The sequence below is a fragment of the Prochlorococcus sp. MIT 1341 genome, assembly GCF_034092415.1.
Lineage (GTDB): Bacteria > Cyanobacteriota > Cyanobacteriia > PCC-6307 > Cyanobiaceae > AG-363-P08.
Genome location: NZ_CP139304.1, coordinates 790,001 through 905,343, shown reverse-complemented (window position 1 = coordinate 905,343; position 115,343 = coordinate 790,001). Strand labels below are relative to the sequence as shown.

The 115,343-nt window shown below is 41.6% G+C and carries 107 protein-coding genes, 6 tRNA genes and 2 rRNA genes (2 of these 115 running past the window's edge); 48 read left to right on the top strand and 67 right to left on the bottom strand.

Features of this window, described 5'->3' with window-relative positions; all coding sequences use genetic code 11:
• The 4 genes from SOI84_RS04610 to SOI84_RS04595 all read right to left on the bottom strand — a co-directional run.
• A protein-coding gene (locus tag SOI84_RS04610) for a competence/damage-inducible protein A (RefSeq protein WP_320675228.1) crosses the window boundary here: on the bottom strand, positions 1–619 show its start. 650 nt of this gene lie to the left of the window's left edge; 619 of the gene's 1,269 nt are visible here — the first part of the coding sequence; the start codon lies at positions 617–619; its stop codon lies beyond the left edge, outside the window.
• A 20-nt stretch (positions 620–639) separates the two neighbouring features.
• Entirely contained in the window at positions 640–1,710 is a 1,071-nt protein-coding gene (locus SOI84_RS04605) for an MraY family glycosyltransferase (RefSeq protein WP_320675359.1), read from the bottom strand.
• A 155-nt stretch (positions 1,711–1,865) separates the two neighbouring features.
• A complete protein-coding gene (gene glyA, locus SOI84_RS04600; RefSeq protein WP_320675227.1) occupies positions 1,866–3,140 on the bottom strand; it encodes a serine hydroxymethyltransferase in 1,275 nt (424 codons plus the stop codon).
• A gap of 125 nt (positions 3,141–3,265) precedes the next feature.
• Positions 3,266–3,339 (bottom strand) — tRNA-Arg (locus tag SOI84_RS04595).
• A gap of 89 nt (positions 3,340–3,428) precedes the next feature.
• Here SOI84_RS04595 and SOI84_RS04590 point away from each other — a divergent pair.
• The 3 genes from SOI84_RS04590 to SOI84_RS04580 are packed head-to-tail and all read left to right on the top strand — an operon-like array spanning position 3,429 to position 4,318.
• Entirely contained in the window at positions 3,429–3,689 is a 261-nt protein-coding gene (locus SOI84_RS04590) for a hypothetical protein (protein WP_320675226.1), read from the top strand.
• Positions 3,690–3,730: 41 nt separating this feature from the next.
• Positions 3,731–4,021, top strand: a complete 291-nt coding sequence (locus tag SOI84_RS04585; RefSeq protein ID WP_320675225.1) for a DUF3181 family protein — start codon at positions 3,731–3,733, stop codon at positions 4,019–4,021.
• A gap of 24 nt (positions 4,022–4,045) precedes the next feature.
• Positions 4,046–4,318, top strand: coding sequence for a cytochrome-c oxidase (locus SOI84_RS04580; protein WP_320675224.1), 273 nt, complete (start codon positions 4,046–4,048; stop codon positions 4,316–4,318).
• On the opposite strand, the gene murJ is transcribed toward SOI84_RS04580, so the two are convergent.
• On the bottom strand, positions 4,293–5,900 hold the full coding sequence (murJ, locus tag SOI84_RS04575; RefSeq protein ID WP_320675223.1) for a murein biosynthesis integral membrane protein MurJ: 1,608 nt from the start codon (positions 5,898–5,900) through the stop codon (positions 4,293–4,295). The two genes, SOI84_RS04580 and murJ, sit on opposite strands and share 26 nt — an antisense overlap.
• 80 nt (positions 5,901–5,980) lie before the next feature.
• On the opposite strand from murJ, the gene sfsA reads away from it, so the two are divergent.
• The 4 genes from sfsA to SOI84_RS04555 all read left to right on the top strand — a co-directional run bounded on the left by sfsA (position 5,981) and on the right by SOI84_RS04555 (position 10,419).
• Complete coding sequence (gene sfsA, locus SOI84_RS04570; RefSeq protein WP_320675222.1) at positions 5,981–6,739, top strand: DNA/RNA nuclease SfsA; 759 nt, start codon at positions 5,981–5,983, stop codon at positions 6,737–6,739.
• Positions 6,740–6,907: 168 nt separating this feature from the next.
• Positions 6,908–8,371: an ammonium transporter gene (locus tag SOI84_RS04565; RefSeq protein WP_320675221.1), complete on the top strand. Its 1,464-nt coding sequence runs from the start codon at positions 6,908–6,910 to the stop codon at positions 8,369–8,371.
• A gap of 97 nt (positions 8,372–8,468) precedes the next feature.
• A complete protein-coding gene (locus SOI84_RS04560; RefSeq protein ID WP_320675220.1) occupies positions 8,469–9,674 on the top strand; it encodes a 4-hydroxy-3-methylbut-2-enyl diphosphate reductase in 1,206 nt (401 codons plus the stop codon).
• A 157-nt stretch (positions 9,675–9,831) separates the two neighbouring features.
• Entirely contained in the window at positions 9,832–10,419 is a 588-nt protein-coding gene (locus tag SOI84_RS04555; RefSeq protein ID WP_320675219.1) for a DoxX family protein, read from the top strand.
• Positions 10,420–10,532: 113 nt separating this feature from the next.
• Here SOI84_RS04555 and purH read toward each other — a convergent pair whose 3' ends face one another.
• Positions 10,533–12,095: a bifunctional phosphoribosylaminoimidazolecarboxamide formyltransferase/IMP cyclohydrolase gene (gene purH, locus SOI84_RS04550; protein WP_320675218.1), complete on the bottom strand. Its 1,563-nt coding sequence runs from the start codon at positions 12,093–12,095 to the stop codon at positions 10,533–10,535.
• A 28-nt stretch (positions 12,096–12,123) separates the two neighbouring features.
• Here purH and SOI84_RS04545 point away from each other — a divergent pair, with 28 nt between their 5' ends.
• Positions 12,124–12,780 (top strand): alpha/beta hydrolase, encoded by a 657-nt coding sequence (locus tag SOI84_RS04545; RefSeq protein WP_320675217.1) that lies wholly within the window; start codon positions 12,124–12,126, stop codon positions 12,778–12,780.
• On the opposite strand, the gene SOI84_RS04540 is transcribed toward SOI84_RS04545, so the two are convergent.
• Entirely contained in the window at positions 12,777–13,145 is a 369-nt protein-coding gene (locus tag SOI84_RS04540) for a DUF3155 domain-containing protein (protein ID WP_320675216.1), read from the bottom strand. The genes SOI84_RS04545 and SOI84_RS04540 overlap by 4 nt on opposite strands.
• A 340-nt stretch (positions 13,146–13,485) precedes the next feature.
• Here SOI84_RS04540 and SOI84_RS04535 point away from each other — a divergent pair, with 340 nt between their 5' ends.
• Positions 13,486–14,601 carry a HAMP domain-containing sensor histidine kinase gene (locus tag SOI84_RS04535; RefSeq protein WP_320675215.1) on the top strand — a complete coding sequence of 372 codons (1,116 nt, stop codon included), beginning with the start codon at positions 13,486–13,488 and terminating at the stop codon, positions 14,599–14,601.
• Here SOI84_RS04535 and SOI84_RS04530 read toward each other — a convergent pair.
• Positions 14,582–15,349 carry an adenosylcobinamide-GDP ribazoletransferase gene (locus tag SOI84_RS04530; protein WP_320675214.1) on the bottom strand — a complete coding sequence of 256 codons (768 nt, stop codon included), beginning with the start codon at positions 15,347–15,349 and terminating at the stop codon, positions 14,582–14,584. The two genes, SOI84_RS04535 and SOI84_RS04530, sit on opposite strands and share 20 nt — an antisense overlap.
• Before the next feature lie 104 nt (positions 15,350–15,453).
• Here SOI84_RS04530 and tgt point away from each other — a divergent pair, with 104 nt between their 5' ends.
• On the top strand, positions 15,454–16,572 hold the full coding sequence (gene tgt, locus SOI84_RS04525; protein WP_320675213.1) for a tRNA guanosine(34) transglycosylase Tgt: 1,119 nt from the start codon (positions 15,454–15,456) through the stop codon (positions 16,570–16,572).
• A 31-nt stretch (positions 16,573–16,603) separates the two neighbouring features.
• Positions 16,604–16,747, top strand: a complete 144-nt coding sequence (locus SOI84_RS04520) for a photosystem II reaction center protein K (RefSeq protein ID WP_320675358.1) — start codon at positions 16,604–16,606, stop codon at positions 16,745–16,747.
• Positions 16,748–16,770: 23 nt separating this feature from the next.
• Here the strand turns inward: SOI84_RS04520 and SOI84_RS04515 are convergent, their stop codons facing one another.
• The 4 genes from SOI84_RS04515 to SOI84_RS04500 form a co-directional block, all read right to left on the bottom strand.
• The gene (locus SOI84_RS04515) at positions 16,771–17,496 is read right to left on the bottom strand and encodes a WecB/TagA/CpsF family glycosyltransferase (protein WP_320675212.1); all 726 of its coding nucleotides are present in this window, start codon (positions 17,494–17,496) and stop codon (positions 16,771–16,773) included.
• A 56-nt stretch (positions 17,497–17,552) separates the two neighbouring features.
• Positions 17,553–18,545, bottom strand: coding sequence for a Gfo/Idh/MocA family oxidoreductase (locus SOI84_RS04510; RefSeq protein WP_320675211.1), 993 nt, complete (start codon positions 18,543–18,545; stop codon positions 17,553–17,555).
• A 47-nt stretch (positions 18,546–18,592) separates the two neighbouring features.
• Entirely contained in the window at positions 18,593–19,879 is a 1,287-nt protein-coding gene (locus tag SOI84_RS04505; RefSeq protein WP_320675210.1) for a hemolysin family protein, read from the bottom strand.
• Between the two features lie 13 nt (positions 19,880–19,892).
• Positions 19,893–19,965: transfer RNA gene (locus tag SOI84_RS04500), tRNA-Ile, on the bottom strand.
• A 114-nt stretch (positions 19,966–20,079) separates the two neighbouring features.
• Between SOI84_RS04500 and pyrE the strand changes: the two genes are divergently transcribed.
• Positions 20,080–20,664 (top strand): orotate phosphoribosyltransferase, encoded by a 585-nt coding sequence (pyrE, locus tag SOI84_RS04495; RefSeq protein ID WP_320675208.1) that lies wholly within the window; start codon positions 20,080–20,082, stop codon positions 20,662–20,664.
• Positions 20,661–21,512, top strand: a complete 852-nt coding sequence (locus SOI84_RS04490) for a glycine cleavage T-protein (protein WP_320675207.1) — start codon at positions 20,661–20,663, stop codon at positions 21,510–21,512. Before pyrE ends, SOI84_RS04490 begins: the two co-directional genes overlap by 4 nt.
• Positions 21,513–21,518: 6 nt before the next feature.
• Here the strand turns inward: SOI84_RS04490 and SOI84_RS04485 are convergent, their stop codons facing one another.
• The gene (locus SOI84_RS04485; RefSeq protein ID WP_320675206.1) at positions 21,519–23,003 is read right to left on the bottom strand and encodes a TM0106 family RecB-like putative nuclease; all 1,485 of its coding nucleotides are present in this window, start codon (positions 23,001–23,003) and stop codon (positions 21,519–21,521) included.
• A gap of 54 nt (positions 23,004–23,057) precedes the next feature.
• Between SOI84_RS04485 and SOI84_RS04480 the strand changes: the two genes are divergently transcribed.
• Complete coding sequence (locus tag SOI84_RS04480; protein WP_320675205.1) at positions 23,058–24,521, top strand: phosphoglucomutase/phosphomannomutase family protein; 1,464 nt, start codon at positions 23,058–23,060, stop codon at positions 24,519–24,521.
• Positions 24,518–25,117 (top strand): RdgB/HAM1 family non-canonical purine NTP pyrophosphatase, encoded by a 600-nt coding sequence (rdgB, locus tag SOI84_RS04475; protein WP_320675204.1) that lies wholly within the window; start codon positions 24,518–24,520, stop codon positions 25,115–25,117. The genes SOI84_RS04480 and rdgB overlap by 4 nt, the downstream gene beginning before the upstream one ends.
• A gap of 126 nt (positions 25,118–25,243) precedes the next feature.
• Here the strand turns inward: rdgB and SOI84_RS04470 are convergent, their stop codons facing one another.
• Genes SOI84_RS04470 through fabI form a run of 3 tightly spaced genes read right to left on the bottom strand, consistent with a single transcriptional unit; the run spans position 25,244 to position 28,192 of the window.
• Positions 25,244–26,734, bottom strand: coding sequence for a carotenoid oxygenase family protein (locus SOI84_RS04470; RefSeq protein WP_320675203.1), 1,491 nt, complete (start codon positions 26,732–26,734; stop codon positions 25,244–25,246).
• A 20-nt stretch (positions 26,735–26,754) separates the two neighbouring features.
• The gene (gene hisB, locus SOI84_RS04465; protein ID WP_414153617.1) at positions 26,755–27,375 is read right to left on the bottom strand and encodes an imidazoleglycerol-phosphate dehydratase HisB; all 621 of its coding nucleotides are present in this window, start codon (positions 27,373–27,375) and stop codon (positions 26,755–26,757) included.
• A 34-nt stretch (positions 27,376–27,409) separates the two neighbouring features.
• A complete protein-coding gene (gene fabI / locus SOI84_RS04460; RefSeq protein ID WP_320675202.1) occupies positions 27,410–28,192 on the bottom strand; it encodes an enoyl-ACP reductase FabI in 783 nt (260 codons plus the stop codon).
• A gap of 277 nt (positions 28,193–28,469) precedes the next feature.
• Between fabI and SOI84_RS04455 the strand changes: the two genes are divergently transcribed.
• Both SOI84_RS04455 and SOI84_RS04450 read left to right on the top strand, forming a co-directional pair.
• The gene (locus SOI84_RS04455) at positions 28,470–29,090 is read left to right on the top strand and encodes a thioredoxin family protein (RefSeq protein WP_320675201.1); all 621 of its coding nucleotides are present in this window, start codon (positions 28,470–28,472) and stop codon (positions 29,088–29,090) included.
• A 54-nt stretch (positions 29,091–29,144) separates the two neighbouring features.
• Complete coding sequence (locus SOI84_RS04450; RefSeq protein ID WP_320675200.1) at positions 29,145–30,365, top strand: DegT/DnrJ/EryC1/StrS family aminotransferase; 1,221 nt, start codon at positions 29,145–29,147, stop codon at positions 30,363–30,365.
• A 98-nt stretch (positions 30,366–30,463) separates the two neighbouring features.
• Here SOI84_RS04450 and SOI84_RS04445 read toward each other — a convergent pair whose 3' ends face one another.
• Positions 30,464–31,024 (bottom strand): NUDIX hydrolase, encoded by a 561-nt coding sequence (locus tag SOI84_RS04445; protein WP_320675199.1) that lies wholly within the window; start codon positions 31,022–31,024, stop codon positions 30,464–30,466.
• Positions 31,025–31,090: 66 nt separating this feature from the next.
• Positions 31,091–31,672, bottom strand: a complete 582-nt coding sequence (gene folK / locus SOI84_RS04440) for a 2-amino-4-hydroxy-6-hydroxymethyldihydropteridine diphosphokinase (protein ID WP_320675198.1) — start codon at positions 31,670–31,672, stop codon at positions 31,091–31,093.
• Between the two features lie 48 nt (positions 31,673–31,720).
• Between folK and bchD the strand changes: the two genes are divergently transcribed.
• A complete protein-coding gene (gene bchD / locus SOI84_RS04435; protein WP_320675356.1) occupies positions 31,721–33,871 on the top strand; it encodes a magnesium chelatase ATPase subunit D in 2,151 nt (716 codons plus the stop codon).
• 56 nt (positions 33,872–33,927) lie between these two features.
• Here the strand turns inward: bchD and SOI84_RS04430 are convergent, their stop codons facing one another.
• Together SOI84_RS04430 and SOI84_RS04425 are read right to left on the bottom strand one after the other, a co-directional pair.
• Positions 33,928–34,749, bottom strand: coding sequence for an MlaD family protein (locus tag SOI84_RS04430; protein WP_320675197.1), 822 nt, complete (start codon positions 34,747–34,749; stop codon positions 33,928–33,930).
• Positions 34,750–34,754: 5 nt separating this feature from the next.
• Complete coding sequence (locus SOI84_RS04425) at positions 34,755–35,498, bottom strand: ABC transporter ATP-binding protein (RefSeq protein ID WP_320675355.1); 744 nt, start codon at positions 35,496–35,498, stop codon at positions 34,755–34,757.
• Positions 35,499–35,651: 153 nt separating this feature from the next.
• Between SOI84_RS04425 and SOI84_RS04420 the strand changes: the two genes are divergently transcribed.
• Positions 35,652–37,094 (top strand): gluconeogenesis factor YvcK family protein, encoded by a 1,443-nt coding sequence (locus tag SOI84_RS04420; protein WP_320675196.1) that lies wholly within the window; start codon positions 35,652–35,654, stop codon positions 37,092–37,094.
• Here the strand turns inward: SOI84_RS04420 and SOI84_RS04415 are convergent.
• From SOI84_RS04415 to SOI84_RS04405, 3 genes are read right to left on the bottom strand one after another with little or no spacing between them, the layout of a single operon-like run.
• Positions 37,091–37,651 carry an NAD(P)H-quinone oxidoreductase subunit J gene (locus tag SOI84_RS04415; protein WP_320675195.1) on the bottom strand — a complete coding sequence of 187 codons (561 nt, stop codon included), beginning with the start codon at positions 37,649–37,651 and terminating at the stop codon, positions 37,091–37,093. The genes SOI84_RS04420 and SOI84_RS04415 overlap by 4 nt on opposite strands.
• Positions 37,644–38,393, bottom strand: a complete 750-nt coding sequence (locus tag SOI84_RS04410) for an NADH dehydrogenase subunit K (protein ID WP_320675194.1) — start codon at positions 38,391–38,393, stop codon at positions 37,644–37,646. The genes SOI84_RS04415 and SOI84_RS04410 overlap by 8 nt, the downstream gene beginning before the upstream one ends.
• A 3-nt stretch (positions 38,394–38,396) precedes the next feature.
• The gene (locus SOI84_RS04405) at positions 38,397–38,759 is read right to left on the bottom strand and encodes an NAD(P)H-quinone oxidoreductase subunit 3 (protein ID WP_320675193.1); all 363 of its coding nucleotides are present in this window, start codon (positions 38,757–38,759) and stop codon (positions 38,397–38,399) included.
• A 153-nt stretch (positions 38,760–38,912) separates the two neighbouring features.
• On the opposite strand from SOI84_RS04405, the gene SOI84_RS04400 reads away from it, so the two are divergent.
• From SOI84_RS04400 to SOI84_RS04375, 6 genes are all read left to right on the top strand, one after another.
• The gene (locus SOI84_RS04400) at positions 38,913–39,266 is read left to right on the top strand and encodes a rubredoxin (RefSeq protein ID WP_320675354.1); all 354 of its coding nucleotides are present in this window, start codon (positions 38,913–38,915) and stop codon (positions 39,264–39,266) included.
• 14 nt (positions 39,267–39,280) lie between these two features.
• Positions 39,281–40,288: a photosynthesis system II assembly factor Ycf48 gene (locus SOI84_RS04395; protein ID WP_320675192.1), complete on the top strand. Its 1,008-nt coding sequence runs from the start codon at positions 39,281–39,283 to the stop codon at positions 40,286–40,288.
• Positions 40,289–40,391: 103 nt separating this feature from the next.
• Entirely contained in the window at positions 40,392–40,640 is a 249-nt protein-coding gene (gene psbE / locus SOI84_RS04390) for a cytochrome b559 subunit alpha (RefSeq protein WP_320675191.1), read from the top strand.
• A 4-nt stretch (positions 40,641–40,644) separates the two neighbouring features.
• Complete coding sequence (psbF, locus tag SOI84_RS04385; RefSeq protein ID WP_320675190.1) at positions 40,645–40,785, top strand: cytochrome b559 subunit beta; 141 nt, start codon at positions 40,645–40,647, stop codon at positions 40,783–40,785.
• Positions 40,786–40,800: 15 nt separating this feature from the next.
• Positions 40,801–40,920: a photosystem II reaction center protein L gene (locus tag SOI84_RS04380; RefSeq protein ID WP_320675189.1), complete on the top strand. Its 120-nt coding sequence runs from the start codon at positions 40,801–40,803 to the stop codon at positions 40,918–40,920.
• A gap of 15 nt (positions 40,921–40,935) precedes the next feature.
• On the top strand, positions 40,936–41,133 hold the full coding sequence (locus SOI84_RS04375; protein ID WP_320675188.1) for a photosystem II reaction center protein J: 198 nt from the start codon (positions 40,936–40,938) through the stop codon (positions 41,131–41,133).
• Positions 41,134–41,368: 235 nt separating this feature from the next.
• Here SOI84_RS04375 and mtnP read toward each other — a convergent pair whose 3' ends face one another.
• The 10 genes from mtnP to SOI84_RS04325 form a co-directional block, all read right to left on the bottom strand.
• Positions 41,369–42,268: an S-methyl-5'-thioadenosine phosphorylase gene (mtnP, locus tag SOI84_RS04370; RefSeq protein ID WP_320675187.1), complete on the bottom strand. Its 900-nt coding sequence runs from the start codon at positions 42,266–42,268 to the stop codon at positions 41,369–41,371.
• Between the two features lie 146 nt (positions 42,269–42,414).
• The gene (locus SOI84_RS04365) at positions 42,415–43,863 is read right to left on the bottom strand and encodes a nucleotide sugar dehydrogenase (protein ID WP_320675186.1); all 1,449 of its coding nucleotides are present in this window, start codon (positions 43,861–43,863) and stop codon (positions 42,415–42,417) included.
• Positions 43,864–45,201, bottom strand: coding sequence for a histidine--tRNA ligase (gene hisS / locus SOI84_RS04360; RefSeq protein ID WP_320675185.1), 1,338 nt, complete (start codon positions 45,199–45,201; stop codon positions 43,864–43,866).
• Between the two features lie 55 nt (positions 45,202–45,256).
• Positions 45,257–46,021: a YdcF family protein gene (locus tag SOI84_RS04355; protein ID WP_320675184.1), complete on the bottom strand. Its 765-nt coding sequence runs from the start codon at positions 46,019–46,021 to the stop codon at positions 45,257–45,259.
• A gap of 9 nt (positions 46,022–46,030) precedes the next feature.
• Positions 46,031–47,212 carry a glycosyltransferase family 4 protein gene (locus tag SOI84_RS04350; RefSeq protein ID WP_320675183.1) on the bottom strand — a complete coding sequence of 394 codons (1,182 nt, stop codon included), beginning with the start codon at positions 47,210–47,212 and terminating at the stop codon, positions 46,031–46,033.
• Between the two features lie 105 nt (positions 47,213–47,317).
• Positions 47,318–49,261, bottom strand: coding sequence for an asparagine synthase (glutamine-hydrolyzing) (asnB, locus tag SOI84_RS04345; RefSeq protein WP_320675182.1), 1,944 nt, complete (start codon positions 49,259–49,261; stop codon positions 47,318–47,320).
• Positions 49,262–49,268: 7 nt separating this feature from the next.
• On the bottom strand, positions 49,269–50,339 hold the full coding sequence (locus SOI84_RS04340) for an EpsG family protein (protein WP_320675181.1): 1,071 nt from the start codon (positions 50,337–50,339) through the stop codon (positions 49,269–49,271).
• 110 nt (positions 50,340–50,449) lie between these two features.
• The gene (locus SOI84_RS04335; RefSeq protein ID WP_320675180.1) at positions 50,450–52,108 is read right to left on the bottom strand and encodes an ABC transporter ATP-binding protein; all 1,659 of its coding nucleotides are present in this window, start codon (positions 52,106–52,108) and stop codon (positions 50,450–50,452) included.
• Between the two features lie 134 nt (positions 52,109–52,242).
• Complete coding sequence (locus tag SOI84_RS04330; RefSeq protein ID WP_320675179.1) at positions 52,243–53,628, bottom strand: nucleotide sugar dehydrogenase; 1,386 nt, start codon at positions 53,626–53,628, stop codon at positions 52,243–52,245.
• Positions 53,618–54,640: an NAD-dependent epimerase gene (locus SOI84_RS04325; protein WP_320675178.1), complete on the bottom strand. Its 1,023-nt coding sequence runs from the start codon at positions 54,638–54,640 to the stop codon at positions 53,618–53,620. The genes SOI84_RS04330 and SOI84_RS04325 overlap by 11 nt, the downstream gene beginning before the upstream one ends.
• Positions 54,641–54,821: 181 nt before the next feature.
• Here SOI84_RS04325 and SOI84_RS04320 point away from each other — a divergent pair, with 181 nt between their 5' ends.
• The 3 genes from SOI84_RS04320 (at position 54,822) to SOI84_RS04310 (ending at position 59,871) form a co-directional block, all read left to right on the top strand.
• Positions 54,822–56,003 (top strand): polysaccharide biosynthesis/export family protein, encoded by a 1,182-nt coding sequence (locus SOI84_RS04320; RefSeq protein WP_320675177.1) that lies wholly within the window; start codon positions 54,822–54,824, stop codon positions 56,001–56,003.
• Between the two features lie 9 nt (positions 56,004–56,012).
• The gene (locus SOI84_RS04315) at positions 56,013–57,689 is read left to right on the top strand and encodes a GumC family protein (protein ID WP_320675176.1); all 1,677 of its coding nucleotides are present in this window, start codon (positions 56,013–56,015) and stop codon (positions 57,687–57,689) included.
• Positions 57,690–57,813: 124 nt separating this feature from the next.
• On the top strand, positions 57,814–59,871 hold the full coding sequence (locus SOI84_RS04310) for a hypothetical protein (RefSeq protein WP_320675174.1): 2,058 nt from the start codon (positions 57,814–57,816) through the stop codon (positions 59,869–59,871).
• An 8-nt stretch (positions 59,872–59,879) separates the two neighbouring features.
• On the opposite strand, the gene SOI84_RS04305 is transcribed toward SOI84_RS04310, so the two are convergent.
• Both SOI84_RS04305 and SOI84_RS04300 read right to left on the bottom strand, forming a co-directional pair.
• Positions 59,880–61,298 carry a cytochrome P450 gene (locus SOI84_RS04305; RefSeq protein ID WP_320675173.1) on the bottom strand — a complete coding sequence of 473 codons (1,419 nt, stop codon included), beginning with the start codon at positions 61,296–61,298 and terminating at the stop codon, positions 59,880–59,882.
• The gene (locus SOI84_RS04300; protein ID WP_320675172.1) at positions 61,298–62,494 is read right to left on the bottom strand and encodes a hypothetical protein; all 1,197 of its coding nucleotides are present in this window, start codon (positions 62,492–62,494) and stop codon (positions 61,298–61,300) included. Before SOI84_RS04300 ends, SOI84_RS04305 begins: the two co-directional genes overlap by 1 nt.
• Positions 62,495–62,506: 12 nt before the next feature.
• Between SOI84_RS04300 and SOI84_RS04295 the strand changes: the two genes are divergently transcribed.
• Positions 62,507–63,073 carry an SRPBCC family protein gene (locus SOI84_RS04295; protein ID WP_320675171.1) on the top strand — a complete coding sequence of 189 codons (567 nt, stop codon included), beginning with the start codon at positions 62,507–62,509 and terminating at the stop codon, positions 63,071–63,073.
• On the opposite strand, the gene SOI84_RS04290 is transcribed toward SOI84_RS04295, so the two are convergent.
• Genes SOI84_RS04290 through SOI84_RS04275 form a run of 4 tightly spaced genes read right to left on the bottom strand, consistent with a single transcriptional unit; the run spans position 63,045 to position 73,245 of the window.
• A complete protein-coding gene (locus tag SOI84_RS04290) occupies positions 63,045–64,226 on the bottom strand; it encodes a glycosyltransferase family 2 protein (protein ID WP_320675170.1) in 1,182 nt (393 codons plus the stop codon). The two genes, SOI84_RS04295 and SOI84_RS04290, sit on opposite strands and share 29 nt — an antisense overlap.
• Positions 64,223–70,807 (bottom strand): thioester reductase domain-containing protein, encoded by a 6,585-nt coding sequence (locus SOI84_RS04285; RefSeq protein ID WP_320675169.1) that lies wholly within the window; start codon positions 70,805–70,807, stop codon positions 64,223–64,225. The genes SOI84_RS04290 and SOI84_RS04285 overlap by 4 nt, the downstream gene beginning before the upstream one ends.
• A complete protein-coding gene (locus tag SOI84_RS04280) occupies positions 70,807–71,928 on the bottom strand; it encodes an MGDG synthase family glycosyltransferase (protein ID WP_320675168.1) in 1,122 nt (373 codons plus the stop codon). Before SOI84_RS04280 ends, SOI84_RS04285 begins: the two co-directional genes overlap by 1 nt.
• 15 nt (positions 71,929–71,943) lie before the next feature.
• A complete protein-coding gene (locus SOI84_RS04275; RefSeq protein WP_320675167.1) occupies positions 71,944–73,245 on the bottom strand; it encodes an MFS transporter in 1,302 nt (433 codons plus the stop codon).
• 166 nt (positions 73,246–73,411) lie between these two features.
• Between SOI84_RS04275 and selD the strand changes: the two genes are divergently transcribed.
• Entirely contained in the window at positions 73,412–75,607 is a 2,196-nt protein-coding gene (gene selD / locus SOI84_RS04270) for a selenide, water dikinase SelD (protein WP_320675166.1), read from the top strand.
• 71 nt (positions 75,608–75,678) lie between these two features.
• On the opposite strand, the gene SOI84_RS04265 is transcribed toward selD, so the two are convergent.
• Positions 75,679–76,941 carry a CCA tRNA nucleotidyltransferase gene (locus SOI84_RS04265; protein WP_320675165.1) on the bottom strand — a complete coding sequence of 421 codons (1,263 nt, stop codon included), beginning with the start codon at positions 76,939–76,941 and terminating at the stop codon, positions 75,679–75,681.
• 50 nt (positions 76,942–76,991) lie between these two features.
• Entirely contained in the window at positions 76,992–79,406 is a 2,415-nt protein-coding gene (locus tag SOI84_RS04260) for a UvrD-helicase domain-containing protein (protein WP_320675164.1), read from the bottom strand.
• A gap of 100 nt (positions 79,407–79,506) precedes the next feature.
• Between SOI84_RS04260 and SOI84_RS04255 the strand changes: the two genes are divergently transcribed.
• Positions 79,507–80,574, top strand: a complete 1,068-nt coding sequence (locus SOI84_RS04255; protein ID WP_320675163.1) for a glycosyltransferase family 1 protein — start codon at positions 79,507–79,509, stop codon at positions 80,572–80,574.
• Here the strand turns inward: SOI84_RS04255 and SOI84_RS04250 are convergent.
• On the bottom strand, positions 80,563–81,642 hold the full coding sequence (locus SOI84_RS04250) for a glycosyltransferase (protein WP_320675162.1): 1,080 nt from the start codon (positions 81,640–81,642) through the stop codon (positions 80,563–80,565). The two genes, SOI84_RS04255 and SOI84_RS04250, sit on opposite strands and share 12 nt — an antisense overlap.
• Before the next feature lie 166 nt (positions 81,643–81,808).
• Positions 81,809–82,021 carry a hypothetical protein gene (locus SOI84_RS04245; protein WP_320675161.1) on the bottom strand — a complete coding sequence of 71 codons (213 nt, stop codon included), beginning with the start codon at positions 82,019–82,021 and terminating at the stop codon, positions 81,809–81,811.
• Positions 82,022–82,478: 457 nt separating this feature from the next.
• On the opposite strand from SOI84_RS04245, the gene SOI84_RS04240 reads away from it, so the two are divergent.
• From SOI84_RS04240 to SOI84_RS04230, 3 genes are all read left to right on the top strand, one after another.
• Positions 82,479–83,027 (top strand): bleomycin hydrolase, encoded by a 549-nt coding sequence (locus SOI84_RS04240; RefSeq protein ID WP_320675160.1) that lies wholly within the window; start codon positions 82,479–82,481, stop codon positions 83,025–83,027.
• A 73-nt stretch (positions 83,028–83,100) separates the two neighbouring features.
• Positions 83,101–83,568 carry a bleomycin hydrolase gene (locus tag SOI84_RS04235; protein WP_320675159.1) on the top strand — a complete coding sequence of 156 codons (468 nt, stop codon included), beginning with the start codon at positions 83,101–83,103 and terminating at the stop codon, positions 83,566–83,568.
• Between the two features lie 94 nt (positions 83,569–83,662).
• Positions 83,663–84,271 (top strand): HEAT repeat domain-containing protein, encoded by a 609-nt coding sequence (locus tag SOI84_RS04230; RefSeq protein ID WP_320675158.1) that lies wholly within the window; start codon positions 83,663–83,665, stop codon positions 84,269–84,271.
• A gap of 46 nt (positions 84,272–84,317) precedes the next feature.
• On the opposite strand, the gene SOI84_RS04225 is transcribed toward SOI84_RS04230, so the two are convergent.
• Complete coding sequence (locus tag SOI84_RS04225; protein ID WP_320675157.1) at positions 84,318–85,187, bottom strand: HEAT repeat domain-containing protein; 870 nt, start codon at positions 85,185–85,187, stop codon at positions 84,318–84,320.
• 238 nt (positions 85,188–85,425) lie between these two features.
• Between SOI84_RS04225 and SOI84_RS04220 the strand changes: the two genes are divergently transcribed.
• Positions 85,426–86,736 (top strand): bilin biosynthesis protein CpeY, encoded by a 1,311-nt coding sequence (locus tag SOI84_RS04220; protein ID WP_320675156.1) that lies wholly within the window; start codon positions 85,426–85,428, stop codon positions 86,734–86,736.
• A gap of 33 nt (positions 86,737–86,769) precedes the next feature.
• Here the strand turns inward: SOI84_RS04220 and SOI84_RS04215 are convergent, their stop codons facing one another.
• The 6 genes from SOI84_RS04215 to SOI84_RS04190 all read right to left on the bottom strand — a co-directional run bounded on the left by SOI84_RS04215 (position 86,770) and on the right by SOI84_RS04190 (position 91,411).
• Positions 86,770–87,387, bottom strand: a complete 618-nt coding sequence (locus tag SOI84_RS04215) for a chromophore lyase CpcT/CpeT (protein WP_320675155.1) — start codon at positions 87,385–87,387, stop codon at positions 86,770–86,772.
• 29 nt (positions 87,388–87,416) lie between these two features.
• On the bottom strand, positions 87,417–87,899 hold the full coding sequence (locus tag SOI84_RS04210) for a phycobiliprotein lyase (RefSeq protein WP_320675154.1): 483 nt from the start codon (positions 87,897–87,899) through the stop codon (positions 87,417–87,419).
• A gap of 37 nt (positions 87,900–87,936) precedes the next feature.
• Entirely contained in the window at positions 87,937–88,248 is a 312-nt protein-coding gene (locus tag SOI84_RS04205) for a hypothetical protein (RefSeq protein ID WP_320675496.1), read from the bottom strand.
• Positions 88,249–88,425: 177 nt separating this feature from the next.
• A complete protein-coding gene (locus tag SOI84_RS04200) occupies positions 88,426–89,319 on the bottom strand; it encodes a phycobilisome rod-core linker polypeptide (RefSeq protein ID WP_320675153.1) in 894 nt (297 codons plus the stop codon).
• Between the two features lie 157 nt (positions 89,320–89,476).
• Positions 89,477–89,938, bottom strand: coding sequence for a hypothetical protein (locus tag SOI84_RS04195; RefSeq protein WP_320675152.1), 462 nt, complete (start codon positions 89,936–89,938; stop codon positions 89,477–89,479).
• 39 nt (positions 89,939–89,977) lie between these two features.
• Positions 89,978–91,411, bottom strand: a complete 1,434-nt coding sequence (locus tag SOI84_RS04190) for a BCD family MFS transporter (RefSeq protein WP_320675151.1) — start codon at positions 91,409–91,411, stop codon at positions 89,978–89,980.
• A 91-nt stretch (positions 91,412–91,502) separates the two neighbouring features.
• Here SOI84_RS04190 and SOI84_RS04185 point away from each other — a divergent pair, with 91 nt between their 5' ends.
• Positions 91,503–91,958 (top strand): hypothetical protein, encoded by a 456-nt coding sequence (locus SOI84_RS04185; RefSeq protein WP_320675150.1) that lies wholly within the window; start codon positions 91,503–91,505, stop codon positions 91,956–91,958.
• Between the two features lie 3 nt (positions 91,959–91,961).
• Here SOI84_RS04185 and SOI84_RS04180 read toward each other — a convergent pair whose 3' ends face one another.
• Positions 91,962–92,192, bottom strand: a complete 231-nt coding sequence (locus tag SOI84_RS04180) for a hypothetical protein (RefSeq protein WP_320675149.1) — start codon at positions 92,190–92,192, stop codon at positions 91,962–91,964.
• Between the two features lie 418 nt (positions 92,193–92,610).
• On the opposite strand from SOI84_RS04180, the gene folE reads away from it, so the two are divergent.
• Positions 92,611–93,351 carry a GTP cyclohydrolase I gene (gene folE, locus SOI84_RS04175; protein ID WP_320675148.1) on the top strand — a complete coding sequence of 247 codons (741 nt, stop codon included), beginning with the start codon at positions 92,611–92,613 and terminating at the stop codon, positions 93,349–93,351.
• Positions 93,352–93,622: 271 nt separating this feature from the next.
• Here folE and SOI84_RS04170 read toward each other — a convergent pair.
• The 9 genes from SOI84_RS04170 to psbB all read right to left on the bottom strand — a co-directional run bounded on the left by SOI84_RS04170 (position 93,623) and on the right by psbB (position 101,147).
• Positions 93,623–93,695: transfer RNA gene (locus SOI84_RS04170), tRNA-Phe, on the bottom strand.
• Positions 93,696–93,828: 133 nt separating this feature from the next.
• Positions 93,829–94,101 carry a DUF2470 domain-containing protein gene (locus SOI84_RS04165; RefSeq protein ID WP_320675147.1) on the bottom strand — a complete coding sequence of 91 codons (273 nt, stop codon included), beginning with the start codon at positions 94,099–94,101 and terminating at the stop codon, positions 93,829–93,831.
• Between the two features lie 147 nt (positions 94,102–94,248).
• Positions 94,249–95,502 (bottom strand): FGGY-family carbohydrate kinase, encoded by a 1,254-nt coding sequence (locus tag SOI84_RS04160; protein WP_320675146.1) that lies wholly within the window; start codon positions 95,500–95,502, stop codon positions 94,249–94,251.
• Positions 95,503–95,536: 34 nt separating this feature from the next.
• Positions 95,537–96,766, bottom strand: coding sequence for a methionine adenosyltransferase (gene metK / locus SOI84_RS04155; protein WP_320675145.1), 1,230 nt, complete (start codon positions 96,764–96,766; stop codon positions 95,537–95,539).
• Complete coding sequence (locus SOI84_RS04150) at positions 96,763–97,578, bottom strand: HAD family hydrolase (protein WP_320675144.1); 816 nt, start codon at positions 97,576–97,578, stop codon at positions 96,763–96,765. The genes metK and SOI84_RS04150 overlap by 4 nt, the downstream gene beginning before the upstream one ends.
• Before the next feature lie 9 nt (positions 97,579–97,587).
• Positions 97,588–98,631 (bottom strand): 30S ribosomal protein S1, encoded by a 1,044-nt coding sequence (locus tag SOI84_RS04145; RefSeq protein ID WP_320675353.1) that lies wholly within the window; start codon positions 98,629–98,631, stop codon positions 97,588–97,590.
• A gap of 164 nt (positions 98,632–98,795) precedes the next feature.
• Positions 98,796–99,272, bottom strand: a complete 477-nt coding sequence (gene nrdR, locus SOI84_RS04140; RefSeq protein WP_320675143.1) for a transcriptional regulator NrdR — start codon at positions 99,270–99,272, stop codon at positions 98,796–98,798.
• A 165-nt stretch (positions 99,273–99,437) separates the two neighbouring features.
• Positions 99,438–99,530 (bottom strand): photosystem II reaction center protein T, encoded by a 93-nt coding sequence (locus SOI84_RS04135; RefSeq protein ID WP_320675142.1) that lies wholly within the window; start codon positions 99,528–99,530, stop codon positions 99,438–99,440.
• A 45-nt stretch (positions 99,531–99,575) separates the two neighbouring features.
• Positions 99,576–101,147 carry a photosystem II chlorophyll-binding protein CP47 gene (psbB, locus tag SOI84_RS04130; RefSeq protein ID WP_320675141.1) on the bottom strand — a complete coding sequence of 524 codons (1,572 nt, stop codon included), beginning with the start codon at positions 101,145–101,147 and terminating at the stop codon, positions 99,576–99,578.
• A gap of 251 nt (positions 101,148–101,398) precedes the next feature.
• On the opposite strand from psbB, the gene SOI84_RS04125 reads away from it, so the two are divergent.
• The 5 genes from SOI84_RS04125 to SOI84_RS04105 all read left to right on the top strand — a co-directional run bounded on the left by SOI84_RS04125 (position 101,399) and on the right by SOI84_RS04105 (position 104,299).
• Positions 101,399–101,764 carry a 2Fe-2S iron-sulfur cluster-binding protein gene (locus SOI84_RS04125; protein ID WP_320675140.1) on the top strand — a complete coding sequence of 122 codons (366 nt, stop codon included), beginning with the start codon at positions 101,399–101,401 and terminating at the stop codon, positions 101,762–101,764.
• 151 nt (positions 101,765–101,915) lie between these two features.
• The gene (gene psbM, locus SOI84_RS04120; RefSeq protein WP_320675139.1) at positions 101,916–102,065 is read left to right on the top strand and encodes a photosystem II reaction center protein PsbM; all 150 of its coding nucleotides are present in this window, start codon (positions 101,916–101,918) and stop codon (positions 102,063–102,065) included.
• 246 nt (positions 102,066–102,311) lie between these two features.
• Positions 102,312–102,755 carry an acyl-CoA thioesterase gene (locus SOI84_RS04115; protein WP_320675138.1) on the top strand — a complete coding sequence of 148 codons (444 nt, stop codon included), beginning with the start codon at positions 102,312–102,314 and terminating at the stop codon, positions 102,753–102,755.
• 44 nt (positions 102,756–102,799) lie between these two features.
• Positions 102,800–103,681: a peptide chain release factor N(5)-glutamine methyltransferase gene (gene prmC / locus SOI84_RS04110; RefSeq protein WP_320675137.1), complete on the top strand. Its 882-nt coding sequence runs from the start codon at positions 102,800–102,802 to the stop codon at positions 103,679–103,681.
• A 21-nt stretch (positions 103,682–103,702) separates the two neighbouring features.
• Positions 103,703–104,299, top strand: coding sequence for an L-threonylcarbamoyladenylate synthase (locus SOI84_RS04105; RefSeq protein ID WP_320675136.1), 597 nt, complete (start codon positions 103,703–103,705; stop codon positions 104,297–104,299).
• 334 nt (positions 104,300–104,633) lie between these two features.
• Here SOI84_RS04105 and SOI84_RS04100 read toward each other — a convergent pair.
• From SOI84_RS04100 to ctpZ, 6 genes are all read right to left on the bottom strand, one after another.
• Positions 104,634–104,705: transfer RNA gene (locus tag SOI84_RS04100), tRNA-Thr, on the bottom strand.
• Between the two features lie 72 nt (positions 104,706–104,777).
• Positions 104,778–105,071: a cell division topological specificity factor MinE gene (gene minE, locus SOI84_RS04095; RefSeq protein ID WP_320675135.1), complete on the bottom strand. Its 294-nt coding sequence runs from the start codon at positions 105,069–105,071 to the stop codon at positions 104,778–104,780.
• A 4-nt stretch (positions 105,072–105,075) separates the two neighbouring features.
• Entirely contained in the window at positions 105,076–105,891 is an 816-nt protein-coding gene (minD, locus tag SOI84_RS04090) for a septum site-determining protein MinD (protein WP_320675134.1), read from the bottom strand.
• A 139-nt stretch (positions 105,892–106,030) separates the two neighbouring features.
• On the bottom strand, positions 106,031–106,702 hold the full coding sequence (gene minC / locus SOI84_RS04085) for a septum site-determining protein MinC (protein ID WP_414153612.1): 672 nt from the start codon (positions 106,700–106,702) through the stop codon (positions 106,031–106,033).
• A gap of 36 nt (positions 106,703–106,738) precedes the next feature.
• Positions 106,739–107,995, bottom strand: coding sequence for an HD domain-containing protein (locus SOI84_RS04080; protein ID WP_320675131.1), 1,257 nt, complete (start codon positions 107,993–107,995; stop codon positions 106,739–106,741).
• Entirely contained in the window at positions 107,992–109,335 is a 1,344-nt protein-coding gene (gene ctpZ, locus SOI84_RS04075) for a carboxyl-terminal processing protease CtpZ (protein WP_320675130.1), read from the bottom strand. The genes SOI84_RS04080 and ctpZ overlap by 4 nt, the downstream gene beginning before the upstream one ends.
• A gap of 60 nt (positions 109,336–109,395) precedes the next feature.
• Between ctpZ and petB the strand changes: the two genes are divergently transcribed.
• On the top strand, positions 109,396–110,052 hold the full coding sequence (gene petB, locus SOI84_RS04070; protein ID WP_320675129.1) for a cytochrome b6: 657 nt from the start codon (positions 109,396–109,398) through the stop codon (positions 110,050–110,052).
• A gap of 77 nt (positions 110,053–110,129) precedes the next feature.
• A complete protein-coding gene (petD, locus tag SOI84_RS04065; protein WP_320675128.1) occupies positions 110,130–110,612 on the top strand; it encodes a cytochrome b6-f complex subunit IV in 483 nt (160 codons plus the stop codon).
• Positions 110,613–110,660: 48 nt separating this feature from the next.
• On the opposite strand, the gene SOI84_RS04060 is transcribed toward petD, so the two are convergent.
• Positions 110,661–112,118 carry a glycoside hydrolase 100 family protein gene (locus SOI84_RS04060; RefSeq protein ID WP_320675127.1) on the bottom strand — a complete coding sequence of 486 codons (1,458 nt, stop codon included), beginning with the start codon at positions 112,116–112,118 and terminating at the stop codon, positions 110,661–110,663.
• Between the two features lie 899 nt (positions 112,119–113,017).
• Between SOI84_RS04060 and SOI84_RS04055 the strand changes: the two genes are divergently transcribed.
• The 4 genes from SOI84_RS04055 to SOI84_RS04040 all read left to right on the top strand — a co-directional run.
• Positions 113,018–114,502 (top strand): 16S ribosomal RNA (locus tag SOI84_RS04055).
• 182 nt (positions 114,503–114,684) lie between these two features.
• Positions 114,685–114,758 (top strand) — tRNA-Ile (locus SOI84_RS04050).
• A 9-nt stretch (positions 114,759–114,767) separates the two neighbouring features.
• Positions 114,768–114,840: transfer RNA gene (locus SOI84_RS04045), tRNA-Ala, on the top strand.
• Positions 114,841–115,297: 457 nt separating this feature from the next.
• Positions 115,298–115,343: ribosomal RNA gene (locus SOI84_RS04040) — 23S ribosomal RNA — on the top strand; it runs 2,830 nt beyond the window's last position.
• The 16S and 23S rRNA genes sit together here with 2 tRNA genes alongside, the layout of an rRNA operon.

The following is a 115,343-nucleotide window of genomic DNA, read 5'->3' as shown; positions in this document are numbered from 1 at the left end:
GGTCTGCAACAATTTCTGCAAGCTTTGGCTCTGAAATCCCTGCAAAATTAAGGAATGTGCTCTCTAGTTTGGTAGATAAACTTAGGTTTTTTTGAAGCCATCTAGTTACTGAAGTGCTCCACATTTCACGCATTTCATATGGAACTCCTGGCAGGCAAATTACTGTAAAGTTATCCTTTGGGGTGAATATAATTCCAGGCGCTGTGCCATGTTTATTAGGGATTATTTCTGAGCCTTTGGGAACAAATGCTTGCTTTCTACTTGTGGTTGAAATTTCCTTATGTTTTGAAAACTCCTTTCGTTTAATTTCTTCCCATACTTTTTTATTTTCTTCCAATTTAGCATTGAATGCCTTCGCGAGAGATGAGAATGTAATGTCATCTTGTGTTGGGCCAAGACCACCAGTTGTGATAAGAATTCGGCAACGACTAGACGCTTCATTAATTGTTTCTATTAAGCGTTCTTCGTTGTCTCCAATAACTGACTGCCTGTAGTGGGGAAGCCCCAAGAGGGCGATTTGTTCAGAAAGCCAGGAGGAATTGCTGTTTAATATATTTCCAAGAAGTAACTCCGTTCCTATACATAATATTTCGGTCGCGTTTTCGGTGGCACCAATCATTTGTTAAATAATGATTTTCTTTACTTTACTCTTGGGGAAGTTGTGTTTAAAGGTTGATTAGTTTTTCGACTATCGATCAATTCTTTGCGACTTAATAAGACTGCTGTAATGAGAATAGCTGTTGCTACCGTCAGCCAGAGAAATCTCATTTCAGCATTAGCGACTACAAGAGCAAGTGCACCTAGCCATTGAGTAAATGCATATAGTAATAGAACTGTTTTTCGATGACTAAATCCTGCTCTTAGGAGTCGGTGGTGGATGTGACTTCTATCCGGATGAAAGGGGGATCGCCCTTCTCTTAGTCGGCTCATTATCACCGCTGACATGTCTGCTAAAGGTAGTGAGAGGATTAATAAAGGGAGTAAAAGACTTACCGTTGTAAGCCCTTTAGCAGGGCCAATAATGCTTATTGCGGCCAAGGTAAACCCTAGAAAATATGAGCCACCATCACCCATGAATATTCTTGCAGGGTTGAAATTATGTCTCAAAAAACCTAAACAACATCCAGCAAGAGCTGCTGCTAGGAAACCAGCTGCAACCTGGTGAAGGGAAAAGCTAACTGATATCAATCCTATGGCAGCTATTCCAGCTACTCCAGCAGCAAGACCGTCTAATCCATCAAGCCAATTGATGGCATTAGTTATTCCTACCAGCCAGATCACAGTAGAAATAAGGCTAAGAAGAGGTGGTAAAACCATTAGGGAGCTTTCTTCCCCAAGCCAGGGCATCTCAATGGCCCCTATTCGGAGTCCTTGGGACCAAATGGCCATTGCGATGGAGACTTGTCCAATTAATCGAGGAAAAGGAGGGAGAGCGAACAAGTCATCTGCTAATCCGATTAAGAAAAAACAAAGGCCTCCAGCGAGCGTTGTCCAGATAAGTTGATCTTTGAGAGGTGGAAGTAATCCGAATCCGCCTATAAGCCAAGTAATAGTTAGGGCACAACAAAATCCAAAAATCATTGCAACTCCACCAAGTCGAACCATGGGGGAACGATGCTGTTTCCTTTTGTCTGGTGAATCAATTAACCCGAGCCTTAAGCAAAGAGCTTTCACTCCTGGCACAAAAAATGCAGTGAATGTGGCGGCCATTAAGAAGGTCGCGAAAGCTACAATTAGAGGTCTGATCTCAGAGGTCACTGAGGCTCTTGCGACTTAGGTGGTAAGGGATTGGCCCTTAAAAAGTAATCCTAGACAGTGTGGCATTTGGATCAAGTTTCTTATTTGAATCCTGAATATACGAACCTTTATTTTTTTCCGGGATAAAGCGGGAAACGCTTGCAAATTTTCTGGACTGTTTCAAGGCATTTTTGCTTGATCTCTTCATCGTCTGGAGTCAAGAGTCGATCCGCAATTAAATTACCAACTTCTTCGAAAGCAGATTCATTCATTCCTCTTGTTGTTAGTGCTGCTGTTCCTAAGCGAAGTCCACTAGTTACGAATGGTGATTCTGGGTCAAAAGGAACAGTGTTCTTGTTCGCAGTGATGTTGATATCCTCAACAAGCTTGTCTGCAACTTTTCCAGTCATCCCGATACTTCTGAGATCAATTAAAACAATATGGTTATCGGTGCCTCCGCTAACTACAGAGATTTTTCTCTTCTCAAGGCACCTTGCCAACGCCTTGGAATTACGAACCACTTGTTGGCTGTAATCTTTAAATTCAGGTTCTAAAGCTTCTTTGAAAGCTACCGCCTTGGCGGCGATAACGTGTTGTAGCGGTCCTCCTTGTGTGCCAGGGAAAACTGCTTTGTCAAGCTTTCGGCCTAATTCTTGGTCTCTGCAAAGGATTAGCCCTCCTCTTGGTCCCCGAAGGGTCTTGTGAGTGGTTGTTGTCACTACATCGCATATAGGAACAGGGTTTGGATGTATGCCTGCAGCAACTAAGCCTGCAATGTGAGCCATATCTGCGACTAGGTATGCACCAATCTCATCAGCAATGGAGCGAAAAGCTTGGAAATCAATTTCCCTTGGGTATGCCGAATAGCCGCAGATTATTAGTCTGGGCTTTTCTTCTAAGGCTTGCTGTCTAAGCTTCTCCATATTGAGCTTTTGGCTTGCAAGGTCCACTCCGTAATGACTGGTTTTGAACCATTTCCCACTTACGTTTACAGGCGATCCATGTGTTAAATGACCACCATGAGAGAGGTCCATACCCATTATTTTTTCACCTGGCTTAAGTAGTGCAAGAAAAACAGCAAAGTTTGCTTGGGCGCCACTATGAGGCTGAACATTCGCCCAATCCGCATTGAATAATTTTTTAGCCCGATCGATAGCTAATTTTTCGATCAAGTCGACATATTCACATCCTCCGTAGTAGCGCTTATTTGGCAGACCTTCTGCGTATTTGTTCGTAAGTACTGAGCCTTGAGCTTCCATTACAGATCGCGAAGCAAAATTTTCGCTCGCAATCATTTCAAGGTGTTGCTGTTGTCGGAAAAGTTCTTTTTCTATTAGGGATGCTATTTCCGGATCTGATTCGACCAAAGTTGAGTCGATTGTCTTTAGTGAATCAGCGTTCATGATTTTAGGAAGGTCTTGATGAGATCGTATTCAAGCGAAGGCTTTTTATTGCTAGATATTTCTTCTTTTTCAGCAATTGCTTGCTCTTTTTGATTTTTAGTCAACCCTTGATGAAATGTAAGGAACGCGCCTGGAGAGATTCGAACTCCCGACCCTCTGATCCGTAGTCAGATGCTCTAATCCGCTGAGCTACAGGCGCATGAAAGATTCAATAACAACCTATCAAGGGGACATTCGTCAACTATATGGAGGTATAAGCTCCAGAATCAAGTAGACGCGTTTTTTTCAATGCCTATTAAATGGTATGGCACATCAGACAACAACAATCCGACTTATAAGCACTTTTCTCGGATTGTGAACTTCGTTCTTCACGCCATGGCTTTCTCTGCTTTGAACAGTGGGCTTTGGTTTTGGCAACAGATTCGGCATCCCTGGCCCCATCTAAGTTGGTTTAGTGAGTTTTGGCTCTTAGTTCTTTTTGGACATTTGGCTTTGGTGATTAGTCAACGTCCAGTTCAGACAAAGGATGAGAGTGAAAGTTCAGTTTGAACTTTTTCTGAGTAACAAAAATTTTCTACACAAGGCTTCTTATGAGTATTGACCAAGCCTATTTAAAGGACCTGGAAGCTTCTATTGCTGATCAGCTTTACATTCAGATTGCTAATTGGCACCTTTATTTAGGGGACGCAGGGGTTGCAAAATCACTGGCTATTGAGTGTTTGGTCCGTCTTGAGGATGGTCCAGAGCTTGCAGTTGAGAAGGCACTCGCTTCGGTACAAGTTTCCATAGCTGGCGGTAAAAGCCAACTACCACTAGGAGAATTAATACCTTCAAGTCAGGTTCATGATTTGATTGACCTTATTGCCCCCTTCTCTAGATAGGGTGCAGATAATTGTTGGAGACATGTGCTTTTAATTGAAGTCACCAATGCTAGAGATGTCGTTCGACGTCGGATAGGTCGCTTGGGCGAGCGGCTCATTGGGAAAGTCGTTGATGCTGAAGCACAGGTAGAGAAAGCTTTAATACAAGAAATGGAAACTGCTTTTCAAGAGTTTGGGATTGAAGCACGCATTGTCTCAACACAAACCACAAAGCTGATAGGAAACAGGTGTGAGTTCTCTATTCGGGTTCGGGATGATCGCGATGTGAAGCTTAATGATGGGTCAGTCGATTCCTGATTTCTATCCTTATTTGTTCTACGGCTTGTATTTTTAATGAGCTGCCAATTAATCCAAAACAGACAATACTTGTGGCCGTAGAAATGATTACTTGTAGCAATAGTCCAATAGTTGTTTCAGGCCATGCGACAAAACTTTTAAGACTCCAGGCAAAGAATCCAGACAAAAGCCCTGATAGAAATAGTTTGAGAGTGTTTTTACACCAAGTTTTAAGGGGTAAACCATTTAGCCGTATTTGTAATTTAACTATTAGTGCTGTACAGGTAAAAAGGTTTACCCCTGCTGTTGCAAGAACTAGTCCAATGGCACCAAAATTAAAGGGAAATTGATTTCCCCATGGAGTTGGTCCTCCTACAAATATCCAATCTAAGAAAATATTTAATCCAATGCCAATTGCTGAAAAAAACAAAGGTGTTTTTGCATCTTCAAGGGAATAAAAGACTCTTACAAGTAAATCTCTCGCTAAGTATACGGGCATTCCTATTCCATAAGCAATTAGTAAGCTTGCGACTAAAGTTGTGGCATCTTTATCAAATGCACCACGTTGATAAACTAGGGCAACAATTGGTCCGGAAAGTGCAATAAAAACAGCCCCTAGAGAAATCATTGATGTAGTTGATAGCATGAGGCTTTGACTTACTCTTTCTTTAAGCTCAAAAATTTTTTTTGTACCTGCAAGCTTTGAAAATGTTGGTAAAAGTGGTACTAATAATGCATTCGAAATCAAGCCTAAAGGTGTTTGAATTATGAATGTGGCATAGCTCAATCCAGCCGCTGCTCCAATAATTCCTGATGCGAAAAAGAGGTCTGTAAAAACATTTATTTGGAGCATCCCGGAAGAAAGAGTAGCTGGACCCATTACTTTCCAGACATCCATTACCCCAGGATATTTCCAATCCCAGGAGACTCTCATAGCATTAAACCCTTGGCTAATTAATCCTGGTAATTGAATTACCCATTGCAAAAGAGCACCTGTTAATGCAGCACAAGCAAGAACAATCCCTCCTTGAAGTGCAAATTGGTTAGACGCTATTTCCGAACCAAGTCGAATCCAAAGGAAGGTTACTCCAACAATTATTGCCAAGCTAGACATTAACGGTGAGATCGCGGGGATCCAAAATTGGTTAGTCGCATTAAGGGTCCCAAACCCAAGCCCTATCAAGCCTGCGAGAAATGTGATAGGAGACATTATTCGCAGTTGAATTACTGCGATTTCATGTAAATCAGTGCTTAGACCTGGACCTACAAGGTGAATTAATGGATCTGCAAAAACTAGTATTATTAGAGTGAAAAAGCCTAGTAACGTACTTATTAAAGTGTTTAATCTAGTAAGTATTTTTGGGCTTTCGTTTTTTGGCCTTTTGCTTAAAACGCTAACCATTGCGCTATGAAATGGCCCGTTGATGCCTCCAAGAATTACCAAAAGGAAGCCAGGAATAATATATGCATAATTAAAGGCTTCATAAGCAGCGCCTACTCCAAATGCAGCTGCAATGACAAGTTGTCTAGCCAATCCGCCAGCCTTGCTAAGCAGGGTCCCTAGAGTGACAATTAGAGATATTCGTTTAAGGGACTTTGCCATTCGCTAATCTTGTTCGCTTTAATTTACTTTTGCCAGATTTCATTAAGGAAGGACATGATCTCAATATTTTTTAAGTCCTAATGATTGGCAAGACCCTTATTACTTTCCCGCCCCTTGAAGAGGGGATTTTGCTTAGGCGATATAAGCGTTTCCTTGCTGATGTGGAATTAACGAATGGTGATGTTGTTACAGCTCATTGCCCTAATACTGGTCCAATGAAAGGAATCCTTTGCAATGGTGGGAGAGTCAGGCTAAGGCATGTCCCTTCTCCTACTCGAAAGCTTGCTTGGACTTGGGAGCAAGCAGAAGTTTCTTCAAGCAATGGATCAAAGTGTTGGGTTGGAGTTAATACTCACTTGTCTAATTCGCTGGTTCGCTTTGCCATAGAAGCTGGATTGTTAGAACAAGAATTAGGTCCCATTTCTCAAATCCAAAAAGAAGTTCCATATGGCAAGGAGAAGAGGAGCCGTATTGATTTGCTTCTAAAACCTTTTGAATCTGCCAAGGATATTCGGCAGATTTATGTAGAGGTTAAAAACACGACATGGACTGAATCTTTAGTTGCTCTCTTCCCTGACACGGTTACAGAAAGAGGCCAAAAGCATTTAAGAGAGCTTGTTGATGTCTTGCCAGACTCACGAGCTGTTTTGCTTCCCTGCTTAAGCAGGATGGATGTTGAGTCTTTTGCTCCAGGAGATTTAGCCGATCCAGAATATGGAAAGCTTTTTCGAATTGCTTTAGCAGCAGGTGTAGAAGTGATACCTTGCTGCTTTGGTTTTTCTCGTGATCAGATCACTTGGGAAGGTAAACGTCCATATCTAAAAAAACAAACCGCTTGAAAGATATTTTTTCTTAGGTATTCTTTGTGTTGCTTTTGGTAAGAAAAGATTAAATTCGGTATAAATCAATACTTGCCTAGTCTTGACTTGTGATCATATTTGTAGCCGTACCCCTTGAACTTAATTAAATTTATTAAGTTCAAAACTATTTATAGCGTTCAATTTCCGATGACGACAGCTCTGCATTCGCCCACTAGGCGACGCAACGCGCGTCTCCAGGAGGCAAGCCTTCTGGAGGGGCCAATGCTCCTTTTGAGAAGTATCCGGGGGGTTAGCTCCCACCGTTCTCTGATGTGGCTGGCTTGTGTTCCACTAGCTTTTCTTGGTTTAGGTCTTTTCAATCTCTCGGCACATGCTTCTGATTTGCCTGAGTTGAATGCAGCATTTCTAGCGAACAACCTCTGGTTATTAGTTGCAACCATCCTTGTCATCTTTATGAATGCGGGATTCGCAATGGTTGAAGCAGGAATGTGTCGGCAAAAAAATGCAGTGAACATTTTGGCCAAAAACCTTTTTGTTTTTGCTCTTGCCGTAACGGCTTATTGGTTCGTGGGCTACTCAATCATGTATGGAGACCCTGTAGCAGCAGGTTGGCTTTATTTTAGTGGTTTGTTTTTTGATCCTTCAGTAACCCCTGAGTTGATTGGAGAAGCAGGCCTAGTCCCAACAGTTGACTTTCTTTTCCAAGCTGCTTTTGCAGGAACAGCAGCAACCATTGTTTCTGGATTGGTTGCCGAACGAGTCAAGTTTGGTGAGTTTGTTGTTTTTTCATTAGTTCTAACTGCTTTTATCTATCCGATTTCGGGTAGTTGGCAATGGAATGGTGGTTGGCTCAGTGAGGCAGGTTTTATTGATTTTGCTGGATCATCCATTGTTCACTCAGTAGGGGCTTGGGCAGGTTTAGTTGGTGCAATGCTTTTAGGGCCACGTATAGGTAAGTTTGTTAATGGGAAAGCACAGGCCATGCCTGGGCACAACATGGCGATTGCCACGCTGGGAGCCCTTGTTCTCTGGATCGGCTGGTATGGGTTCAACCCAGGATCACAGTTGGCAATGGATCAGTGGGTTCCTTATGTAGCAGTGACAACTACTCTTGCTGCTGCTGGAGGAGCAATTGGTGCAACCATTGTTTCAACCCTTACTTCTGGTAAGCCAGATTTGACAATGATCATCAATGGAATCCTTGCAGGCTTGGTAAGCATTACTGCTGGCTGTGCAAACTTAACTATGGCAGGTGCTTGGTTAGCTGGATTAATTGGTGGAGTTATCGTTGTTTTCTCGGTTTCTGCATTGGATTCATTTGGTATTGATGATCCCGTTGGAGCTTTCTCTGTTCACGGAGTCTGTGGAATCTGGGGAACATTAGTTATAGGTCTATGGGGCTATGACATCCAAGGTTCTGGTGTTGGTTTGGGTCTGCTTACAGGTGGAGGCATAGGTCAACTTTGGATTCAGTTTGTTGGGTGTGTTGCATATGCACTCTGGACAGTGGTCACTTGTTGGGTTGCTTGGAAGGTGATCGGAAGCTTCTTTGGTGGTATTCGTGTCAACGAAGAAGAAGAGATCGCGGGCCTCGATATAGGTGAGCATGGAATGGAGGCATATCCGGACTTTGCTTCTTCAGGTAACTGAACCTTCATTTCATCAAAAAAGCCTGGCTTTACGCCAGGCTTTTTTGATGAAATGAAGAGAATAGAATTAATATGGAAACCCTATTGATGAAATCGAAATGGATACTCAAGCTTTTAAGCGTTCTTTGCACCATTCCGAGAGATATAACAGACGAGGGTTCGGGTCACCAGCTAAAAGAGCACAAGAACTAGAGAAGGCCTATCAGAGTAGCTTGATAACTTCAATTCGGGACAACGGATATTCCTTGAAGCATGGAAGATTGCAAGTGAAACTGGCTGAGGCCTTTGGCTTCTGTTGGGGAGTGGAAAGAGCTGTCGCGATGGCTTATGAAACTAGACGGCATTATCCCAATGAGCGTATTTGGATTACTAATGAAATTATTCATAACCCTTCAGTAAATGATCACTTAAGGGGGATGAATGTTCGTTTTATTTCTGCAGAGGGCGGGGTGAAGGATTTTTCAGAAGTCAGTGACGGAGATGTTGTAATACTTCCTGCATTTGGTGCAACAGTGCAGGAAATGCAACTACTGCATGAGCGTGGTTGTCATATTATTGACACTACTTGTCCTTGGGTCTCTAAGGTTTGGCATACCGTAGAAAAGCATAAGAAACATACTTTTACTTCCATTATTCATGGCAAGTTTAAGCATGAGGAAACCTTGGCAACTAGTTCTTTTGCAGGAACTTATCTTGTTGTTCTAGATCTTGATGAAGCTGAATATGTTGCGGAATATATTCTTGGTAGAGGAGATCGCGAAATGTTTATGCAGCGATTTGCTAAGGCTTGTTCTCCAGGGTTTGATCCAGATAGGGATCTTCAGCGTTTAGGAGTGGCGAATCAGACTACAATGTTGAAAAGCGAGACTGAGGAGATAGGGCGTTTATTCGAGAGAACAATGTTGTCTAAGTATGGACCTTCTTCTTTGAGTAACCATTTTCTAGCATTTAATACCATTTGTGATGCTACTGAAGAAAGACAAGATGCGATGTTTTCTTTGGTTGATGAGAAATTAGACCTTTTAGTAGTTATAGGAGGATTTAATTCATCTAATACAACTCACTTGCAGGAGATTGCAATTAGTCGTGGAATTAGATCGTTTCATATAGATACACCTGAGAGGATTGCTGATGAAAATAGCATTACTCATAAACCCCTTGGGAAGGAAATGGTTTGTGAACAGAACTTTCTCCCGGAAGGAGACATAAACGTTGGCATCACTTCAGGAGCTTCAACTCCTGATCGAGTTGTAGAGCATGTAATTCAAAAAATAATTTCTCTGAGCGAGAAGAGCTTTGGCTAGCAAATAAAGACAGAAAATATTATTTAGCGTTTAAAATGGTCTGCGGGGAAGCCCCTCCTCCTGTCAAGATAATTGGAAATGGATAGAAACTTTCAATATTTTTCGTGCCTGAAATTGAATTTGCTTCTCTAGTATGTCTTTGAAATATCTAATGAAGATGTCTGACGCCGAGTCTCCTAAGCCCCAAGAGCCAAATGTCGAGATTTCCCCCAAGCTCAACGCAGCTTCTGCTCCTCAAAGGGTTGAGGTTGTAGTTGATAACACCTCTTCGGATAATGCTGTAAATATCACGGGAGAGCTGGCAATTTTTGTGTTGAGAGTTCTAGTTAGTGTGATGATGGTGCATCATGGACTCGAAAAGTTTCAGGATCCTCAAGGCTTTTCTGAGTTTGTTGTTGGCAAATATTTTGGCTTCCTCCCTGGCGATCCAATTATTTGGACCTTTGCCGCAGCAGCCACCCAGTTGGTTTGCCCAATAGGCCTGGCAATAGGCTTTTTTGCAAGATTGTCTGCGCTTGGGCTGCTCTCGACCATGCTATTTGCAATTCCTTTTCATTTACTTGATACAGGTTTAGAAGGCTTCCCGTTGGCCGTTGTTGAGGGGCATAACTATGCTTTTGAATTATCTGCTGTTTATGCGGCTATATTTTTCTATTTTTTATGTGCAGGTCCTGGAAGGCTTTCTGCTGCAAGGAAGACTAATAAAATCACTTATTATCCTCAAAAGAAAGGGGCGACTAGATGAGTACTTGTTGCAGATTGATTAACTAAATTTAGCTCTCCTAGGCTTAAAAGCTGTAAAAATTTAGCATAAATTTATTGATACTAAATTTGCTTATTTTGTCTCGTTAGTTGCTTTTAATGAAGGAAATGCCTGGTCCCAGTTGTAAGCATTGAAATCCCAAATTGATTGCAAGCACTTATAGATTCCTTATCTCTAATGCTCCCTCCAGGTTGCACTATTGCTTCGATTCCATGTTGTGCTGCGAGATGCACCGTATCGTTAAAAGGAAAAAAACCATCGCTTGCAAGTACAGCTCCCTTTGCTTCTTCCCCAGCAGCTTCAATGGCTATTTTTGCAGAGCCAACTCTATTCATTTGCCCTGCGCCTATCCCAAGAGTTTTTCCTGCTTTTGCAATTAAGATTGCGTTTGAACGAACATGTTTAACAACATTCCAGGCAAACCATAGGTCATCTTTTTGTTTTTCTGTTGGTTTCCTATCGGTTACAGTCTTCCATAAAGATGGATCACTTACCTTATTATCTAACTCTTGAATTAATGCACCTCCTAGGATGCTTCTTATCTGTTGATTGTCTGACGATATGATTGCTTTTTGGTTAAGCTCTAATAGACGCAAGTTACTTTTACTGGAAAGGATTTCGATAGCTTTTTGTGAGAATTTTGGTGCGACAACGCATTCAAGAAATAGTTTAGTAAGGTCTTTTGCCGTTGATTCATCAACTTCAGTATTAAGTGCAACTATTCCTCCAAATGCACTTACTGAGTCCGCACTTAGTGCTTTGCCAAAAGCTTCAAAAAGATCATTGCCAATACCAACACCGCATGGATTGGTATGTTTGATAATTACGGCAGCTGGTTGCAGAACTTGAGAAAGGGAACTATCTCCATATCCAAACTCGCGAACTGTAGAAAGAGCTGCATCAAGATCTAGAAGATTATTTGTACTTAGTTCTTTGCCTTGGAGTTGCTTAACTGCGCCCCAACCAGAAAGCTTTTCGCTATACCAAGAAGCCTTTTGATGAGGGTTTTCTCCATAGCGAAGTTTTTGTTTCAAAGGCCTTGCTTCCAGCCATGTTGAGGGTTCCCCCTGAAATTTTTCTTTCAGCCAATTGCTTATCGCAACGTCATATGAGGCAGTGTGTTCAAAAGCTTCAAGAGCAAGTTTTAAGCGAATCTCTGTTGTGATATCTCCATTGTTTTGTTTAAGCCCTGCAAGAAATTCTTCGTATTGATTTGGGCTTGTAAGAACTGATACATGTAAATGGTTTTTTGCAGCTGCCCGAATCATTGCTGGCCCCCCGATGTCAATATTTTCAATTCCATCTAAAAAGTCAGATTCTGGATTTGCGATTGTTTCGGTAAATGGATAAAGATTCACCACTACTAAATCTATTAGAGAGATTTCCTGCTGCTTTATATCTGATTCATGTGATGGCTCGCCCCTTTTAGCAAGAATTCCTCCATGGATCCTAGGGTGTAAGGTTTTTACCCTGCCTTCGAGAATTTCTGGTGCACCTGTATATTCGGAAACTCTTTGGACATTTAAGCCTGCTTCTTCTAGTGCGTTTGCAGTACCACCGCTAGATAAAAGTTCGAATCCATGAACTTCGTGAAGGCTTTTTGCTAAATGCACTAAACCTCTTTTGTTAGATACGCTCAATAATGCTGTTGGGGACATTCGATTCGATAGGGGTCTTCAAGGTTTGTTGGCCCAACCTAACTTTCAAACCTCCAAATATTTTGCTGTGATCGCAGATCTTTTTTGTAATAGTCCTGATGGAGCGACTCGTCGATTGGTCCTCTTACATGGTTGGGGCGCAGATGTTGATGATCTAATCCCCTTGGGAAAGAGCCTTTTGGAAGGAATACCCTTCCCTGTTGAATTGATAGCTCTAAGAGCACCCCACAATCATTCAAGCGGATATGGACGTCAGTGGTATGGACTCTTCCCTCCAGATTGGGATGCTGTCCCTGAGGCTGTCGAGGAACTTTCGAGGCGTTTGTTGGATCTAGAGACCATCGAGATCTCGCTTTCTGAAACGATTTTACTTGGGTTCTCTCAAGGAGGTGCAATGGCAATTGCAACTGGTAGTAATTTGCCTCTTGCTGGAATAATTTCTTGTAGTGGTTACCCTCACCCAGGTTGGTCAGCTAAAACAACTATGCCCCCTGTGGTTGTTTTTCATGGCAAATCTGACGATGTAGTTCCACCCTCTGCGGCAGAGCTATTAATTGCTTCACTAGTTGCAAATCAAATTGCTAACAAGGCTTTTCTTTTTGATGGTGGGCATGGGATCCCGGATGAAATCACCCCTCAAATTCAGGAAGTAATTAAGAGTTTGTTTGTAGGTCGTCTCGGTTAAACAAAAGCATATTCGTATTCTTCAATCTCTTCCCAATCATCAGCTGTGAGCTCTAATCCTTCGAACATGTTTGCTTCACCTACTGAATCAACAATGTTCCTTAAAGCTGGGAAAAGGAAATGATTTTCTTCAGCATATTGAGCACTGAATAGACCTTTTTCACCCCAGAAATATCTATCTGTTGTGTGTTCGTTTCGACGAACATTAATTAATGCTGGTGATTTAAGACCTGCTTCAGCTATATAACGTCTTGCAGCTGTGACAGGCTTATGTTCTCCTGTTTCAAGATGGTATGTAGGAACATGAGCTAAGACCCTTTGGCCAGCAAGTCTTCTTCGGCTAATCCGCTTCCGTTTTTTAGACATTTAATTTGCCCTCCTGTTTGGGGGAAAGAGATGTTTGATGTTTCTAGTGAAGGAGTTTCTTAAGGCTTGCCGGTCTGATGGTTGTTGCATGCAATGCAACGCCTTAAGATGCCACCAACTAGTTGGTTGATCAAGGACCTGCTTTAAGGCAAAGGATTAATCTTCCTCTGCTGTAGCTTTGATAGCACTTTTTGTGCAAGTTATGCCGCGAGGACGCTTTGCACGAACCTTACGAGCAAGGATTTCACTGGCCGATATGAACATCTTAATACTTTTTTCTGATTTTTCAACTTTTCTGGCCAATTTGATTTCTATCGGCGTTAAGGCCTAAATAATTTCTATGGAGCTTTCTGATCGGTTCCTGAATTTGGTGCAAAAGCAACTCAGCTCATTTCAAGCTGAGGAGCAGTTGTCGCATCTTGTCGTATATGTTGCACAAGCTACTCCTGGGCATTCTCCAAGCCTTGAGGCAATTGGGGAATGGCCTCTAAAAGGCAATGTTTTGTCACCCGTTGGTGAGGACCCGGACTTGCGTGAACCATCTCCTCATAGGAGATGGTATCCCTTGCAGGAAGGGCAGATACTGCTTGGCGTTTTAAGGGCTGAAAGCCTTCATTCTTCTCCCTTATGGCCTGACTCCTTGGATGAGAATCTTCAATCTACGGCAATGGTATTGGCTCATTGTTTGAGCCTTGAGGTGGAAAGGAACAAGCTTATTCAGGAGCTAAGCCAGCAACGACAACAAATAAGCTTGATAGTGCATCAGTTGCGAAACCCTTTGTCAGCACTACGAACATATGCTGAATTATTGCTAAGAAGATTAGGACCAGAAAACCGAAATCTCAATTTGGTACAAGGTTTGCTTACTGAGCAGGCCCAGTTGGATCAGTACATTTCTGGATTGGATTTAATAGGCTTTCAGGAGGCTGCAATAGCTCATGGGGATCAAGCACATTTGTTGTTGCCTCCAATACTCTCAGAAACTGTTACAGCAACTTTCCGCTCATTGTTAGTTCCTCTTGTCGATCGCGCATCTGCCACTGCTAATCTTCAAGGTCGTAGATGGCATGGCCCTTCTGATTGGCCAAGATGGACAGAACGTCCTTGCCCCCCTGGGAATGAGGCTCTGGCTGAAATAATTGCAAATCTTCTAGAAAATGCTTTTAGGTATAGCCCTTTAGGATGTGACCTAGGACTAATGATTTTTGATAATGGATTAGTTGTTTGGGATCAGGGGAGTGAGATTCCAAAAGAAGAGAGGAAAAAGATATTCGAAAAAGGATTTAGAGGAAAAGCTAGTAAGAAATCAGCAGGTAGTGGACTTGGGCTTTCTTTAGCGAGGGAGATGGCTCAAAATATGGAGGGTAGTTTGGAATTGATAATTCCACCTCAGTTATTTCACGCAGATCTTCCTGCTGAGGGAAATGCTTTTGTAATTAAACTATTTTTAGAGTGAATCCCATAATTGTCAGAATTAATGTTTCCACAATGACTAATGATGCTCCATAGGAATCGCCAGAATGTCCACCTAATCTTCTTCCTAGATATTCTGGTATTGCAAAACTTAAGACTATTCCAAAGAAAATGGAGCTGAGAAGATATATTTGAAGCGGAAGTCCGATAGAAAAAAATATCATAGACATCAAGATGCAAATTAGAATTGATATGGCAGGTATGAAATCTTTTATGCCATTTCGGTTTTCTCTGTGAAAAAATGATGTGCCATTTGGTTGCAAATAAGGAAAAGATTGGATGGCCCATATAGGAGCACAGCGACCAAAGAATGAACTAATCGGTAAAGCGAAAATAGCCATTTCTCCCAGACTAATTAGCGAAGCGATTTGCATGAGAATAATGATTAACAAAGCTTGTATTCCGCTTGCGCCTATTCGGCTGTCCTTCATTGCTTCTTTACAGCGTTTGGGGCCAGCACCTAACCCATCAAAAGTATCCATGAGACCATCTATGTGTATGCCTCCTGTTAAAAATGCTCCAAAGGCAATAACTATCAACGAGGAGGAAATGTATGACCATCCAAAATAATTCGAAAATATCCATAAGGCAGATTGTATGCTTCCTAAAATTATTCCTATTAATGGTGCAAAACGGGCAATGCTTTTGAAGCTTGGCTTTAGGCCTTTCGGGGCTGGAAGGATTGAATAAAAGATCCAGGCTCCTACAAGATCACTTAGCCAAGTTTGCATAATTTTGAAAGAATGTAGTGATGAGTCTGCTTAGACTAAAGTTGGAGCCTCGGGATCTTCGAATGGTTGGTGGCAGATTTTGAATTAAACCAGCTATTTCAATAGTGTTTGAATTTCAAGTCCAATCTCAATGTATTCATACCAGAGCACGAGTTGGTTGCTTTTACACCCCTCATGGAGTTGTCAATACGCCAAGATTTATGCCCGTAGGCACTGCTGCCACTGTAAAAGGGGTTAGCTCGTCTCAATTGGCTGAAACTGGGGCGGAAATGGTTTTAGCAAATACTTTTCATTTGCATCTTCAACCAGGGGAGGATGTGATTGCAGGAGCTGGGGGGATTCACAAATTTATGGGTTGGGATGGTCCAGTCCTTACCGATTCAGGTGGCTTTCAGGTCTTTAGTCTTTCCAAGCTAAATAGGGTTGACGATAGAGGAGTGATTTTTCGGAGCCCTCGTGATGGTTCGGAAATTGAGTTAACTCCAGAAAGAGCAATGGAAATTCAGGTTTCTCTTGGGGCGGATGTTGTTATGGCTTTTGACCAGTGCCCTCCATTTCCGGCTTCAGAGACGGATGTCGAAGAGGCCTGTCGACGAACGCATCATTGGCTGGATAGATGTTCAAAAGTGCTTGATAATTCAGGTCAGGCTTTGTTTGGGATTGTGCAAGGAGGATGCTTTAAGACTTTGAGAGAGCAAAGCGCAAATTACATTTCTAGCTTTGATCTGCCAGGTATCGCTATTGGTGGAGTCAGTGTTGGTGAACCTGTTGAGCAGATTCATAGCATTGTTAGGTATTTGACACCTCTTTTACCTGTGGATCGACCTAGGTATCTCATGGGGATTGGAAGCTTGAGGGAAATCGCAATTGCTGTTGCAAATGGTGTCGATCTTTTTGATTGTGTTTTGCCGACTCGTCTTGGAAGGCATGGGACGGCTTTAGTCAGAGGAGAGAGATGGAATTTGCGAAATGCACGTTTCCGAAATGATCACAGACCTTTAGATGAAAGTTGTAGTTGCTTAGCTTGTACTAATCACACCAGGGCTTATTTGCATCACTTGATTCGAAGTGATGAGATTCTTGGATTAACACTTTTAAGCATTCACAACCTGTCTCACCTTCTTAGATTTACCAATGCAATGGGCAAGGCTATTAGATCTGGATGTTTTGCAGAGGATTTCGCTCCGTGGAATAAGCACTCCAGTGCTAGCCACACGTGGTAAGGTCGTTCAAAAGTCAACTATCTCTTTAGGAATGGCCGTCTTGACAATCGATTTGTTGGCCCAACTGCCTGAGGCTTATCAGGCGTTTGCACCAACCGTAGACGTGTTACCACTCATCCCCATAGGCTTCTTCCTACTTGTTTTTGTTTGGCAGGCAGCTGTTGGGTTTAAGTAGACAGCATCAGTACTTTTGTATTGTTACTGACTTAAGACCCTGAGCACAAACGCTGGTAGGGAAAGCATTCTTTTCCAGCGCCTAGGTTCCTTTATGAGCCTGTAGAGCCATTCGCCTTGGCTCTTCACCATCCATTTAGGGGCTCTTTTTTTTGCTCCTGCCCATACGTCAAAGCTGCCTCCAACACCAACCCAAAGTCCTGGAAGGCCTTGCCTTACTCTGCTTGACCAGATTTCTTGTGTTGGAGTGCCAAGTGCAATAAGGATCAAGTCGGATTCGGATTGTTTAAGTTCTTGTTCTACTTTTATCCAGTTTGTACTGGTTTGATATCCGTGAATTGCGAGAGATATTTTCAGTTTGGGCATTTCTTCCAGGAGATTTTTGAGCAGTTTGCTCATGATCTCGGGCTCAGAACCAACTAAAGCAACTTTCCATTGATTTTGTTCCGCATAACAAAGTAAAGATCTTGCTAGTTCGATCCCTGAGGTGGGAGGAACTTTGTGACCTTGTCGGCGTAGTGCCCAAGCAACGCCAGCTCCATCAGGGATTATCAGCTCTGATGACTTGATTGCGTTGCGAAATTCACTGTCACTTTTTGCTGAGATAATCATCTCGGCATTAATTGTGACTATCTGTCCCCCTCCTTTGCTATGGAGAAGAATTGATTCACTAAGAACATCTATACAAACATCAACAGGAAGGCCCAGAACGCTACATCTTCTGCAATTGTTAGCGCCTTCAAAGGCCATGCTTTCTTTTTATTTAGAGTTTGTATGAGGGATTGGATTGAGAAGTATGCATATTTTTAAATTGATTCTGCTAAAGATACCCCTTTCCCTGGATTCTCAACTGCTTGTTCTATTAGATCTGCCAGTCTTAATGCTCGAGAAGCTTGAGCACCATCTACGGCGGGTATCTCTTTGCCTCTTACACACATGAGGAAATGTTCTAACTCTGCATAAAGAGGTTCTATTGAGGTTGTGCTTACTTCTTCAACAAATCCGTCATTTCGATAAACAAGCTCACCATGATCGGCTGAATATGATTCATGCGCTCGACGATGAATGTGCAGAGTGTGATTCAGAAAATCTGTCTCTACTAAGCTGCTTCGACAATGAGCACTCAAATTTCTGATTTTTCTGTGACTCATTTTGCTTGCAGTAAGACTTGCTACTACCCCATTACTGAATCCAAGTGTGGCATTCACATAATCCAGTGGTCCGGTTGAGCTTCTACCTCCTACAGCTGCTAAGCGAACGACTGGGGCGTTAGCGACTTCAAGGACCAAATCAAGATCATGGATCATTAGATCAAGTACTACAGAAACATCATTGGCCCTTTCTGCATGGGGACTATGACGGCGGGCTTCTAGAACGACAACTTCCTCCTTCGCAACTACTTTGACTAATTCACGAAATGCAGGGTTGAATCTTTCAATGTGGCCAACTTGTAAAAGTCTTTTTGCTTTATTAGATGCTGTTATAAGTGCTGCTGCCTCGTCTTGACTAGCAGCTATTGGTTTTTCAATAAGGACATGTTTCCCAGATTCCAAGCAGGCCATTCCTACTTGATGGTGAAGCAGTGTTGGGACTGCTACGCAAACTGCTTCTACTTCTTCAAGCAAGTCTTTGAAGTCTTTGAACCACTTACAACCAAATTGCTCTGTAGCTAAATGGCCTCGCGCTGAGTCTGGATCGGCGACACCAACAAGCTCGGCATCTTTGAGCAAGCTCAAGACCCTCACATGGTGCCAACCCATGTTCCCAATGCCAATCACTCCTACCTTTACAGGAACCATTAGTTAGTGCAGAGAAAGGTCATTGAGGCCGGAAGAAGTTTTTGCAATTAATTTTTAGCTGGATCGATGCTTTGCAGAATAAGTCTGACTTGTTCAATACGAGGACCTTTCATCGAAGTAATTTCAAACTTTAAATTTGCATGGCTAAGAGATTCACCTACTGATGGTATGTGCTGAAGCTTCTCAAGGAGAAATCCAGCAAGAGTGTGATGATCATTTGCTTCTGGCAATTCCAAATTAAGTTGCCTGTTTAGTTCAATAATCTCAAGGTCACCGGCTAATAACCATTTATTTGGTTGCCCTTCTTCTTGCTGAAGATTCGCCTGAATTTCGTGAGTTGAGTCAAGTTCTTCGCCTACGATTTCACCTGTGAGATCAGCTGCTGTAACAAGTCCTTCTGTCCCCCCATGTTCGTCTACAACAATGAGAAATGGTTTACCATTTTTCATTGTTGGCAATAATTCGGCCAAAGTGCAGGTTTCTAGGACTCGTGCTGCAGGCTGTAGGAATTTTTCTAATGGTGAATCGGCCTGCATTTCTCCTCTGGAGATTGGTTCTGCAAGTTGTCTTAGATCAATTACACCCCGCACATCATCTAGTGATTCTCCAATGACAACAAAACGAGCATGTTTAGTCTGATGAACATTTTTCATTAATTCTGAAAAACTAACTGTTACTGGAAGTGTCACCATGCCTGAACGTGGAACCATTACTTCTCTGACTTGTGTGTCATGCAAAGCAAAAACACCTTCCAAGATGTTTCGCTCATCAGGTCTTAAACCTGTGACTCCACCAGTCTCTATGAGAGTTTCTAGTTCTCCAGCAGATAGAGCAGGTACCAAAGCATCCCATTTCGCTGTTAGCCCCAATAGTCGAAGAAGTAGTGAGGCAATTGCTTCTAGAAGCGCAAGCAATGGTCCAAGTGCCCGCATAACTGCTTCTAGGAGAGGAGCTAAACGCAGTGCTGCAGATTCGGGGCGATTCAGTACTAATGCTTTCGGTAGTATTCCCGCCAGTAGTGTTGAGATAAGGACTAAGCCAACAAATAGCAAAATATCGAATATGCGATTAGGAAAATTGATGGAAGGCCACCACGCCTGAGACAATCCATTCCCTAGCCATCCAATGGCTATTAGAGAAAGGGTGCCTCCAAGCTGCCAGACCATTAATGCTCTTCTCAGACGACGTTGTAGTCGGTGAATCGACAATGCGCCTGGCTTCTTTTCTTCAATTAGACCTTGTACTCGACTTGGCCTTAGCCTCAATAAAGAAACTTCTCCAGCACCAAAGAAAGCTGGAAGTGCAATTAAAATAATTAGTATTAGAACAATCATCTCAGAGGTTGAATGGGGGTCGCGAGGATCGAACTCGCCTTAGCTGAATTATGAGTTCAGTGCATTCACCAGATTGCTAGACCCCCGGAGAAATCAATTAATGGTTCACCCTTCAGATGATGATGTGAAGGTCACAATAGGTAATTAGAGAATGCTCTAGAAAGCAAACTAGTTCAACCATCAACAATGTACCAGTCCTTATGAGTGGTTCTTCCGTGTTTACTCAGTCCTGTCGTGAGGAGTTGCTTAGCTTGCTAGCAAAGGATGCATATCGTTTTGGCGATTTCACACTTTCTTCGGGGAGGAAGAGTCAACACTATGTGAACTGCAAGCCAGTAAGTCTTAGCGGAAGAGGCCTTTGTTTATTAAGTCTTTCCATTCTTTCTGAGGTTGAACTTGATTCCGTTGCTGTCGCAGGCTTGACCTTAGGAGCTGATCCCCTGGTCAGCGGGGTTGCTATGGCGGCGGCACAAAACAATCGTTCTCTTAATGCATTGATTGTTCGAAAAGAAGCTAAAGGGCATGGAACGGCCGATTGGTTAGAGGGCCCTTTGCCAGAAAAAGGAAGCAAAATTACCGTTTTGGAGGATGTTGTCACAACAGGTGGCTCGTCATTAAAGGCTGTAAAACAATTGCGAGAGGAGGGATACAAAGTCGAACGTGTTGTCACAATTGTCGATAGAGAAGAAGGTGGTAATGATGTAATGAATCAGTCTGGATTAGAGCTTGTAAGTCTTTTTTTGTTGAAAGATGTTGCTAAGAAAGCAAAGGAAATAGCCCCATGAATTCTTCTTTAAATCTATTTTGGGATGAAACCTTCCCCTTCCTTGTTTTGAAGGGGCCTGGGAGTAAGGCTTTTTTGCATGGTCAAACTACTTCTGATGTAAAAAATCTTTCTCATGATCAATTTTTAAGGACTTGTTGGCTTAATACGTTTGGAAGAGTAAAGGCCCTATTCGAAATCTCTATAGAAGATGATGGAGTTGGATTGCTTGTTCTTGCTGGCGATAGTGAGTCAGTATTTGATGGCCTCTCCAAGGTTATTTTCCCTGCTGACCAATTGGAAATCGCTTCCTTTTCGACAAAGAGAAGACTTCAGAAGATATCAGAGAAAACAGAATTTTTTTCAGATATCGTTTGGCTTGACCCAAAGGAAAGTCTAGAGAGTTTCCCACCAAATTCTTGCTTTACCAGGAAGGATTTGGTTGAAATCTCTTTGATTCAACAGGGATTTCCTAGGGGTTCAATGGAAATAAATGGTGAGTTTAATCCGTTCGAGTTAGGCTTGGCTGATTGGGTGAGTCTTGATAAAGGATGTTACTTAGGGCAGGAAGCAATATCGAAAATAATAAATAACTGCGCAATAAGGCAGCAACTAAGATATTGGGAGTCTTTTGAGGATATTGCTATTGGTGAAACCCTTTCCATACCCTCAGTAAATCCAGAAAACTCTTCAGAAGCACGGGCCGGGGTAATTACTTCTTCGGTAAAGATTGTCTCCGAGAAAAAGACTATTGGGTTGGCTTTAGTCAAACGAATGGCCTTATCTCATTCAAAGCTTGCGCTCTTTGGCGACACTAGAGAAGTGTCCTTGTCACTTCCTAAGGGGTTTACTTCATTAAGAACCGTTTAATTACTTTTAGGAAATCTTCTCAGTCTTGTCCTGCATTACTAGCCATTTAACGATTTCCCAGGTCGCAAGGTTGTCATCATGATTGTATTCAAAAATTTTATATAATATCTTTTGAGCTCTCCAACTGCTTGATTTAATTTTTCGGAATTGCCGCCACCAAAGAAGGACTCTTGCTCCTTCAGCTCGCTCGTTTCTCCAATGAAAACCAAGCCATCCAGCAACAGTTTTTAACCCATAGCTATTTATAGGCAATCGCCAATAAGCTTTAAGTCTTTTATGTACATCGATCATTCTCTTTTGGAGGTCTCTTATTTGTTTCTTAGATAAACCATTTTTTTGGGCTATCCGGGTTAAGGAAACCTGCTCTGTCTCTCCATAGTGAAGAATCGGAAGCTTTGGGTATTTAGTTAGTTTCTTTTGGATTCGCTCCCAGCAAAAGGAAGATGATTTATCATCTAGGTTTGCAATTAGAAGGGGATGGTACTGTGCTTTATCTATATCCCAAGACCCATTATTATTTTTCATTATTCTAAGGAAACCATGTAAGAAATCCTCTTTTCGATCTGGATCAGATTCGATGTCATATATTAATACTCCCTTGGCACTAATTAATTCTGGGATTGATAGAGAATTTTTTAATCTTTCTGGATTTGCCCTGTATTGAACTTTTGCTTGTTTGATAAGCTCTTCGCCGACTTCTCCATGTTGCTTATTAAAAGAATTTAATTGACTAACTAAAGATTTTGGGTCTGCATTCGCTAGAGCTTCTAGGCTTCCTATACCAAGCTCTTTTAAAATTTTGCTTCGGGCCTTCCCTATCCCGCTTACTTCACTTAAGTATCCCTCTTTGGCAGCTTGTGCGCTACATGTGTCTCTCCAAGAACATAGAGTACATTTTTTTCTATCACTTGTTAGAGGAGGCGGAGTTTGCTCTTCAAGTTCTTTTGAAAGCTTACAAATAATTTCATTTAATTGGTGCAGTAAAGATTTGCTGAAAGGAACTTTCTCTATTTCGAGGCCCTGATTAGAACTGCCTAAAGCAAGTCCATGAGTTACAGCTGATTCTTGGAAAGGTTCAAGGAGTTGAGCTGTCATGGCTAATGAAAGCCGATGTTCTCTCGTTAGTCTTCGGCCCTGTTTCGAGATTACGGGTCTGTAAGCAAAATGACCCCAACGGGATTCTCCTTTTGTTTTTTGGAGTAAGGCAGGGTGTACTTCTAATGAATTGCTTTCTTTATCCAAAGTCTTGATTCTTAGTCCAATTATCCCTTCCGCTCCTTCTCTTAATGCCCTAAGGCCTCGTTCGGGCTTCTTGATCAATAAAGCTTTGAAATGATCATGCTGTTGGTCAAGTTGCAAGCTTCGGTGCGGAGTCCAAACACGTTTTGTTGCATCTCCATGGCGATCTAGCCATGCTTTTCGTCGGCATCTCACCCAACTGCAAAGTAGGCGGTCTGTTAGTACTTTTGGTTGAGAAGGGGTGTAACCCATGCGTTGACCCTAAACCTCCTTCCAAAAAAGACTTGCTTTCACACTAGAGACGTCATGGCTTATGCATCATTGCCGCTATCTTCTTCGCCAATAGAGTTTGGCACTGATGGTTGGAGGGGGGTATTAGGAGTTGATATCACTATTGAAAGGCTTTTGGCAGTAGCGGCTGCATCTGCACAAGAGCTTGCCTATAGAGCTCCTTCCGGTTTAAAAAGTCGAAAGATCTTGATAGGTTTTGACCGTAGATTTCTTGCTCCCGAGCTTGCTGAGGCTTCGGCTGCTGCGATTAGGGGTTCAGGTTTGGAGCCTCTCCTCGCTTCAACACCGTTGACTACCCCGGCTTGTAGTTGGGCTGTAGTTCAACGTAAAGCATTGGGGGCCCTTGTTATTACAGCAAGTCATAACCCCCCTGAATGGCTTGGGATGAAAATTAAGGGACCTTTTGGTGGTTCTGTAGAGTCAGATTTCACTAAAGCAGTGGAAAAAAGGCTATTAGCTGGTGGGAAGATTATTCCTCTTGAGGGCATTACCAAGAGGTTTGATGGTCGAAAAGAGCATCTTGAGGGATTGCGCAGTAAGTTTGATATTTCAGGTATGGTTGAAGGACTCAATCAATTGGGCTTAAAGCTAATAATTGACCCAATGCATGGCGTTGCTGCTGGCTGTATTTCTGAAGTTTTTGGGGAAGAGGGATCAAACCTTATTCAAGAGATTCGTTCTCAACGCGATACTCTTTTTGGAGGTAACTCACCTGAGCCACTTCAAACCTACTTAAGTGAATTAATTTCGCGTGTTAAAGCCGCTAATGCTTCTGGCCAAAAAACAATTGGCTTAGCTTTTGATGGCGATGGAGATAGAATTGCAGCAGTTGATGAGAAAGGGAATTTCTGCAGCACTCAATTATTAATTCCTTTGTTAGTAGATCACCTTGGAAGAACAAAGAACTTGCCTGGCTCAGTGATTAAGACAGTCAGTGGATCAGATGTAATTACACTTGTCGCCAAATCAATTGGACGGAAGGTAGTTGAACTTCCAGTTGGGTTTAAATATATAGCTGCTGAAATGCTATCCGATCAAGTTCTGTTGGGAGGAGAGGAGTCTGGGGGTGTGGGTTTTGGAGGGCATTTGCCTGAAAGAGATGCATTATTTACAGCCTTAGTTCTTATAGAGGCGCTTGTAGAAGGCGGTCGGTCTCTGGGGGATTATTTGGATTCTTTGAAAAGACGTTTTGGCGGGGAATGTGTATATGACAGGATTGATTTGAGATTGGCCAGTATGGAAAATAGAAATCGATTAGAGGCATTATTGAAAGAGGAACCTCCGTTAAAAGTTGCTAGTCAAGATGTAATAGAAGTTAGTTGTTTAGATGGTGTGAAGTTTCGACTAGGACAAGGATATTGGTTGATGATGCGTTTTTCGGGAACAGAACCGTTGTTGAGGATTTATTGCGAGGCACCTAGTCATGAGAAGCTTTTTGAGACATTGGAATGGGCTAAAGAATTTGCTCAGGCAGCATGAAGGAAATTGGTCAAACCTCTAGAAGGCTTTTTGTAGCTTCGGGCAACAAAGGCAAGATCTCCGAGTTTCAAGCTCTTTTTAGTGACTTACCTGTAAGTCTTCATTTAAAACCAAAGGGCTTTGAGGTTGAAGAATCTGGAAAGACCTTTGCTGAAAATGCCAGGATTAAGGCAATCGCAGTGGCTAAGGAAACAGGTCACTGGGCAATTGCTGATGATTCGGGACTTTCCGTCACGGCTTTAAATGGAGCACCTGGTGTATTTTCGGCTCGTTACGGCACCACGGATTCTGAAAGGATTGGCCGTCTTTTAAATGAATTAAGGGGTAAAGGTGATAGGAGTGCGTTTTTCAGCGCAGCAATTTGTTTGGCTTCCGAAGAAGGTGATGTCTTGTTAGAAGTAGAAGGTGTTGCTTCAGGGCTCATCGCACTTGCCCCGAGAGGTGAAAATGGTTTTGGTTATGACCCTGTTTTTGAGATAAAAGAATTAGGTTTGACATTTGCGGAAATGCCCAAGCAACAGAAGGCACAGTTTGGGCATCGCGGTAAGGCGTTCAAAATTCTTAAACCAATGCTCATAAAACTATTGTCTGATTGACTATTTATCCTCTTAAAGGTTGATTTGAATTATAGAAATAAAAGATCTAATCCCAAAGTGGATTCTTAACTGACTCTCAATTTATTGTGAAACAAGTTAGCTTACCTTTTTCGAAATTCTCTGCAATCATGAATTTACCCAACATCCATGCAGTCCGTGAGGGATGGCTAAAGGCAGGTTTATTATTGCTTGCAGATTTAGATTTATAGATTTAAGTATAACAAGGTCTGTAGCCTTTCTTGCCCCATTCCAAACCATTACCATTATCCAGCCTTCATCTTCATTATTAGAATCTGTTTTTGATAGCATTATTGGTTCTCCTACAAATCCTCTGGGAGCCGCACTCCATTTGGAAGAACTGCCATCAATAAGATCTAATTTCTTGATACTTTGTAATGGGCCATTCCCCTCTTCACACTCAGATGTTGCCATCCAGGCGAAGCGAGCTTTTTTACCTAAAAAGTTAGGATTTACCATGGCAAATTCACAGCATTGCTTGCTTAGTAGGCTTGTCCTTATCCTGCCGCTTGCTAAATCAACTTCGCATCTTTTTAAACGCCCTTCAGGTAATAGGTCGAAATTGATTTCACGGAAATCCTCTCCTGGTCCAATAGAAGGAAAATCATCATAATAGATGCTTTCAATTGCAACTTTACTTTCATCCTCCCATGCATTTAGATGATGAAAGACAAAGCCAGAAGGAGCATTGAAAATTCTTGGTGTCTGGCCTTTAAATAAGCCAGAGTCCCTTGGGATAAATAAAAATCTACTTTGCCCATTCGGTATCGAAGATAGGCATTGAGCAGCACTTTTTAACCCAAAGAGGAATGGAATTGGATTGATGGAAATTGAATTTTGTAAGAAAATTGCCCAGTTAGGTGTAATTGCAAAGTCATGTAGAAATGCAAAACCATCAAAGTTATCAATTCGGTCATCAATTAGGTGGAAAGATTGCTCACTTTCATTGGCAAATTCCATTAACCTTATTTTGCTTTTGGGACCAGTTTTGACGCCAAAGGTTACTAATCGTTTTTGATTATAATGGTGTCCTGGGTCTATCTTTGGGTGTGCACTAAACGCTTCATTTTCTTTAAGAACTCCACCTAAAGTAGATAAACCTTTTGTCTTTAGAGTTTTAGGGTCAAGAGCATAAGGTCCAGCTGCTTCCCATAATGCTAGGAGTTGATCTCCTAGCAGAATTACATTTGTATTTGCAATATTTTTGAGGCGGAGATCAAAAGCATTCGCAAAAAAACCTCCTGGTTTTTGGGTCCCAAAGACTCCTCGATAAAGAAATTTGTCTGCTGAGACTTCCTCTCCCCAAGCTTCAGTTCTAACAAAGCGATTTGTAAGAGTTGCAACCCCATTCCTGAAATTTATGGAGGAGATCATTCCGTCGCCATCAAATGGATGATGGATCCATTCCCCACCACGTTCCATCTGTCCAGGCCCATTTCGATAAAGAGTTCCACAAAGCTCTTCAGGTAAAGAGCCTTCTTCGACCTGGAGAATCTCTTCAGTTAATTCTTTTTCAACATTTTGATAAGCACTTGCCCAGTCTTCACGAGCGAAACTTTCTGAAGAGTCCTGTTGGGAATGTTCTAATTTTGTTTGCATTAATTGGACTGGTGGTTTGCCTAATTGTTTTTTTGGCCGGCCTGTTCTAGCACTCCTTTGCTACTTGGCACAATTCCCAACCTCCTAGGGTCTAGTTCTATTGCCATTCGAAGTGAGCGAGCAAATGCTTTGAAGCATGCTTCAACTATGTGATGAGAATTCACTCCAGAGAACTGACGTATATGAAGGGTTAGGCCACTATTATTGGCTAGTGCTACAAAGAATTCTTTTACTAATTCAGTATCATAACTTCCAATCCGTTGAGAAGGAATATCAAGCTCATAGGTTAGATGAGGCCTCCCAGAGCAATCTAGTGAAACCATTACTAGAGCTTCATCTAGTGGTGCTGTGAAATGCCCAAATCTTTGTATGCCCCGCCTGTCTCCTAAAGCTTTGGATAGAGCCTGGCCTATGGCAATCCCAACATCTTCATTAGTGTGATGGTCATCAATATGTGTATCACCAGTTGCTTCAACGATTAAATCGAAAAGGCCATGACTTGATAACTGATGCAACATGTGATCGAGAAAGGCAATGCCAGTGGAGATCTGGGATTTACCTTCTCCATCAAGGTTTAATTGAACATTGACGTTGGTTTCAGATGTAACACGGTGTACATCACCTTTTCTGTGGTTTGTCATTGGAGGGATTTCGTTAAATTCACAACTATTTAGCTCACATCCCATTAATGCAGTAACCAGCATCTACGTAAATAGTTTGCCCTGAGATTCCGCTTGCAAGATCACTAAGCAGGAATGCAGCCGTATTTCCTACTTCAGTTTGCGTAACTGTTCTTCTTAAAGGAGCTTTTTCTTCAACGTTGTGGATCATATCTAGGATCCCACCAATAGCTGAACTGGCCAAAGTTCTAATTGGACCGGCGCTGATGGCATTAACTCGAATTTGTTTTTCTGGGCCAAGTTCTGCTGACAGATATCGCACTGATGCTTCTAGGGCTGCTTTCGCAACACCCATTACGTTGTAGTTAGGGATAGCTCTTTCTGCGCCTAGGTAAGTCAAAGTTACGATCCCTGCCCCTTCGCTTAGGAGCGGTTTTGCATAGTTACATAAGGGCGCAAGGGAGTATGCGCTTATTTCAAGTGCTCTGGAAAAGCCTTGGGGACTTGTTGCGCTGAAGTCTCCAATGAGATCTTCTTTCCCTGCAAAAGCTAGACAATGAACTAATCCATCCAGTTGCCCCCATTGATTGGAAATTTGATTGAAAACATTTTTGGTCTGAGAATCATCTTGTACATTTAAAGGCAGGAATAGACTTGGCTCAAGGGGTTTAGTTAGTTCACGTACTTTTGATTCGAACCGACCTTTGTCATCTGGTAAATAAGTGACACCAATCTCTGCCCCTGCTGCATGCAATTGCTGAGCAATGCCCCATGCGATGGATCGATTGTTGGCTATGCCAGTGACTAGAATCTTTTTCCCGCTTAAATCTAGAAGCATCTTTTTAATTTAAAGGTGAGGTTTTAAAGGATTCTCTCATTAATGATTGCTTTTCAGCTTTCATGTTGTGGTTAATCATGAACAACTTTGTTAATCCTTTTTTTAATCATCAAAGACCATAATAAATTTCCAGCCTTTTGTCTAAAGCCGATTGGATAAAAACATGTTCTGATTAGCTTTTTTATAGATGAGGTGAACCCATTGAAATTTAATGTAGGGAAATCAAGTTTGCTTTGAGCCTTCAAAATAGAATCTCTATAAGGCCTCAATTCTAAAAATGTCTTTGACTGCTTCAAAGATGCTTCCCTTAGGCTCTGTTTTGCCAGAGTTTGCCCTTCCTTTGGTGAAGGACCCCCTTTTACAAAAAGACCCTTTTAGTAAAGGTCTTCAGCAACTTAAAAGTTCTGAGTTGACCTCTAAACCATTACTCCTAATGGTTCTTTGTGCTCATTGCCCTTTTGTTAAGCATATTGAGGCTCAAGTGAGTGCTATCCAGCAGGATTACGCAAGTAAGGTAGAGATTATTGCTTTGTCGGCAAATAGTATTTCCACCCACCCTCAAGATGGGCCCTATTATTTGTCGATTCAAGCTGAGGTGAATGGTTGGAAGTTTCCCTATTTATTTGATCAAGAGCAGCTTCTAGTGAAGGGTTTACAGGCAGCATGCACTCCAGACTTTTTTCTTTTCAAACCTTTAACTAATGGACCGCATGTTCTTGAATATAGAGGGCAACTTGATGAGAGTAGGCCAGATAATGGTAAGCCAGTGACAGGAAAAGACCTAAGAGATGCGTTAGAAGCTGTTCTCCATGGGGAAAAGGTTTTTGAGGACCAGAAGCCCTCTATTGGTTGCAATATCAAGTGGCACGCAGGCAATGAACCTAATTGGTTTTCGTGAAATGGTTTTGTTGAAGGATTTGAAGGAATCACTGCACCATTTAAGGTGCTTCCTATGAACGTACCTCCATTTAGTCTCTCCAAGCAATTAGCTGATCTTGCGCCTGAATTGGAATCAGCAGTTTTACGGGTTTTACAAAGTGGTCAGTACATTGGTGGACCAGAAGTTGAGAGCTTTGAAAATTTATTTGCGACATCACTTGGTGTGCCTTTTGCGGTTGGCTGCAACAGCGGAACTGATGCACTTGTTTTAGCTTTAAGAGCTTTAAATATTGGTACAGGTGATGAAGTGATAACAACTTCTTTTAGTTTTTTTGCTACGGCTGAAGCAATTAGTAATGTCGGAGCAAAACCTGTTTTTGTAGATGTTGACCCTGAAACATATTTAATTGATATTGACAAGATTGAGGAAGTTATAAACCCTGCTACAGCTGCCATTTTGCCGGTTCATTTGTTTGGTCGCCCAGTCAATATGGAGCGATTGATGAAACTCGCAAATCAGTATGACCTAAAAGTCGTTGAGGATTGTGCTCAGGCTGCTGGTGCTGCTTGGAAAAATAAGCCTGTAGGTAGTTGGGGAGATGTTGGTTGTTTTAGTTTTTTCCCGACGAAAAACTTAGGAGCTGCTGGAGATGCAGGTGCTGCAACTACTAAAGATGCGCAATTGGCTCAAAGGATGCGTCAGTTGGCAGTTCATGGGATGCCGAAACGCTATTTTCATTCTGAGTTGGGCTACAACAGTCGGCTTGACGCGCTTCAAGCGGCTGTCCTGAACATAAAACTTCCAATGCTTGATAGTTGGGTTAGAAGACGTGAGGCGATTGCATGTAGATATCGAGAATCATTAAAGAACTTCCCGAACGTTTCTCTACCTTGCGAGGTTCATTCCCAAGATGGCCGCCATGCTTGGAATCAGTTCGTGGTACAAATTAAGGGGCCTTCAGATGCTTCCGCAATTAAGGAATTAGATGTAGAGACTTCAAATAAAATTGATTTAGATTTTTCTTCTAGATCACGATTCCGTGATTTATTTAAACAGAAACTTCAGAATTTAGGTGTTAATACAATTATTTATTATCCAATTCCGATTCACCTACAGCCAGCTTATGGAAGCCTTAGCTATATCACGGGGACATTGCCAATTACTGAGAGATTGTGCTCACAAGTGCTAAGCTTGCCAATCTTTCCTGAATTGCCGATTGATCAGCAGGATAAAGTGATTTCTGAATTTGGTAATCTAATTAGAGGCTTCTCAAATAGTGTAACTTTATTGTAAGTAGTTCTTTCTGATTGTCAGTTAAAACTCTTTGGGAGAGATAACTTCAGAACTATACTTTTATTAACTTTGCTGAAAATTAACTTCTAGTTGATCACTTACAAGTGAAGTATTTCTTTTGCTCTAAACCATGCTGTGACGGTTTTTCCATCAAGAGCTTCATTCCCACTATTTATAAGTGAGTCAAGATCTTGTGGAGCCATTTTAAGAACTTCAAGATCCTCGTCTTCATCACCTTTGGGACGCTCACTTAATTTTTCGAGATCACGAGCAAGAAAAAGGTGAATTACTTCATCTGAATATCCCGGGCAGGGAAGCATTTCTCCAATTGAGAGCCAATTAGCAGAGGAATATCCAGACTCCTCTGCTAATTCACGTTTCATTGTTGTCAAGGGGGCCTCTCCTTGTTCAAGCGTTCCTGCAGGAAATTCGAGAAGGCGTCTTGAAACTGCAAATCGATATTGACGAAGAATAATTACTTCCCCATCAGAGGTGATAGGTACAGCTAATGATGCCCCTGGGTGTCGGATTAGGCCAAATTCTCCTTTCAACCCAATAGGTAATTGAAATTGATTTATTTCAAAACGAAATTTTGGAGCATCCAAAAAAGAGATCTTTTTTAGAAGTTTTGAGGGCTCTATGGGGGGTAATCGGCTCATTTGAGATTGCTTTGTGCTGTAAGAAGCTTTTTAAGGGTGTTTTGGTAAAACTTTTCTAGAAGAATTTTACTCATTCCAGCCAGGAACTGAATTCAGCCTGCGAGGGGGGTGGGTGCCTTCTGTAATTGCGGCTGCTAAAGGGACAACAACGAAACTGCGTTCAAGCAATCTTGGATGAGGCAGCGTTAGAGCATCAGCTTTCACTTGGAGCCCTCCCCAGGCCAATAAATCAAGATCTAGAGCTCGTGGCCCCCATTTAATATCAGCATCTTGGCGTTGTCTCCCAAATTCTTGTTCAAGGTTTAGAAATCTATCTAGTAATGCAAGGGCTGAATTTTTGCTGGGTTTTAGATCCCACAACTTTGGACCATCAATAACTACTACAGCATTTACATAATTTGGCTGCTCCTTGGGCCCACCAATTGGATCAGTTTCAAATAAGGGTGACCAGCGAAAACGTATGCCCTCATTAGTATCTTCAATATTTTTTACTGTCTGAAGTTCTACAAAGGACCATTCTTTAATCGTTTTTTCAAGCTTTGGTCTTACGGCTATTAATGTTTGTTTTGGGAGCCCTATTTTGCTTGGAAGGTTTGCTCCCAGTGCTACAGCAAGAGTTCTTGGAGGGTCTGGATCTAGTGAAGACATGCCTTGATCAGCGAGAGTAGGAGATAATTGATTGAACGATTAATACCCATGGTTGCGAGTGGACCTGCTCCCACTATTAATACATCACGAGCTAATGAAGATTTGGCGAAGGAAATAGCTCATCGATCATTTCCACTTGCTGCGGTCACTGGTCATGGCACTTTGAAGCTTGCTTTGCTTCTCGCAGCTGTAGACCCTGGCTTGGGGGGAGTCATCATTGCTGGGGGTAGAGGGACTGGGAAATCAGTTTTAGCAAGGGGGTTGCATGCTTTGCTACCTCCTATTGAGGTGCTTGACCTGGGTTTACAAGGAGATATTTCTAAAGAGAACAACCAGACGCGTTCTTGGGGCATGAATCTTGCTCCAAATATGCCTGAAGAATGGGATGAAGTAACCCAGAAGAGGTTGGTTGAGATGTTTGGAGAAATAAACGAAAAAGAAGAGTTTATTGAAAATGTACCTAAAAAAGTTGTTTCTGCGCCCTTTGTTCAGGTTCCCATTGGAGTAACTGAAGACAGGCTGGTAGGTGCAGTAGACGTAACAGCTTCTCTAGCGAGTGGAACCCCTGTCTTTCAGCCAGGTTTGCTTGCAGAAGCGCATAGAGGTGTTCTCTATGTCGATGAATTGAATTTGTTGGACGATGGGATTGTGAATTTAATGCTCGCAGCTGTAGGGGCCGGTGAAAATCGCGTAGAGCGAGAGGGATTAAGTCTTTCTCACCCATGCAGGCCACTCCTCATGGCAACCTATAACCCTGAAGAAGGAGCGGTAAGGGATCATTTGCTTGATCGATTTGCGATTGCCCTGTCGGCTGATCAAATCATCACCAATGAACAACGAGTTGAGATTACCGAGGCTGTTTTAGCTCATGGTCAGTGCAGTGAAAGTTTTGCTGCGAAATGGTCGGAAGAAACAGAAGCATTGGCAACACAGCTTTTAATAGCTCGACAATGGTTGCCAGATGTCCAAATTGCTACTTCTCAAATTGAATATTTGGTGAATGAGGCTATGAGAGGTGGGGTTGAAGGCCATCGATCAGAGTTGTATGCAGTTCGGGTGGCGAAGGCTCATGCTGCATTAAGTGGTAGGGACGAGGTTGATGCAGAAGACCTAAAGGTTGCTGTTCGACTGGTAATTGCCCCGAGGGCATTGCAGTTACCTCCAGAGCAAGATCAAATGGATCCTCCTCCTCCTGAGGAACAACAACAACCCCCTCCACCAACAGATCAAGAAGAGGAAGATCCGACTGATGAAGATAATGAGAGTGAAGAGGATGAGTCACCCCAAGATCAGAGTCCACCTGTGCCAGAGGAGTTCATGTTGGACCCCGAAGCAGTGATGATTGATTCTGATTTGTTGTTGTTTTCATCTGCAAAGTCAAAAAGTGGGAATAGCGGTAGCCGTTCAGCAGTTCTTAGTGAGAATAGGGGTCGCTATGTCAAGCCAATAATCCCTAGAGGTCCTGTTAAACGTATAGCCGTAGATGCAACTTTGCGGGCAGCTGCGCCATACCAGAAAGCTCGTCGTGCTAGGCAGCCTGAGCGTAAAGTAATTGTTGAGGAAGGAGATCTACGCTCCAAGTTGCTCCAAAGGAAGGCTGGTTCTCTGGTCGTTTTTCTGGTCGACGCAAGTGGATCGATGGCCTTGAACCGCATGCAAGGAGCGAAAGGAGCTGTAATTCGTTTGCTTACTGAAGCTTATGAAAATCGAGATGAGGTTGCTCTTATTCCTTTTAGGGGAGATCAGGCTGAGGTGTTACTTCCTCCAACTAGATCCATAACAGCGGCGAAAAGAAGACTAGAAGTAATGCCTTGTGGCGGTGGTTCCCCACTTGCTCATGGGCTTACACAAGCAGCGAGGGTGGGGGCTAATGCATTGGCCACAGGGGATCTCGCGCAAGTAATTGTGGTTGCAATTACAGATGGGAGAGGGAATGTGCCTTTAGGAACTTCTTTGGGACAGCCGAAAATGGAAGGCGATGAGCCTGTTGATCTCAAGCAGGAGGTTTTAGATGTTGCAAGTCGCTATCGTAGTATTGGTATACAACTTCTGGTAATTGATACTGAGCCAAAATTTATAGCAAGCGGCATGGGGAAAGATGTCGCAGAGGCGGCAGGCGGGAAATATGTTCAATTACCCAAGGCTAGTGATCAAGCAATAGCTGCAATTGCTATGGATGCGATTGGAGAGGTTAAATAATATTTAGACTATGATTTAAATTGATTTAATTTATTTTAAACTAATCGATTAAATTATTATTTCGTTCTTGTTTCATAGGGATATAACTCGTTGAAGAATTCCCCTAAGCCAATCGTTACCTTTCTAACTGAATCTACAAATTGTGGGTCTCCAGTTAAGGTTTCTAGATCACTGCCAAAGGAATCAATTTTTTCAGTAAGAGATTTTGCACTACTTACTGTTGCTTGTAATTCGCTAATTGTTTTTGGATTGTCCAGTGATGAAACAACATTATTTATGTGATTAGTGGCATTGCTTAAGTTTTCTATTATCGGGACAGCTCTTGTAAGCTCTTCTTTTAGGCGTTGAATTAACTCATCAACATCTTCAATAACCTTTTTTTGCTCTGCGTCTTTAAGAATTCTCTCTAATGACTTTGTGACTGTTGCAAGACTCGACGCTGGCTCTCCAGGGATATATTGGCCGTTGCAAAGCATTTTAGTTTTTTGGCAATCACTTGAGAATGGCATTGCTGCAGGTGGACTCTTTAAGGTTCCATTGCTTATTAATGAAACTTGTGAATCACCACCTAGTAATGAGCCTCTTGAGACGGTCGCGAAAACTGGTAAAGGTAGCTGAAGCTCACTATGGTCTATCTCTAAAGTTGCCAAGACTGTTTTATTTGTGACGCGAATCTTACTTACAGTTCCTATTACTATCCCTCTATAAGTTACTGGTGAACGTTCTGAGAGGCCACTAGCGTCTGGGAACTTAGCAATTACATGCCAGCCTTTCGAACCCAGTCTAACTGAATTCATCCATGAATAGATACCTGCGAAGGAAACTATTGCTCCTACTAAAGAGAAGCCAACAAGAGCATCTCGAATACTGCGTTTCATTTGAATTAATGCTCTAGATGTTTCATTGGACCGTTCAGGCTGCCTGTGCGGAACTGTTGGATATAAGGATTACTAGTTGTCCTAAATTCTTGAATGCTACCCCCCCATTGAAACTTCCCGTCATAAAGGATCATTACATTTTCTGCGCAACGCTCAATAGTGCTTTTTACATGGCTGACCACAATTGAACAACCTTTTGCGACTGTTGTTGTCTTTACTATTAGGTCCTCAATGCGTGTGGATGCCACTGGATCTAGTCCAGCAGTTGGTTCGTCATACAGCATCAATGGTTTGATCTTGTCATTTGTATTTGAGGAGTTCAAAAGTGCTCTAGCAAAACTCACTCGTTTTTGCATGCCTCCACTTAGTTGTCCAGGATGTTGATCTGCGACGTCATAAAGCCCTACTGCCTCAAGGCATTCATATACCCTGTCCTTGATCTCGTTAGATTTGAGACGCCCTCCTCTCATCAAAATAAATCCAACATTCTCTTCTACTGTTAGAGAACCTAGGAGAGCAGGATTCTGAAACACGAGGCGCACATCAGGCGGGGCGCTTTGGTCCAGCCTTAGGTACTCCTGCCTTTTGCCAAACAAAGTTAGCTCCCCTTTTGTGGGTAGCAAGAGTCCTGCCAGTAATCGCAAAACAGTAGATTTTCCACTTCCAGATGGCCCAACTATTGCCAATCTTTCTCCAGGTCTTAATTCAAGGTTGACGTCATCAAGTACTGGGGATGGACCCCATTGCATTGATAGGTTTCGCATCTCCACCACAGGGATGGCTTCAGTCACTAGATCAGCTCTATTGGTATATATAGACATCTTGCCTTGAATGTCCAACTCTGTAAGCCTTCTTAGAGTTGTGTTGTCATCTCCGTCTGAGTTGCCCCCTCTAAAAAAAAATTGACCTCGCCGAAAACACCTATCTCAGACTCTCGCGCCGCAAATGCGCAACGCCGCCTTCGAAAGCAGCGTCTTAAAAGACGGCGTGACCAAACCCTTAGGAATTCGCAGAAAAGAGACCTTTTATCTAGATCACGTAGAGCTATTAGTTGGCTGCTGCCTGGCTTGGTTGTAAAGAGATGGATGTTGACTTCTGGTATGGGGCTTTTATTGGCTCTTCTTGGCGCGGCTATTTGGGCAGACCTAAAGCCTATTTATTGGATGATTGAAACTTTGAGCTTGGTTTTAGCCGCAATTACCAAGGTTTTACCAAGGAGTATCACTGGACCAATTGTCCTGATATTCGGGGCAGGCCTTTTGTTATGGGGACAGAGTAGAAGTTTTGGCTCTATTCAGCGGGCGTTAGTGCCAGATAAAAGTACTGTTCTTGTTGATGCACTTCGTGCTAAGAGCAAACTAAACCGAGGGCCAAATATTGTTGCTATTGGAGGGGGCACTGGCCTTTCGACCTTGTTAAAGGGGCTGAAGAGGTTTAGTAGCAACATTACTGCGATAGTTACTGTTGCTGATGACGGGGGGAGTAGTGGTGTCCTTAGGAGGGAACTAGGGGTTCAACCGCCAGGTGACATTAGAAATTGTTTGGCGGCTTTATCTACGGAGGAGCCATTGATGACAAGGCTTTTTCAATATCGATTTTCTTCACGGGGGGTTTTGGATGGACATAGTTTTGGAAATCTTTTTTTATCGGCTTTAACCTCAATTACTGGAAGCTTGGAAACTGCTATTTCAGCTTCTAGCCGATTGCTAGCAGTTCAAGGTCAGGTTGTTCCTGCAACAAATGTGGATGTAAGACTTTGGGCTGAATTAGAAAATGGACAGAGATTAGAAGGGGAAACAGCAATCGGTAATGCGCCAAGTCCAATAGTTCGACTTGGCTGTATACCTGAGAGGCCACCTGCTTTGCCTACCGCAGTAGAAGCTATATCTAATGCAGAACTTATTTTATTGGGACCAGGAAGTTTATATACTTCGCTATTGCCAAATTTGCTTGTTCCAGAATTAGTGCAAGCAATACAACGTAGTAGTGCGCCGAAATTGTATATCTGCAATCTGATGTCACAGCCAGGAGAAACAGATGGTTTAAATGTCGAAGGCCATTTGAGGGCTATTGAGGCTCAGTTAGCAAGTTTGGGAATTACTCAACGTCTTTTTGGCGCAGTTCTTGCTCAAGATGCTTTAGGCCCTTCAGCTTTAGTGGACCATTACCGGGCTAGAGGGGCAGAACCAGTCAAATGTGATAAGGAAAGTCTGCTTCGGCAGGGATATGAAGTTATGGAGGCTTCTCTTCAGGGAGCGAGGCCTACAGCAACCCTGCGCCATGACCCTAAAAGTCTTTCAATTGCAGTAATGCGTTTTTTTAGAAATAACAAAAGAGACTTTTAGTAAGCATCTTGCATTTCGTAGAAATCTGGCTGCACGTAGTCTTTCCTAAGGGGCCATCCTTCCCAGTCTTCTGGCATCAACAATCTCTTTGGATGAGGGTGGCCATCAAAGTTAATGCCAAACATATCGAAAGTTTCTCGTTCTTGCCAATCAGAACCGCGGAAAAGGTTGTATAGGCTAGGTAAAGTAAGGTCTGAGTCTCTAGCTAAGAAAACTTTTAAACGAACTTCACGAAGTTTTTGACCTTTATCTGAAGAGGAGTCTTTATTAATAATTTCACTCATTGCAATTAAATGGTAGAAGCAAACAAGATTCATCCCAGGCCCTTCGTCATAGCCCCCTTGACACTGTAAATAATCAAACCCATTTGCTTTTAATGAGGAGGCAACATCAGACAGAGAGTATGGATTTACTGCTATTACTTCTATTCCAAGATTATCGGGTTCAAGAGGGGTATTTTCAAGACCTTGGCTTGTTAGCCAATTGCTGACTGGACCTGGCTGAGGGCCAACTGGGACATTTTCTTGGTTTGCATTTTCGATTGAATTTTCACTCATGACTTGTTTTATTTGATGGCTTTTTAAGGAGATCCTTAGAAATATCTTCTTCAAACTCCAGTTCTTCTAGAGTGCTGGCATGTAAGGGGGGCTTCTGACTCTCTGCTTTTAAGTATGCACCTGTTATTTGTGATTCTACCGTTTTCATTTTATGACTAACAGTAAAATATCTATGGGTTTGATTCATCCTTTCACGTTCCACAATTGATTCATTCCCAACTTTTTTGCGAAGTTTGATCACGGCATCAAATATGGCTTCTGGTCTTGGGGGACAGCCTGGTAAATAAAGGTCTACCGGGATTAATTTATCTACTCCTCTAACAGCTGTTGTGGAGTCAGCACTGAACATCCCACCAGTAATCGTGCAAGCACCCATTGCAATTACATACTTTGGTTCTGGCATTTGCTCGTAAAGCCTAACTAGTGCAGGCGCCATCTTCATAGTTACAGTCCCTGCAACTATTAGAAGGTCTGCTTGTCTAGGTGAACTTCTTGGGACTAATCCGAAACGATCAAAGTCAAACCTTGAACCAATGAGAGCAGCAAACTCTATGAAGCAGCATGCGGTGCCATATAGCAGTGGCCATAGACTGCTTAGTCGAGCCCAATTGTGTAAATCATCCAAGCTTGTAAGAATGATGTTTTCACTAAGCTCACTAGTTATTTGTGGAGTGCTTAAAGGGCTGCAGGTTGCCGCTCGAAGTTCACGGGCGGTGTTTATTGAAGGAGTGATTTTTGCCATCTGTTAGGTCCATTCGAGAGCGCCTTTGCGCCATGCATATGCAAGTGCCATAACAAGAATGGCAATAAAAATAAGTGCTTCGATAAAGGCTAGTAGGCCTAGTTTGTGAAATGCTACGGCCCAGGGATATAGGAAGACGGTTTCTACATCGAATATCACGAAAACCAAGGCAAACATGTAATACCGAATATTGAACTGGATCCAAGCTCCACCTATTGGTTCCATCCCTGACTCATAAGTCAGTTCTCTTTCTCCTGTTCTGCTTTTTGGTGATAGCAGCTTATTGGTTACTAATGCAAGAATTGGTACAGCTGCTGAAATCAGCAAAAAGCCTAGAAAAGCATCGTAACCGGGTAGAACAAACATAAAGAGGGTTGATACTTTATTAGTCTTGCATTAAATGCAAACGGTTTCCTAGATAGAGTTATAACGTCTATTGGAGGAGAGGTGAGCGATCAGATCAGGACATCAGCAGACAGACCACCTGAAGAGACAGGTGACGCTGCTCTCAACAAAAAATTGATTGAATTTGGCAATTCCAGAGGGTCATTAGATGCTTCAGTTACTCATCGTTTCGAGTGTAGAGACTGTGGTTATATCTATGATCCTGATGAGGGGATTAAAAAGTTTGGCATCGTCAAAGGCACTCCCTTCTTAGATCTTGATCCAAATACCTTTCGATGCCCTGTTTGCAGGTCAAGCACAACTGCTTTTAAAGACATTGGATCACGAGAACAGCCGAGTGGGTTTGCAGAAAATCTCAATTATGGTTTCGGAGCTAATAGTCTTACTTCGGGGCAAAAAAATGTTTTGATTTTTGGCGGCCTTGCTTTGGTGGTCTCTTTTTTCCTTTCCCTTTATTCCTTGCGGTGATTCAATTGAGTTTTATGAAACGCCTTTTATCAAGCCTTATTAATGTCTGTCTAGTTGTTTCACTTGGTTTTGTATTGAGTGGTTGTGTGACTACCAGACTCCCTATAGCAAGTTCCAGTCCCTGGGCTGAGATTCAATTAGAAACTGAGGCAAACCCTCTCGATTTAAGTTTTATTGATGCTGAGCATGGCTTCCTTGTTGGAACTAATCGTCTTATTTTAGAAACAACTGATGCTGGTAAGACCTGGGAAGAACGAAAGCTAGAACTCCCAGAAGGAGAGAACTTTCGCTTGATCAGTATTGACTTTGAAGGAGAGGAAGGATGGATTGCCGGACAGCCTGGTCTTGTTTTACATACAAGTGATTCTGGGAGCAATTGGACTCGATTGTTGCTTGGGGATCAGCTCCCAGGAGATCCATTCCTGATAGCTTCTATTGGCGCAGACTCTGCTGAACTTGCAACTACCGCAGGGGCTGTTTATCGAACAACAGATGCAGGTGCCAATTGGGAAGCCAGGGTTAATGATGCTGAAGGGGGCGTAAGAGATCTGAGGCGAGGTCCCGATGGCAGTTTTGTAAGTGTTAGTAGCTTGGGCAATTTCTTTGCGACTTTGGATCCAGGCGAAAATGCTTGGGCTCCTCATCAACGTGCAAGTAGCAAAAGAGTACAAAGTATGGGCTTCCAACCAGGAGGAGATCTTTGGATGCTTTCACAGGGGGCAGAAATTCGCCTTAATGATCAGCCTGGAGATGTTGAAAGTTGGAGGAAGCCCATTATTCCCATAACCAATGGGTATAACTATCTTGATTTGGCTTGGGATTCACAAGGTTTTATCTGGGCAGCAGGCGGCAATGGAACTCTTTTGGTTAGTAATGATGGAGGTGACACTTGGGAGGTGGACCCTGTGGGAGATATTCAGCCCACAAATTTGCTTCGTGTAATTTTTGATAACCGTACCGAGAATCAGCCAAAAGGCTTTGTGCTAGGGGAACGTGGCCATTTATTGCGCTGGGCTGGGTGATTTTTTTTCGTCTAATCCACAACGCTCTGTAACCATGACGCGTTTCATCTCACAGTCAGAGGGTTTAGCCCTATAGGATCACTAGGCTGATACGCGTGAGTCTATGGCTGCCGGCTCAACCGGGGAACGCCCTTTTTTCGAAATCATCACTAGCGTCCGTTATTGGATCATCCATGCGGTTACGCTCCCTTCAATTTTCCTTGCAGGATTCCTGTTCGTTTCCACAGGTCTTGCTTATGACGTCTTTGGTACACCAAGACCAGATGCCTATTTCCAGGCTTCTGAAAGCAAAGCTCCAGTAGTGAGCCAACGCTTTGAATCCAAGTCCCAACTCGACCTGCGCCTGAAATAAAGCCATGTCCCAATCTTCTACACCTCTTGTTTCACCACGGTCGTACCCGATCTTTACTGTTCGGTGGCTTGCCGTGCATGCCTTAGCAATTCCAACGGTCTTCTTCATTGGGGCCATTGCTGCTATGCAGTTCATTCGTCGCTGATCACTTTTACTCAAGATGCAAGTCAACCCGAATCCAAACAACCTTCCGGTTGAGTTAAACCGCACAAGCCTTTATTTAGGGTTGTTGTTGGTTTTCGTCATGGGGGTGTTGTTCTCCAGCTATTTCTTCAACTGATTTTTCTGAAAAACCATGAGTGCAAAACTGAAGGGACCAGACGGACGCATTCCAGATCGTCTTCCAGATGGACGTCCAGCTGTTTCATGGGAGCGTAGATGGACTGAAGGGGTATTACCTCTTTGGCTAGTTGCTACGGCAGGTGGAGTTGCTGTCTTCTTTGTTCTAGGAATCTTCTTTTATGGTTCCTATACAGGAGTTGGCTCAGCCTAAGCTCTCATTGTTTTACCAAGGCTCGAAATTGCAAAGGATTTAAAGTATTTTCTTTATAGAAAATTCTCTTTAAATATTATTCAATAACCTTATTGATGTTTTGCCTATTTCAATACATAGTCCTAAAAGCATAAAAATCCGCCAAGTTGGGTATTTGATATATCCTCTTGGTGTTTTTTTAATCTACGCTTTTAAAAAGTTAAATATTTTCCCGCTTATTAGTTAGGGTTTAATCTTACCCCCAATAAGGCTTCGTTAATAAATAAAGCTTTTCCTTAGTTTTCTCTGGGACTTTTCCCTTGGTTGTCATTAGGCCATCCTTTAAAGCATTATGTGCAGCACTTTTTGGCCTTAGTTCACCTACTTTCTGCGCGCTGGCCTGAACGATTGCAGTAGCAACTTTTGCATTAGCTTTTAGGTTTTCTATGACTTGTTCTACAGTGACATTGGCTTGTTCTGAATTCCAGCAGTCATAATCTGTTGACATTGCGAGAGATGAGTAAGCGATTTCAGCTTCTCTTGCGAGACGGGCTTCAGTGTGATTAGTCATGCCAATTACCGTGCATCCCCAACTGCGATAAAGGTTTGATTCTGCTCTTGTTGAGAATGCAGGGCCTTCCATTGCTAAATAAGTTCCACCTCTATGCAATTGTCTTCCTTCTGGCATCAATGATTCACCTGCTTCGGCAACAAGTCTTGAGAGGGTATTGCAAAATGGATCTGCCATGGATACATGCGCCACTGCCCCTCCCCCAAAGAAAGTTAGTGGCCTTTGATGAGTTCGATCTATAAATTGGTCTGGGATAACTATATCTAGTGGCCTTACTTGCTCTTGAAGGGATCCAACTGCTGAGGGGGAAATTATCCACCTGACGTTCAAGGATTTCATTGCCCATATGTTTGCCTGATATGGCACTTCTGTTGGTGTGAAACTGTGATTTCTCCCATGCCGTGCAAGGAAAACGACTTCTATCCCCCCTAGGTTGCCTAATCTAATAAGATCAGAGGGTTCTCCAAAGGGGGTTTTTATTTTTATCTCCTTTACATTTTCTAATCCTTCCATGTTGTAGAGGCCACTGCCTCCAAGAACTCCTAAACGAGCTTGGCTGAGATCTGGAATAGATGAGAAGGTCAAATAAGTAATTACAGCTCGTTAGTAATAATAGCTATTTGAGAATAGTCTTAATCAGAGATTTCATTGAATTGAAAACTTATCGATGGTGTCTTATTTCCTGCCCTTAAAATATTAATTTGTATTTTTCTTGCATCCTAAAGGAATAGTTATTTTGACCCATCTCCAACTCGCCAGATATTTAAGCCTGCACATCTTATTGCAGTTTTATCAGCAACTGCTCTTGCATCGAATACCCATGCTGGATGTCTCATTAGCGGAGCAAGACTTTCCCAATTTAGAGACTTAAATTCATTCCACTCAGTTAGGATTATAATCGCATCTGCACCAGAAATTGCAGAAACTACGTCATTTTTGTAACTCCATTTCCCTTCGGAATTCATGGCGTCTTGTGTTTTATAAGCTTGACTTAAATCTTCTTTGTTTTCTGCTAAAGCAAGACATTTTTTGATTTGTTCATTATTCACTTTTGGATCATAGATCGCTATTTCAGCTCCTTCTTCTAAAAGATCTTTGGCTATCATTATTGCAGGAGATTCACGTGTGTCGTTTGTATCAGCTTTAAATGCAAATCCTAGTATGGCTATTTTCTTTGTAGCAACAGTGCCGAAGAGTTTTTGCACTACTAGTTGCGCAATTCTTGCTTGTTGCCAGTTGTTTAATTTCACCACATTTTCCCAGTACTCTGCAACTTCTGGTAACCCAAAATATCGACATAGGTAAGCAAGATTTAGGATATCTTTCTTGAAGCAACTCCCTCCAAAGCCAGGCCCTGAATCGAGAAACTTAGAGCCTATGCGGCTATCTGTGCCGATCGCATTTGCGACCTCTCTGACATCAGCTCCCGTTGCTTCACATAAAGCTGAAACAGAATTTATTGAGCTAATTCTTTGTGCTAAAAAAGCATTCGCAGTCAGTTTTGCAAGTTCACTGCTCCATAGGCTAGTTCGCAATATCTTTTCATTAGGAACCCATTGCAGGTAAATATTTGCCAATGCTTCAACTGCACTTTCACTTTCCCCACCAATTAATATTCTGTCCGGGTTTTCTAAGTCAACTATTGCAGTCCCTTCTGCTAGGAATTCTGGGTTAGATAAAACCTCGAAGGTTTTAAGTTCGCCAGAATTTCTGTTATCTCTTTGAGGAGAACTAAGGATCGATTTTATTACTTCGGCTGTGCGAACGGGCAGTGTACTTTTCTCTACAACTATGGTATTCCCTCTTGAACATTGTGCTACTTGCCTTGCGCAAGCTTCTACCCATCTGAGATCACTGGCTTGTCCAGCCCCAACACCTTTAATTTTTGTTGGTGTATTAACTGAGATAAAGACCATATCGGCATTGGCTATGGACTCTTCAATATTTGTTGTGAAATGAAGATTTCGGCCTCTCGCTCTTGCTACTACATCATCCAAGCCCGGCTCGTATACAGGTAATTTACTTAAATCAGAATCGTTCCAATCCTTTATACGGTTTTCATTGAGGTCGACTACATTGACTTGAATACTGGGACATCTGTCTGCAATGACGGCCATGGTTGGCCCTCCTACATAGCCTGCCCCTATGCAGCAAATGTTTTTAATGTCAGTACTAATCATCTAAGTAGTTTTGTTGTTTTGTAATTCATTTGCAAGCAAGGTGTTCATGATGCTTTCCAGATCATCCAAAGGGTGTAATTGTCCATTTTTTAAAAGCTCTTCTTTTTCTGATGAATTTTGAAGAAGCTTTAGAGGAGCTTTACCAGCTTTCACCTCATCATCTCCTATCACTAACGCCCATTTTGCCCCACTACGGTTCGCCCTTTTAAATTGCTTGCCAAATGCTGCACTAGAGCAGTCCAATTCAACTTTAAATCCTCTTTCTCTTAATTTTTGCGAGATCACTAAAGCTTTTTTTTCAGCATCCTTACCTTTGTTCACCACAAAGATATCAGGAGGGAGTTCTTTTGTGAGTAAGGTCGCTTTGCTTGATGGATTTTCTCGCGAAGATTCTTCAATTAAAAGAATTAGCCTTTCAATTCCAATAGCCCATCCAATAGCTGCAGTGGGTGGGCCACCAAGTTGTTCGACTAATCTGTTGTATCTACCTCCACCACATACAGTGGCCTGCGCCCCTAGTTGATCACTAGTGACTTCAAAAGCTGTGTGGTCGTAGTAATCGAGCCCTCTTACTAGGCGCTCATTCAGTTTGAAGGGGATTCCTAACTCTTGAAGATGTTCTTGAACGCTCTTAAAACGAATCTGACTTTCTTCTGAAAGGGAGTCTTTTAGTTTGGGCGCATTTTTTAGTAATGATTGAGTTTGAGCGTTTTTGCTATCCAGAATTCTCAAAGGGTTTTTAAATAATCTTTTTTGGGAGTCAGGATCTAATTGCGATTGTCGTAAGTGCAGCCATTCAAAAAGTTGATTACGAAAGTTTCTGCGATCTTCTGTGTTGCCAAGACTATTCATTTCCAGTGTTAATTCACTGAGGCCAAGATCTTTTAGAAGATTCCATGCAATAGCAATAACCTCAGCATCGCTTCTAGCTTGGTTGAGGCCAATGTATTCGACTCCTATTTGATGGAATTGTCGCTGTCTTCCTGCTTGTGGACGTTCATATCTAAACATTGGCCCTCCATACCAGAGGCGTTGAATGCCTTGACTAAGTAGTCCATTCTCCAAGACAGCCCTTACTACGGATGCTGTCCCTTCAGGGCGGAGAGTACAAGATCTATCTCCTCTATCTGAGAATGAATACATCTCTTTCCCTACAACGTCTGTTTCTTCTCCAATCCCACGAGAAAATAATTCGGTTGCTTCAAGTAAAGGAGTTCGAATTTCTTTGATACCTGCGCGAATGAAGTGTGCCCGGGCTATGGCTTCTACTTGTTGCCAGATTGAAGTCTGTTTAGGTAACAGATCAACCATTCCTCTGAGTTTTCTGAGCTGGCTCACATCTCTCCTGCGGTTGTGAAAAGTGCCTTAGTAAAGTTCATTAATTGAGAAGAGATCACCAGGCTCTGTAAACAATACGCCCAATCATTTCGCGTAGTGCAATTGTGCTCAAATTTAGAGAGCTTGCATTAGGAATCCACTGAAGTGGGTCTTCCCATCGGCTCCCCGCCCATTTCCCTTTTGTTTTGAAGTCCACTGGGAATGGAAGAACGACTAAGCCTTGTTGTTCAAATAGCCTTTTGGCTCGCTGCATATGGAAGGCGCTTGTTACGAGTAGAACCCTTGTGCTTAAAGGATAGTCTGAATTTTTTATTAGTTCTTTAATAGCCGAAGCTTCTTCAGCGGTATTTCTTACAGGTGGAGTGGTTTGCAATGCCCTAGCGGGTATTCCAATTAGTCGAGCTTCTTGTATATAAATTTGGCCTTCGGGTGATAAAGCTGGGTAAAAGGGATTAACTCCTCCAGTAAATAAAATTCTTGGAGCTTTAGTAGCTTTATAAAGTTGTACTCCAGCTGTGAAACGATCAGGGTCACTCCATTCGACGATTTGATCAGCCCCTGGAGCCGGATGAAGTGACCCACTTAAAACAACAATTGCATCTGCCAAAGGTGCATTGTTTATGCTTCTTCTTTTCCAAGGAGATTCGACAAATTGAAATATAGTTGAGCTAATTATTCCTGTTGAGAAGCTCCAAAGAATTAGCAAAGATGAGATTATCACCTTTCTTTTCCTAGAGAAAACTGCAACAAATAAGAGTGTTAAACTTAAGCCAAGTGGCATTATTAACAATGGGAGAATTTTGCTGAGGATATAGGCCATAAAGTCTGCTTATCTTGGCGAAGGTAAAAACCATTCACTATTTTTTCTCTTAATAGGCTTATTAAGTAGGTATTCATATTGTTCGAGAGTTCTTTCATTTATAATTGAAACTTGAAATTCAGCCATAACTTTTTGTCGTGCTGCTTTTCCAAATTTACGTGCAAGATCAGGGTTCTCGATAAGGAGACGAATGGCTAGGGTTAGTGCACGTGCATCTCTAAGGGGCACTATTAATCCTGAGCGTCCATGGTCTACAACATCTCTACATCCAGGAGTATCAGTAGTGATAATTGGTCGTTCCATTGAAGCTGCCTCGATAAGAGACCTGGATAAGCCTTCCCTCCAAGACGGAAGAACTACCAGATCACATGATGCATAAAGTGTTCGCATGTCGCGAACATGACCAAGACAACGGATTTTGGATTGTGTTTGTAAAACGGCAATTTCTTCTCTAGATAGCGAGCTGTGATTACTTTTATCTAGATCACCCGCAAGGAGTAATTCAAAGTTGCAATTCTCAGACCATAAAGTTTTGCATGCTTCAAGGACTTCTAGAAGCCCTTTTTGTTTTATTAGTCTTGAAGGAAATAGTATTTGTATAGGGTCTTGAAAAAGTCCTGCTGAATCTTTAAGGGGCTTAAATTTTTCAATATCAACTCCTGATCCATGGATTAGCCTTGAATTTTCAGTATTTGTAATTCCTAGTTGAATTAGTTTTTCTTGGTCATCTGCATTTTGGAAGACTACAGTTGATCTTCTGGCTTTGAAAACGCCTCTGTAAATAGGCTCTAAGCTTCGCCGAAGGATTTGATGACGCTTGCGTTTACCTAGGAAAATATGCCCAAGGCCGGTTACAGCATTTATAACTCGATATACTCTTGATAACTTCGCAGATATGGTTCCATACAGACACGCTTTAATAGTAAAGTGATGAACTAAGTCTGGTTTATTACGCCGATATATTTTTATGAGGTTTAAGAGTGCTTTTGCTTCGATAAAGGGGTTCACTGAGCTGCGAGAAACTTCCCAATTGATAACTTTGAAGCCTTCTTTTTCAATTGCATTTGTATATTTGTCATGAGGTGCAACAACAGAAACATTGTACCCTTTTTTACGGAGATCCAGTAACAAGGGGAATCTGAAGTTGTATATATACCAACTGGTATTTGCTACAAGTAGTACTCTAGGCATGTCAATCAAAAATCTCTTTTGAAAAAGTTGAAGAGATGCCTCTTGATGTCTCCTCGAAGGGATGCGGTACTGAGAAAAGAATGAATTTTTTTGCTTTTATTAGTTTCATTCCCATCTTTCTAACCAAGCATGCGCCATTAATACAGGCCATAGGCGGTTTATATGATCATAATTTTCAGAAAGATGCTGTTCCCAAAGGAGATTTATTTCAGAGGGATCAAACCAACCATTTCTTTTGACAATTGTTGGGTTGAGAAGATCATTTGCCCAATCTTTTAAAGGCCCTCGAAGCCAGCTGCCAATAGGCATCGCAAACCCAGCTTTTGGTCTTTCAAAAAGCTCCTTTGGTAGATAGTCTTTGAGAAGTTCTTTTAAAGCCCACTTACCTATCGTCTTTCCATTCTTTTTGTAGATTTTGCATGCTAACGGTAGTCCCCAGGCAGCTTTTGCAACCATAGGGTCTAAAAAGGGTGCTCTTGTCTCAAGACCTACTGCCATCGCGGCTCTGTCTACTTTTACTAGGATGTCGAAGGGTAGGTAATTTATAAGGTCGGCGAGCATTATTTGTTCCTCAGGGCTGCCAGCATTCGGGAGATGAGACATGGTTCCCTTGCTACCTTTTTCACTTGGCATGGAGTCTAGTAAAACGGTATGCAATGCTTCTAAAGAATTTGCTGCACCAATAGCTGCTGATAGTTTCTGGCGCTTTTGTTGAGCTAGCCCATCTGAAGATATTCCAAGTAGTTTAAAAGGGGCATGTTCGATCGCAGTCTGTAAAACTCTTCGAAACGGGGGAGCGAGAAACCCAATTCTGCGATGAATTAATGGAGCCAGGCGATGTCGGTTGTACCCTCCAAATAATTCATCAGCACCATCACCAGTTAAAGCAACCGTTAATCCTGATTGTCTAGCTTCACGGCATAAGAGGTGTGTAGGCACCTGCGAGGAATCTGCGAATGGTTCTGAATATATGTTAGGGAGTGAAGGAATTAATGATTGTGCATCTTTAGAAGTTAAAGGTATTTCGGTATGATTTGTTCCCAGATAGTTGGCAATGGAGTTTGCATAAGAAGCTTCATTAAATTTAGGCTCATCAGGAAAAGAAATAGTTAAACTGCGAACCTTAGTGGAATTGCTTTCTTGCAGTAGAGCTGTGATCAAAGAAGAATCAATTCCACCAGATAAGAAACAGCCAATAGGTACATCTGATATTGATTGTAGTCGAACTGCTTCTTGTAATAATTCTTTCAGAGATTTAATTTTGTGTTCCAAAGGAGAAGAAGCCTTGTTTTTTTTTAAATATATTTGTTGATTAAAAGCTTCTATACTTGTTTCCCACCATGCAATAGGTTTTGGTAAAATTTCAGGAGCATTATCATAAGAGTTAGCCTTGATCTCTACAATATGACCGGGAGGAAGTTGCTTTAGGCCCTTGTAAATACATTGAGGTGCTGGTATATAACCAAGATGCATATAGCTCTTAATTGCATCTTCATCTAATGGGTTTGAAAAAGAATTAACTCTACGAAGTGCCGAGATTTCTGATGAGAACGCAATACCAAGATCATTAAGTAAACCCCAATAAATTGGTTTTTCCCCAAACCTATCTCTAGCTAGTAAAAGGTTTTTATTTTCCCTGTCCCATAAGGCAAAGGCAAACATCCCTTTGCTTAACTTCAATGCTTCTTTGAGACCAAATACTTCTATGCTTGCTAGCAAGGTTTCAGTATCCGAATTCCCTATCCATTGTTTTTTTCCTTCTAATTTGACTTCAATTTGAGAACGTAACTCAATGTGGTTGTAGATCTCTCCATTGAAAACGATTATGAAACGACGGCTTTGACTTGCCATCGGTTGATGCCCAGCATGAGAAAGGTCCATAATTGATAGGCGTCTATGGCCTAATCCAATCCCTAATGATTCATCTACCCAAACACCTGAGTCATCTGGGCCTCGATGGGATAGAGCCTCTGTCATCTTCCTGACCGTTTCTTTTAGGTCAGTGCCTTGATTTTGATTAAAAAGCCAAAGGCCAGTAATGCCACACATTAAAAAACTATATAGGGAGCAGGTATAAAGGGAGTAGAAAGTTTTTGTATGGGACCCAAAACATAGAGTAAGTGCCTAGAGAAATCCACACGGTAAGGATTAATAGCGAAATAAGAGCAAGTATTTTGGTCCATAGAGATGGTGAGAGCCTAAAAGTGCCTTGGAAAGGAAGGTGGCTAGCTACCACCATTTGCAATGGGATGAGATAAAGAGCCATACGATCAACCATTGTGCTAGGTAGACCAACTAGAAGCCCTATTGCAGCAGCCACTGCTCCAAGTGCAAGTATTCTCCAAATGCGAAGAGATAAATTCGATAGTTGATATCTGTTTTGAGTAAGTAGAAATATAAGTGCATAGAATAAACAAATCCCAACTCGAATATATGCACCTTGAGACTCCATTGCTGCGTAATAAAGTAGCCACTTATGGAATATTGGTTCGAATACCTTGACATAAAGTCCGTAAGACGCAAGAACAAGAAGAGCTGTGCGAACTAGCTTGGAAAACTTTAGAGAAGGACTAATAGTAACTGCTGGCAGTAGAAGAATAGCTAGAATTGTTCTGTGGAAAATAGAGCCAAATGAAATCCACCCAAGAAATGTTAATAACTTTTCTTTTTGTAGGGCTAATATTGCAATCATTTCCACGCCAACCGCTAAACCTTGACGGGTATAGCCCATTGCTACAACTATAACTAAGTAGGGGAATGCAGTGAGAAGTGCTAGCCATGGCTTTGGTTGATCATTACAGAAGAGAATAAGACCTAACGAGAAGACAAAAGCACTGATTAGATTTACCAAGTAAATTTCACCGAACCAATTTGCACCTATCCATGAGAGAAGGTAAAATCCTTGTTCGGGTAATTTTATGAATTCACTAAATGTAGGGAAATCTTCTTGCTTTAAATACCCTAATTCGCGCACGTAGTTGAACCAATCCCCTCCTACTTCATGACGACAGCCTATTAAAATTGTAAAAAATATGATTAAACGTAATATGGTATTTTGAGACCAACGTCCTTTTTCAGTAACAGCTTGGGCCCCTAAGTAAGCCCATACCAAGAAGTATGGAAGCATTAGTAATGTAGTTTGATTGTCAGATTGATGTGGACTTTTCTAGCTAACAATTGCATTATTTGTTTCAAAAATACCATGCCTAACATAATCTTTTGTCCCTGATCACAGTGCTATTCATATTCTGCCACCCCATTAGCTATTCTGATTATCTTGTCACAGCCCTTGAGCGTTGATTCTCTATGTGCGATGAGTATTATTGTTAACTCAGAGCTTAAGCTATATAAGGACCTCATCACTTCCTGCTCGGTTTGGGTGTCAAGGGCACTGGTTGCTTCGTCGAATACAATTAGCTTTGCTTCTTTATATATAGCCCTAGCTATACCTATGCGCTGTTTTTGCCCTCCGCTTAGGCGAACCCCTCGCTCTCCTATGTGTGTGTAATACCCATTCGGACATTGACTTATAAAGCGTGATAATTTTGCTTTTTCGGCTGCCTTTTTAACCTTCTTGATATCAATCAAATGCTTAGGTACCCCAAAGGCGATGTTTTCAGCAATAGAACTATCTATCAAATAAATGCTCTGAGGAACATGGGCTATAGATCTTCTCCACGCTGCTAACCTTTCAGGGCTTGATAATTCATGCAAGTCTTGATTGTCTAATAGGATTTGCCCTGAACTAGGTACTAGAAGGCCTATTAAAAGATCTATTGTTGTACTTTTTCCGCTTCCGGTCACTCCAACAAGACCAATACGTTCGCCTTTAAATATTTCCATATTGACGCCTTTTAGAACTTCACCGAAATTATCTCCGTAGCTAAATCTGACATTATTGAACTTAAGGCTTTTTGAAAAACTAAGACTTGTAGGATCTGAGTTTCTGGCTTTGATTGGAAGAGGCTGGTTGAGAAGATTTAGTACATTGGCAAGATTAACTTTGCTGGTTCGAACTTGAGCCCAGCCTTCGTATACTTTTTGGGCCATTGGTAAGATCCTTTGTGCTCCCAATGCAAGTGCGCCTAACAAAGGCAAGGCTTTAGTTACGCCTCCTTGAATGACAAGTATGTATCCAGCCACAGCAATTACCACCATGCCAACTGGCTCCAATGCCAGCCGTGGGTATGCACTTAAGAACCCACTTTTGCAAGCAGCTCTTCGTAGTGGCCTATCAGTTTGCTTGTATAAATTAGTGTATAGATCTTGACTTCCATCTAGTAAAATCTCTCGAATAGCCCCAAGACTTTCTTGTAGTGCCTGTATTAATTGCCTTTGAAGAAAGGCTTCTTCCTTGCCTAATCTTATAAGTTGTTTTTTTGCAATTTGCACTGCAAATAAATATACAAAAACGATTAAAAAGCCTGTCCCAATTGCGATTGCCCAGTTTATGGCTATTAGGGTAATAGCTAGGCCAATAATAATTAGGAGTGAGCTTAATAGCTGAAGCGATGGAATAAATATTTGACCAACAGTTCTATCTATGTCAATTATCATTCCAGAAATCATTGTGCTACTATTTCTTGATAAATGAACAGCATATGGCTGATAAATTGTTCGGTTGTATGCTTCACAGCTGATATCTGAGCCTAATGCTGACGCGAACTGATCTCTAAGCTTTAAGTTTAATAATCTGATTGCTGCTGCAATTATTGCAGCTAAAGCAAAGCTAATTGTGATTGGTAAGAGTAACTCTCTTGGTTCTAAAAAACCAAGGAAAGGAGCTATCTGCTGGACGATTTTTTGCCTCCAAAGTTCTTCTGGATTTGCTAAAACTGCGAGAAAAGGTAATACTGCAGCAAGGCTAATGATTTCAGCTAAGCTGCTGGTCAACATCAGTAAAATTAACAAGCCTACTTGACGACGCCTTCTATTGCTTAGATGAGACCAAAGTGTTTTTAGGAGGATTCTCAGTGGGGTCTTCTCTGAGAAAATTCTAGTTGTTCTTTCACTACTTAAGTTATTATATATCACAGGCGAATTGGGTTCAGTTCTCTAGGCGTAATGCCTTTTAGGTCAATTAAAATACCTTTTTCAAGCAGAAGATTTTTCCATTTATTCTGAGAAAGAGATTTGAATTCTTGATGAGCGACTGCTGCGATTATTGCGTGAAACTTTGTTGATTCCGGGAGACTTTTCTGGACATCAATGCCATAACAGACCTTAGCCTCTTTGATGCTCACCAAAGGATCCACTACTACAGCTTTCATACCATAGTGAAAAAGGGCTTCAATTACATCCACTACACGAGTATTGCGAATGTCAGGACAATTTTCTTTAAAAGATAACCCTAAAACTAATACCTTTGAAGTGCTTAGATTAAACCCTCTTTTAGCCATTTCAAGAACCATTTGCTGAACAACCCAATTCCCCATACTGTCATTAATTCTCCTTCCAGACAGAACTACTTGAGGGGTATAGCCAACTTGCTCAGCTTTGTGAGTTAAATAATACGGGTCGACACTTATACAGTGTCCACCTACAAGCCCAGGCCTAAAAGGTAGGAAATTCCATTTTGTTCCAGCAGCTTCTAGTACGTCGAGTGTATCTATTCCTAATTTTTGAAAGATTATTGCCAGCTCGTTAACCAAAGCGATATTTAGATCTCTTTGGGTATTCTCTATTACCTTTGCAGCTTCTGCCACCTTTATGCTTGGAGCTAGGTGTGTACCAGCTTTAATTATTGAACGATAGAACTTGTCAACCCATTCAGCAGCTTGTGGATTGCTACCACTCGTTACTTTAGTTATTGTGGTCAGCTTGTGGACTGTGTCACCGGGATTAATTCTCTCAGGGCTATAGCCACAAAAAAAGTCTTTATTGAACTTTAGTTTAGATTCTTTTTCAAGAATTGGTACACAGATCTCTTCTGTTGCACCAGGATATACAGTACTCTCGTAGATGATCAATGGATTGAGGTTTTCATCTGATTCTTTTAAATTTTCTGATCTTACTTTTAATGCCTTCCCAACAGTTTTACTTGCCTCTTTTAGCGGGGTGAAGTCAGGTTTTTTTGCGGAGTCTATAGGAGTTGGTACCGTCACTATGAAAACATTCGCGCTTTTTAGTACTTCAGGATCGCTTGTGAATTCTAGAAAAGTTGCTGCGCGAAGATCTAAAATGCTTGTTTCATTTGTAATGTCAATTCCTTTATTTAATTCCACCAGCCTTTTCTGATTTATATCAAAGCCAATTACTCTTCTCTTTAAGGTTTCCCCTGTCTCTAAGCATTTTTTAGCTTTTCCTAGTTCGACAGCTAAAGGGAGACCTACATACCCAAGACCAATTACTGCAATTGTGCAAGAAGATGACTCTGGAAATCTAGCTTTGAAAAATGTGGTTCTTTTAGATGTCATAAAAGTCCCGATACCAAGCAACAAAACGGTCAACCCCTTCTTTGACCGAGGTGTTTGGTTTGAAACCTATCCATTCTTGAAGGGCTCTGGTATCAGATGATGTCGCAGGGACATCGCCAGGTTGGATTGGCAGATAAGTTTTTTTTGCTTTAATTCCCAGAGCCTCCTCAAGAGCATTGATGTACTCCATCAATGGAGTAGGTTTTGAGTTGCCAATATTGAAAATCCGGTGTGGAGCCCAGCTGGAAGAAGGATCTGGGCTTATTGGGTCAAAACTTTTATCGGGTATGGCTGGCTTCTCAATGAGTCTTATAACGCTTTCGATAATGTCGTCTATGAAGGTGAAATCTCTAATCATGTTCCCTTCATTAAAGACTTTTATAGGCTCACCTTTGAGCATTGCATTAGTAAAAAGGAAAAGGGCCATATCTGGTCGCCCCCATGGACCATAGACCGTAAAGAAGCGAAGACCTGTTGCAGGTAACCCATAAAGATGACTATAGGTATGAGCCATTAGCTCATTTGCCTTTTTAGTCGCTGCATAAAGGCTCACTGGATGATCCACACCCTGCTTCTCGGAGAATGGCATATTTGTATTCCCTCCATAAACAGAGCTGCTGCTTGCATAAATAAGATTTTGAACTTTGTGGTGGCGACAGCACTCAAGGACATTTGCAAATCCAACCAGGTTGGATTGGATATAGGCATTAGGATTCTCTATTGAATATCTCACGCCTGCTTGGGCAGCAAGGTTCACGACAATTTTTGGCTTATGAACTTCGAAGGCCTCTCTAAGAACACTATTGTTTTCGATATCTCCTTGAATGATTTGCAAATCTGTTTGGCTACTTGAGGCGGTCAAATCAAGTTGATCCAAGCGAGCTTTCTTAAGAGTGGGATCGTAATAGGGATTGAGATTATCTATCCCCAGGACTGGGGTGCCAATCTCTAGTAGTTTTTTTGCAAGGTGAAAGCCAATAAAGCCTGCTGCACCGGTAACTAGAACAGACATTCAGGATTAAAGTTGATTAGTTGAAAAGTTTTTGAGTTATTTCAAGAGAAGTGGTAAGAAGGTTAGGACTTTAAGTGAGTCGAAAGCCTTAAGTTGTGCATTTTACTTGAGTTTTGAGGCCAGTACTCTGACCGACCACCCTGACTAGATTTTTCGGGCTCTCAGGAATAAGTTCTTCAGCATGAAAAGGGTAAAGACTATTTGCAGGCAGATTTTTGCTGCGAGTGTAACTGCCCTAGTTTGTAGTCCGGTATTTTTAGCAAAAGCAGAAACTTCAGTTAGTTACCCTACATCTGTTGCAGCTCTTGGGAACAAGACAATTTTAAAAGATAAGTCGCAAAGCTCTTATATTGTTGGGCCAGGAGACGTTCTCTTTATAGAGATGATTGATATACCTGAACTGTCTGGGTTTTTCAAAGTAGGTTTAGATGGGTCGATATATCTTCCTAGGCTTAGAGCAGTTAAGGTTGATGGATTAACCATTAATGGCCTTGTACAACTCTTGGTTAGTAATTATAAGAGGTTTGTAAAAGACCCAGAGATGTATATATTCATAGCAGAATATCGACCGATAAGGATATATGTTGGTGGTGAAGTTAATAGACCAGGTTATTACACCCTTAAGGGAAACACCCTAGGGAGTATTAGTGCTGATGGTGGTCAGATAAACAGGACTACAACACTTGGCGATATTAATCCTCAAGCCATGACTGGAAAAGATATATCAGACGCTGTGCAAACATCAATTAGTGTCTTTCCTACTGTTTTTGATGCGATCAGAGTCGGACAGGGAATTACGCCTTATTCAGACTTGTCAAAAGTACAGGTTACGCGTAAGCGTCCTGTTGAAGAAGGTGGCGGGCGCAAGCGTACCCAAGTCGATTTCTTGACTTTGATTACCGATGGGGATGAATCACAAAACCTTAGACTTTTTGATGGTGATTATGTAGAAGTCAAAAAGAGTAATGTGGTGCTAAGAGAACAGCTTTTAAATGCAAGTCAGACTAATTTAAGCCCACAATTTTTCCGTGTATTTGTTAGCGGTCGTGTTGAGTCCCCAGGTGCAATCACACTCCCTCAGGGCTCTAGTCTTAACAAGGCATTATTAGCGGCATCCCCTAAGCTTTTGCGTGGAAAGGTTGAGTTTGTTAGGTTTACTAAGGGTGGTGAAGTGGACAGAAGATTATTTACCTTTAAACCTTCGGCAGCAGTTTCAGATTATAGAAATCCTTTGCTTATGCCGGGGGATATTGTTCGTGTTAAAGACTCTATCTTTACCAGTTCAATGGAGATTATTAAGGAGGTTTCTAGTCCATTTGTTGGTGTGTATTCATTGTATCAACTTATCGACAAAGCATTTTAGAGGCATTAAATGACTGACGTTAACTCCAAAAATGTATACAATCCTAATGTAAGCGAGGAAGGCGGCATTAATTTTGTTGATGTCGTTAACTTTTTCCGTAGAAGAAAGTTTGCAATTGGGTTAATTACTTTAATCTCTAGCTCTATAAGTGTTGTATATGCTTATACTTTGCCTCCACGGTGGGAAGGAAGTTTTCAGATTGTTGTCTCTCGTAAAGGGAGATCTTCCGGTGGGTTTAATAACCCTATGGCTCAAGCACAGATGATGAATAGTCTTGCAAGTATTGCTGGTATTGCTGAACCTGATTTAGGTTCTACTTTGAAAACAGATCTAGTAATTCTAAGAAGTCCTTCAGTTTTGAGACCGGTTTATGAATTTGCTTCTGAACTGAAAGATTCTTTGCCAAGCTCTGGCAAAATGCCGACATTTAAACCATGGCTTTCAAATAATGTGACTGTTAAGCAAATATCTAAAACAAAGGCTCTAACCATCAAGTATAGAGATACTGAAAAAAGATTAATTATACCAGTACTAAATAGAATGAAAGATGCTTATCAGGCTTATTCAAATAAAGATCGCTCAGAGTCATTGTCCAATGGTATTGCATATGCAAGAAGCCAGATTAAAATCTTTAAAGATAAATCAAATGCATCAAACCGTGTGCTTGATAATTTTGAGTTACTTCATGGAATACGTTCATCTGATAAATGGAATGAACAAGAAAGTCAAACCGCACTTTTCCAAGATAGGCAAAATGGTGGACAAGCCATGTTTTCCCTGAAGTCAGGCATAGAGGGCATTTCTGGCGCATCATCTGGAGCAACTTCTTCAATTAAAGCTACAAATAATCCAATAGTTGATCTGGCAAAAATCAATAGGGAACTTCTAAGAAGAAAGAGGATTTTCACAGAAAATGATCCAAGCATTAAAACACTTATTAGAGAAAGGAAAGCAATTAGTGATTACATCGCACTTAGTGCAGGTGGATCGCTCGCTTCGCCAACTTATCAACCTAGAAGTAAAGAGGAAGCACAAACTATTATGCTTGATTATAAAGAACTAAAACGTAGGACAAAACGATATCAAAATACACTTAATTCTTTAGAGAGTATGCTTCACTCTCTCAGCCTTGAGCAAGCTCGCTCCTCTCAACCATGGCAATTAATTTCTGTGCCTACTTTGGTTGATGAGATGCCAATTTCTCCAGTTAAAAAAGATATTGCTCTAATTGGATTCGGTATAGGCTTATTAGTTGGCTCGCTATTGCTTTTTATCAAAGAGGCATTTGAAGGCAAGATCTATCTTATAGGTGATATTGAGAAAAGAATCCCTGGAAAGCTTTTGCAAAGATTGCCTGTATCAGACACTTCTTCATGGAAGGGATCTATTGCGTTGATTTTGCAAGGACTGTTTTCTTCATCTGAAAAAGGAAAGGTTGGTTTGTTATATGTTGGAGATGTGGATTCTGGTTACCTAAAGCTGCTCAGTAAGTGCATTAAGGATGGTCTTGGAGGCAGGGAGTTATTAATCTCTGGAGATATGTTTGACCTGGCTGGCTGTTCAACACAAATTCTTGTAACCAGCCCTGGAGCTATTACCTACGTAAACCTAGAAAGAATAGCAAATCAGATTTTGCTTCAGAAGCCCTTATTAGCTGGCTGGCTGTTAATAGATCCTTATATCTAATTAAACAAATGTACTTTATGCTCTCCAAACAATTAGTTGATTTGTTTTTACTAATTAATTTAATCTTAATAGGTCCCTTTTATATATTTAGAAGAATAGTCGATTGATGCTAAGAATTAGTTCGATGATAAAATTTCTTAGTGGGACTTTATTTATGCAAATAGTCCCAATATCCGCTAGTCATGCTGAGATAGTTTGGGATGGGCTCCAAATAGGTCAAGAGACTTCAGGAACTCTTAAGTCCTTCCAAGAATCTAGTCCTAAAGAAATACAAATTTCACCTCAAGTTGGACCTATTCAAACTTTTAAGAAGAAATCTAATTTAACCTGGGAGACTTTCCCGGCCAGCAAAAATAATAGTTCCAGTCAACCTGTAATTTGGGAAAATATTCCTGAGGATAAATATCCAGGTAACGCCCCTGTGGTTTGGGATGTTATCGAAGATCAAGAACTCCCTGACAAGGAAAAGGAGATTAAAGAGTACTTTGGAGAACTAAAAATCCCTAATAATTATGGAGAAGCGCAAGCTGTTTTTAATCAGCTAGAGCCACGTCCGGAAGATTATCAATTGCCATTAAGAATTGGGAATGCTGTTCCTACTGCAAATCAAGTATTTGAATCTGACATCAGATTAAATGCTTATCAAATATCGCCTTTTATGCCTGGTGAGTCTGGTGGAACCGGTAATCAGAATTATTCAATACAGTTTGACTTTGGGATCACTGATAGGCTTCAACTCTCTGGATTTGCATCACAAGCTGATGACCCACTTTTCGCGAAAATAGAATCACTAAGTTCTCAGCCAGGAAATTTTTGGGAGAGCTTTGGTGCTGAGTTTAAATTTAGGTTGGCTAGCGATCCTTATGGCTTATATCAGGACGCTCCTGGGAAATATTGGAATCTTGCATTAGCTGCATCAATCGAAGGTTGGAATGTTGGAAGTGGTGGATGTGATTCAGCCTTATGTAAGGGTAATAATGATGCTTCTCCAAATATCTTTAATGATTCAGGTCAAAGAGTTTTTACAAGAAATGTCATTGGCTCTATAGCCTTGCCTATCAGTTGGAATACCTCCTCAACTTCCCAACTGACTTTTTCTCCAGGCGTAAGTTTTCTCCCTGAGAAACAGGGCTCAGGCCAGGGAGGTGCTGGTGATTTCTATGGAAATAATTATTGGGTTTCAGGAGGTTTGTTTTGGAAGCCTATTCCAGAGATAGAGCTATTTACTTCTACCTTATTGTCTCTAGGGCCAGGTAATAATAGCTTTGATAAAAACTTGAATTTTGAAAGAGTTCCTATTTTCACAGGTGGATTAACTTGGAATTTAAACCCTCGGATTGCACTTGAGGGCGCTTTAACTAATGGCTGGGGGGCCACACCTGCAACATCTTTACTTGCTCTCCCTTCTTCCAACCAGTTAGGTTATTCGGCTAAGTTTGTATATAACAGTGGTGCACCTGATACTCCTCAGTTGCCTCTGACTAAACGTCAACATTCACTTGCTTCAGGAGGCTTGACTGTTAATACTGCACTAGTTCCGCCCGATGGCACTACTCAATTATGGGGGAACCTGGATAACAGAGGAAATATTTTTGGATCTTTATCTTATTCGATTTCTAATATCTTTCAATTAGATCTATACAAGGCTGGTCTATTTAGTCAGGTTGATAGTGTTGGCGGAGAGCCTTCGTCAAGTTTGGAACGTAATTACACCACTGACGATGGTTTGCATTGGCGAGTTGGTGGAAAGGCAGTGGCATTAAGTCCTTTGAGAGGGGCCCCAATTTGGACCTCTGGACGTATAAGTTTGGGGCGTAATAATGACGCAAAGAGTTATCAAGGATATATTTTTGCAGAATCTATAAATACTTACGAGGTAAATTCTTGGCTAGCAGTGAATGTAAACCCCAAGGCTGTAATCAGTGGAGTCAGTGACCCTTGGGGTGTAGGCCTTAGTGCAAACATGCAACTAGGTAATAGTTTTCAGTTGATTCCTGAAATTAACTTGGTTGGTTCTCACCGAGAAGCGACTAACATGACACTTGCTTTGCGATGGCTTGCTAGGCCAGATACAACATATGTAGATTTTTATATTAGTAATGCAGCGGGGATGCTAGACATTGGACAAATGATTAGATCTGATGATTTAAGACTTGGGACTAAGGTTAGTATCGTCTTTTAATTGTTTAGTTAGACTTTTTGAAGTAATAGTTTTATCCCATTAGATGAACGTAAAGTTAGGCGGCCTGTGAGATTTGGAATGTGTCCCTTGGCAGGTGAAACTTTAAAGTTTCTAACTAGTTCGGCGAGTACTAATACAGCTTCTTGTTGTGCAAAAGCAGCCCCAGGACATTTTCTTGGCCCTATACCAAAAGGGAGGAAAGCTTCTTTGACCCACCTGGATTCTTTCGTTTTTAAGAAACGCTCTGGCTTAAAAACCTGAGGATCTTCCCAATGATTTTCATGACGTTGAATGACCCAAGGTGAGAGTGTAAGAAGTGCCCCTAGAGGACACTTGCTCTTCTCTCCAGAAACAAAGAAGTTAGTATCTGTCTTTATTCTTTCCCGTATAAAGAAACTAACTGGTGGATATAATCTAAGTGTTTCATTAAATATCGCAGAGCAATAATTTAATTTTCTTATTTCGACTTGTTCTAATTGTTCTTGAACGGGCTTACCAGCTGAAACTAAAAGGACTTCTTCTCGTAACTTTTGTTGAATATCCTGGTATAGGGCGAGTAACCATGTTGCGACTCCTAAAGAGCTCGCTGATGTTTCATGACCTGCTAGAAAAAGAAAGCATATTTGATCTACAAGCTGCTTCTCGCTGAATTTTCTTTTAGTTTCCGGATCATTTGCCATTATTAAACAATCTAGAAGATCCATTGAGGTGGAAGAAGTTTCATCTCCTTCAGCATGTTTCTTCAATCTTTCTTTAATCGCTATGTGTATCCAGTCTCTGATTATTTTTGCATCATTCTTTAAGTTAATTTGAATCAAGCTTTTTGGAAGGTTTAAAAACCTTAGTACTAAGGCTCTGCCAGCTTTTCTTTGATATCTGGAAAAAGCAAGAAAAATCTTCTTGGACTCCCCTTCACTCAAAGGCCTGCTAAGAATTGTACGCATAATTACATCAGCAGTCACTAATGTCATTTCGGCATCAATATCTATTGGTTGTTGAGATTTATGCTCATGGAGACGCTTTATAAAGTCTTCTGTTGCACCAGCCATTGATGGGAAGACACGGTTTAACTTTGCGACTTGGAATGCTTGATCTATAAGACGTCTTTGCCATTGCCACTCTTCACCATTTACTGAAAAGATGGCTCTTCCGATCAATGGTTCTAGAATCCATAGTGTGTATGGATGCTTAGGGAAATTTTCCACTTCATCAACAAGAATTCTTCGGACAAGTGGAGGGTCGTTGATAAGAAATACAGGGAGTCCAAGTATATTGATTTCACCAATGGGTATACGAAAATCCCATTCATTTAGTAGTCCAAGCCATGTCTTCCAGCCACGCGCAAGTCTATGCAAAATATTTGCAGTATATGGCAATGGTTTCGGCCAGGGGGGTTCATTCCTTTGTTGTTTAGTGACCTCAGTCATTAGTATTCCCTTGATAAAGGCTTAGTAAGTAATCCAGGTAAATCAACGTCAGGGCAATGATTACGAAGGTAATCAAAATGTATGTCAAACTGATCAAGCAAAATTCTTTTTTGCTTTCGACCTTTTCTTGGAAGACTTAGTGAGATAATTTCCATTTTTGGATATAGGCTGCCTTTTGGTATGGCAATCCCGCAGGTTATAAAAGGGTTCACCCCTGCGAAACATAGTAAGTCTTCTTGGGATGTGACATCCCTCCATGGAAACCTTGGCTGTTCTGCTAAAAATTTGAGGTCATCTCGGAAAGATTTTGCCTCTGGATATATAGATAAATTTGTCAAGTTTTGCCCAAGTGTTAGTAATTCTATTCGAGAAAGTAAGTTAGCCGAATTGTCTTGTCTTTTTAATTCAGCGGCGAGCATTGCAGCAACAAAACTACCGCTACTATGTCCAATAATAATAATACGTTCTGCAGGTTCTTTTTCTTCGAGGTTGATTAATAGAACTGCTAGGTCGCATACCCTTTGGCGTAAATCTTTTTCCTTGGCTTGGCCCAGGCGGTGGGTGAATAGGATTGATCTTGTGAGCCAAATCACACCAAGTGCTTCTGCCAGTTTCCATGCTGCGAAAAGGGTTGAAAACCACAAAGTTAAACTTATTAAGTATTTCCCTGCTGGAATGGAAAATATTTCAAATAGTTCTATTGAGAGGGTTGCTGTAATTGTGGCAAAACACAATGCAATAAGTAAGAAAAGTAATGGGTAGGCTCCACATAAAGCTACACCAGGGCACAATTTGGCTATTCGAAAAACCCATCCTCTGAAGAGGTAAAAAGACGCATATGACATGCACTGCTTAAGGATTTCTAAGGGTTGTTTAGGCCAGTTTGCTCTTGCTATATCGTCCCAGTGGAGGAAACAAAGTTCTGATTGGTGGAGCGTTTCAACTTCTTGGGTTTTCTCGTTTCCTGTTTTTTTCTTTATCGGCCAGCGAGTTATTAGCCCATTGGTTATTCTTTTACCAGTACTAGCCCCTCTAGCTTGTAGCTCCTTTTGAAATAGAGCTAGATAGTGGTTTGCACCTCTTGGGTCAAACCCACTAACGAAATAAGTTCTAGAGCAAGGAAGTGACGCACAGTTTTCCCTTGTGCGCTTTAATTCAACTCTCCTTCCATCATGGTTAGTACTAGATTCCTGCACAAGCAATGTCGAATGGGGAAATCAAGTAGAGCTGTTTTATTAGGTCTGATAGTAGGTGTGTCCGCTCCGATCGGCTTAGTTTTTGCACAAAGTCAAAGTAACCAGCCTGAGTTAACAAGACTCTCAGGAGTGACAACCTCCACAATCACCGTTCCTGTTGAACTTAATAGAGCATGGGAGGTTTTGACAGGTTATGAAAGCACAGCAATACAAATGCCAGATATCAAAAAGGTGAAAATTATTTTTCGGAATGGACACTCCCTTAGATTATCTCAGACTTATCAAGCACCCTACACTTTTGGTTTGGAGATTTCAGCTTTGATTCATGTTAAAGAAACCCCAAAAAAAATGATTGAATATAAATTATTGAAGGGGGATCTTATTCGATCACTGAGAGGTAAATGGAAATTGAAGCCTATTGATGGAGGGACAATGGTGAGCCATAGTATTGATATTGACCCAGAGATTCCAGAAGTTTTTAAACCTGTTTTTCGTGAGCTTAGCGAAACAAACTTGAATCAGTCTATGAAAATTCTATATGAGTTAATGGTTAGTCCTGCAATCTCTCAACCCCTTTAGGGTTTAGGGTTATCTTGTAATTAATTCCACGCCACTCTACTTCTTTTGCAACAAGAGCCATTAAAGTTGACCAGCCATTGATTAATTGTCCCGCTATAAGTGAAAAAGCAAAATTTCTTGTAGATTTAGGCGTTTTATTTCTGGCTATTACTTCAATCCAGCCTAACAATAAAAGGCAAGATAATTCATATACTATCAATGAAAACCATGTCCCGGAAAATAACCCTAAAACAAGTACTAATGTTGTTCCAAGGCCATGAATCATGATAAGTGGCCATGCAGGGTGATGAAGACGTACTGTGAGAACCTGACGAGAAAGCCATTTCGCTAATCCTGGCATAGTTATGTCATAACTACGGTCAATAATTAAAAGTTCGGGGATAAACCTATATTCTAAGTTTAGTTCTTTGAGTGGTTTGTGTAGGCATGTGTCTTCACAGAGAGAGCTTTCAAGAAGGTTTACCCAAAGATCAGAATTGATTAATTCTCTTTTTACAGCAAGTGAGCCTCCCCAGGGGATTTTAAAAATTGTCATCATTACCAGGGCTCCTGCATTCCAAACTTTTCTAGTGCACGCAGAAAGTGTATTTCTAGTCGGCTCGTACCATCTGTTTCCAGATACAGCTCCAATATTTTCCTGGCAGCATTCATAAACTAATGTTTTTAGCCAATCTGACGGTACAACTGCATCTGAATCGACTAATGCAACCACCTTTGAATTAGGGTGAAGTCCTTTAAAAGCTTGCCTAATAGATGCACATTTGAGGGAACCTTTTGTTTCCTTTTCTTCGAGAACTTCAACAATTGCTTCAGCCCATGAAGAAGTTTTTTGGTTGTTTTTACCTTCAGAATCAATCATTTCTTGAACGATTGCCCATGCATGGTCTGATGCAGAGTCCACTACAATTTTTAGGCGCCATAGCCCGGGATAGTTTTGCTTAGAAAGAGAATTGAGCATTCCAGGAAGTGTCTTATCTGCTCCTCGTAAGCACAAAACAACTTCAACTTCTGGCCATAGTTGATAAGGTTCTCCCGCGCGAAAAGTTTTCCCTCTTTGCAGTTGTTTGATTTTGAATTTGAAAAATGCCACTAAAATGACTTGAGTGGCAATAACCACAGCAAAAAGTAGTGGTAGAAGATCCCTGAGTGTCAAGCTGCTACTGAACTTTTCAGAAGTGAGGCAGCCCAAGTATCAATAAGGTCTTCAAAATCTGGGCAGTGGATATTTTTCTTCTCTAAGGCGGAGATGGTTAGTTTGCAACTTGGGCGAGCTCTTACGCCCAATGCATTTAACTCCGGATATGTGAGTTGTTCTGGCCCCCAGCGTTGTTGGAAGAAAGCCTTAAGAGGATTAAGCGGATTGTTCGTATCCTCTGAAATTGCCTGAAGCCATTCCTTCATAGGCACTTGCTGTAAAGGTGCGCCGTCCGATATGAGCTTTGTCAAAAGATCATTGAGCATTAAAGGACGTGGATGTTGTAGGTGAAAACAATTCCCGGCAGTTTCTTTATTCCAAGCAAGAGCACTTATGGAGTCAGCAACGTAATCGACAGGGACAAGATCCAATTCCCAAGCAAGCTGAGGAGCTTGTCCTAATGCTAAGCAACCTTGTAAAAGTCTTTGCAGAAGATCCCCTTCATGCCAGTGACCGGTGATGGAATGTCCCCCTATTAATGGTGGACGGTAAATGCTTATTGGTAATCCAAGTCGACCTGCCTGAGTTACAAGCCTCTCGCTAACCCATTTAGTTTGTGAATAACCAATATGAATGCCCTCGCAGCAGTTAAGGTCGTCACACTCATCTATTTCACGATTTCTATAGGCAGCTCCTTCGAAAACAGAAACACTCGAAACATGCTCTAAGCGAATAGGGTTAGAGATAGTCGCTAGGTTTAATATTTCTCGGGTTCCTCCTACATTGGCAGCTGTCAACTGCGCATAAGGTGCCATTTGACTAAGTTGCGCACCGTTATGAAGGATTCCTCCAATTTTATTTGATAATTTTTTGAAATGTTCTTCTTCAAGCCCAAATCTTGAGAGTGATAAATCACCAAGTATTGGTTTTATTCTCCTCTCCCAACTTGGTTCCCAGAGACCATAAAAATATAAGTTTTTCTTTATTCTCTCAAGAGCAATTTCAACGGTCTTTGCTCTTACCAGACAGCGTACATTGAGATCCTCCCAACGTTTAAGTTGTCCTGCTAATAAGTATGCACCCAGGAAGCCAGATGCCCCTGTTAGGAATATTGAGTTGCCGGGACAAAGACTTGGATTTAGAGAAGGGCAGGACCAGTCTTTATCTAGCTTTGCCTCCTGCTCAAGATTTAAAGATTCATTATGGGATTGACCCTGTTTAGGTGTTAATTGTTTGAGCCCAAGTTCGGCAAGTGCATCAAGGGTGGGGTCATCTGCAAGAGCTTCAAGATCAAGTCGAATCCCAAGTTCTGTTTGAACTACAGCTGCATATTCAACTGCCATTAATGAATCAAGCCCAAGGTTAAAGAGAGATTCACTTGAATCAATAGAAGAGGCCTCTAGTAAATCTTCCGAATCAGATTCTGCTGCCATTACTCTTGCCAATCTTTCTCGTAACTCCTGCATTAGAATCAATTGATGCTGAGATTTTGGCAGTGCTTTCAACTTCTTCCAAAGGCGCTCAGAAGGTGATGGCCCGATCTTTTCAAGCAAGTCATTAAACCAATCTTTTTGCCTTGGTAATGCTTGAGATGCAAGCATTTGCCAGTCATTATCTGCGACAGAGATCACCCCTCCTTCTCCTCTTTTTAGAAGTCTATTTAGTGACTCAAAAGCATCTTCTGGGGCAATCATTTTCATACCTATTTTTTCAAAACGACTTTCTAACCCCTTTGCCATCCCTGTGTTTGACCAAGGTCCCCATTGGATTGCAAGTCTGATTGGAGATGAAGACTCTCTTTTGCAATATCCTTCTATGGCACCATTTGCGGCTGCATATGCTGCTTGCCCTGGGGAACCAAGTAAAGCTGCTATAGAAGAGAACCCAATAATAAAATCTAAATCAGACTCTTTCTTTATTAGGCTTTCAAATAATTTCCATCCTTGAAGTTTTGGATCCATAGTTGATTTAATACAATCCTCATCAATCGTTGATAGAAGACCATCGCGGAGTAGGCCTGCGGTATGAAAAATGCCACGTAAAGGTTTAGTATTAGGGAGGAGATTGATCGTCCTTTTAAGTTCTTGAGAAGTTGTAGAATTTTTTGTTTCTGAAAGGTCATAAGCGATGCAAGTATATTTAACCCCTTTACCCCTCAGCTCTTTTAACACTCTCTGAGCATCTTCTTTAGGGTCTTTAAATGAACGACCAACTAAAATTAATGATTTTGCTCCCTGGGATGTAACCCATTTAAGAAGTTTCAACCCAATGCCGCCTAAAGCACCAGTTATTAAATAGGTTGCATTTTCTTTGATGGAAATTTGTTCAGGTTGTATCGGTTGTTTGATTACAACCTTACCTATATGCCTTGCTTGAGCCATGTGCTTGAAAGCATCTTTGAATTCATTTATATGCCAAGCTTTAGATGGTATATTTTGCAACGAACCAGTAGATATTTCTTTGCTAATTCTGAGAAGAAGACTTCTTATCTTCAATGGTTCAGCGGTAGCAACTTCCAGTAAATCAAAAGGAAGATATTTGGCGTCTGGTCTTTTCTCCTTTGCTTGTGCATCGCTCCAGATATCAATCTTGCCAAGTTCTAAGAACTTTCCTCCCTTTTTTAGGCACTTGAAACTGGCATCAACCCATTCTCCTTTAAGACTATTAAGTACTACATCTACGCCAACACCATTAGTGCAATCCAAAATCTGATCAGCAAAATCTAGAGTTCTTGAATCAAATACTCCTTCTACGCCTTGTTCCTTGATTAGGTTTTGCTTGCCAGCAGAGGCGGTGGCAAAAATTTTTGCTCCGGAACGTTTTGCTATTTGCATTGCTGCTTGACCGACCCCTCCCGCCGCGGAATGTATAAGAACGGTTTGGTTGGGTTCTAATTTTGCAAGCTTTTCTAGGCCATATGCAGCTGTCAGAAAAGCAGTTGAAAAGCTTGCTCCTTCTTCTGCACTCATGCCTGGGGGCATAGGTATGCAAAGCTCTTCTCTTGAAATGACATGACTCGCGAGGCTGCCAATTGTTAGGGCTGCAACAACTCTTTGCCCAATAAGTTCGCTGGATAAATTAGGGCCAATATCCACTATCTTCCCAACAGCTTCCCCTCCAAATGGCAAACGGGTTTGGTCGTCTATTCCAAGCGAAGCTGCATGATCCTTTAGTAATCCTAGGGAATTGAGTACATCTCGAAAGTTAAGGCCAGTCGCTTCAACAGCTATTTCAACTTCACCTGGCAATAGTTCTGTGGGAGGCATTGCCTTGCGATGTAGACCTTCTAAACGCCCAGTCCCATCAGTTCTTATTTGGAACCTCTCATTTTCTACTACTTCTAAATGTGGGCTATTTAGGACGCCATTTAAGTAAGAGATTTCGGAAAATTTTTCGCTTGCTAAGAAGATTTCTCCCCAGTCTTCAGGTTTTGGATGTTGATCTAATTCAGAGGGTAGATGCAAGGTTGTCAATTTCCAGTCTGGGCGTTCAAGCATCACGGAGCGTTGGAAAGCTTTTAGGGAACTTGTTGTTGGGGAATCACCTTCTAAAACAAGTAAAATAGGCTCTTGGTGATCATTTGATAGGGATTTAAAAACTTTTAAGAGTATATTCAGCAAATTCTCTGGATTTTCTTTTGTGATTCTTGGCCATAAGATAAGGGGTGTATGAACCTGTGATAATTCAGCTCTAAGAGGTATTCTATTGAGGGATAGGTCTTCAACATTGGCCCAACAATTTAAATTTTCAATTCGAGACTTATCTGGTCCAATTACAATTATCTGATTATTGTTGAATGTTGGCTTTTTGTCTTTTTGAATGCTTATTGGTGACCATTTAGAGTGTAATAAACTTGGCTTGATTTTTGAGGACTCTTTCTTTGGGAATAGAAGGTCTAGCACTGATCGGGTTAGTCTTCTTAGCTTTAGACCAACTAGTTTGCCGATGCATTTACCTTCTTTCTCTAATTCTAAATCAGCTATTATTGTTGAATTGTGGTCCTGGGGTGGATGCAATAAGATATTGCAATTGAACTTGTCTGGTAAAGGCCATTCTGTGAACTCAAGATTTTTCAGACCAACTGGAAGAAATAATTGACCATTTGTTTCTCTAACATCTAAACAAGCTGCAACTGCTTGAAAACAGCCATCTATTAGGCATCTGTCTGGAGCACTATTTGGCCTTTCTATTTCTACCCATGCTTGATAAGGCCTGGAGCGTAGCGATTTGATTGGCTGATAAAGTTTTCCATAGTTAAGACCAATGGTGGACAAGCTTTCATAGAAAGATTTTGTGGAAATAGATTCAATGTCCGAAAAAGAATTAGCCACCTTGTCTTGCAGAACAATATTATTAAATCTTTGATTCCCTCTATCTTTAAGAATTAGTTCGCCATGTTTTAGCCATGTTTTCTTCCCTAAATCTTTACTGTAAAAGCTCATTTTACCTCCTTCTAATACAGCCTGTAAGGTGCTGGATTTGTCTTGAATTCTAAGGGGAGTATCTAAAACAAAATCAGAAAGAAAAGACTCTTGATTCCTTTCTCGTTTTAGATCAAGTGCCAATGCAATATATCCTGCAGCAGGGAAAACCACCCAATCACGAACTAAATGGTCGCCTAAATCTAAGATCTCGATAGGATTTAATTCTGCATGGAAATGTTCAGATGAGCCAGGGAGTTCAAGTTGTTCAAATTGTAAGATTCGTTCCTTATTTACACTTGATGCCTTTTTATTTGTTTTACCTATATGATCCAGCCAAAGACTTGATTTGCTCTTTTCATTTTCTGGTTTATTCCACCAATAACGTTGTTTTATGAATGGATGACCAGGAACATTCACGCGTTTGTGAGGGAATGGATGGTGAAAGATTTTCCAGTCAAATTTTTCACCTTTTCCAATTTCCAGGGCTAATTTTTTGAGCTTCTTTTTCCCTTCTTCACCAGATAAGCCAAGAGTTATTTTTTCAAGAGGTTCATTGCTTTTGCTTGTACTAGAGCTTACAAGTGACGTTTCTCCATTCCAGGCTGGCTCTTCTTGAAGTTCAAGTTGAGAAACTAACTCATCTCGATTTGTTCCTATTGCGATCAATCTATGAGGGAACATACTTCTCCCAAGATGTGTGCTTGCCGCGACGTCATTGATACTTAATAAAGGGTTATTCTTTAAGAGAAAAACATATTCTTTTCTCAGAATCTCAAGCGCTTTAGTTGTTCTTGCAGAAATGCAGAGGAAATATATTGGGGGCTCTACCTTTTCATCGTGGTTATTTATTAGTAAATTTTTTGTTTTAGGGGATTCACTTAAAACCGCATGAGCATTTGTTCCCCCAAACCCAAAGGAGCTCACTCCTGCGATTAATTTGCTTTTAGGATTCGGAAATGATTCAAGCTTAGTTTGAACTTTTAAACCAAGTTTTTCAAAATCTATAGAGGGGTTTGGTTTGTGAAAATGTAAGCTCGCGGGTATTTTCCTTTCTTTTAAACAAAGTACGGTTTTGATAAGACCTGTTATTCCTGCAGCAGTTTCGCCATGACCAAGGTTTGTTTTGACTGAGCCTATTCGACATGGTTGGTTATTAGGTCTACCTTCCCTTAGAACGCTACCTAAAGCTCTTAGCTCAATAGGGTCGCCTTGACGTGTCCCCGTCCCATGGGCTTCAACATATTGGGTTTGATTTGGTGCTAAACCCGCACTTTCGTAGGCCTTGCGAACACAATTAGATTGAGAACGTTGGCTTGGTGCGGCTAGGCCCTGACTGCGTCCATCTGAGTTGATTGCGGTACCTTCAATCAAAGCATGAATCTGATCACCATCTCTTAAAGCAGTTTTTAGAGGTTTTAAGAGCACTACTCCTGCTCCTTCAGAGCGAACATATCCATTTGCTTCAGAATCAAAGCTTTTGCATCGGCCCTCAGGGGAGAGTAAGCCTGCCTTACAAAAACTCATTTGTATTCCTGGATGGAGAAGTGCTTGGACTCCGCCAGCAATTGCTAGTTCTGATTCGCCTTTTTGGAGACTCTCACAGGCTAGATGCACTGCAACTAAAGAAGAGGAACAAGCAGTATCAACTGTGAAGCTTGGTCCTTTTAGATCTAAAAAATAGGAAAGCCTGTTGGCAGCAATACATCCTGTGTTACCTGGAAGAATAAAGGGTTCATTGTCAGGAGTGAGATAGTCCTCACTGGAAGCCCAAAGTAGGGAGCTGTAGTCAGCACTTGAGATGCCAACAAATACTCCAACAGATTGCCCTCTAATTTTGTCGATTGGGACACCAGCATCCTCAATAGAACGCCAGGACACTTCGAGCAAAAGGCGTTGCTGAGGGTCCATGCATATGGCTTCCCTTGGTGTGATTCCAAAAAAACCTGGGTCAAACAGATCGATATCCTCAATGAAACCACCCTTTCGCACATGCTGGGTAAGAGGTTTTTTGGGGTCTGGGTTGAAGTGAAAGTCAAGATCCCATCTTTCATTAGGGATTTGTCTAATTGCATCCTTCCCATCACGAAGGACTTCCCAGAATTGATCTGGTGATTGGATCCCACCAGGAAGGTTGCATCCAATGCCAATTATTGCGATGGGATCTTGCAAAGGCATCAAGCCATCCCCAGTATCAACTTTTTAATGCCATCAAGGTTTCCTTTTAGTTGGTTGCAGTTGTAGGTTTCTTCAATAAGCCTATGCTGTTTGGGGTCTTCGAGCCATTGACTAAGTATTCCCATTAGATCTTCAGGTTTATTGATGGAAATGTCTATACCTCTAGACGAGAAGTAATACCTTGCAAGTAACTCCTGAGGCATGGTGCTTCCAAACCCGTTGAAGATCAGTACACATCCTGAGGCTATAGCTTCAGTGGCAGTTCTAGCGCCTGGCCTAGCGACCATGACCCAAGCTTTTTTGTAGAGAATTGCCATCTGTTCTGGACTCTGAAAGTCAACAGCTTCAACTGCAATCTCTGGGTGAACAGAATGCCAAGCATCAATTCTTTTTTTGGAACTTTTTCGTTTCCCACATAATGCAACTATGCGAATTCGACCAGAAAGAGGAAGAAGTGCATTTAGTAAATGCAAGTGGTTGTTAGATCCATTTGCTCCGGCCCCGAGAACGATTAGGGGTAGAGGGTTTTCCTTGGCAGATTTATTAGTTGATTGTTCTAATACTGACTCAAAAGCAGGGTCAAATAATGGACCTAATACTTCTACTCGATTGGGCGAGATGCCTCGATGTATCACTTCGCTTTTGACCTCTTGTGTCAATGCCCAGAAGCTGTCGGTTCTTTGGGATACCCAGTTCCTACTGAAACCGAAGCCGCCATCCAGTTCAGTGCAACATGTTATACATCTCAATGACTCTCCAAGAATTCTCTTTGCGAGATCAAAGTGACCTCGATTTATATGTGGATGGGTTGAAATAATGACTTCTGGGCGAAAATGTTTTAGTAAGCGTATGAAATAGCTTCTGCCAAACAAAACGGTGGAAGGTTTTACGAGATCTTCGAATTCCACCAATCGCCAATAAATTTTATGAAGCCATGGCCAGTGTTTTTGAATCCAGTTGTAGAGATTTACGCTTGCTCTCATAACGAGGCTTGCTTTTTCAAGTAAATGCTCCACAGATGCTGAGCCATCAGGGTCCCACTTCAATAACCAATTTTTTATTGAATAGGCTGCCGCGTCATGTGCAGTACCTCCACTTGAAGTAAGAATTAGAACTCGCATAGATGATTGAATGATTTACCTAAAAGTTGAACGCAAGTTCTTTTTTTGGCTGATTCCGGATAGAAATAGTACCCATCCCATTGCCCCAAGCGCTACTGCGATAGCTCTTCCCTCTCCTGTGCCTAAAGATAATTTTATCCAGGGAGGCAAATTAGCCGAAAGTAGGACAGGTTGAATTAATTGATCTACCCCTATCGAGACAGTAATGAAAGCAATTAATCTTGCTGACCATTCAAATGCGTATCTAATGGCAAAAAAACGTGGGAGGTCTTTTGGGAGAGCTATATGACTCCATATTTGCTGGATTGAAGACATAACTATAGGTATGCCACCGCTGAAGATGAAAACACCTGCAAACCAGATGAGAGTTGTTGACTCAAAAATCTGTAATCCTGCCCCCATAAGGATTAAGGCTTGGATGTAAATCATTTTTTGCCATATTCCTTTCCAGTAGTTTCCTATTTGGGTCTGCCAGGCAAGAAGGCCTAGGAGGTATCCCAGAATGGCTGCAAGAATGACTAGAGCCATTCTTTTTGGGCCATAGGTCACAGCAACCCAGGCTGGGAAAAGTATTTCGGTTGCGGCATAGGAGAAAGCTACGCAGGTACTAATGGTCAGAGCAATTTGGCTGAGGGGACTGGCCCTCCACAATTCCTTGATTGTTTCCCAATGATTAATTAGATGAAGACCTCTCCAGGGTTTTGATAAGCCTGATGGATTATTTAGTTGAGTGGACCATGGTGCGGCAAGAACGCATATAAAAGCGAGGATAAAACTGCAAGCATCCAGGCTGAGAACCCCTTCTAAGCCAATTGTTCCGGCTAGCCAGCTTCCAAGGAATGGCGCTATTGCAAGTACAACACTATCTGTGCTTGCGAAAAGGCCGTTAGCTTTGATTAGAGACTGCTTATTGATTATTAGAGCAGGAATAAGACTTGAGAAACTCAGGATTAATGTGGCTTCTGCCATTGCAGCAAGCCCTTGAAGAAGAAGAAGAGGTGCCAAAAGAGGGATGTCTTCACTTTGAAGAAGCACCATTGCAAACCCAAGAGTACATAGAGCTCCAATGCAGTTCGAGATGAGCATTACCTGTCTTCTAGGCCAGGCAGAAATTTGGTTTCCTATTAGAGGTAAAACAATTATTCTTGCTAATTGGACAGCAAAAGCCACTAAGGCGAAGTCAGTTAATTGTTGGGTGTTTGAAAAAAGCCATAGACCTATTCCATAAAGGGTTGTTTGAGTCCCAAGATTAGATATTAACTGCGCTAACCAAAGGTAAAAAAAGGTCTTGTTTGCTTTTGTTTTTGTTAATGGCATTAAGGAATTATTCCTCATTCTCAAGGAATTGAGGTAACAGGATATCCAAAAAGTTATTTGTCAGATTAGCTGTATGTAGGAAAGCTTTTGAGGCTTCTAGGGAATAACTTTGTAAAAGCTCTAGGTGTGATTTCTCAATTCTTTAAGTGCTTTCAGAGGTTCAACCATGAGGAATGAAAAGATTGTTTTAGCTGGTGGGGGACATAGCCATGTCTTGTTGTTAAGGCAATGGGCTATGAATCCCAAGTTGCGTCCTCTCGCTGAGATCACTCTCATCAATAGGGGAAGTACGACTCTTTATTCTGGAATGATCCCTGGCTTGATCTCTGGTCATTATTCGAAAAAACAGCTTGAGATAGATCTCAGGTTCTTAGCGCGAAAAAGTGGCGTCGCTTTAGTCATTGCAGAAATCATTGGATTGGACCTTGTCAGGAAAAAAGTTCTATTAGCTGATAGGCCTCCAAAAGAATTTAATATTCTTAGCCTTGATGTTGGCGCTGAAATAAAGAGACCTGAGGAGGCTGAATTGAAGTCTGGACCTTTTGAGGTCGTACCTATAAAGCCTTTGGAAAATGCATTGGATTGGTTGAGGGAACAGGATCGTTATGTGTCTGCTGATACGCGGACAGGGTTTACTGTTGTCGGAGCTGGTTTGGCTGGGGTTGAGGTTGTGTTGGCTTTGAGACGCCGCTGGCCCTCTCGCAAGCTTTACCTAAGTGCATATCCTTCGAGCCTCTCCAATACTTTTCAAAAAGTCCTTAAAGATTCATCAATAGAGCTTGTCTCTTCTAATCAGCCACTAGAAAGTTCGGCTTTGTTGTGCACAGGAAGCAAGTCTCCAGGCTGGCTTGCGTTGAGTGGCCTTTCTGTTGACCCTTTGGGAAGGGTTTTTACTTCTAAAACTCTTCAGTCGATAACTGAGTCCAGTGTGTTTGCAGTAGGAGATTGTGCTGTAATTAGATCTTCTCCTAGGCCCCCCTCAGGGGTTTGGGCAGTTAGATCTGCGAAGCCTCTTGGGATTAATCTCAAGCTTTTGTTGAGGGGGCGTCAATTAAAAGAATGGGAGCCTCAAAAAGATGCCTTGAAATTGATTGGTTTTCAAAAGGGCCTTAATAGTTCTTCTGCGATAGCTATGTGGGGAGGGTTTGTTGTCGGACCGAGTCGATTTTTGTGGTGGCTAAAAAAAACAATAGATCTTCACTTTATGTCTCTTTTTGATGGTCGGTTGAGAAAGACTTTTGATTCTTCAATGAGTTTTGAGATTATGGAATGTAGAGGTTGTGCTTCAAAACTTGCATCAAGTCCTTTAAAAGCTGCTTTGCATCAGGCGGGCCTTTCTAGCTTGGGAAGTGATCCTGAGGATGCAGTTGAGATAGATCCAGATTCTCAAGGAGGTGAACTTTTTCAGAGTGTCGATGGATTTCCCGCTTTGGTTTCTGATAGTTGGCTAAATGGAAGAATTACAGCTTTGCATGCAAGTTCAGATTTATGGGCGAGTGGTGCAGAAGTCGTGTCTGCACAGGCCTTGATTGGATTGCCTTCAGCCTCAAAGGAAGTTCAGCAGGAATTACTTTCACAGACTCTTCAAGGCATTCAGTCAGCTCTTAAACCCCAGGGAGCTAAATTAATTGGAGGACATACTTATGAGGTACGAAGTATACCTCCAAAAATTATAAGTTTAGGCTTAGAGGTGGCTCTTAGTGTTAATGGGAAATTAACATCTGGAATGGCGAAATTAAAAAAAGGATTGATTCAACATGGAGATGCATTGCTAATAAGCAGGCCATTAGGTACAGGAGTCCTTTTTGCAGCAGAGATGTTTGGTAAAGCAGCTCCAAGCCACCTTGATTTTGCTTCGAAACAGCTTTCATTTAGTCAATATCATTTGTTTATGGAGTTGAGATCTTTTCAAGAACAATATTTAACACCAAACCCAGTTCATGCTTGCACTGATGTCACGGGATTTGGACTGTTAGGGCATTTAGGTGAGATGCTAGATATAACGTCTAGGAAATTAAGACTGTCAGGGGATAATTCATCCATTAGAGTGCATATTAATGCTGAGAAAATACCTTCTCTACCTGGTGCACTTGATCTTCTTCAGGCAGGCTATTGTAGTTCTTTAGCTCCTGCTAACCGCTCTTTTTGGTCATTACTTTCCCCGCGAATTGATCAGTCAGGATTAGTTAGCTTGGTTTTAGGTAAAATCACTCCAGAAAGTTCTATGCATAAGGCTATAAAGGAGCTGATAGTTGACCCCCAGACATGTGGTCCATTAATGATTAGCTGTGAAGAAGATTTTGCTGATGCACTTTTAGTGAAGGGCAATTGGCATAAAATTGGGAACGTCTTCTACGTTTAAACTTTAAAATGCTTTACATAAATGGTTCCTTCAACAACCCTCTCTAGCCTTCCTAGAAGTTTCCTTTTGATTTATTTCCTAGCGTAAATCCTGTCTACTTCCTTAAGTCTGAGACTCCTTAATTCGGCGCCTAGCTTTGGACCTTTCTTTATGCCCTGGTCTTGCAGTTTCTCTGCAGATATCATTGGCTTGACTTTTCGCCAATATCTCAACCAATCTAATAGATAGCTTCTTGCTTGAACCATTAAACAAGCGGTTAAAGCTATCGAGTCAGGAAGGAGATTTCTCTCCTCAACAACTTTGCACCACATAGAAGGTAACCATGAATGAAACTCGTTATAGATCTTTTTTGAACTTAGAAGTTCTTGAAGTTCAACACTTTCTTGTAGGATTCGACATTGTTTGTCTGGTAGAAAAAGACGCTCTGCAATAAATAAGCATTCACCTGATTTTGCTATGAGAATTGTCAGTTCATTAAGCCCTAGGGTATTACCTAATTCAATTTGATCATTTAACTCTTCAAGATCATTTAACTTCTCGTCCAGTAGCTTGAGGGCTCCCCAACTCCTTAATTGGTTTAAACTTTCTTGCCAGGGCTCATTCTTGAACATTAGATTTAGCTCCATTTTGAGTCGTGTTGATAGAGCGGGTGGTGCATTCTTTGGGTTGTCTCCAAGCTCCCAAAGCCATGGCCAATTTTGCAATGTAGAGCGTATTTGATTTAGAGAATCTTCAGATAAGGTGAATCCCAATCTTGCGGCATATCTTGCGGCCCTAATGATTCTTGTAGGGTCTTCTTCTACACTTTTATTATGTAGGAAGCTCAGTTTTTTAGAGCTTAAATCCACCAGGCTTCCTTCCAGCTTAAGTATTTCCTTTTTGCATAGTTCAATGGCTATTGCATTAACACTAAAGTCTCTTCGAAGTAGGTCCTTTTCTAAGCAACAAGGCTTAACGATGGGGTTTTCGCCTGGCGCAGAGTAAGTTTCCTCTCGAGAGCTAGAAATGTCTATAATGGTTTCATCGATTGTGAGCTTAATAGAGTCATATGTGTGGCTTGATTTTATATTTTTTAGTCTACTAGCATCTAATTTTTTTTCTAATGATGCGACGAAAACCTCAGCAGATCCCTCGACAACTATATCTAGATCGGTTTTATTTGAGAAATCAAGCTGAATCTTGTCTTTTAAGAGCCAATCTCTTACTGCGCCACCTACTAATGCAATTCGTTGGATATTTGCTTCCACTGCAGCTTGAATAAATACTTTTCTTATGTCACTTGGCATGTCTGGAAAGTCTTCTTCAGAGTGTGATTGAGCCTTCGTATTTGTCATGAACTTAAAAACCTGTATGTTGCATTCTCAAAGAGCTTTTAGACATTTACTTAAATGTTGCCAGCGGGTTGTATTGGTGCAAGCCTTGGATCGAGGATTTTTGGGCCCATGCCTTTGAATTTGACTGCAATAGATGTTTTTTGACCACTCCCAAAGGTATGAGTTATTTCGCCTAAACCGAAACTCGAATGTATAACTCGATCACCTACTTCCCATGACTTCCCAGGGGATGGTCCTGAATGAACTTTTCGTACAGCATTCAAGGGTGTACTCCCCACCCCATCCGAAAGGGCTTGCAAATTTTCTTTGCGATCAACTCTTGTTAACCTTTCCAATCGATTACCTCTTCGGAGAGAAGCGCCTCCGCTTTGTGGTAAATCACCTTTTAAGAGACTTTCAGGAAGCTCCGATAGAAATAAAGAGGGAACAGCTGGCTCTCTCATCCCTCCCCATAGGCGTCTTTCAGATGCATGAAAAAGGAACAATTTCTCCTTCGCTCTTGTTATTCCCACGTAACAAAGTCTTCTTTCCTCTTCTAGTGATGAGGGGTTGTCCAAAGAGCGATAACTTGGGAAAAGGCCTTGTTCCATGCCCACAATGGATACAACAGGAAATTCCAATCCTTTACTACTATGTAATGTCATTAGGGTGACACGATCACTTGCAATATCTTTGTCATCGGCATCGCTAGAAAGTGCAGCTGAAGCAAGGAAGCTTTCAATTGTTGCTTCGTCATTTTCTTCTTGATGCTGAATAGCAGCGTTGATTAATTCTTGTAGATTTCGTCTTCTTTCTTCAGATTCTTCTGTTGCCTCTGCGATAAGTTCGCTTAAATAACCACTTTGCTCAATTGTATATTGAATCAGCTCATGAGTTTTTAATATATGAATTTGTTGTTTTAGAGAATTAATTAACTCGCAGAACTGTAATAGACTTTTGGCTGACCTTCCTCCTAAAGATCTTACTGCTTCAGGGTCACTTACAATATCCCAAAGTGGTATTGATAGTTGATTCGCAGCATCAGTTAATCTTTGAATAGTTGTTTTGCCAATTCCTCTTCTTGGTGTATTGATCACACGTATCAAGCTAATCGTATCTGAAGGATTTATTAGCAGTTTTAAATATGCAAGGATGTCTTTAATTTCTCTTCTGTCGTAAAAACGCAGCCCTCCGACGACTACATATGGGATGCTCCAGCGAACTAAAGATTCCTCTATGGAGCGTGATTGTGCATTTGTTCGATAAAGGATAGTCATGTCTCTCCAGTTCAACTGGGGGTGATTTGATTGAAGAATTTTTAACCTATGGATTACTGCTTCACCTTCTGCAATCTCATCATCACATCTAGTTATGCTTATCAGGTCTCCTTCTCCGCGCGTTGCTCTTAGTACTTTGTCTATCCGTTCTGTATTATTGCTAATCAATGCATTTGCAGCATCTAAGATTGTTGCAGTTGAGCGATAATTCTCTTCTAATTTAACCATTGTTTTCGTAACTGAATCTGGCTGACTATCGCCAAAGTCTTTCTGAAAGTCCATTAGGATTGTGAAGTCTGCAGCTCGAAAGCTGTAAATGCTTTGGTCAGCATCTCCGACTACAAAGATAGAGCGATTGCTCCAGTTCCTGTAGGTCTCTGGTAAAGTATTGTTTGTACTAAGAAGCCTTATAAGTTCATATTGTGTTCGATTTGTATCTTGGTATTCATCTACTAATAGATGCTTAAATCTTGTATGCCAATAAGTTCTTATCTGATCATTTTGTTGAAGTAACTGTACAGGAAGTAAAAGAAGGTCGTCAAAATCAAGAGCATTATTTGCTGCTAGCGCCTTGCGATAAAGCCTATAGATTTCGGTGACAATTTTCCCTCGATGGCCTTCGCTTTCTGTCTCAAGCCTATCTGGCGACCAACCCTGATTCTTTGCATTACCAATTACCCACTTAATTTTTTTAGGCTCAAACCTTTTTGGGTCTAATTGCAAATCCTGAGTAATAATCTCTTTAATTAGGTTTTGAGAATCCTTGTCGTCATAGATCGAAAACTGTCTGGTCCATTTAAGTCCGTCACTATCTTCTAATTTATCAATGTCAAACCTTAGCAAGCGAGAAAAAAGAGCATGAAAAGTGCCAATCCATAAATCTTTAGTTATTTCACGATAAATTCTTGTCCTTAGGTCTCTTTGTTGCCCCATCTCCAGAGTGCTGAATGGCTGAGCATATTGATCAAAAGCTACCTTTTTGGCTAGCAGTATCTCAAGTCTCTCTTTCATTTCTCGAGCAGCCTTGTTGGTAAAGGTGACTGCCAGGATGTTGCTTGGATCAACACAGTGGTGGCTTATTAGATGTGCAATTCGATGCGTTAGAGCTCTTGTCTTGCCACTACCTGCACCAGCAACAACAAGCAGTGGACCCTCTACGTGATCCACTGCTTGTTGTTGAGCACTGTTTAAGCCATCCATAAAGGTCATCGATGAAGGATATCTCCGCTCGGTAAAAACTTCTTGAATACTTAGCCTTACTCCAAATTTTGTCAGACTAAGTGTTGCGGATTCTTTCTGAAGTCTTCAAGTGTCATTAGCACTTTTTAATGGGAGCTATCTCGGGAGATGCCCTACTGGGATAGGTGTTGTGGCGCGAGATTTAGTTGGAGAACTGGATCCAGAAATGGTTCCCCTTCTCGACCCTCTTGGAGGCTCACGTCCTGGGAGTATCCCTATCAGAAATGATCTAATGCCTGAGCTGGGAATGAGAGCACATATAAGACGTTTGATTTGGACTCAAACCAAATTGCCGGAAATCCTTCGGAAAAATGGTTCGCCAATATTGCTTTCACCATTGCCTGAAGCTCCTTTGTTGAAGGGAACGCGCTCAGTTGTAATAGCGCATGATTTATTACCTCTACGTTATCCGCGAGTAAATCCATTGCTTTTATACACTGCGAGTTATGTTCCGCTTGTGCTTCATTCAGCCAGTAAGGTTTTATGTAATTCCGAAGCTACGGCAAGAGAGATTAATAGGTTTTTAGGTGTACCCATTAGGAAGTTGATAACAATTCCTTTAGGCTTTAATAAGCTAAATCTAAGGCATTTAAAACTAAAAAGAAAACCCTTTTTTTTAGTTTTAGGAAGACATAATCCTCATAAAAATATCTTAAGGGTCCTTAAAGCACTTTCAAGGATTAAAAATAAAGAAATAGAGGTCTGGTTCGTAGGCCCTCATGATAGGCGTTATACCCCTAAGTTGAAAAAATGTTCCGAGGATTTAGGTCTTTCTAGTCGATGTAGGTGGTTGCCTTGGGTTAGTGATGAGGAAAGACTTAGGCTTTTAAATAGTTGTCAAGCTCTTTTGATAGCAAGTTTTTGGGAAGGATTTGGATTGCCAGCACTAGAAGCTATGGCTTGCCACACACCAGTAATAGCTTCTGATGCAGGTGCATTGCCAGAAGTGGTTGGTAATGCAGGATTATTGGTAAATCCTTTTAAGATCGACGAAATTTCTTCTGCTATGCGGGATATTCTTCTAGATTCCTCTTTGAGGAACAAGCTAGTTGCTAATGGTGAAGATAGATTATCTCTTTATAGATGGGATAGATCAGCAAGGATAGTTGAGGATGTTCTTCAATGCTTAGAAGGCTAAAAGGTAACGAATAAACATTCTTATCTTTCTTAGGTATTTAATTGAAATTTTTTTGACCAAAGTTAAGATATTTAGGTTCCTATTACTTCTATATAAGGGGTGATAATGATAGATCGTTTGATTATCCCAATGCTGGTTAATACTTTTTAGAGCTATACTCCAGTTCTTTAGAAGCTCTTCTTCATTATGTGTTTTCATTAACACCTGTAGGTCTTCTTCTCTAGTCACCCAATCATTTGGATTTTTTACTGCTGCGCAAATTCTTTGAACATCCATTCCTAGAGTATTGGAACCTAGCTGATAGCCAACTCTCCCTGGAATAAGAACGTCTGATAACCCATGGTTAAGGCTACTAAAAACAATACAACCACAGGAAATAGCTTCAAGAGGAGTGAGTCCAAAACCTTCAGAAAGTCCAGCTAAATTCCAGTACTCTGAGGAGTCATAAAGTATGACTTTGGAGTTATTATATAAACCAACGATATCTTTTATCCATTCAGATTGAAGGTATACTTTTATTCCTTTTCTTTTAAGAGCGGGAACGAGTTCATTGATTACATAAGCGCTATTTTTCTTCGTCTGAACTAGAACATCGATTCTTCTATCCGATGCGACTCCAGGGTCTGATGCATGGCTATTTATTCGGTTGCCATATTTGAGCCAATGGGGCTCCAGCGAATTCTGGACAAGAAATAATGGGTTGCTAGGTGCTTTGGCTCCCCAGTATCCAAGTGTATTTTTGCTTACGGCTAAAATAGGAATGCTTCGAGGTAAATGGAAGTTGTAGCCGGTACTATGTGCATGATATGCAATTGCCCTGCCGTGTAGCTTCCTTAACAATTCTGGGATGTCATAACCCCAAGAAATAATCCAAAGGGTTGACGTTTTTGAGCCTTCTTTATCTAATTCATCTTCAAAGAAGGGGTACGCTTTTTCACGTTGCCGATAGGTGACTACTTTATTTGGGAACTTTTTTTGGAGTACCCTTGAAGCTTGTAGTTCTACATTGAGTCCACCACCGTGGAATTTTTTTGTAGTACCTGGAACCAGAAAAGAAATTTGTCGCACTGATAGATGAAGCTTTCTTGTTAATAGCTATGATTTAACTATATTGCTTACAATTATTAATGTACATGAGACTGAGCCTCTAGTAAATAAAACCTTTAAATGTGAATGACTTTGCCACTAGAAATGATCTGAATTTCACTTAGGGAGCTTTACTGCATATTTAACACTAGATTTCGAGAGCATTTAGTTGTGCTTTCAGTTGTAAAATCACCCTGCTTATTTGGGTTAACTCGGGATGATCTTTAACGATTTTGTCAATTTTTTTTGGAGGCATTTTTAGCTTCTTAGCGATTCCTGTTATTTCTTCAGCAAGCCTTTGTCTGTATTCTGAAAGCTCTTTGATAGATTCCTTTAACTCGCTGGATGTTGGAGAAGCCATAGTTACTTGATTCTTAAACTTTTTAGGAGTAGTTCCTGAACATTATGAGCCGTAAGGCTTTTAGGTTTTTCAATCTGGGATAGTTGAGCTTAATGCTTGGATTTGCCTGATTTTTCGAATTCTAATTATTGATTGTTCAATTTTCTTTGTTAGCAAGCTCTTATGGCATTTATGAGGCTATGGGTAGGGGGGAGGTGCTGCCGCAAGGCCCCTTGGTTACGAACCATTGCGGTGGCTGGTGATATCCACTTACGGTCTTCCTAGAAGGATTAGGTTTACGAGGTTGGCTATCTATTTATACAGCTAACGATTCCCTCATTGACCCAGCTAATCATCCCTTAAAGAGGCAACTACCTCAGTATTTAGGGCCTGGTGGTGCTTTGTTGAGACTAGTGGAGTCGATGCCGGGGTAATAGCTGACAAAATGATTTCTGCCAACTGTTTGTCTTCCATATAAATGCTTGACGCCTTCTCACGTGCTGTAGTCTCTGCTGACGCAAAAGGAGCAACTATTGGGACTACGGAGCTTGCCTCTCTTCGTAAGTATGTATCTGATGCAAACAAGCGTATTGATGCGACTTTAGCGATTACTCAAAATGTTTCATGTATCGCTGCTGATGCTGTTGCTGGAATGGTTTGTGAAAACACTGGAATGACGCAGCCGGGCGGTAATTGTTATCCAACAAGGCGAATGGCGGCTTGCCTAAGAGATGGAGAAATTATTTTGAGATATGTGAGTTATGCACTTCTCGCTGGCGACCCTTCGATTCTTGATGATCGTTGTTTGAATGGCCTCAAAGAGACCTACCTTGCACTTGGCGTCCCGACAGCAAATGCAGTTCGTGCTGTGGAAATAATGAAGGCAGCAACGGTTGCAATTATGACTGAGACTAATTCTGGGCGTAAAATGTTTGAGGGTATCAACTCTGGCTCAGGAGCTCAGTGTCAAGAAATCGCTTCAGAAGCGGCTTCTTATTTTGACAGAGTTATCAGTTCTATTAGTTGATTAGCTCTATTGAGCTGGGCATCAATCCTCCCACTCCCAAAAATCACTTTTTTCTTAAAAGAGAAGGTAAAGAATGAAATCAGCAGTCACAACCGTAGTAGCAGCCGCTGATGCAGCCGGTCGCTTCCCAAGCATGAGTGATTTTGAGGCCGTAAAAGGTTCTTTTGACCGTGCTTCATCAAGGATGAAGGCTGCAGAAAAGCTTTCTTCAGGAATCGATAAAGTTACTGCTGATGCAGTTGATGCTGTCTATGGGAAAGGTTCCTATGAACAGGCTAATAAAGATAAATGTGCGAGAGACATTCATCATTATTTACGCCTAATTAACTATTGCTTGGTTACAGGTGGTACAGGTCCTCTTGATGAATGGGGTATTGCAGGAATGCGCGAAGTTATCAGAGCACAAGTCTTGCCAACAGCTGCATATATAGAAGCCTTTACTCATATTCGTGACAGGGTTTGTGTCCCTCGCGATATGGATGAGCAGTCTGCTACAGAATTTAAAGGACTTCTTGATTACTTGATTAACGCCCTTTCCTAGGAGCCCTTTGTTTAAGGACTTCTTCTCTTAGCAGCCATCTTGAACAAAACTCTAATGCAGTGAATTCCTGATTCTTGCTTGCAATCAGTCCAGTATGTGCAAAAAAGAAGATTATGAAAAGCCGAGCCTTGAATCTTTATTCAAGGATTTTGATCATCCGAATCCAAATATAAATAAGAATGCATATGTGAATATGCAAAGGTACTGGCCTGAAGAATCTATGGACATATTACTGAAGAGACTAGATGATGATGATTTGCTAATTAGGAGAAAGGTTGTAAAAGCACTAGGCTTTTATGGAAAGGAAGTTTTGCACCCTTTAGTAGTCATTTATCGACAAGCAAAAAACAAGAATGTTTTAGTTAGTTGTATGAAGACCTTTGTAAGGGTGGCTATTAATGCTAAGAACCTACCCTTCCCTAAGGAGGCGATAAAGGTGATTGAATTATCTTTAAATGAAGAAATACCTGAGTTGATATTAACAGTTATTCCTCTATTGAAACTTCTTGGAGAGCAAGGCTTGCCAATCCTTTTGGATTGTGCAAGGGATGAAAATCTTCTTAAGTCTTCTGCTGCAATCATGGCACTTGGTGAGATGGAAGCTCAACTCGTTGAAGAACCTTTGCAAGCACTTTTTTTAGAAAAGAACCTTGACCCAATTGTTAGATCTTGTCTTAATGTATCCCTTGAAAACCTTAAGTGAAACTTTTAAATCTCTAGCTAATATTATAACGATAAATTTAAAGGAATTAGTTTTCTTTTAAATGCTTTATTGCAAGCTCTAACACTTTTAAAACTTGAGGATCCTTTTCAAGCATTTTTCTAAGTTTTATTTCTTCTAGTGAGTTTTTTGATTGCAATTTCATAAGTGAAAGAGCAGAGTTTTTTCGTACTTGAGCACTTTTATCGTTCAGTTTGGCTTTTAGCTTTGATTCAGCCCATTTGGCACTTTCTAAGCCCCCTATGAGGGCTGTTGCTTCTGCTCTTACTTTACTGGATTTGTCATCTATAGCTTGAATGAGGATCTTTTTAGCCTCTTCATCTTCCAAGGATTGGATTTGCCCCCCCAAAGCAGCTATTGCTGCTGCACGAATTGCCTCATGCTTTGACTTCGAAGCATTTTTTATTGCTTCTGGGGCTTCGGCTCCTGCAAATGCTATGCCCCAGGTTGCCAATCCCTTTTGCATAGCACTGCTTTTTGGATCAAGAAGCACTACTTGCAAAAGATCTATAGCTTTTTCTCCGAAGATTGCTATTGCCCCTACAGATGAGCCTTGTACAACAGGGTCTTCGTCAGTTATTAGAGCTTTCAAAAGATCAGGCAATGCGCTCGGATCTGCCACTAATTTCAAGGCTTTTGCGGCTGCCCTTCTGATGGTTACATTTTTGTTGTGAATTAATGCTTCTCTTAGTGCTGGAGTAGCAAATGAACCAGTGACTCCTAGAGCCTCAGCAAAGGTACGTCGAATAAGGCCTCTTGGGTCTCCCAGGCCAGCAACCATTTTGTTGATACTATCAGGATCATTTTTTGGCTTTTCTCCATTTCTTAGAATTACTTTCAACTCTGCTGCTAATTTGTCAGCTTCAGAAGTGCTAAGTAATTCTTTTTCAATGGTCACAGCAAGATAGGTACTTAGGACAAATAATTAGCTTATTGTAAGCTTTTGCTTTGGATCCCTTAAATGTTACTGTTAAGATGGAAAAGAGTTGGTGAATTTGATGTAATTAATAATTTTAAAACCTTTTCATCTGCATTTGTAGATTATCTTTCTGTGTTGGCTTTAGCTAAGCTACTTAGAAATATAAATATTGACCTCTGAATTACATAACCCATTGAGAAACAGTCCTTTTGACAATTTGCCTCCTCTGACTCATCAACAGGCATTGGAAATACTATCTAGACCAGCAAATGAGTTGAAAATGTCTAGCGATTATTATAAAGCAGCATTTCACTTAGCTAGATACCCAGGCCTGAAAACGGAAGAGGCTTTAATTGATTTAGTTGAATCTAAAAGTTTAGAGCAATCTGTTGTGCTTGGGAGGAGGAAGGCAGTTGATACCCTCGCAAAATTGGGTTGTGTACGTGCAATCCCAAGCATAGGGAATTGTCTTAATAGTAGCGACCCTTACCTCGTTGAGACTGCTGCTTGGGCATTGCAGTCACTTAAGTGCAAAGATGTTGACTTGATAAAAAGGTTAATTCTACTTTTGGATGACCCTATCCAGCATAGAAGATCTCTTATTAAGAGTATCTCTGCTTTAGGTGATCAAAGAGTTTTGGACAAGATAAAAGCCTTTATTGAAGATCCTTCCACTCCAATAGGTATTCGTGGCGCTTCAATTTCAGCTATGTCCTCTTTGTTTGGGCAAAGGGAACATATTCTAGAATTACATGACCATTTAAGAGTTGATAATCAAAATGATCGGCACTGCGCTTTTCATGACATTGTTGATTCGAAAGATTTTAATCAACTAGGAATCCTTTTAAGAGCACCTGTTTCGCCATCCTTTCGCCTTCAGGCAATTAATTTGCTATGGCCCAAAGACATTTTAAAAAAAGGCCAAATGGAATTGACTCATGTCTTGGATAAACTCATAACTGACCACCCTAAAGAAATAGATGTTCTCACTAAATACGCAAGCGAACCCAAAAATAGCTTTCTTGTTAAAGAGTTATTTGGCACCGACTTCAACAGATGCTACCTGGCTCTTAAAACTTTACTTAATAGGGAGACAAAGGAGTTAGAGCCATTACTAGATGATGTTTGGGATAAAATTTATAAAGATTATGGTGCCATATATTTCTTTGTGCAGTTATTTAACTTAAAGTCAGGCTGGAGTAGGGATGGTTATCAAAGAATTCAAAATCTATTGCTTTTTTCATTGGGCAATAGTTGGCCTGATTATATGAAGTTCAGGCCGATATCAATTCTGACTCTAACTTTGTATAGGCCTGACATGTTACATGAAAACCTTTCAAGGTGGTTAGATCATGAAAAAACACCTTACTGGGTTTCAAGATATGCTACTTTAATGGCCTTAGAGACAAGCCTTAAAGATCATTCTTTTAGGCAAGCTGGTAAATATTTAAAGTATTGTCTGCAGGACTCTCATAGATTTGTAAGAGTCAAAGCAAAAGCAATAAGTCATAATTATGGCTTCACTTAATTTAAAATATTAATAGAAATAATACTATTCTAATTACGTTTCTTTCTGTTTCGAGCCCCATTTTTGCGGTAGAAGATTCTCCCAGCTGAATATCTTTTTGAAGATTAAGGGACCATGATCTGAACCCCATGATTTTTGTCTTGAAGAGATATCAATCCCCTTATCATAAGTTATTAAAAGATTGCTTAAAACTTTTACGTTGCTGACCAAGCATGTTTTTTGGCCTTCCCTTTCTATTAGGCACTTTTCTCCAGGCTCAACTCTTCCAGTGAAATGTTCTTGCGAAATTTTCTTGAAATGCATATCACAACCTTTTCTATAGAAAAGATCTTGAGCCTTGATTTCTTCTAAGAGTTCAGGATGGTGACCTGCACCGGCAAACCGGATGGAATCTTTTAATCCATAATTCTTTAGGACAATGATGTCTCTTTTGACAGACAAATGATTAATTGATTGTCGATATGGAGACCATGGAGAATAGTCATGGCTTTGCTCTGAATAGAATCCAGGACCATTTAGAATCTCCCAATCAATAGGTAAAAAATAGATGTTGATATGGGCAAAGAGTTTTGAATGCTCATAAGCCTGATCTCTATTAGAGTACTTACCAGCCAATACTTTTCCTAAATCAACTATCGGATTTTTCTTCATTATAATTAGTTTTTATAACAGAAACTGGCTCAATTTAGACGAACTTCAGATGCAAATGATGTTTGGAGTATGCCAGCCCCTTCGGAAGTTTTAATTACGGAGGAACGGCAACGAACATTTCTTGAAAGGAACCAGATCCTTTCCTCAGAAATTGCTTGATCATATTTTGTGTCAAGAAGAAATGTCCCATCTGATGTGAAATGATATTTGGATATTACTTTGGTCTTTTCGGTATAACCTTCACTTCGGATCATTTCACCAGAATGCAATGAAATTGGAATTGGAATTAGATAACATGTGCCACAAACCTCATCCTGATCATTTCCCTTCTCGTAATCACTTGAAATTTCCCATCTCATTTTGACCGGAAATAATAAATCTTTGCAATCCTTATACCCGTTACTTTTCAATAAAGAAATGATTTCCATATCGGCTGGACTTATTCTTTCAATCTTCAGATGGCTAACCGTTTCTTCAAATTGTTGGAATGCAAGTGAGTGTGAGCTCCTCATTGAGCGCCATTTGCCTTCACTTTTTGAGATGAACTCTTCAATTCTCATCTAGGGATGTTGATGATTTAAAACGCTCAATATCTTCTCTAGCTTTTTGGTCAAGGCGCTCTAGGTCTTCTCTAGCTTTTTGGTCAATACGTTCTAGGTCTTCTCTGGCTTTTTGATCAATGCGTTCTAGATCCTCTCTTGCTCTTTGGTCAACAAGCTCTATATCTTCTTTTGCTCTTTGAATCATACGGACCATCGAATCGACCATCATTGACATAGCCATTGGCACCTTTTTCCCTGAGGGAGTCAATGATGACTGCTCATCCGGTCGATCATTGGAGGGTGGCCGAAAATGTGGCATAGATAAAATTAGGTTGATGCGTTTAGAAGCCCTTGTTCGGGCCTGTTTTACGTAGAGGTTAGTTGCAAGAGGTGAAATACACTTGTACTGCTGTTTGTTTCCCCCCTTGGAAATCATTTAGACATTTTAGTACTGAAATAGGTAAACCTTCAGAGAGGGATGTCTCTATTACGAGGTTCACATCTTTTCAGACCTCTTGATCGTTGGCGCTTGTCCTGGCAGGATTCCTCGGATCAGTTGGCTAGACCCTCCTTGAGCATCTGCAAGGGTTGGCCTTTTGTGAATTGCATTGTCACTTGTTGCAAATCCCTTTGTTAATACAGCCTGTTTTATAAAACTTGAAGTCGTTAGTCCACAAGGGGAATTCCAGCACCTTGGGAAAGGCACAGTGTCTGAACCAAAGGCTTCTTGATATTCTGTTGAGTCTACTAATGTATCGATGTGACTCTCAAAACCATTCTCTTTGAGACTTTCAATCTTAGAGATAATTTCTTCTTGGTTTTCTGGAGGTCGACCGAGTATATGCTTGAAACTAAGTTCAATAAAACGTTGTTGACTTACCACTTCAAAGTAGTTTGATCTGTAGAAAGGCGATTTCGCTAAACCTCTAATGAATTCCTGAATTGTGATATCTCCATTCCTTAGTCTTCTCTCAAGATCTATTGATCTTTCACTGTCCATTATCTGAAAATTGCCATATATCTGCCTATAAGATGCTTTTACAGCAAGGACATAAGATGTGTCGTCATATGGAGGATTCTTGTCAAAAGTAAATGCATCTGAAGCTGAACAGCAGTTGGGTTGAGGACCAATTGGCAAGTGACATTTTAGGTAAGATTCTCTTTTGAAAGCATTTATTGAGAGGTTTTCATTGATTGGGGAGCCTAAAGGGATGGGAATCCTGGGATTAGGAGTGAAAATATTAACTTGTCCTGGCATGCAGCCAGCATTGATGCACATTATGTAAGAGAGATTAGTGCTTCCTGAGAATCTTGACTTGCTATATTTAATTTCATCTTCGAATAAATTCAATCCCCCATACTTAACGGCAGCTGATGGTATTGAGTACATTTTAAAGAAAAGAGATTGGGGTTTTAAGGCCTTTGAAGAAGTGGGTGCGGAATTGAGCTCTTTTTACACTATATTATGACATTCAAAAAGCTCAGAATGTGAAAGTGATATAATTGTAAAAGTATTACCTCTCCCCTATTGATATTGCAGAGATTTTTTAGAGCTTAGATATGAATGTAGATAGGAGATCTATATCTCTAGTACATAAGATTGGAGATGCAGTTAGTATATTATGTCGATCTAGGAAAAATGACCAACTCTCATTCTCTCCAAGACCTCCGCAGTTTTCCTTGATTAACTCTGCTACTGCATAATCTACGCCAATTACCTTTAACAACTCGATCGCTTCCTGACAGTTTTTGCTTCTAAAAGGCCTTATAGCTGAGCCAACTACCCATGTTAAATGTGTTTCTCCCAAGTCACAGGAATCGTCTTCGCACGATAAGAGAAGATTGTAAGGATTCTGATATCTTTCAAAAGTTTCTCTCCATAAATGAAGATTTTCAGGTTTAAGGTCAATCTTGAAAAACTTGCCATTTGATTGTAGCTGAATCTCAAGCTCACCTTTTGACTTTTTTAAGACGGTTTCGATATTTGTACTTTTAAAGTTCCTAGGCATTATCTTAATGAGAATAATTAACAAAGAGTTATTTGAAGGCTAATTACTTAAGTCGTCAATTAGCAAGGCTTGGATTTTTGTGGAAGTATCCTTTCGGAATTGATTGACACTTACTTTGTTGAGTACGACTATTGCCATAACCATTAGCAATGCTTCAAGCGAGAAGACAAAAGCGAATGCTGGGAGCTGATTTTCTCCCCCAGTCAAATTTCTACCAATATCTAATAATCCTCCTCCAAAAACTTTTCCCATGGCCCTTGAAAGAGCTTGGGCAAGACCCCATACTCCAACAAATGTACCAGCCACTTCAGGAAGAGTTAAATCAAGCATTAGCGAAAGGGCGCTGTTAGTCCCAATGCCTGCAGATAACCCAAAAATACCCATAACTACAAACAGGGCTTCTTTGCTACGAGAAACCCCACATATAATTAGAAGTATTAAAGAAATCATTATCATCCAACACCCCATTCTTGCTGTCGATAGTTTTCCTAGCCGTGGTGTTATAAGTATTCCTGCGATAAGTAGGCCTGCAAGAGTTCCAATGCCCCAGTAGGCATTTAGTAATGTGGTTTTAGATATTGGCATTGAAAATACTTCCGCACCATAGCTCTCTAATATGGGATCTTGAAGGAAAAGGCCAAGTGTATAGAGAATTAGGAAGCTAAAGAAAATAATTATTTGAGGACTTGATTTAATAAGCCTCCAGGCCTTAACAAGTCCTACAGAGTTTGGGTTTGATTCTCTATTGTTCTTGATTGGTTTGAATTTTGGTTCAATTCCCCAGCATGAAAAGATAGATAAACAGAAAATAATGGCAGATACCTTGATCATGAAGTCTTGTAATGCTGGCTGCAGAACTAAAGGATCAGTTACCCCATCAATAACTTGCATAGTATTTGATATTGCAATTGCTCCTATGACTATTCCGATCGTTAGCATTGCCCAAATAATTCCAACCGCCCTAGGGCGCTCCTCTTCAGTTGTAAGGTCAATTACTAATGCTAAATATGGCGTAGTAGCTAAAGAAACAGCAAGGCCATATAGGGCAAATAAACCGCAAAGAGCTAATGAGCAGCAAGCGATAGCAATAAAGTCTCCTTGTCTAAGGATTGTCTCGGTAAAGAAAATTAGAGGTATTGAAAGCATTGCTATTAGGCAAAAACCTGCTGTTCCTAGCCATATATAGGGTGTTCTTAGCCGGCCGATTATCGGCCGGCTATCAGAAATATTCCCAAATAGTACGCGGGACGGAGCCATTAATTGTTCAAATGCCAGTCCACCGCCTACTAATAAGGCAGGGAAAGCGAGTTCAGAGATCATCACGCGATTCAGCATTCCTGCAAAAATCACTGCAAGGCATCCCATGCAACCTTGAAAGATGCTTAGCCTCGCAAGGCGCAATGGATGTAGGCCCCGAGCAGGATTCTTTACCTCAGGGCCATTAATCCGTTCTGTATTTGTTGAAAAAGTCATTCTTCTATTTTGACTCCTTTTTCGGAGGAGATGGACAGTTTGCTCAGCACCGATACCATCGGCAAGACTCCCCTCGTAGAGGCTCGCTCTTATGGCCAGTTGTGATCAGCCGAATAAATTTCCACACTTGCTGAGTCAGCAGTTGCATGGATTAAGTGAATTGTGCGAGATAGTTACATTAAGGCTTCTAGAGCTTGAAGAAAGGGTGCAAATTCTAGAGGGAAGCAATCATCTTAAAGGTTTCTCTGCCGAAGATGCTGCTGAGGAATTGCTTGCAAAGAGTGAGGAAAGAGTTAGAAATTTACAGGGCTTGCTTGATGTTGATAGAGAGCCTAAAAAGCCTCTAACTCTCCTAGAAGAACAATATGAGGCAGGCGAAGTCCTTGTGGACTCGCAATCAGAATCTGTTCATGCAATGGAGCTAATAGAGGATCACTCCGGGGAATTAAATGATGGTTTCTCGAAGGAAGAGAATCCCCAAAAACAAGATCATTTTGAAGATACTGAATATTTAAATGAAGATGAGATGCCTTTGCTTTCTGCTTGATTCTTAATCAAGCTTTAGAAGTCTGATCCTAAAGTTAGCTATTTCTCGAGCTTGTGATGGTGATTCTTTGAAAAGAGGGTGTTCTTTGATGAGCTTAAACACTTCATCGAGTTTCTGATCAATGGTCTTCTTGTAAGAATCCTTACTAAGACTATAAGTTTTCCATGCATCATCAAAGGCACTTGCAAAGCTGTCAGCATTATTGAAGTGCCTACTAATATCTTTATTAGCCATTTTGATGATTTGAATACGTTTAAGGAGATACTTTTATTTTAATCCAAAGGTGAGTACTTAGTTAGGAGTTTTTATTTAGAGGATGGTTGTATAAAGAGGGAGAGCTCTTATGGCTTCCAGCATTCTCCCCATCTTTTTAGCTATATTGCTTTTGCAAATTGCTTTGTTTTTTTATAATGCTTTTCCTTTTGACCAAATTCTGATCACCGCTACTGACTTAGTGCTTATATAACTTTCCATTGTATTTAAGCCTAGTCCTCAGAAACCCACTCAGCAGGATAGTACATCTGCACTGGGTCCAGTGGCCTTTGGTCCTGCCCCTCTATGATTTAAGATATGTTCATTAGGTTATCAACCATCAGGATAGCGTTCTCTTGATCTGACTTTTAGTATTTGCTTCCTCAATCTCAGCATCTTTATGACCTCAACACTTCCTAAAAAGAATATTGATGAAGGGAAAAACTCTTCTGCACTGATCTCGGAAAAAATCCGTTCACGGATGGATGCTATGGGTGCAAGGTATTTCGCTAATGATAATATTTCAGAATATATTTACAAAGGTGAGCTTGTTGAGTTGGAGAAAGAAGTTGCTCAGAAAGTTCGAGATTTGCTTAAGAGCCTTTTGATAGATGTTGAACATGACCATAACACTCAAGAAACTGCTGAACGAGTTTCCAGGATGTATCTAAGTGAAGTATTTAAAGGGCGATTTCATAATCAGCCTAAGGTTACTAGCTTTCCAAATGAAAAGAACTTGGATGAAATTTATACAGTTGGACCAATAACTGTTCGGTCTGCATGCTCACATCATTTAGTCCCTATTTTGGGAGATTGTTGGATTGGAATTAAACCGGGGTCTCGTGTTATCGGACTATCAAAGTTTGCAAGAGTTGCTGATTGGGTTTTTTCAAGACCACATATTCAAGAGGAGGCTGTGATGATACTTGCTGATGAGATAGAGCGTTTATGTGAACCTCAGGGATTAGGGATTATCGTTAAAGCACAACATTATTGTATGAAATGGCGAGGAGTAAAAGAGCCAAGTACAAGTATGGTTAACTCTGTTGTAAGAGGTGACTTCCGTCACGACCCTAGTCTTAAGCAAGAATTCTTTGAGCTTGTTCGCCAACAAGAATCTTTAAATTCGAGGAGCTATTAGATATATACTTTTAATAGTATTGATTTTAATTATATACATTTAGACCTTTTATAGGCTGTATTAATTAAATCTAAAACCCGAGTTTTTTATCTTAGAGGCAGGCTTTTTGCACAACTTCGAGCCAATCTTTAGAAGTAATCCCCTTCTCCTTTTTGGATGGGACGTAGATCATGTAAAAGTTGTCATTTTCAGGAAAGTTGCTTAAAGCAATTAGATAGACGAACCTACACCTTAGGCATGGCTTTCTAGATAATCTTCCAAATGTGAGAGGTGCCAGGACCCAGATTTGAACTGGGGACACGGCGATTTTCAGTCGCCTGCTCTACCAACTGAGCTATCCCGGCTTGAGCACACTTGATATTAGATCACAGAGAGAAGTTTTTTTTGCATTAATGCCTGCAAAGTGCTTTTAAGAACAAAACTCTCTGTAAGTCAAATCGCTGAGGATGCATTCCAAGAAAAAGATTTTAGCTTCAGTTACGACGGTTTTGTGATTTGCTGAAGCATCTCAACGATAGTTCGATGAGCTTGTCCGCTATCAGTGATTTCGTGCGGAAGGGGGATCTTCAGTTGTTTGCCATCAGCTTCAATGTTGATGGTGTTGGAGCTGATCGAAACCATCGTTGCTGAATTTACGTTTGTTAGCCCTCCGTAGTAATGAGCAAATGCAATAACTGCATCAGAATGATCCTTGTTCATGTGAGAGCAAATTCTTTTGCTGACCTCATTTGTCAGGGGTTCTTGTTTCACGAGATTCACTTTCCGAGTATTGAGATGGTCGGTTTTAATCCTGGTTATTGAGGTCTATGAGAGTTGATTTTAATGGGCGTAGTGCCAATCCTTAGTTATTCAAAAGCAATATGAGAAATTCAATAATGATCGTTTTCAAAGAAGTTTTTAGTTTTCCACCGCTCTTTTTATTGCCTTATAGCAAAGTAGAGCTGTTCCTGCTGCAGGAGGGATTGTGCTTGTCCTGATGGGAATTCCAATAATCTTTTCACGTATTTTTCTCCATTGAGGGTTCCTTGCTCCTCCTCCTATTGTTATTAACCTTTTTGGAGAGATAGCCCCAAGTTTAGTTAGGGTTTCCCATCCCTTGGCTTCAATATTTGCGATACCTTCTAAAAGGCCATGTAAATAGAGTGAATCACTTATTGGTCGAGGCTCCATGATAGGGAGCAGAGAAGGATCGTTGATTGGGAAACGTTCTCCTGGGCGTGATAACGGCCTAAGTGATAAACCACTTTTGACGTTTGGATTTATCTGTCTACTTAGCTCCGCTAGCTCGGAATCATTAAAGAATTGCTTGAGAACAACGCATCCTGTATTTGAGGCCCCTCCACATAGCCATTGATCATCAAGATAGTGATTTGTAAGCCCAGGTCCGTGGATTGGTTCTTTTACAAAGCGCTTGATTACAAGGGTGCTCCCAAGGACCGTTATCCCGTCTTCGGGTCCTGAGTTTGCTGCTATGACAGCTGCATTGGAGTCCGTTGTTCCAGCAACTACCTTAAGGTTTGGAGGTAAAGATAGTCTTTGGGAAACTTCATGGCATATTTTCCCTAGAATTTCTCCGCTTGAAACTATTTCAGGGAGAGCTTTCTTCCAAGTAAGTTTGTCGAAGGAAGAAGGCCATTCTCTAAGGACATTATTCCAACCAAGTTTTATGTTGTTGCCTTCTTCACCCCAGCGCCAATTTCCGAGAAGCCATCCATTAATCCAGTCTGCTTGATGTCTTAGAAGTATTTTCTCACCATGTTTATTAATAAGCCTAAGAGCTCTAGCAATGCTTCCGTTTGACGTACTTGCTGGCCCCTTATTAATAGATAAGTCTTTAATTTTGATCGTTTGTTCGGGACAAGATAGGTTATAAGGTAAAGCCTTACCTAATGGGTAACCATTCTGATCACAAGCCAGTAATGTGCCTGAAGTTCCGTCAATAGCAACGGCTTCAAGCCTTTGACTAATTCCTTTAGGTAAATCTTTTATAAGTCTTTCACAACAGCTCTTCCAATCTTGTGGGCAGATAATACTCGTCTTGTAAGATGTTTTTGATGAATAGACAATCGCTTTTTTTTCATTTATCACCACTAGCCTTACTCCACTAGTTCCTAGATCAATCCCAAGAAATAATAAACCTCTCCCTACCATTTAAACCTGTAGCTGTCTTAGAAAGAAAATGATTTTAATCGCGCTTAAGTTTTTCTGAGATCTCTTCAACATCTTCCCATGGCAGGTTTAGATCTGGCCTGCCAAAGTGACCATATGCTGCAGTATCTCTATAGAAACGACCACCTCTTTCTTTGGGAAGTTGATCTAGTTTGAATTGCTTAATAATTGCACCAGGCCTGAGATCAAAGTATTTTTCAACTAAATCGGTAAGCTCTTCATTCGACTTTTTCCCTGTTCCAAATGATTCGACAAGTATGGAAACAGGATTGGCTACGCCAATTGCATAACTTAATTGAACTTCTGCTCTTTCAGCTAGGCCAGCTGCTACTAGAGATTTGGCAACAAATCTAGCGGCATATGCAGCCGATCTATCTACCTTGGTTGGATCCTTTCCCGAAAAGGCTCCTCCACCATGCCTAGCGTAACCCCCATAGGTGTCGACAATGATCTTTCTTCCAGTTAGCCCAGCATCACCTTGGGGACCTCCTACCACAAACTTTCCTGTTGGATTTACTAAGAAGCGTGTTTCATTTGGATCCGGCTTTATAGAAAGATCTGCGGTAGAAGGTTCAACAACATTGCTCCATAAATCATTTGTGATTATTTCTCTAATTTCCTTTTCATTTGTTACTCCTTCTATTTCTGAGGTGTGTTGAGTAGAGATTAAAATTGTGTTTATAGCAATTGGCTTATTGTTTTCATACAACACGCTTACTTGTGTCTTTCCGTCTGGCAGTAGGTATTCCAAGGTTTTATCATGGCGAACTTTTGAAAGCCTCCTAGATAATCTATGGGCGAGACTAATTGGAAGTGGCATTAGCTCGGGGGTTTCATTGCATGCATACCCAAACATGATTCCTTGGTCACCTGCTCCTACTTTGTCGAGAGGGTCACCCGCCATGTGGTCTTCTGCATCATCAACACCTTGAGCGATATCAGGAGACTGTTGGTCTAGAGCAACAAGAACGGCACAACTATTCGCATCAAACCCCCCTGCTCTAGCCCCTTGATATCCAATATCTGCAATAACTTGTCGCACAACTTGAATGAAATCTACTTGTGCTGATGAGGTGATCTCTCCAGTAATCAGACAAAGACCTGTATTGACTACGGTTTCACAAGCCACACGACTGGTTGGATCTTTTGCAAGTAGGGAGTCGAGCACGGCGTCACTAACTTGATCGCAAATTTTGTCTGGATGGCCTTCAGTGACTGATTCTGATGTAAATACGTAATTACTCATAATGCATTCATTTCGTGAGGAATTTTAGTAGTTGCCTGTATGTTTAAGTCATCCCAGTGGTAAATCAGGTTTTGATGTTGTGAGAGTGTTGGAGACATGCTCCATCCAGAGATATATCCAAGGATAATTGGGAGATCTGCTTTTTTGGCCATTCTTAGGTCGGAATCAGAATCTCCAATCATTGCGCATTGACTTGGGGCTAAACCAAGTAAATTACAGAGACCTTTTGCGGCACCTGGGTCAGGCTTTTTTGGAAAGTTATCCGCACTCCAAAATTTGTCAGAAAATTTTTTGCTTAGGTTGTTTACTGCTAGGAATTTTTCAATACCAGCAGAGCTGTCATTACTAATCAAGGCGCAAATTACGCCGTGATTATTTAGATTTTCCAGGAGTTTCAATGCACCTGGCAGTAAGTTATTCCTTGTGATATTTGAAGATTCTTCTGATAGTTCTATATCAACTCTTGAGAAGACTTCTTCAGCTGTTTGACTTGCTTCTGGCCAAGTTTCACCAACAAGGCAGAAAATATTAGCCATTGCGGCTAAATTATCTTGCCGTGAGGCCACTGCAAGAGTTCCAGATGGGTTTATTCCTTGGGATGTATAACCATAGACTTTTGTCAACAGTTGTTTTAACTGTATTTGCTCATTTCTTGAGGCCTTGCCCCTTTTGAAGAGAGAAAGCGCGTTTTTAATTCTTCTTTCACAGAGATCCTTGAGGTGTGCCTCACTATTTGACAGTGTTCCATCTTTATCGAATAGAACACCTTTTACTTCACCTATTGGGATGCCTCTAAGAAGCAGATTAGGCATTGATAAAAATCACGCTTCAGCTAGAGAAACACCTGCTTGATCATCATCCTCTTCAGCTTGCTCTAGAAGCATTTGCTTATATCGAGCAGCCATTTCTTCAGCCTTGTCAAAAACTTTTTGTGAATCTGTAAGCATGTCTCCTGGTTCTGGCTCAAGAGCTTTGGTCGAAAGTGAGATGCGTCCACGCTCGGCATCAAGATCGATAATCATTACTTTCATTTGATCGTTAACATTCAAGACTGTATGTGGCGTTTCAATGTGCTCGTGACTGATTTCCGAAATGTGAAGTAATCCGCTTACACCTCCAATATCTATAAATGCTCCATATGGCTTGATGCCTCGAACAGTACCAATAACAACTTCCCCTACTTCAAGACGGTTCATTTTCTTCTCTACTAAGGCTCGTCTATGGCTAAGGACAAGACGATTTCTTTCTTCATCAACCTCTAAAAATTTGAGAGGTAAGAAGTCCGCAACTAGCTCTTCTTTTGCTTTACGAGTACTTATGTGTGAACCAGGAATGAAGCCCCTTAATCCTTCAACACGTACAAGTGCACCACCACGGTTTGTTGCAAAGACCTCTGAAAAAATAGTTGCATCTTCTTTTTGTAATTGCCTTACTCTTTCCCAAGCGCGTTGATATTCAATTCTCCGGATTGAAAGTGAAAGTTGCCCATCTTCATTTTCTTCACTCATAATGAAGAATTCACGCACTTCAGAGGGCTGAAGAACTTCGCTAAGACCTTCTACACGGTTAATCGAAACTTCCTGAAGAGGCATATAGGCTGCAGTTTTAGCGCCTATATCAATCATTGCTCCTTTTTGTTCAAGAGCAAAAACCGTCCCATTAACAATATCTCCTGGCTTGAAGTTGTAGTCGTATTTGCTTAGTAAAGAAGCAAATTCGTCGATGGTGAATCCTGCCCCATTGAAATCTCTTTTGGTGACTCTGCTGGATGGATCATCTGCTGTAGGAACTTCCTCAGGAATATCAAAATCCTGGTCCTTTTGCTCTTCTTTTGAAGAGTTTGATTCATCGGCTGAATTGTTCACCGCAGTGGTTTTGTCATCAGTCGATGGAGTCTGTTCTTGGGCTTGATCAGAGGAAGTCACAGAGGTTGTAGATGGCGGTCTGCTATTTAGCAGTATGAAAGAAATCCTTTAGGCCCGCCGACCCTGAGGATTTAGTAAATTACTCTACAGAGGCACTTATTTGATTAGCTTACAGAGGCCAGTCGCTCTTCTCTTGTGTTAATACTTTCGAGAGCATTTACAAAATCACTTATTCCTCGAAATTGCTTATGAACTGAAGCGAATCTTACAAAAGCTACTTCGCTTAAAGATCTAAGCTCTTCAAGAACCATTCTCCCTATTTCGGAACTTGAAATCTCGCGATTACTACGTTGTTGGATTTTGACTTCAAGTTCCTCAACCAATATCTGAAGTTTATTTGTATTGATAGTTGTTTTCTCACAAGCTCTTGTAAGTCCTTCCATGAGCTTGTTGCGATTGAATATTTCTCTGTTTCCATTCTTTTTGATTACTGAAATAGGTACGGTCTCTACACGCTCATAGGTTGTAAATCGGAAATCACAATTTAAGCACTCGCGCCTTCTTCTAACACTTCTGCCAGCATCGGCAGCACGTGATTCGAGGACGCGACTATCTGTGTTTTGGCAGGAGGGGCACTGCATGCCCTTTGAATCTCAAGGTTCTTGATCTAACTGTATACATTGATTAGGGAATTGAGAAGGGCTTTACATCTGAAATCTTAAGTATTTTCCTTTTTCAAGTCTTTATTGAGGATTGCACAACATAAAAAAACCCCGCTAATTGCGGGGTTTTTTTATGTTTGCACTTTATTTGTACTTAGGCGGATCGCGAAATGCAATTGCAAAGAACAATGTGCCTAGCGCCAGTGCGAGGATTAGAACGTAAGAGAAGGCTTCCATCGGTAAGGGCTTTCAGCTAAAGGGATTAGGGGATTTGGATTGGAATTAAGCGCTTCCAGCAACTCCGCGTCCTGGGACACGACGTGTGGAGGGGTCTCCAAGTTTCTGGAATAGGCCAAATTCAACTTGATCGCCCATGTCTGGATCAATACCAGCAAATACATCGCGGTAAAGGGCACGAGAAGCATGCCACCAGTGGCCAAAGATGTATAGCAATCCAAAGCAGGCATGCGCAAAGGCAAACCATGTCCTGGGACCACTTCTGAATACACCGTCAGACTTGTAGCGATCTCTATCGAACTTAAAGGCTTCACCGAGTTGAGCTTTACGTGCAAGACGCTTAACAACAACTGGGTCGGTGAAACTCTTGCCATTTAACTCACCGCCATAGACGGTAGCAGTAACACCAACTTGTTCAAAAGAGTACTTCGCCTCAGCCCTCCTGAAGGGGATGTCAGCTTTAACGTTTCCATTTTGATCTTCAAGAATTACTGGGAAGTTCTCAAAGAAGTTTGGAATTCTGCGTACTTCAAGATCATTACCTTCATTGTCTGTGAAAGCAATGTGACCTTGCCAACCAGTTGGAAGGCCATCGCCATTGACCATCGCACCGCTGCGGAATAAACCACCTTTTGCAGGACTGTTACCTACATAGTCGTAGAAGGCCAGTTTCTCAGGAATTGTGGAATAAGCTTCGGCTTTGCTTGAGCCTTTATCCATAGCGGATTGGACACGGCGGTTGATTTCGGTCTTGAAGTAGCTGTTATCCCATTGATAACGAGTTGGACCGAAGAGCTCAATAGGAGTGCTGGCTGTGCCATACCACATGGTGCCTGCAACAACCATTCCAGCGAAGTGAACGGCTGCTAGTGCGCTGGCAAGGGCACCTTCGAGGCTGCCCATCCTTAAATTCCTATAAAGCCTTTCTCCAGGACGGTTGGTGATATGAAAAACCCCTCCAATGATTCCAAGAAGTCCAGCACCAATATGATTGGCGACTATTCCTCCTGCATTGAATGGATTGAATCCATCAGCACCCCAAACCGGAGCAACTTTTTCAACGTGGCCATTCAGACCATATGGGTCAGATACCCAAAGGCCTACTGAAGAGCAGTGGAATGCTCCAAAACCAAAACAGACTAAGCCTGCTAGGAGGAGATGAATACCGAAGATCCTTGGGAGGTCTAAAGCGGCCTCGCCAGTTCTGGTGTCTTCCCAGAGTTCAAGATCCCAGTAAGTCCAGTGCCAGATGGCTGCCAACATCAGCAAGCCACTGAAGACGATATGTGCTACTGCAACTCCTTCAAATGTTGAGTACGGAAGCGCCTTGCCCCAGAAACCCAAAGAATCAAAGTCGAATGAGCCAACACCACCAGTAATATCCCATCCACTCCAGCTACTAGTTACGCCTAGGCGGGCTGTCATGGGCATTACATACATGCCCTGACGCCACATTGGGTTCAGGACAGGATCAGTTGGGTCAAAAATTGCTAATTCATAAAGGAGCATGGAGCCGGCCCAGCCGGCTAAAAGTGCTGTGTGCATGAGGTGCACGGCCAGAAGACGGCCAGGGTCGTTTAGGACGACTGTGTGCACCCGATACCAGGGCAATCCCATGGGTCAGGTTTCGTGTAACGAAGCTGCTCGAAGCAGCTAGACCGACTGATCGTAAAGGGTCCCCATGATTAGAGGAGCATTATTTTTGTTAGCTGCAACGTCTAGTGATACTCGAACAATTTCTCAATGCTCTGTATTGGTGGGAAGAGGGCGGGGTTTTAGGGGCTCCAAAAAATTGTTGGCCCGGTCACAAATCGCAATGCCAAGAATGAAAAAATGTCATTGTTGTCGTGTTTGAGTGATTGTTTTTCATGCCGACCATCCGTTTTGTAAGAGAAGAGAGGGACGTTAATTGTCCTGTCGGAGCCAATCTTCGTGAGGTTGCATTAAAGGAGGGGATTGAGATCTATGGATTAAAGGGGAGCTTGGGGAATTGCAATGGATGTGGCCAATGCATCACTTGTTTTGTAGAGGTTCTTGAAGAGATGGATGATTGCGCCCTGTCCCCACTGACTGAGGTGGAGAAGTTGAAGCTCAAACGGAGGTCTAAGAGCTGGCGTCTTTCCTGCCAGACTTTGGTTATGGAATCTGTGATAGTTCTGACAAAGCCACAGTCTTCCTTTAAGAATTCACACGCAATTATTAAAGAAGCAAAAGAGAGAGATTTACCTGTTTAGGCCATTGAAACGTGTTTTTTTTCAGTGATCGCAAGCCTATTCGCCTTCTCCTGAAAAATTACTTTTGCTGATATCCACGATGACGAGCCCTGACATTAATGAGCTTATAGCGCCTGTCGGTGATACCTTCTCGGGATAGCAATTTGCGGTTATGGAAACCACCAACTTCGGCTTTGTTGCCAGTCTTCTGTTCGTTGGGGTTCCGACGATCTTCCTTATTGGTCTCTACATTGCTACCAATAACGGGGACAAGTCGAGTTTCTCTTCCGACATTGTCAAGGGCAAGCTTGGCCGAAAGTAGTCGCTTATCTGCCAAGCCTAGGTAAGCCATTTCGTTCAAGGTTTAATTTCTCCTGAAATTGCCTCCTGGATATTTTTTGAGGAGGTTTTATTTTCATGTGATTTTTTATTTCCTTTTTACTCACAAAAATCCAGCATGGATTTTTGTGAGTAAAAAGGAAATTATCAAAACCATAGAGAAAGTGTTTATTTGTTCTGTTTAAGTTATTATTTGTTCTGAATTTAATTGATAATTTAGGAGGGATTTTTGACCTTCAATAATGTACCTGACAATCCATGGAGACTAGTGAAAAAAGTTCTCCCTCAGCATACAGACCATGCTGGAGTCATGTGGCATGGTGCGTATATTGCATGGTTGGAAGAGGCACGTGTTCAAGCGTTGGAAATGGCTGGCCTGCCATATGAGGAATTGACGTCACAAGGCTTTGAAATGCCTGTTGTGAGGTTGAATATAAAATACTTAAAGGCTGCAATTCATGGTGATGAAGTTGTAATGGAGAGTGTTCATTTATCTAGAAATCGCTTACGCTTACCATGGAAAACAGTTTTTTTTAAAGAAGGGGGAGAAGTTATTGCAATAGCAGAGGTGGAATTAGTTCTTGTTAAACAGGAGGTAGGTAATACTAAGCTTGTTAAGAACGTTCCATTGCAAGTTGAAGAGGCATTAACCAACCTGCGAAAGGGACCTTAGTAAATAGCTTTTAAGGTCAACCTGATGTTTTTAATTGATTCTAAATGACATCACCTAACCAATTGGATTCAAAGGAACTTTTCTCTTGGCGGAAGAATCAATTGTCGAAAGGGGGAGCTTGCGCGGATTTAGATTGGTTGCTGGAGTTTGGAGGTGGAATTAGTTGGGCCTCTTTACAGAGAATACATATTGAACCCAGGGCTTCTATCCAAACAAAAAGGCCTTTGGATGAATTAGACAGAATATGGACTGAACATATTCAGAAGCATGTTCCCTTGCAATATCTTGTTGGCCTTTGCCCTTGGAGAGATTTCGAGCTTCAGGTGACCCCAGCTGTTCTTATCCCCCGTCAAGAAACTGAATTGTTGGTGGATTTTGCTTTGGATCGCATAAACCCAGACCTTTCAGGCCATTGGGCAGATCTTGGGACTGGTTCAGGAGCTATTGCTGTTGCATTGGCCAGGGCCTTGCCGGAATGGTATGGGCATGCCGTCGACGTAAGTAATGATGCATTGATTCTTGCAAGAACCAATTTGCAGAGATTGTCCCCATCATCAGTTAAGTGGTCTGTTCATTGGGGGAGTTGGTGGGAACCCCTAAGACCTTGGTGGGGGTCAGTTTCACTGGCAGTGGTTAATCCTCCTTATATCCCTAATGGATTAATTGCTGAGCTTGATCCGGTGGTACGCGATAACGAGCCTCATTTGGCCCTTTCGGGTGGTGAAGATGGTCTGGAAGAGGTCAAGAAGGTCATTGATGGAGTTTCTAATGCCCTCAATGATGGTGGAGTGCTATGCATTGAGCATCACTATGACCAGAGCGAACTTGTATTGGAATTGATGTTAAAGGCTGGCTTGGATAATGTTGAATTTGAAATGGATCTAGAGGGAGTTCGTCGTTTCGCTATGGCCAGAAAACCTTGTTGAATTCAATCTAGAGGTAAGCATTTGCAACCATCCTGTGTCTTAGATCAAAAATCTTTAGCTTTAAAGATTGCTGAAGGTGTTCCTGCTTTGCTGCCTACCGACACCCTACCTGCTTTGGCTGTTTCTCCAAATAAGGCATCAAAGTTATGGGAAATAAAGCGGAGACCACTTGATAAGCCTTTGATATTGATGGGGGCAACACCTCAGGATTTGTTTGAGTATGTATATGAATGTGCGTTAAATGATGCGTTAAAAATGGCTGAAATTTATTGGCCTGGTCCATTAACCTTAGTATTGCCAGCTTCAGGAGAGATCGTAGAGGCTCTGAACCCAGGATCTTTATCGATTGGACTAAGGGTTCCAGCTTGTCTTCTTACAACATCACTTTTAGCTAGAACTGGTCCACTTGCAACAACAAGTGCAAATTTGGCGGGCAATAAACCCACTAAGAATTCGGAGGAGGCTTCAGCGGTTTTTCCTGATTTACCTTTGTTAGGTCCCATTCCATGGCCATCTTCATCTGGGTTAGCTAGTACCGTTCTTAAATGGGAACAAGACAGTTCCTGGAAGGTTTTAAGGCGTGGTCAGGTAAATCCTGATTTGAGTAAAAAAGAATAAAGTTAAAATTGGCGTTTCTATAGCCTTTAGCTAGAAAGAAATGAATTCTTGCAACCTGAGAGATTATTAGATTTTTATTTATTGATCTTTAAGCCATGAAAATCAACCTTAGAGGAGTTTCAAACTATGTTTTGGCTTTTATTTCTAGTCGGCATTCTTCAATTTTGCTTTCATTGGATTCTCAAGCCAGCAATTAATTGGACCACACCGTTGTTTGAAGTTCATTCGATTTGGTTTGGGATTTGCCTTTTATTGATTTGGCTTTTTAGTGGGAGGAGACAGATAGGTTAGTTGCTTAAGGCTTGGCATAAAGAAAGTTTTGTTTGAATAGTTAAGCCGGCTAACGGATTTGAACCGATGGCCTTCGCTTTACAAAAGCGCTGCTCTACCACTGAGCTAAGCCGGCAATTGAGAGTGTTTGACGTTGCTTTTAACTAACTTTATTACCTAGCTGTTGGTGGTTCGACTTTTTGTTTCTTTAAGAGGCTTTTTGTTTGGTTTCATCTGGGTTTAGTAGGGAACGTTTGATAGGAAGATTTGCTACTAAGGCTGTCATGCGATCTTCTGTCTCAAGGCTTACGGCGCCCTCTTCCATATCTATTTCAACGTATTTGGCAACTACTTCAAGGATTTCCTTACGCATTTGATCTAACAGCTCAGGGCTGAGATCGCTTCGATCATGAGCTAATACGAGTTGAAGGCGTTCCCGTGCAGTTGATGCACTCGATTGTTGCCGCCCAAGCAATTTGTTGATGAGGTCGCGCAATGTCATTTATTTAAAGGATCTTGGTTTGCATCAAACGGAGGAATTTGTCACGAAGTCCTCCTCCCTCCTTAGAAGGGTCAATTAGTGGAATGTTTTCGCCTTGCAGCCTCTTTGCAATATTTGAATAGCATCGAGCTGCTGGTGAATTCTTCCCTGAAAGAGTAAGAGGTTCCCCTCTGTTAGTACTAATGATGACTTGTTCATCTTCAAGAACTAATCCAAGTAATGGAAGGGCGAGAATGTCTGTTACATCATCAACCGAAATCATTTCTTGGCTTTCCATCATTTTTGGACGCACCCTATTCAGGACTAATTGAACAGGCTGAACTCCATGGGTGTTTAGAAGTCCTATTACACGATCAGCGTCCCTTACAGCCGAGACTTCAGGAGTTGTAATTACAATTGCTTCTTTTGATGCTGATACGGCATTTTTAAAACCGTCTTCGACACCGGCAGGGCAATCAATTAGTACATAGTCAAAATGCTCTTTGAGCATTTTGACTATGCGTTGCATGTCGTCAGGCTTTAGCCACTCGAGCATCCTGGGATTCCCTGCCGGAAGGAGCGAGAGATTTGGTTGCTGTTTATGCTTTACAAGCGCCTGGTCAAGTCTGCAGGCCTCCTCAAGTACTTCTTGAGCGGTGTAAACAATTCGGTTTTCTAAGCCAAGAAGAAGATCCAGGTTGCGAAGCCCAAAGTCGGCATCGAGCACAACAGTTTTAACTCCTTGCATGGCAAGTGCAATTCCCAGGTTCGCAGTAAGAGTCGTTTTGCCGACTCCTCCTTTGCCTGAGCAGATAAGTATGATTCTTGTATTTGGCGCCACGGGGCACATTAGAGTGTTGAAAGGTTAGCTGGCCTTTGTCAAAAGCCCAATAGAAAATAAATAAGGTTTGCATTCCCACGTATCTCTAAATTCATGCGATAGGGCTTTAGCAACTCTCTCTTGTTGTTTCGGGAAAGGGCTATTCATTAATAAACCTGGTTTTAGCAGGCTCAATGATGATCTTCCCCTCGACTAACCTTGCTTGTTCAGCTAAACCTTGAAGAGGCTTTTCCTCAGGGCCTCTTGCAATTACTTCTGCAATCCTTAACTGCAGAGGCCTTAATTGTAATGCAGAGATTTTCGATGTTTCGTTTCCGTTTTTACCTGCATGGGCAATACCTCTAAGTTTTCCCCAAATCATCACATCGCCTCCTGCAGAAATCCTTGCTCCAGGATTTACATCTCCGTAAACAAGAAGATCTCCTTCGGTTGTCAAATGGTCTCCTGAACGCAATGTGCCCTCATGAAAGAGGAGCTTTTTAGGGGAATTTTTTTTAGTGTTAGATCTCTCATTAAAGGTATGTTTGTAATTAGATTTGTATGGCTCTTTTGAGACAAGATGTGTTTGATGGCCTATTGCGGCGGCGCTGACAATTGTCAATGGAACACTTGAGGAGACTCTTGTTAGATTTAAACCTGCTTTACGAATGGAATTGATTATTTGCTGTAGTTCTGTAATTCCAAGCTCCCAGTCATTACAGTTCAACTCAGTATTTCCTGGCTTTAATTCACTTATTAATTTGGGGAGAATTCTTCTCCACTCTACTTCTCTAGTCGGAGGGAGAGTAATCGTCTGAGTTTTAACGTTCACGGACATTTTTAAGGTGTTTCTGTAGGTTGGCTGAGGTTATCTTTGGGATTCGAATGACTTGAGCTCATTTTCAAGTGCTTTATTTACCTCCTTAGGGTGAATTAACCAAGCGGAGGAGGTTGGAGTAATTAGGCTTTCAATTAAGGCTGAGTTTTTTTCAAGAGCACTGAGATTCTTTCCATCCCAAATGCGAAGCCCTCCTTTGTAGGGCAAATAGCCATGCCAATTTTGACGGCGTAGACCGCAGCAAAAATCAGGATCTTGACCTTGTTTTTGAGTTAATTGTCTCGATATGGATAGGATTTCTAGCTGTTGGCTATTCTCAAGATGATCAACAGGCAGTGCTTTTAATAAATCTCTTTGTAAAAATCTTCTGCATAACTCAGAAAGATAATTTGGGGCCTCATCTTGCCAACGTAAAAGATGATATCCCGCTCGGAGGTCATCATTTGCGAGGAAATTTTTCAAATCAACTCCTGCTGGATTCCATAACCATTTAGACATCGCAGTGTCGGCCCAAACTTTCTTTGCCCCCATTTGTCGTGCTGTCCGAACTACTTGTTCAAGAATCCAATTGCAAACTTCATTTTTTCTATGGTTGTAGACAGTTCTGTACATCAGATCTCTAACAACTAGATAGTGCTCAACTGCCATTAGACCCTTTGGGTTGATAGCGATGTCACCGTCGGGGGCAATTGTGAGGGCATTAATGATGCGATCCAGATCTAGTTGGCCGTATCTTGCACCAGTGCTGTGGCTATCTCTCATCAAATAATCCAAGCGATCACAATCCAATTGACTACTGACTAAAGATTTGATGACTTTTTGAGGGGCTATTCCTTTGCTTAAAAGACAAGCCACAGATTCAGCTGTGCCTGAGGAGAAGCTTTCTAGAGCGGAATAAACAGAAGGGTGTTCTCTAACAATTCGAGCTGACCATTGCTCATGATCGATATCAAAAATCTCTTCACCAGTGTGGCTTAGTGGTGCATGACCAATGTCATGTAATAGGGCCGAACCAAACAAAACCCCCCTATATTGAGAGAGGGAAGGTGCATGCTTCTCAAGTTTTTGTAATGCTCTTCGAGCAAGTTGGAAAACGCCTAATGAATGTGTAAAACGACTGGATTCTGCACCATGAAAAGTCAGATAAGCTGGACCTAATTGACGAATTCTTCTGAGCCTTTGGAAGGGTTCAGTATCAATTAAAGCCATTACCATGGCTTCCTCAGGCTTATTACTGTCTAGATTGATACCTCGATGGAGTGGATCGTGATATGTGCGGAGGCTCATGCTTCCGAGTTTTGCAGTGGATCAATTTGATTTATTTTTTCATCCGAATATTCCTCGTTTCTTATTAGTTCTTTCGATGTGTTTTCAAGGCTTTGGAGGTCAAGATTTGCTCCCAGTATTGATTCAGCATCATTTAACCACCTGTCTTCTGCACCTCCAGGGTTTAGTGGTTCTGGTTCATCAAGGATGCGATCTGGTTCAATGCCAAGGTTTTGGATATATCTGCCGCTAGGCGTTTGATAGCCGGCAACTGTGACTGCAAGGCCACTTCCATCAGTAAGTGTGGAAAGAGATTGAATTAGGCCTTTACCAAAAGTTTTACTGCCTATTAGCAATGAACGATCATTGTCCTGTAATGCTCCTGCAAGGATTTCACTCGCACTCGCAGTGCCGCCATTTACAAGTGTGACCATAGGGCCGTTGAAAAGGGTTTCTTTTCCTGAACGTATTTCATCTTTTAAGCCCTCTCGGTTTCTTGTTTCAACAATTGGTGCATTACTCAGAAATGCATCTGCTACAGCGAGGCCAGAGCTTACTAGGCCTCCTGAATTGTTTCTTAGATCTAAGACGATTCCTTCTACATCTTTTTCAGATAGTTCCTGAAGAGCTTCTTCTACTTGTTGCGGCACTCCCTCACTGAATTGGGTGATTCGGAGATATCCCAGAGTGTGAGTTTCGTTTCTAAGACGTTTTGTCCTTACGGGCCTTAAATCAACGCTTCTGCGCTCAAGAGTTAATTCTTCGATTTCTGCATTAGGAGGTTGAACTTCTACTACAACTTGTGAACCTATTTCTCCTCTGAGTTTTGCTGCTGTTGCTTCTAAACCAAGTAATCTTGGTGATTCACCGTTTACTTTTACTACGATTGTTCCGCTAATAACGCCTGCTTCTGCTGCTGGCGACCCCTCAAGTGGGGCTATTACAACGATTTGACCATCGTTTTGTCTTGCTCCAAGTTGAAGCCCTACGCCATTAATTTCGCTGCCAATATTTCCCGCTTTCATTGCAGCGTAGTCATTGGGCCTTAAAAGTCTGGTGTAAGGATCTCCAAGAGGAAGAAGCATTTTCTCAATGGCGGCATAAGCATCCTCAGAATTTGAGATAGGACTTTCTAGGGCCTTTTGTCGAAGTTTTCGCCATTGGACCTCATTGAATTTTTCTGGGTTTATATATCCTTGATTAACTAGGCTCCAACTTTCTAAAACAAGTTGCTGACCATCATTTAGCGCATTTGCACTAGTCCCAAAAAGGAATAAACAAAGCACTAAGCTCATTAGCGAAAAAAGGGTTCGCTGCAGAGTTCGTGAAAATTGACTCTTTTTTGAAGACATTGGCTTCATCTCATAGACATTACTAGGGGCACGTTCAGTAGAATCGTTTTATATAAAGCCCAACTGTGCATGGCGAACTCCTCACCTGTCTACGACTGGTTTCAGGAACGTCTTGAAATTCAAGACATAGCTGACGATGTCACTTCAAAATACGTCCCCCCCCATGTCAACATCTTTTATTGCTTGGGTGGCATCACTTTGGTTTGTTTTTTGATTCAATTTGCGACTGGCTTCGCAATGACTTTCTATTACAAGCCCACAGTCGCCGAAGCATATAGCTCGGTTAGTTATCTGATGACTGATGTCAGCTTTGGATGGCTTATCAGATCAGTGCATCGATGGAGTGCATCCATGATGGTCTTGATGCTTATTCTCCATGTGTTTCGTGTTTATTTGACAGGTGGATTTAAGCGGCCTCGTGAGCTCACCTGGGTAACCGGAGTGGTCATGGCAGTTATTACTGTTTCCTTTGGTGTGACTGGTTATTCACTTCCTTGGGATCAAGTGGGTTATTGGGCTGTCAAAATTGTTTCAGGAGTCCCCGCTGCAATTCCTGTAGTGGGAGATTTCATGGTTGTTCTTTTACGAGGGGGTGAGAGTGTTGGTCAAGCAACTCTTACTCGTTTTTACAGCTTGCATACATTTGTTTTACCTTGGCTTCTTGCAGTATTTATGTTGATGCACTTCCTCATGATCAGGAAACAAGGGATTTCTGGCCCTTTGTAGGTCGATGACCTACTTTTAATCGATCCACTCAACATCTTCAAACGACCTTTAGATTCCACTTAAACAGCTTTAATCCAATGCATATTCTCAAGAAGCCAGACCTAAGTGACCCCAAGCTTAGAGAGAAACTTTCTAAAGGAATGGGTCACAATTATTACGGTGAGCCTGCATGGCCAAATGATCTTTTATATATCTTTCCTGTCGTTATTCTTGGAACAATTGCTTGTGTAGTTGGACTTGCTGTCTTAGACCCTGCAATGTTAGGGGACAAAGCTAACCCCTTTGCGACACCATTAGAGATCTTGCCCGAATGGTATTTGTATCCAGTCTTTCAGATTCTTAGAGTAGTACCTAATAAATTGCTTGGAATAGCATTACAAACTCTTGTCCCTCTAGGATTAATGCTCATTCCTTTTATAGAAAATGTAAATAAATTCCAGAATCCCTTCAGGCGACCAGTTGCTATGGTTGTATTTCTGTTTGGAACGGCCGTTACTATTTATCTGGGTATAGGAGCTACATTGCCAATTGATAAGTCTTTAACACTTGGACTTTTTTGATTAATTAAATTTCTTACTTACTGAGGTTAATGCTTTTTGCTTAATAATTTACTCTTGAATTAGATCTTGTATATCAAGCATTAAAACGTCTTCAGGGCTTACTCTTAATAGATGGTGGAGCATTAGGAACCCAACAATTGTCCAGGTTTGATATGTCCTTGATTGTTGACCTACCCATGTTCCAGTTGGCCCGTCAAAGTATTCAGCCCATTTTTGCCTTGGTAATTGGTTGAGTTGGCTCCAATAGCATTCCTCTAATAGTGCGCGCATTTGCCCCATTAGAAGCACGTCAGCATCTGGATAACGTTTTTCATGAAGGAGGATTGAGGCACCAAAAAACCATAGGAGACTTGGCCAGTGTCCTCCATTGTGGTAACTCCAAGGCCAATTCTTTGGGTCTGAACCAGTTTTGTTCTCCCATTCAGCCCCTTCCATTGGAGGGTGGCAAATCCTCATTGGCATCTGGGCCATCAGATGTTGTCTGTTGTGGAGAACTAGTCGAAAAAGAGCTCTTTGTTGGGGCGCAGTTAGAACTCCAAACATGCATGCAAGAGAATTTCCCAAGCTGTAGAAACGAAAGTCTGGCCTTCCTGTTCTGATGTTTCCAATTAAATATCCACCTCTATTCTCAAGCCAATCTTGTAGCCATGATGGAACTACTTGGGGCTGAACATTGAATTCGTTTTGATGTTGATCTTCTCCATATTGCTCGGTTGGTCTTCTTCTAAGCACCTGCATTGTTTTACTGGTTACCCAATAGTGTTTGAGCAGGAATTGGCGGAGATCATGAACCCATTGCCTTGTTAATACAAGTCTTTGATCTAATAAACGACTTATTTGCTCCTTTCTGCTTAATTCCATTAGTTCAATGCAGCTTTTTAGACATGCATAAAGCAGTACTTCAATCTCCAGAGGGGCTCCCCATACATCCATTGGTCGATCAATCATGAAGGCACAATCTGGGACGAAGAGAACAGGCGTGCCTTCAAATGTTGGATGGAGAACTAAGTCAAGGAGAAGCTGAACCCCCCTTTGGACTTTTTGACTTGTACCAAAGTTGTTATCTCCGCTTCGTCTCACATACAACCAACATAATATTGGCCACCAGAGGCTTGCGTCTGCTGATGTAATTCGACCTATAGATCTTTGTCCGTAGTCAGCGATCAGTTCACCTTTTTCTTCTACAAAACTTGTAGGGAAGACTCCTCTGGTTTGATATGAAGTACTTTGCAGATCAAGGCAAACACTCAAAAATTGCTTGACGATGCTGTATCGCTTTTGAGTAAGCAAGTAGATCATCACAGGGACATTGTCTCGTAGGAAAATTTCCCCATAATTCAGAGCCTCATTGTTGGCTGGGTGTTCAAGTGCTGCCACGCTGCCCGCCAGACTTCCTCCAATTTCAATAAGAGTTCGTTCGAAATGCTCTTTGGCCCTTTTAATGACTTGATTTTCATTTGAGTTGGGGCGAACTCGTTTGTGCTTTTGGCTGAAGCGTTCTGCCATTTAATAAACCCCTATGTCATTGCCAAATGCTGTTTCATTGTTAGCAGGATGTACAAGTACTGCAACGACGCCCACCAGATTTGGTTTTGTGTAAATTCTCATTTTGCTTGAAATGTTCTTTAGCCCTCATGATTACTTGGGTTTCATTTGAGTGAGCACGAACCGGTTTGTTCTTTTGACCGAAGTCCTTTGCTATTTAATCAAAGCTATGTCCGCCCTGATTATTGTTATAACTCCCGATTCGCCCACTTAAAGGAAGTCTTCAGATGATTCAAGATTTATTTTGTTGCCTTTGAGTCCCTTAATGGTCTATGTTGTAGAGATGTGCAAGGAGCTGAGCTCTGAAGTGCATCCCATCAGGCAGTTTGGGCAACAGCCCAGGCTATGCGGGTGGGTTCTTACAAGACCAGGATGTTAATTCCTTTGGTGTTGTAAGTTTTATAAGCGGCTTTTTTGAGTCGCGGCTTCTAAAGCTCCTGTCAAGGAGTTGAAGAGCAGAACCTGGACAATCGAAAAGTTTAGGAACTGACGCTTTTGTCGCGTTTAGGCCTTAGGAGTTGAGCTGTATAGCTTCAACTTTATTTGGTTTGAATTGATAAGTGATAAAGGTGTGAGGTCCCGTCAAAAGAAATTTTGTTGAACAACCCTAGTTACAGGAAGAATAATTCGCTCTCACGGCAAATTATTCTTCTGAAATTACGTAACTGGTTTTTCAACTACCGGATCCAAGATCCTGGAAAGTCACGAATGAAGAGATTCTGAAGTGCACTCTTAATAGAACCCTTCTGTCAGAAGAAGGAGGCGACAACTTTTCCAACTGGCGTCAGCGCTTTGGATTGGGTGGAGCAAATCAAGTTGAACGAGTTGATCTTTGGTCAACAACTAAAAGGGCTTGATCTACTACGGAGAGTTTGATCCTGGCTCAGGATGAACGCTGGCGGCGTGCTTAACACATGCAAGTCGAACGAACCTTCGGGTTAGTGGCGGACGGGTGAGTAACGCGTGGGAATCTGCCCTCAGGAGGGGGATAACGGCTGGAAACGGCCGCTAATACCCCATATGCCGAAAGGTGAAACGAATTTCGCCTGAGGATGAGCCCGCGTCTGATTAGCTAGTTGGTGTGGTAATGGCTCACCAAGGCTTCGATCAGTAGCTGGTCTGAGAGGATGATCAGCCACACTGGGACTGAGACACGGCCCAGACTCCTACGGGAGGCAGCAGTGGGGAATTTTCCGCAATGGGCGAAAGCCTGACGGAGCAACGCCGCGTGAGGGATGAAGGCCTCTGGGCTGTAAACCTCTTTTCTCAAGGAAGAAGATCTGACGGTACTTGAGGAATAAGCCACGGCTAATTCCGTGCCAGCAGCCGCGGTAATACGGGAGTGGCAAGCGTTATCCGGAATTATTGGGCGTAAAGCGTCCGCAGGCGGCCTTTCAAGTCTGCTGTTAAAGCGTGGAGCTTAACTCCATCAAGGCAGTGGAAACTGTTGGGCTCGAGTGTGGTAGGGGCAGAGGGAATTCCCGGTGTAGCGGTGAAATGCGTAGATATCGGGAAGAACACCAGTGGCGAAGGCGCTCTGCTGGGCCATAACTGACGCTCATGGACGAAAGCCAGGGGAGCGAAAGGGATTAGATACCCCTGTAGTCCTGGCCGTAAACGATGAACACTAGGTGTCGGGGGAATCGACCCCCTCGGTGTCGTAGCTAACGCGTTAAGTGTTCCGCCTGGGGAGTACGCACGCAAGTGTGAAACTCAAAGGAATTGACGGGGGCCCGCACAAGCGGTGGAGTATGTGGTTTAATTCGATGCAACGCGAAGAACCTTACCAGGGTTTGACATCCTGCGAACCTCTAAGAAATTGGAGGGTGCCTTCGGGAACGCAGTGACAGGTGGTGCATGGCTGTCGTCAGCTCGTGTCGTGAGATGTTGGGTTAAGTCCCGCAACGAGCGCAACCCACGTTTTTAGTTGCCAGCATTCAGTTGGGCACTCTAGAGAGACCGCCGGTGATAAACCGGAGGAAGGTGTGGATGACGTCAAGTCATCATGCCCCTTACATCCTGGGCTACACACGTACTACAATGCTACGGACAAAGGGCAGCAAACTCGCGAGAGCTAGCAAATCCCATAAACCGTGGCTCAGTTCAGATCGTAGGCTGCAACTCGCCTACGTGAAGGAGGAATCGCTAGTAATCGCAGGTCAGCATACTGCGGTGAATACGTTCCCGGGCCTTGTACACACCGCCCGTCACACCATGGAAGTTGGCCACGCCCGAAGTCGTTACTCCAACCCTTGTGGAGGAGGACGCCGAAGGTGGGGCTGATGACTGGGGTGAAGTCGTAACAAGGTAGCCGTACCGGAAGGTGCGGCTGGATCACCTCCTAACAGGGAGACAAATAACTGATCTTGATGTTTGATTTAACTATTATTAGACCAAGATCCTGTCACCTTAGGTCGATCGGTACCTCAGATTAATTAACTAGACCGTTATTCATTAAATGAATAATTTAAAGTATTAATTTCAGTTCCTAAACTTGTCTAGGTCACACCCCATAAGGGTTACTCCTGGGCCATTAGCTCAGGTGGTTAGAGCGCACCCCTGATAAGGGTGAGGTCCCTGGTTCAAGTCCAGGATGGCCCATTCGGTGTTGGGGGTATAGCTCAGCTGGTAGAGCGCCTGCTTTGCAAGCAGGATGTCAGCGGTTCGAGTCCGCTTACCTCCACTGGCCGACCCCTTTCCACGATTTAGTTAGAGGACCTTTATGAGACGTGATTTAGATGATTAGCTGATTGGAACCTAGCTTCCTCTCATACCATGCCATTTTGGCAAGGTTGAAAGGACGCTGGGCTCATTTCATTCCTAAAAAAGGAAAGAGAGATGTTCAGCAGAACCTTGACAACTGCATAGTGAGTCTGGAAAAAATAAAGCATCTCATGGATGCATTGTTTTACCGTTTAAATCTTTATTTTTTAAATTAAAGACTTAAACTAAAATAGTGTTATTTCTGAGCAAGAGCAGAGACTCTATAGCTTTTCTTTTTATGTAATATCATCATAAAGAGTTCGATCTTTGATTCTTTTTCTTTGCTTTTAGTCAGATTTTCTGTCTTGGGTTTTAAGAAAATATGAATCAACGAGAAATACGCCTTCAACTGCGTAGACAGCTATAGAGGTTAATTTGGTCAAGCTACAAAGGGCTCACGGTGGATACCTTGGCACACAGAGG

Excerpts from the sequence above, each read along its gene's own strand:
- SOI84_RS04060 (WP_320675127.1), bottom strand. The coding sequence starts at position 112,118 with ATGGCAGAACGCTTCAGCCAAAAGCACAAACGAGTTCGCCCCAACTCA.
- psbM (WP_320675139.1), top strand. The coding sequence starts at position 101,916 with ATGGAAACCACCAACTTCGGCTTTGTTGCCAGTCTTCTGTTCGTTGGG.
- SOI84_RS04240 (WP_320675160.1), top strand. The coding sequence starts at position 82,479 with ATGCTTGACGCCTTCTCACGTGCTGTAGTCTCTGCTGACGCAAAAGGA.
- SOI84_RS04555 (WP_320675219.1), top strand. The coding sequence starts at position 9,832 with ATGTCTGACGCCGAGTCTCCTAAGCCCCAAGAGCCAAATGTCGAGATT.
- SOI84_RS04275 (WP_320675167.1), bottom strand. The coding sequence starts at position 73,245 with ATGCCATTAACAAAAACAAAAGCAAACAAGACCTTTTTTTACCTTTGG.
- SOI84_RS04365 (WP_320675186.1), bottom strand. The coding sequence starts at position 43,863 with ATGATTAGTACTGACATTAAAAACATTTGCTGCATAGGGGCAGGCTAT.
- petD (WP_320675128.1), top strand. The coding sequence starts at position 110,130 with ATGCATATTCTCAAGAAGCCAGACCTAAGTGACCCCAAGCTTAGAGAG.
- SOI84_RS04305 (WP_320675173.1), bottom strand. The coding sequence starts at position 61,298 with ATGACTGAGGTCACTAAACAACAAAGGAATGAACCCCCCTGGCCGAAA.
- SOI84_RS04320 (WP_320675177.1), top strand. The coding sequence starts at position 54,822 with ATGAAAAGGGTAAAGACTATTTGCAGGCAGATTTTTGCTGCGAGTGTA.
- SOI84_RS04210 (WP_320675154.1), bottom strand. The coding sequence starts at position 87,899 with ATGAGGAGCTCACACTCACTTGCATTCCAACAATTTGAAGAAACGGTT.
- asnB (WP_320675182.1), bottom strand. The coding sequence starts at position 49,261 with ATGTGTGGCATTACTGGCCTTTGGCTTTTTAATCAAAATCAAGGCACT.
- SOI84_RS04335 (WP_320675180.1), bottom strand. The coding sequence starts at position 52,108 with ATGTTGACCAGCAGCTTAGCTGAAATCATTAGCCTTGCTGCAGTATTA.
- nrdR (WP_320675143.1), bottom strand. The coding sequence starts at position 99,272 with ATGCAGTGCCCCTCCTGCCAAAACACAGATAGTCGCGTCCTCGAATCA.
- SOI84_RS04565 (WP_320675221.1), top strand. The coding sequence starts at position 6,908 with ATGACGACAGCTCTGCATTCGCCCACTAGGCGACGCAACGCGCGTCTC.
- SOI84_RS04510 (WP_320675211.1), bottom strand. The coding sequence starts at position 18,545 with ATGGTTCCTGTAAAGGTAGGAGTGATTGGCATTGGGAACATGGGTTGG.
- SOI84_RS04560 (WP_320675220.1), top strand. The coding sequence starts at position 8,469 with ATGGATACTCAAGCTTTTAAGCGTTCTTTGCACCATTCCGAGAGATAT.
- SOI84_RS04410 (WP_320675194.1), bottom strand. The coding sequence starts at position 38,393 with ATGGCAAAAATCACTCCTTCAATAAACACCGCCCGTGAACTTCGAGCG.
- SOI84_RS04180 (WP_320675149.1), bottom strand. The coding sequence starts at position 92,192 with ATGGCTAATAAAGATATTAGTAGGCACTTCAATAATGCTGACAGCTTT.
- selD (WP_320675166.1), top strand. The coding sequence starts at position 73,412 with ATGAGGAATGAAAAGATTGTTTTAGCTGGTGGGGGACATAGCCATGTC.
- SOI84_RS04380 (WP_320675189.1), top strand. The coding sequence starts at position 40,801 with ATGCAAGTCAACCCGAATCCAAACAACCTTCCGGTTGAGTTAAACCGC.
- SOI84_RS04470 (WP_320675203.1), bottom strand. The coding sequence starts at position 26,734 with ATGCAAACAAAATTAGAACATTCCCAACAGGACTCTTCAGAAAGTTTC.
- hisB (WP_414153617.1), bottom strand. The coding sequence starts at position 27,375 with ATGACAAACCACAGAAAAGGTGATGTACACCGTGTTACATCTGAAACC.
- SOI84_RS04480 (WP_320675205.1), top strand. The coding sequence starts at position 23,058 with ATGGCTTATGCATCATTGCCGCTATCTTCTTCGCCAATAGAGTTTGGC.
- SOI84_RS04490 (WP_320675207.1), top strand. The coding sequence starts at position 20,661 with ATGAATTCTTCTTTAAATCTATTTTGGGATGAAACCTTCCCCTTCCTT.
- SOI84_RS04445 (WP_320675199.1), bottom strand. The coding sequence starts at position 31,024 with ATGAGCCGATTACCCCCCATAGAGCCCTCAAAACTTCTAAAAAAGATC.
- SOI84_RS04230 (WP_320675158.1), top strand. The coding sequence starts at position 83,663 with ATGTGCAAAAAAGAAGATTATGAAAAGCCGAGCCTTGAATCTTTATTC.
- psbB (WP_320675141.1), bottom strand. The coding sequence starts at position 101,147 with ATGGGATTGCCCTGGTATCGGGTGCACACAGTCGTCCTAAACGACCCT.
- SOI84_RS04520 (WP_320675358.1), top strand. The coding sequence starts at position 16,604 with ATGGCCGTCTTGACAATCGATTTGTTGGCCCAACTGCCTGAGGCTTAT.
- SOI84_RS04310 (WP_320675174.1), top strand. The coding sequence starts at position 57,814 with ATGATAAAATTTCTTAGTGGGACTTTATTTATGCAAATAGTCCCAATA.
- SOI84_RS04325 (WP_320675178.1), bottom strand. The coding sequence starts at position 54,640 with ATGTCTGTTCTAGTTACCGGTGCAGCAGGCTTTATTGGCTTTCACCTT.
- SOI84_RS04190 (WP_320675151.1), bottom strand. The coding sequence starts at position 91,411 with ATGACTTTTTCAACAAATACAGAACGGATTAATGGCCCTGAGGTAAAG.
- SOI84_RS04515 (WP_320675212.1), bottom strand. The coding sequence starts at position 17,496 with ATGGCCTTTGAAGGCGCTAACAATTGCAGAAGATGTAGCGTTCTGGGC.
- SOI84_RS04375 (WP_320675188.1), top strand. The coding sequence starts at position 40,936 with ATGAGTGCAAAACTGAAGGGACCAGACGGACGCATTCCAGATCGTCTT.
- SOI84_RS04280 (WP_320675168.1), bottom strand. The coding sequence starts at position 71,928 with ATGCGAGTTCTAATTCTTACTTCAAGTGGAGGTACTGCACATGACGCG.
- folE (WP_320675148.1), top strand. The coding sequence starts at position 92,611 with ATGACCTCAACACTTCCTAAAAAGAATATTGATGAAGGGAAAAACTCT.
- SOI84_RS04330 (WP_320675179.1), bottom strand. The coding sequence starts at position 53,628 with ATGACATCTAAAAGAACCACATTTTTCAAAGCTAGATTTCCAGAGTCA.
- SOI84_RS04200 (WP_320675153.1), bottom strand. The coding sequence starts at position 89,319 with ATGTACTCAATACCATCAGCTGCCGTTAAGTATGGGGGATTGAATTTA.
- SOI84_RS04265 (WP_320675165.1), bottom strand. The coding sequence starts at position 76,941 with ATGACAAATACGAAGGCTCAATCACACTCTGAAGAAGACTTTCCAGAC.
- SOI84_RS04530 (WP_320675214.1), bottom strand. The coding sequence starts at position 15,349 with ATGCAAACTTGGCTAAGTGATCTTGTAGGAGCCTGGATCTTTTATTCA.
- petB (WP_320675129.1), top strand. The coding sequence starts at position 109,396 with ATGGCGAACTCCTCACCTGTCTACGACTGGTTTCAGGAACGTCTTGAA.
- SOI84_RS04215 (WP_320675155.1), bottom strand. The coding sequence starts at position 87,387 with ATGAAGAAAAATCCGATAGTTGATTTAGGAAAAGTATTGGCTGGTAAG.
- SOI84_RS04505 (WP_320675210.1), bottom strand. The coding sequence starts at position 19,879 with ATGATTGTTCTAATACTAATTATTTTAATTGCACTTCCAGCTTTCTTT.
- SOI84_RS04540 (WP_320675216.1), bottom strand. The coding sequence starts at position 13,145 with ATGTCTAAAAAACGGAAGCGGATTAGCCGAAGAAGACTTGCTGGCCAA.
- SOI84_RS04245 (WP_320675161.1), bottom strand. The coding sequence starts at position 82,021 with ATGGCTTCTCCAACATCCAGCGAGTTAAAGGAATCTATCAAAGAGCTT.
- prmC (WP_320675137.1), top strand. The coding sequence starts at position 102,800 with ATGACATCACCTAACCAATTGGATTCAAAGGAACTTTTCTCTTGGCGG.
- SOI84_RS04535 (WP_320675215.1), top strand. The coding sequence starts at position 13,486 with ATGGAGCTTTCTGATCGGTTCCTGAATTTGGTGCAAAAGCAACTCAGC.
- bchD (WP_320675356.1), top strand. The coding sequence starts at position 31,721 with ATGGTTGCGAGTGGACCTGCTCCCACTATTAATACATCACGAGCTAAT.
- SOI84_RS04205 (WP_320675496.1), bottom strand. The coding sequence starts at position 88,248 with ATGCCACATTTTCGGCCACCCTCCAATGATCGACCGGATGAGCAGTCA.
- sfsA (WP_320675222.1), top strand. The coding sequence starts at position 5,981 with ATGATTGGCAAGACCCTTATTACTTTCCCGCCCCTTGAAGAGGGGATT.
- SOI84_RS04605 (WP_320675359.1), bottom strand. The coding sequence starts at position 1,710 with ATGGCCGCCACATTCACTGCATTTTTTGTGCCAGGAGTGAAAGCTCTT.
- SOI84_RS04585 (WP_320675225.1), top strand. The coding sequence starts at position 3,731 with ATGAGTATTGACCAAGCCTATTTAAAGGACCTGGAAGCTTCTATTGCT.
- SOI84_RS04415 (WP_320675195.1), bottom strand. The coding sequence starts at position 37,651 with ATGAGTGAAAATTCAATCGAAAATGCAAACCAAGAAAATGTCCCAGTT.
- SOI84_RS04150 (WP_320675144.1), bottom strand. The coding sequence starts at position 97,578 with ATGCCTAATCTGCTTCTTAGAGGCATCCCAATAGGTGAAGTAAAAGGT.
- rdgB (WP_320675204.1), top strand. The coding sequence starts at position 24,518 with ATGAAGGAAATTGGTCAAACCTCTAGAAGGCTTTTTGTAGCTTCGGGC.
- SOI84_RS04080 (WP_320675131.1), bottom strand. The coding sequence starts at position 107,995 with ATGAGCCTCCGCACATATCACGATCCACTCCATCGAGGTATCAATCTA.
- SOI84_RS04485 (WP_320675206.1), bottom strand. The coding sequence starts at position 23,003 with ATGGGTTACACCCCTTCTCAACCAAAAGTACTAACAGACCGCCTACTT.
- SOI84_RS04135 (WP_320675142.1), bottom strand. The coding sequence starts at position 99,530 with ATGGAAGCCTTCTCTTACGTTCTAATCCTCGCACTGGCGCTAGGCACA.
- SOI84_RS04405 (WP_320675193.1), bottom strand. The coding sequence starts at position 38,759 with ATGTTTGTTCTACCCGGTTACGATGCTTTTCTAGGCTTTTTGCTGATT.
- fabI (WP_320675202.1), bottom strand. The coding sequence starts at position 28,192 with ATGCTTCTAGATTTAAGCGGGAAAAAGATTCTAGTCACTGGCATAGCC.
- SOI84_RS04395 (WP_320675192.1), top strand. The coding sequence starts at position 39,281 with ATGAAACGCCTTTTATCAAGCCTTATTAATGTCTGTCTAGTTGTTTCA.
- SOI84_RS04125 (WP_320675140.1), top strand. The coding sequence starts at position 101,399 with ATGCCGACCATCCGTTTTGTAAGAGAAGAGAGGGACGTTAATTGTCCT.
- pyrE (WP_320675208.1), top strand. The coding sequence starts at position 20,080 with ATGAGTGGTTCTTCCGTGTTTACTCAGTCCTGTCGTGAGGAGTTGCTT.
- minE (WP_320675135.1), bottom strand. The coding sequence starts at position 105,071 with ATGACATTGCGCGACCTCATCAACAAATTGCTTGGGCGGCAACAATCG.
- SOI84_RS04450 (WP_320675200.1), top strand. The coding sequence starts at position 29,145 with ATGAACGTACCTCCATTTAGTCTCTCCAAGCAATTAGCTGATCTTGCG.
- purH (WP_320675218.1), bottom strand. The coding sequence starts at position 12,095 with ATGTCCCCAACAGCATTATTGAGCGTATCTAACAAAAGAGGTTTAGTG.
- SOI84_RS04355 (WP_320675184.1), bottom strand. The coding sequence starts at position 46,021 with ATGGCCTATATCCTCAGCAAAATTCTCCCATTGTTAATAATGCCACTT.
- SOI84_RS04295 (WP_320675171.1), top strand. The coding sequence starts at position 62,507 with ATGGGGAAATCAAGTAGAGCTGTTTTATTAGGTCTGATAGTAGGTGTG.
- SOI84_RS04160 (WP_320675146.1), bottom strand. The coding sequence starts at position 95,502 with ATGGTAGGGAGAGGTTTATTATTTCTTGGGATTGATCTAGGAACTAGT.
- SOI84_RS04425 (WP_320675355.1), bottom strand. The coding sequence starts at position 35,498 with ATGCAATGGGGTCCATCCCCAGTACTTGATGACGTCAACCTTGAATTA.
- SOI84_RS04185 (WP_320675150.1), top strand. The coding sequence starts at position 91,503 with ATGGCCAGTTGTGATCAGCCGAATAAATTTCCACACTTGCTGAGTCAG.
- metK (WP_320675145.1), bottom strand. The coding sequence starts at position 96,766 with ATGAGTAATTACGTATTTACATCAGAATCAGTCACTGAAGGCCATCCA.
- SOI84_RS04235 (WP_320675159.1), top strand. The coding sequence starts at position 83,101 with ATGAAATCAGCAGTCACAACCGTAGTAGCAGCCGCTGATGCAGCCGGT.
- psbF (WP_320675190.1), top strand. The coding sequence starts at position 40,645 with ATGTCCCAATCTTCTACACCTCTTGTTTCACCACGGTCGTACCCGATC.
- SOI84_RS04315 (WP_320675176.1), top strand. The coding sequence starts at position 56,013 with ATGACTGACGTTAACTCCAAAAATGTATACAATCCTAATGTAAGCGAG.
- SOI84_RS04260 (WP_320675164.1), bottom strand. The coding sequence starts at position 79,406 with ATGACCTTTATGGATGGCTTAAACAGTGCTCAACAACAAGCAGTGGAT.
- SOI84_RS04590 (WP_320675226.1), top strand. The coding sequence starts at position 3,429 with ATGCCTATTAAATGGTATGGCACATCAGACAACAACAATCCGACTTAT.
- SOI84_RS04455 (WP_320675201.1), top strand. The coding sequence starts at position 28,470 with ATGTCTTTGACTGCTTCAAAGATGCTTCCCTTAGGCTCTGTTTTGCCA.
- glyA (WP_320675227.1), bottom strand. The coding sequence starts at position 3,140 with ATGAACGCTGATTCACTAAAGACAATCGACTCAACTTTGGTCGAATCA.
- psbE (WP_320675191.1), top strand. The coding sequence starts at position 40,392 with ATGGCTGCCGGCTCAACCGGGGAACGCCCTTTTTTCGAAATCATCACT.
- SOI84_RS04285 (WP_320675169.1), bottom strand. The coding sequence starts at position 70,807 with ATGCCTTTGCAAGATCCCATCGCAATAATTGGCATTGGATGCAACCTT.
- folK (WP_320675198.1), bottom strand. The coding sequence starts at position 31,672 with ATGTCTTCACTAGATCCAGACCCTCCAAGAACTCTTGCTGTAGCACTG.
- SOI84_RS04340 (WP_320675181.1), bottom strand. The coding sequence starts at position 50,339 with ATGCTTCCATACTTCTTGGTATGGGCTTACTTAGGGGCCCAAGCTGTT.
- SOI84_RS04350 (WP_320675183.1), bottom strand. The coding sequence starts at position 47,212 with ATGCCTAGAGTACTACTTGTAGCAAATACCAGTTGGTATATATACAAC.
- murJ (WP_320675223.1), bottom strand. The coding sequence starts at position 5,900 with ATGGCAAAGTCCCTTAAACGAATATCTCTAATTGTCACTCTAGGGACC.
- SOI84_RS04430 (WP_320675197.1), bottom strand. The coding sequence starts at position 34,749 with ATGAAACGCAGTATTCGAGATGCTCTTGTTGGCTTCTCTTTAGTAGGA.
- SOI84_RS04195 (WP_320675152.1), bottom strand. The coding sequence starts at position 89,938 with ATGCCTAGGAACTTTAAAAGTACAAATATCGAAACCGTCTTAAAAAAG.
- ctpZ (WP_320675130.1), bottom strand. The coding sequence starts at position 109,335 with ATGAAGCCAATGTCTTCAAAAAAGAGTCAATTTTCACGAACTCTGCAG.